51 protein-coding genes and 2 tRNA genes are annotated in these 82,663 nt (G+C 51.6%); 36 read left to right on the top strand and 17 right to left on the bottom strand.

What is annotated here, in order from left to right; genetic code table 11:
- Window positions 1-38 precede the first annotated feature (38 nt).
- The 17 genes from HMPREF0636_RS03295 (at window position 39) to HMPREF0636_RS03375 (ending at window position 27,268) form a co-directional block, all read left to right on the top strand.
- Window positions 39-1,565 carry a RagB/SusD family nutrient uptake outer membrane protein gene (locus HMPREF0636_RS03295; protein WP_044168548.1) on the top strand — a complete coding sequence of 509 codons (1,527 nt, stop codon included), beginning with the start codon at window positions 39-41 and terminating at the stop codon, window positions 1,563-1,565.
- Window positions 1,566-1,578: 13 nt separating this feature from the next.
- Entirely contained in the window at window positions 1,579-2,574 is a 996-nt protein-coding gene (locus HMPREF0636_RS03300; protein WP_044168466.1) for a putative zinc-binding metallopeptidase, read from the top strand.
- Complete coding sequence (locus HMPREF0636_RS03305; RefSeq protein ID WP_044168467.1) at window positions 2,558-3,607, top strand: DUF4302 domain-containing protein; 1,050 nt, start codon at window positions 2,558-2,560, stop codon at window positions 3,605-3,607. Before HMPREF0636_RS03300 ends, HMPREF0636_RS03305 begins: the two co-directional genes overlap by 17 nt.
- 13 nt (window positions 3,608-3,620) lie before the next feature.
- Entirely contained in the window at window positions 3,621-4,253 is a 633-nt protein-coding gene (locus HMPREF0636_RS03310; protein WP_044168468.1) for a hypothetical protein, read from the top strand.
- A 5-nt stretch (window positions 4,254-4,258) separates the two neighbouring features.
- Window positions 4,259-5,434, top strand: a complete 1,176-nt coding sequence (locus tag HMPREF0636_RS03315; protein WP_044168469.1) for a DUF4856 domain-containing protein — start codon at window positions 4,259-4,261, stop codon at window positions 5,432-5,434.
- A 46-nt stretch (window positions 5,435-5,480) separates the two neighbouring features.
- Entirely contained in the window at window positions 5,481-7,028 is a 1,548-nt protein-coding gene (locus HMPREF0636_RS03320) for a fibronectin type III domain-containing protein (RefSeq protein WP_044168470.1), read from the top strand.
- Window positions 7,029-7,037: 9 nt separating this feature from the next.
- Entirely contained in the window at window positions 7,038-7,985 is a 948-nt protein-coding gene (locus tag HMPREF0636_RS03325; RefSeq protein WP_044168471.1) for a hypothetical protein, read from the top strand.
- A 727-nt stretch (window positions 7,986-8,712) separates the two neighbouring features.
- Entirely contained in the window at window positions 8,713-10,842 is a 2,130-nt protein-coding gene (locus HMPREF0636_RS03330; RefSeq protein WP_044168473.1) for a glycoside hydrolase family 97 protein, read from the top strand.
- A gap of 93 nt (window positions 10,843-10,935) precedes the next feature.
- Entirely contained in the window at window positions 10,936-13,926 is a 2,991-nt protein-coding gene (locus tag HMPREF0636_RS03335) for a SusC/RagA family TonB-linked outer membrane protein (protein WP_044168475.1), read from the top strand.
- Between the two features lie 19 nt (window positions 13,927-13,945).
- Window positions 13,946-15,499, top strand: a complete 1,554-nt coding sequence (locus HMPREF0636_RS03340) for a RagB/SusD family nutrient uptake outer membrane protein (protein ID WP_248616865.1) — start codon at window positions 13,946-13,948, stop codon at window positions 15,497-15,499.
- A 956-nt stretch (window positions 15,500-16,455) separates the two neighbouring features.
- The gene (locus tag HMPREF0636_RS03345; RefSeq protein WP_044168477.1) at window positions 16,456-19,767 is read left to right on the top strand and encodes a SusC/RagA family TonB-linked outer membrane protein; all 3,312 of its coding nucleotides are present in this window, start codon (window positions 16,456-16,458) and stop codon (window positions 19,765-19,767) included.
- 16 nt (window positions 19,768-19,783) lie between these two features.
- Window positions 19,784-21,340 carry a RagB/SusD family nutrient uptake outer membrane protein gene (locus tag HMPREF0636_RS03350; RefSeq protein WP_169728688.1) on the top strand — a complete coding sequence of 519 codons (1,557 nt, stop codon included), beginning with the start codon at window positions 19,784-19,786 and terminating at the stop codon, window positions 21,338-21,340.
- A gap of 94 nt (window positions 21,341-21,434) precedes the next feature.
- Window positions 21,435-22,322: a zinc-binding metallopeptidase gene (locus HMPREF0636_RS03355; protein ID WP_044168480.1), complete on the top strand. Its 888-nt coding sequence runs from the start codon at window positions 21,435-21,437 to the stop codon at window positions 22,320-22,322.
- A gap of 109 nt (window positions 22,323-22,431) precedes the next feature.
- On the top strand, window positions 22,432-23,757 hold the full coding sequence (locus HMPREF0636_RS03360; RefSeq protein ID WP_044168482.1) for a DUF4302 domain-containing protein: 1,326 nt from the start codon (window positions 22,432-22,434) through the stop codon (window positions 23,755-23,757).
- Between the two features lie 31 nt (window positions 23,758-23,788).
- Window positions 23,789-24,838, top strand: a complete 1,050-nt coding sequence (locus HMPREF0636_RS03365) for a BACON domain-containing protein (protein WP_044168484.1) — start codon at window positions 23,789-23,791, stop codon at window positions 24,836-24,838.
- 429 nt (window positions 24,839-25,267) lie between these two features.
- Complete coding sequence (locus HMPREF0636_RS03370; RefSeq protein ID WP_044168486.1) at window positions 25,268-25,834, top strand: hypothetical protein; 567 nt, start codon at window positions 25,268-25,270, stop codon at window positions 25,832-25,834.
- Between the two features lie 69 nt (window positions 25,835-25,903).
- A complete protein-coding gene (locus tag HMPREF0636_RS03375; RefSeq protein ID WP_044168488.1) occupies window positions 25,904-27,268 on the top strand; it encodes a DUF389 domain-containing protein in 1,365 nt (454 codons plus the stop codon).
- 404 nt (window positions 27,269-27,672) lie between these two features.
- Here HMPREF0636_RS03375 and lpdA read toward each other — a convergent pair whose 3' ends face one another.
- The 4 genes from lpdA to HMPREF0636_RS03395 form a co-directional block, all read right to left on the bottom strand.
- Entirely contained in the window at window positions 27,673-29,394 is a 1,722-nt protein-coding gene (gene lpdA / locus HMPREF0636_RS03380; RefSeq protein ID WP_044168489.1) for a dihydrolipoyl dehydrogenase, read from the bottom strand.
- A gap of 41 nt (window positions 29,395-29,435) precedes the next feature.
- A complete protein-coding gene (locus HMPREF0636_RS03385; protein ID WP_044168491.1) occupies window positions 29,436-30,536 on the bottom strand; it encodes a dihydrolipoamide acetyltransferase in 1,101 nt (366 codons plus the stop codon).
- Window positions 30,537-30,620: 84 nt separating this feature from the next.
- On the bottom strand, window positions 30,621-31,625 hold the full coding sequence (locus tag HMPREF0636_RS03390; protein WP_044168493.1) for an alpha-ketoacid dehydrogenase subunit beta: 1,005 nt from the start codon (window positions 31,623-31,625) through the stop codon (window positions 30,621-30,623).
- 44 nt (window positions 31,626-31,669) lie between these two features.
- Window positions 31,670-32,638: a thiamine pyrophosphate-dependent dehydrogenase E1 component subunit alpha gene (locus HMPREF0636_RS03395; RefSeq protein WP_005467586.1), complete on the bottom strand. Its 969-nt coding sequence runs from the start codon at window positions 32,636-32,638 to the stop codon at window positions 31,670-31,672.
- 676 nt (window positions 32,639-33,314) lie between these two features.
- Here HMPREF0636_RS03395 and HMPREF0636_RS03400 point away from each other — a divergent pair.
- Complete coding sequence (locus HMPREF0636_RS03400; RefSeq protein ID WP_044168495.1) at window positions 33,315-36,578, top strand: S41 family peptidase; 3,264 nt, start codon at window positions 33,315-33,317, stop codon at window positions 36,576-36,578.
- 310 nt (window positions 36,579-36,888) lie between these two features.
- On the opposite strand, the gene HMPREF0636_RS03405 is transcribed toward HMPREF0636_RS03400, so the two are convergent.
- The 4 genes from HMPREF0636_RS03405 to HMPREF0636_RS03420 form a co-directional block, all read right to left on the bottom strand.
- On the bottom strand, window positions 36,889-39,780 hold the full coding sequence (locus tag HMPREF0636_RS03405) for a M60 family metallopeptidase (RefSeq protein WP_052328724.1): 2,892 nt from the start codon (window positions 39,778-39,780) through the stop codon (window positions 36,889-36,891).
- 123 nt (window positions 39,781-39,903) lie between these two features.
- The gene (locus tag HMPREF0636_RS03410) at window positions 39,904-40,812 is read right to left on the bottom strand and encodes a DUF4959 domain-containing protein (RefSeq protein ID WP_044168497.1); all 909 of its coding nucleotides are present in this window, start codon (window positions 40,810-40,812) and stop codon (window positions 39,904-39,906) included.
- 18 nt (window positions 40,813-40,830) lie between these two features.
- Entirely contained in the window at window positions 40,831-42,738 is a 1,908-nt protein-coding gene (locus HMPREF0636_RS03415) for a RagB/SusD family nutrient uptake outer membrane protein (protein ID WP_044168498.1), read from the bottom strand.
- A gap of 36 nt (window positions 42,739-42,774) precedes the next feature.
- Entirely contained in the window at window positions 42,775-45,933 is a 3,159-nt protein-coding gene (locus HMPREF0636_RS03420; protein ID WP_044168499.1) for a SusC/RagA family TonB-linked outer membrane protein, read from the bottom strand.
- Window positions 45,934-47,106: 1,173 nt separating this feature from the next.
- Here HMPREF0636_RS03420 and ahpC point away from each other — a divergent pair.
- Window positions 47,107-47,673 (top strand): alkyl hydroperoxide reductase subunit C, encoded by a 567-nt coding sequence (gene ahpC, locus HMPREF0636_RS03425; RefSeq protein ID WP_005467578.1) that lies wholly within the window; start codon window positions 47,107-47,109, stop codon window positions 47,671-47,673.
- Between the two features lie 220 nt (window positions 47,674-47,893).
- Here the strand turns inward: ahpC and HMPREF0636_RS03430 are convergent, their stop codons facing one another.
- Entirely contained in the window at window positions 47,894-53,821 is a 5,928-nt protein-coding gene (locus tag HMPREF0636_RS03430) for an alpha-2-macroglobulin family protein (protein WP_081748389.1), read from the bottom strand.
- Window positions 53,822-54,554: 733 nt separating this feature from the next.
- On the opposite strand from HMPREF0636_RS03430, the gene HMPREF0636_RS03440 reads away from it, so the two are divergent.
- From HMPREF0636_RS03440 to deoC, 7 genes are all read left to right on the top strand, one after another.
- A complete protein-coding gene (locus HMPREF0636_RS03440) occupies window positions 54,555-55,919 on the top strand; it encodes a dipeptidase (protein ID WP_044168505.1) in 1,365 nt (454 codons plus the stop codon).
- A gap of 10 nt (window positions 55,920-55,929) precedes the next feature.
- Window positions 55,930-57,195: an amidohydrolase gene (locus HMPREF0636_RS03445; protein WP_044168506.1), complete on the top strand. Its 1,266-nt coding sequence runs from the start codon at window positions 55,930-55,932 to the stop codon at window positions 57,193-57,195.
- Window positions 57,196-57,423: 228 nt separating this feature from the next.
- Window positions 57,424-59,802, top strand: coding sequence for an AAA family ATPase (locus tag HMPREF0636_RS03450; RefSeq protein ID WP_044168507.1), 2,379 nt, complete (start codon window positions 57,424-57,426; stop codon window positions 59,800-59,802).
- Between the two features lie 110 nt (window positions 59,803-59,912).
- A complete protein-coding gene (locus tag HMPREF0636_RS03455) occupies window positions 59,913-60,728 on the top strand; it encodes a purine nucleoside phosphorylase I, inosine and guanosine-specific (RefSeq protein ID WP_005467572.1) in 816 nt (271 codons plus the stop codon).
- A 559-nt stretch (window positions 60,729-61,287) separates the two neighbouring features.
- Window positions 61,288-63,864 carry an alpha-glucan family phosphorylase gene (glgP, locus tag HMPREF0636_RS03460; protein ID WP_044168508.1) on the top strand — a complete coding sequence of 859 codons (2,577 nt, stop codon included), beginning with the start codon at window positions 61,288-61,290 and terminating at the stop codon, window positions 63,862-63,864.
- Between the two features lie 22 nt (window positions 63,865-63,886).
- On the top strand, window positions 63,887-64,243 hold the full coding sequence (locus HMPREF0636_RS03465) for a nucleotide pyrophosphohydrolase (RefSeq protein WP_044168509.1): 357 nt from the start codon (window positions 63,887-63,889) through the stop codon (window positions 64,241-64,243).
- 24 nt (window positions 64,244-64,267) lie between these two features.
- A complete protein-coding gene (deoC, locus tag HMPREF0636_RS03470) occupies window positions 64,268-65,143 on the top strand; it encodes a deoxyribose-phosphate aldolase (protein WP_044168510.1) in 876 nt (291 codons plus the stop codon).
- 688 nt (window positions 65,144-65,831) lie between these two features.
- Here the strand turns inward: deoC and rho are convergent.
- Window positions 65,832-67,745, bottom strand: a complete 1,914-nt coding sequence (gene rho / locus HMPREF0636_RS03475; RefSeq protein WP_044168512.1) for a transcription termination factor Rho — start codon at window positions 67,743-67,745, stop codon at window positions 65,832-65,834.
- Window positions 67,746-68,027: 282 nt separating this feature from the next.
- Window positions 68,028-68,104 (bottom strand) — tRNA-Arg (locus tag HMPREF0636_RS03480).
- A gap of 719 nt (window positions 68,105-68,823) precedes the next feature.
- Between HMPREF0636_RS03480 and HMPREF0636_RS03485 the strand changes: the two genes are divergently transcribed.
- The 8 genes from HMPREF0636_RS03485 to HMPREF0636_RS03520 all read left to right on the top strand — a co-directional run bounded on the left by HMPREF0636_RS03485 (window position 68,824) and on the right by HMPREF0636_RS03520 (window position 76,785).
- Window positions 68,824-70,518 carry a SulP family inorganic anion transporter gene (locus HMPREF0636_RS03485; protein WP_044168513.1) on the top strand — a complete coding sequence of 565 codons (1,695 nt, stop codon included), beginning with the start codon at window positions 68,824-68,826 and terminating at the stop codon, window positions 70,516-70,518.
- Window positions 70,515-71,516 (top strand): tRNA dihydrouridine synthase DusB, encoded by a 1,002-nt coding sequence (gene dusB / locus HMPREF0636_RS03490; RefSeq protein ID WP_044168515.1) that lies wholly within the window; start codon window positions 70,515-70,517, stop codon window positions 71,514-71,516. Before HMPREF0636_RS03485 ends, dusB begins: the two co-directional genes overlap by 4 nt.
- A gap of 43 nt (window positions 71,517-71,559) precedes the next feature.
- Window positions 71,560-72,699, top strand: coding sequence for a DUF4369 domain-containing protein (locus HMPREF0636_RS03495; RefSeq protein ID WP_044168516.1), 1,140 nt, complete (start codon window positions 71,560-71,562; stop codon window positions 72,697-72,699).
- A gap of 10 nt (window positions 72,700-72,709) precedes the next feature.
- On the top strand, window positions 72,710-73,822 hold the full coding sequence (gene mltG, locus HMPREF0636_RS03500; protein ID WP_044168517.1) for an endolytic transglycosylase MltG: 1,113 nt from the start codon (window positions 72,710-72,712) through the stop codon (window positions 73,820-73,822).
- 278 nt (window positions 73,823-74,100) lie between these two features.
- Window positions 74,101-74,844, top strand: a complete 744-nt coding sequence (locus tag HMPREF0636_RS03505) for a tRNA threonylcarbamoyladenosine dehydratase (RefSeq protein WP_044168518.1) — start codon at window positions 74,101-74,103, stop codon at window positions 74,842-74,844.
- Between the two features lie 6 nt (window positions 74,845-74,850).
- A complete protein-coding gene (locus tag HMPREF0636_RS03510) occupies window positions 74,851-75,534 on the top strand; it encodes an ABC transporter ATP-binding protein (RefSeq protein ID WP_044168550.1) in 684 nt (227 codons plus the stop codon).
- A 27-nt stretch (window positions 75,535-75,561) separates the two neighbouring features.
- Window positions 75,562-76,242, top strand: coding sequence for a ComEA family DNA-binding protein (locus HMPREF0636_RS03515; protein WP_044168519.1), 681 nt, complete (start codon window positions 75,562-75,564; stop codon window positions 76,240-76,242).
- A gap of 393 nt (window positions 76,243-76,635) precedes the next feature.
- A complete protein-coding gene (locus HMPREF0636_RS03520) occupies window positions 76,636-76,785 on the top strand; it encodes a hypothetical protein (protein ID WP_248616866.1) in 150 nt (49 codons plus the stop codon).
- Between the two features lie 83 nt (window positions 76,786-76,868).
- Here the strand turns inward: HMPREF0636_RS03520 and HMPREF0636_RS03525 are convergent, their stop codons facing one another.
- Window positions 76,869-77,258: a DUF805 domain-containing protein gene (locus tag HMPREF0636_RS03525; RefSeq protein WP_044168522.1), complete on the bottom strand. Its 390-nt coding sequence runs from the start codon at window positions 77,256-77,258 to the stop codon at window positions 76,869-76,871.
- 313 nt (window positions 77,259-77,571) lie between these two features.
- On the opposite strand from HMPREF0636_RS03525, the gene HMPREF0636_RS03530 reads away from it, so the two are divergent.
- Both HMPREF0636_RS03530 and HMPREF0636_RS03535 read left to right on the top strand, forming a co-directional pair.
- A complete protein-coding gene (locus HMPREF0636_RS03530) occupies window positions 77,572-77,769 on the top strand; it encodes a hypothetical protein (RefSeq protein WP_044168523.1) in 198 nt (65 codons plus the stop codon).
- A gap of 10 nt (window positions 77,770-77,779) precedes the next feature.
- The gene (locus HMPREF0636_RS03535; RefSeq protein ID WP_155807278.1) at window positions 77,780-78,832 is read left to right on the top strand and encodes a hypothetical protein; all 1,053 of its coding nucleotides are present in this window, start codon (window positions 77,780-77,782) and stop codon (window positions 78,830-78,832) included.
- A 173-nt stretch (window positions 78,833-79,005) separates the two neighbouring features.
- Here HMPREF0636_RS03535 and HMPREF0636_RS08200 read toward each other — a convergent pair whose 3' ends face one another.
- The 5 genes from HMPREF0636_RS08200 to HMPREF0636_RS03560 all read right to left on the bottom strand — a co-directional run bounded on the left by HMPREF0636_RS08200 (window position 79,006) and on the right by HMPREF0636_RS03560 (window position 82,474).
- Window positions 79,006-80,034: a GNAT family N-acetyltransferase gene (locus HMPREF0636_RS08200; protein ID WP_052328725.1), complete on the bottom strand. Its 1,029-nt coding sequence runs from the start codon at window positions 80,032-80,034 to the stop codon at window positions 79,006-79,008.
- On the bottom strand, window positions 80,027-80,947 hold the full coding sequence (locus HMPREF0636_RS03545; RefSeq protein ID WP_155807279.1) for a DUF2156 domain-containing protein: 921 nt from the start codon (window positions 80,945-80,947) through the stop codon (window positions 80,027-80,029). Before HMPREF0636_RS03545 ends, HMPREF0636_RS08200 begins: the two co-directional genes overlap by 8 nt.
- A 7-nt stretch (window positions 80,948-80,954) precedes the next feature.
- Window positions 80,955-81,446 carry a threonine/serine exporter family protein gene (locus HMPREF0636_RS03550; protein WP_005467542.1) on the bottom strand — a complete coding sequence of 164 codons (492 nt, stop codon included), beginning with the start codon at window positions 81,444-81,446 and terminating at the stop codon, window positions 80,955-80,957.
- 36 nt (window positions 81,447-81,482) lie between these two features.
- Window positions 81,483-82,310 carry a threonine/serine exporter family protein gene (locus tag HMPREF0636_RS03555; protein WP_052328726.1) on the bottom strand — a complete coding sequence of 276 codons (828 nt, stop codon included), beginning with the start codon at window positions 82,308-82,310 and terminating at the stop codon, window positions 81,483-81,485.
- Window positions 82,311-82,402: 92 nt separating this feature from the next.
- Window positions 82,403-82,474: transfer RNA gene (locus tag HMPREF0636_RS03560), tRNA-Met, on the bottom strand.
- Window positions 82,475-82,663: the final 189 nt, after the last annotated feature.

The following is an 82,663-nucleotide window of genomic DNA, read 5'->3' on the forward strand; positions in this document are numbered from 1 at the left end:
GAGGTTTACCCACTACCTCAAAGTACGTATAGACAATGATGATAAAGCGATCACTACTACTCGTCTCTCTAGCCTTCCTGCTCGGTGGCTGTCAGGGATACCTAGATAAGAACCCCGATGCTGCTCTGGACATCAGCATAGACACCGAGGAGAAGCTCCAGGAGCTCCTCACGGGAGCCTATCCCACGGCCAGCTACATCCCCTTCCTAGAGCCCCGTACAGACAATGTGGAGGAGCGCGTCAATGGTATTCAGTCCCGCCTAGGGGAGTCCATGTACCTCTGGGAGGATTATGATCAGGAGGATCTGGATACACCGCTCGGCTACTGGCGGGAGTGCTACCGAGGGATTGCCCAGGCCAACAAGGCTCTGGAGCTCCTCTCGACCTTCCCCAAGAATGAGCGCACACATGCCCTCTATGGCGAGGCTTTCCTCCTAAGGGCTTACCTGCATTTTATGCTCGTGAATATATGGGCAGAGCCCTACGGACGCTCCACATCCAGCCCCGGCATACCCTACCTAACTAAGCCCGAGAAGCACGCCTTCGTGGACTACAAGCGTGGGACAGTCGAGGAGGTGTATGCCCAGATCGAGCAAGACCTCAAGCGGGGTATCTCCCTCGTCTCTGACCGCTACTATCAGCAGCCGAAGTACCACTTCTCCAAGCGAGCTGCCTATGCCTTCGCCTCCCGCTTCTACCTGATGAAGGGGGACTGGAAGCAGTGTATCGCCTACGCCGACTACGTGCTAGGCAATGCCCCAGGATCCACGCTACGTCCGTGGATCAGCTATCAGGAGCAGCTGGAGGGTCGCAGGGAGCGACTGCACGAGATCTACTGCGCTCCCCAGACGGCGGCTAACCTGATGCTTGCCTCCACCGAGTCCCGTCTCTCCCGATCAATCGCCACCGATCGCTACGGGGCAACTGTGGGAATCGTAGACAAGATCTTCAAGCGAAAGACCATCAAGGATGACGACCAATCGGGAGATGCTACCCTTATCTACCCCTTCGTCTTTGCCCCCGAGCCTTATCGCACGACTCGCTATCTAGCTAAGTTCGACGAGCGAGCCACCCAACAAGAGACTTCCGAGGTGCACCCCCGAGGGCTAGCAGTGACCAATGTCCTCTTCACTACGGACGAAGTCCTACTCAATCGTATGGAAGCCTACACCATGCTAGGCGAGTATGATCGTGCTATCCTAGACCTCAAGACCTATACACTTAGCAAGCTCGGCTATGAGCCAGCTGTCCCGAATGATAGCTACACGCAGGGCTCTACCTCCGACTATGCACTCTATGCACCCTTCTATGGGCTTACGGTACGTCAGCTACCGATGATACGTACCATCCTGCATCTACGTCAGATGGAATTCTTCGAGGAGGGACTACGTTGGTTTGACCTGAGGCGGTTCAACATCGAGGTCACACGTAGCTCCAAGAGCAGCTTCTACCGTCCCCTCAAGAAGGATGACCCTCGCCAGTGTCTCCAGCTCCCCACCGAAGCGATTACCTCAGGGCTAGAGCCCAATCCAAGGGAGGGCAACAACCATCGTATACGTCACTAAGCATCCCCCAACGATGATGAAACAATCCATATACCTCACCCTCTCACTTGCCCTTAGCTTGACCCTAGCCTCTTGCTCGGGAGATAAACTCAGCAAAGAGAGCGTCCTGCCCCCAGTGAGCGAGCAGAGGAGCGAGCTAGATCGCTGGTGTCAGGAGCATATTACTCGCCCCTTCCAGGCCGAGGTGATCTATAGATGGGATCGCAACCATGCGGAGCGATCTACCCACACCTATCCCCCACGCCTAGAGCAGGTACGCCCCGTACTCGAGGCTCTGGAAGCGACAGTACTCAGCCTCTACCGAGACAAGCAGTTCTTCACCAGCAGTGACTTCATCCCTGCCCACCCTCTACTGCGCATTTACCTCTACGGTGGCGCAAACAGAGACGGACAAGGTGTAGATCTGCTCTTCAACCGCAAGGCTCCCTCCATCGAGCTATATATCTATAATGTAGACTCCTTCTCCCCCACTAGTCAGGTGGAGGTGTACCGTCTCATCCGCAGTGCCCAGCACCAGATCGGCCGACACCTGATGACCATACACCCCTACGACCATGACCGCTTCCTATCGTTGGGGCCAGACCGCTACAGCTCGACCACCGAGCCCTTTGCCGATGCCTATCGTAGCTATGAAAAGTCAGGGAGACTGAGAGAAGGTCTTGGTCTGAACCGCTACGCCTACAGCAGGGGCTTTTACTCCATCCTCGGGATGCTGGGTGCACGCGAAGATCTAGCAGAGATGTACAGCGTCACACTCACCGAGACCCCCGCAGCCATTACTCAGGCAGAGCAGGATGCTGCTGTCCCTGATGATGCAAACGGTGATGAGGATGCCAAGCGTCGCTATGCTGAGGAAGCAAAGGTGGCTCATGAAACCTTCGTACAGAAGCGAGCCTTCCTCTCCAAGTATATCGAGGAGGCTTGGCGCATACCACTCCAACGCCTCCAGCTCCAGAGCCTGCAGCTCATGAACCAGTATCTCGACAAGCATCATGCGACACAGCCTTAGCCTCACCTTCGCTCTAGGGGTAAGTATCCTCCTAGGCGCATGCTCGAGGGACAATAAGATATTCCCCACCACACCTACCGAGCGAAGCCTTGCACGACAAGACTCGCTCAGGGAGGTATTGATCTCTGCTCCCCAGGGATGGGAAGCCCTTTATTTCCCGAAGACGGATTCCCTACTCTTTACCAACCCGAAGGAGGAGATCGACCAGCATAAGTTCCCCAACCAACTCGGCTACGGAGGCTTCTACTATCAGATGACCTTTCACCGGGATGGTACACTTGACCTGCAAGGGGACTACACCGATGGCTCTGCCAAGGCCGTCCAAAGGTCTACCTACGAACTTGGTCAGGCTGGCTATACTCGCCTAAGCTTCACTACTGGTAGCTACCTCACCCAGCTGATTGGGGAACGATATGAGGGGGAGCTGGACTTCCTCTTCCGAGGCACCGATGCCGACGGACAGCTGGTCTTCGAGAGTCCTCGTACGACGGAGCCCGCACGCTCCTACTTCGTCCTACGTAGAGTCGCAAAGGACGCAGACCGCTCAGCCCGCCTCAGCCGTGCCGAGGAACATCGCCGAGCCTTTGAGCAAATGCGTAACCCTCAGATATGGATCTATCAGGGAGGTCGTACGCTCTTCCTAAGCAACTATATAATGAAGTATAGTACGAGGAATGAGCTCACCTCCTACGGACGTAACCTCGTCTCCCAGCGCTACGCACTCTTTACGGCTGTTAGTCGTAAAGCCTTGATCCCCGATGGCCCTCCCCAAGGGATCGTGGGGCTAGGATCGGGCTATGTAGGTACCCCCGAGGGGCTCACCTTCCTCACAGGTATCCGTTATAACTCGAAGTACGTCTTCTCGGACTTTGAGCGCAGGGGAGACCGCTTCTTTGCCGAGCTTGTCGAGGTCTACGATGCTCCCTATCGCACGAGACGTCTAGTGAGCCGCCACCTGCACCCCGAGGGACAAGAGACTGGTATCATAGCCGAGCTATACGATGATCCCAATGCCACTCATAACTACTACTAATACGGTCACCACGATGAATAGACTTCTAAAGAGCCTCGTATGGCTCACGGCACTCTCCCTCGTAGGGTGCAAGCACTCCCCGATAGACTATCCCGTGGAGGACTATGACAAGCTCTTCCCATTCCGTGGGGTAGAGCGTCCAGACGGTCGCTATGAAGATATGACGATCCTCTCGGGCAACCCCGAGACGACTCCCAGTACCTTCGTCTATCCAGGTGTGACGCTTCCCGGCACTCCCCGCACCTACAGAGTCACCTTGACTTATTCCTTCAGCGAACCAGCGGATCTCCATCAAGGTGGCCTGCGCAAGCAGAGCGAAGTACGCTCACGCTGCGTCGTACGCTATGTCGGGACAGACAAGCTACTGCATGAGCTGGGTACGGAGAAGACCCTTCAGGGCCCTAGCTTGATCCCCAATGACGGGAAGGAGCATACCCAGACACTGACGCTTAGCTCAGGTCAGCCCCTTTTCCTCCTCGTCAATGGCACAGCTGCCCGTGGCTCCACAATCCACGTTTCCCTACAAGCTGTCTCCACCGATGGCATCTTCGCCACACCGGTACTAGAGACACGTCAGACACAGAACTACGATGAGGGTGAGGCACGTCTGCCCAACCCCTTCTGCAAGTACATTATACTTCCTTAGTGCAAATGAAGCCTTATACCTCAATTCGCTCTTGGGCACTCCTCTTGGCACTCACCGCTATCACTCCTGCCTGCTCACGCTGGGAAGGTGAGGTGGTCGAGAGCCAATACCAGGCTCCACTCGTCCCCGATCCCACCTACACGTTTCAGCGTCAGGGTACGAGCAGTGTAGACCTACTCCTACCTCAGCAAGCTGCCTCTGCCTCTGAGACCCTTTACTCGCGATTCCTTCGCACGGCCTATATACTCAATGGTGCACGTTGGCAGGAACTCAAGCAGCTCTTTGCCCAAGGGGGTAACAATGAGATTGCCCTAGAGTCTCTCATCGCTTCCTCCGCTCGGCAGAGTAAGTATCGCTCGGCGATCCAGTCGGACTTCGCTCAGATCCTAGACGATGTACGCAGGGCTGCTGGCTATGATGGAGACACGTATGCTACCGAGCGGTATAACCGCAGAGCCAGCAAAGGACAAACAGGATTTATCGGCTACAACCAAGGGGACAATGATCGCTTCTTCGTCACTACCGATGGCTTCGCTCCCTCGGAGGTTTACCGAGGGATGACCTTAGGTGCGGTATACCTTGACAAGGCTCTTGGGGAATACCTTGACGAGAAGTTCCTCACCGATAAGACGCTTATCCAGGCGCACGAAGCCCCACAGCTTGTCCCAGGGCACAGCTACACGGCACTGGAGCATACGTGGGATCTTGCCTATGGCTATTACCTACAAGCCCAGAAGCTCCTCCAGTCAAACAGCCTCACGGGACTAAGGGGATTGGAGACGAAGCTCTTCAATGCCTTTGCTCTAGGTCGCCTTGCTATCACCGAGTACCGCTACGAGGAGGCTCTATCGCACCTACGTAGTATCCGCGCCCTACTTGCACAGGCTGTCGCAGCTCGAGCCCTAGAGGAACTCGTCGGAAGGAATACCCTAGCCAACCTCAGCGAACGCCCCGAAGATGCCTTCCGCTTCGTCTCACGGGGTATCGGCTACCTCTACGCTCTGCAGTTCACACGTCGCCCCAGTGGTGAACCCTACCTTTCCCATGAGGGGGTCAAGAGTCTCATCGCTTCCCTCAAGGCGGGAGAAGGGCTATGGGACAGCTCGCTTAGGGAGCGCCTAGACAAGGTCGCCCGTAGTCTCTCCTCGACCTTTGCCCTCAGTCTCCCCACAAGGCTCTAAGCCCTACCCTCTCCTAGATACCCTAAGAAGATCCTATAACAAGACAATGATACAGACTAGATTCAGAAACGCCACCCTAGCGCTAGCACTCCTCTTAGGTAGTGTGAGCCTGTGGGGGCAAGCGAGCCGAAATAGGCCTGCGACTCGTCCCGAGACAGTAGGGGCAAGTATCCTCCCCAATGGAGGTCTCGAAGACCCCGCTGCCACTGCCCTTCCTCCCAAGCCTACCCGTCCAAGTGACTACCCCGAGGAATGCATCCCGAGGACACCCGACGACGTCTTCTACGAGGACGAAGACGCGAAGGAGGGAGGGATCTATGAGAAGATCCTAGACTATGGTGACCAGCACGGCATCGAATACTCAGAAGAGCAGATCGGGAGGTTCAAAGCCTTTGTCGATGCTTACGTTGCCTACCTAAAGGCGCTACAGGCATTTGAGAAAGCTCGTCCTACGGGCTGGTGGCTCTATCCCTCACAGAGCTCCACCTCCAGCAACCAGTTTGCCCGCACCTTCAGTGGTGCACATAGCGGGAAGGCTGCGATGAGGATCTCGGGCTACTTCAGTGTCGATCATCAGATATATACCTATCCCGATCCCCTACCTGTCCGACAGAAGGCTAAGTACCTCGTCTCCTACTGGTACCGAGGCAACTTCCCCAAGTCCAGCGAAGGAGCTAATCGCACGGCCGTCAAGCTAGCTGTCGTCAAGATCAAGTGGATCCCTAAGGCAGGTAAGGCTCTCAAGCTCGAGGGCACAGAGCTAGCTCCCGCTGGTACCCCTTGGGTAGATGCTCGGGAGGCTGGGAATAAGTATGCCAAGGATGGTTTCTTCAACCAGCTCATCGGCATGGACCTTAGAGGTAGTGAGATGAATACTTGGAGAGAGAAGTACATGATCGTCGAAGCCCCAGAGAACGCTGAGAAGATGACCTTTGAGCTGGTATTCCAAAGTAACGAGAGAGACATCGCCAACTACCTCCTAGAGTTTGACGATCTCTCCATGACACTCATCAAGGGGGCAGAAGGGGAGGATCAGCCCTCCAAGCCCAAGCCCAATGTCCCCACTACTCCCACTCGCCTTCCCCAGCCCTACCTACAGCGGGAGTGTAGCCTCTCTTGGCCCGCCAGCGAGCTAAAGAACGCAACCTATGAACTAGAGCTCGTACAGAAGAAGGGGCAGAACGTCCTCAGCACGAAGACGCTCTCTACCGACAAGACCACCTACCTCCTCGAGGGACTAGAGCCTGGATACACCTATACGGTACGCCTAAGAGCTCTAGCCGATGGTGTGTACTCCGAGTACTCACTTCCCCTCGACCTCGAGACGCAGGCTCTAGGGGAGTTCCCAGGTGGGCAGATTCCCTTCCTCTACTGGATCGGTGAGGATGGCTCGTGTCCTCTGCGCCTACCCCTTCATTATATGGAGCTAAGTAACCCTCAGGCCAAGTGCCTCTATTACATCGACGACGTCCTCACCGAACCCGAAGGACGCATCCTCGTCTTCCCCTCCACGGGCGAACATACGCTCCGTGTACAGATCGTAGAGGCTCCCGACCGCACTTGGGAGCTGGAGTACCTCGTCACCGTCAAGTAAAGTACTGAGATGAAAAAGATTATAACCCTACTTAGCCTGCTCCTCTTCTTTGCCTCTTGTCACAAGGAGAGTGACCGCCCCGTCACCCCTCTACGTCTCGGCGAGGATGATGCCAAGGAGCTACAGGTTACTCAGTCTGAGACACGGATGATCCTCCTCAAGGGTGGCGATGGGAAGTACTCCGCCACCATCGAGGATGCCCGTATCGCCTCCTCCAGCATTAGCCGGGATACCCTTCGGGTCTCTGGGATACTCTATGGAGAGACTTCGCTCACCATCCGCTCACACGATGAAGTACGTCGTGTGCGGGTGAAGGTCGTCCCCCCACCCTTCGCTTCCAACGAAGACGTCGTGACCCTACACCCTGGAGATAATGTGCAGACCCTCAGCCTCTCTGGTGGAGGTGCACGTGCCACCCTCAATATCGAAGACCCAGAGAAGGCGGCAGACATCCAGTGGGAAGCCTCCTCGGGGCTCGTCAAGATCAAGGCCAAGTATGAAGGGGATATCAAGCTCATCGCCACCAGCGAAGACCGCAAGACCACTAAGGAGATCTTCGTCAAAGTACGCTGTGTCGGTACGGCTGACCGTCTAGGGGTCTACATGACCAATTCCCGTCAGCTCAGTCAGCTCTTTCCCTGTCGAATTGTAGCACGGCGTGAGGGGCAGTATGTCCGCTTTAGCGAGAACTCTAACCCCATCCTGCGCACGAAAAGTGGCTTGACGCCTAATGCTCGCATCAACAGAGCCCTCACGCTCTCCCCCGAGATCGTGAGCCCAGTAGTAGGCGAAGCTCGTAAGGTCAAGATCGAATGGCTTGATGCCGAAGCCCTCTACCAGGAACACCCACTCAGACGTGAAGGTGAGTACACAGTCTACGTTGAGGAAGTAAGGGATCGCCAAGTCGTGCTCCGAGGGCGAGGCTTCAAGATCGTCTCGCCTTACCGCAAGGGCTAGCCTCGACCTACTTTCATTTAGTATTCTACCCACCCCTCTTTGGCTCCTGCCACAGTATTTTAGGATGCTGTGGCAGGAGCTTTCCTTTATCCCCATCACCCTACGAGTAGACCTAGCACTCCTCCTTACCTTAGGTAACCCTACTGCCCCTAGAGCCTCTGAAAAAGCAAAATCCGACATCTAACCTAATCCACTGTATAACAACAGACTACACAGGGAGCAAAACGACCCTCTAACGAGTTACCACAAGTCGTCTTAGCGAGTTATGGTAACTCTTCCAAAAGAGTTATGGTAAGTCGCTACAACGAGTTATAGTAAGTCGTCTTAAAGAGTTATGGTAACTCGTTAAGCACACCCTCAAATCCTCCTACTTAGGGCATTCCCAAGCGGTGATCTCCGACTCTTTTTCCGATGCAGCATTCATTACCCTCTACCTTATCACAGAGGATGCAAAAGCCCCCTACATGACTTCACTAAGAGGTTAAAATGAGATATATTACTGGCTCCAACTTAAAAATACAAGGCGCATTCCCGATGATTTTTCTAGGAAACATGGCACATGTCACCATTTCGTTAAATTATTTAATAAATAGACTTTATTTTCAGCACTTTAATTAGTATATTTGTACCCCCAACAAGGTTTATTTGGACAGGAAATAGATCTTTTTGTTGGGGTTACGAAAATAAGAGTGCAAATAGTCATTATACTCAGTAATATTTAAGACGAATGAAGCTAGCAAAGCATTGGATCGCCGCCTGTGCCCTACTCTTGGCCTCGGGCTGGAGTGCACTGGCACAGACGATCAGCTCGCCCAAGGGAGGGCTACAGCTCCACTTCTCGCTGACGAACGAGGGCGTACCGACGTACCGCCTATCCTTCGCTAATGGAGAGGAGATCATCCGACAGAGCCGTCTAGGCCTAGAGATGACCGATGGGAAGAAGTCTTTTGATAAGGATCTGGAGGTCACGGGCACGAAGGAGTCTACCTTCGATGAGACGTGGACACCCGTATGGGGCGAAGTGAAGCAGATCCGCAACCATTATAATGAGCTCCTCGTAGAACTAAAGAAGAAGTCCAATGGCGATCCTATTGCCATCCGCTTCCGTCTCTTCGATGACGGGCTCGGCTTCCGCTATGAGTTCCCAGGGGGCAAGGATCGTAACTTCTATGTCGTCAAGCGTGAGCTCTCGGAGTTCGCGATGACAGGCGACCACAAGGCTCACTGGATCCCTGGCGACTACGACACCGAGGAGTACGACTACCAGCATAGTCGCCTCTCGGAGATCCGAGGTCTCTTCGACAAGGCATTCACTGAGAACTGCTCTCAGAAGGCCTTCTCTAAGACGGGTGTGCAGACTCCGCTGATGCTCAAGACGGATAAGGGTGTGTACATCAACCTCCACGAGGCTGCCCTCATTGACTTCCCTGCGATTAACCTCGAGCTGGATGACAAGAACATGGTCTTCCACGTAGAGCTTACCCCTGACGCACAGGGCAATCGTGGGCACATCGAGGCACCCTTCAACACCCCTTGGCGTACGGCTATCGTCAGCCGTGATGCTCGAGACATCCTAGCCTCCAAGCTCACGTACAACCTAAATGAACCCTGCGCCTACGAGACCACCGACTGGATCAAGCCTATTAAGTATGTAGGGGTCTGGTGGGAGATGATCACCGGTAAGAGCACCTGGGCCTACACCGACGACCTGCCCTATGTGAAGATCGGTAAGACCGACTACACCAAGGTAAAGCCTAACGGCAAGCATGCAGCCAATACCCAGCACGTCAAGGAGTACATCGACTTCGCCGCCAGGCACGGCTTCGATGCCGTCCTCGTCGAGGGTTGGAATATCGGCTGGGAAGATTGGTTTGGTCACAGCAAGGATCGTGTCTTTGACTTCGTCACCCCTTACCCTGACTTCGATGTCGCTGAGCTCCGTGACTATGCTCGGAGCAAGGGCGTGAAGATCATCATGCACCACGAGACCTCTAGCTCGGTCACGAACTATGAGCGTCACATGGAGAAGGCCTACAAGTTCATGGTCGATAACGGCTACTCCGCCGTCAAGAGTGGCTACGTAGGCAACATCATCCCTCGTGGAGAGTACCACTACGGCCAGAGCATGGTGAATCACTACCTCCACGCTGTCAAGGAGGCTGCTAAGCACAAGATCTCGGTCAATGCACACGAGTCTGTCCACATGACCGGTCTTAGCCGTACCTACCCCAACCTCATCGCACAGGAGTCAGCACGTGGGCAGGAGTATCAGGCCTTCGGGGGCAGCAAGCCCAACCACCTGACTGTCCTCCCCTTCACCCGCCTCATCGGTGGCCCGATGGACTATACCCCAGGTATCTTCCAGATGGACATCAGCAAGTACAACCCCGATAACCACTCCCACGTCAATACGACCATCTGTAACCAGCTCGCCTGCTACGTCACGATGTACAGCCCGCTACAGATGGCTGCCGACCTCCCCGAGGTGTATGAGAAGCACATGGATGCCTTCCAGTTCATCAAGGACGTCGCAGTAGACTGGGACGACACGAAGATCATCGAGGCTGAACCAGGTGAGTACATCACGATCGCTCGTAAGGCGAAGAACTCCGACAACTGGTTCGTAGGTAATGTCGCTGGCTACGAAGGTCACAAGACGAACCTCAACCTCGACTTCCTCGACGCAGGTAAGACCTACATCGCTACGATCTACGCAGACGGCAAGAACGCTCACTACAAGACCAACCCTGAGGTGTACACCATCCGCAAGGTGAAGGTCAAGAAGGGTAGCAAGCTCAGCCTACAGTCTGCTCCCGGTGGTGGCTTCGCCATCTCCATCCTACCCGCTAGCAAGTAATCCATAGCCTTGGGCTACCCTATATCGGTAGAGCACAATGCCCGCCTTATGGGGTAGCCCAATCCATTATTCACTATAAACAGAGTACGTAAAATGAATAAGATTTTACGCCTTATCACTCTCTGTCTCGCCCTCATCGCCTTTGCACTCCCGTCGTTCGCTCAGGAGATCCAGGTGAAGGGACAAGTCGTAGATGATAAGGGAGAAGAGATCACCGGAGCTGCCGTAAAGGTCAAGGAAACCTCGCAGGGTGTGATCACAGATATCAACGGGAACTTCACCGTTAAGGCCCCGAAAAATGGCCACCTTATCATCTCCTTCCTCGGCTATACAACAAAGACTGTAGCCCTAGCCTCCGCACAGTTTCCTCTGAAGGTCGTTCTCTCAGAGAGCTCACTGGCACTAAAGGAAGTCGTCGTCGTCGGCTACGGCTCAATGCAGAAGAAGGACCTCACAGGTTCCATAGCGAGTATCAACGAGAAGAACTTCCAGAAGGGAGCTATTTCTACCGCTAGTGACCTCCTCGTAGGGAAGGTCGCTGGGGTACAAATCACCCCTGACGGCTCGCCAGGTGCTGGTGGTCGTATCCGTATCCGTGGGGGTGCTTCGCTCAACGCTAGTAACGACCCTCTGATCGTCATCGATGGCGTGCCCATCGAGAACTCTGCTGTCTCTGGTGCTCCTAGCATCCTGAGCTCGCTCAACCCTCAGGACATCGCCTCCATGAATGTCCTCAAGGATGCCTCTGCTACCGCTATCTACGGCTCTCGTGCCTCCAACGGCGTCATCATGATTACCACCAAGCGTGGTAAGGTCGGACAGAAGACCCAGATAGCTGTATCCGTACAGAACTCCCTCTCACAGCCTGCTCGCTACGTGAACGTCCTCTCGGCTAGCGACTACCGAGCACTCATCCAGCGTATCTCTCCCTCTACAGCCAATAAGCTTGGCTCTGCGAGCACCGACTGGCAGCGTGAGATCTATCAGCTGGCCTACGGAGGTGACTATAATATCAGCGTAAGTGGTGCCACAGGCAAGCTCCCCTATCGTGTCTCTGCGGGCTTCTACCATCAGGAGGGTGTCCTCAAGACGGATAAGATGAACCGCTTCAGCGGGGACATTAGTCTTAACCCTCGTCTCCTAGACAACCACCTCTCTATCGACGCAAGTGTCAAACTCTCGGCTACGCACAACCGCTTCGCCAACAAGGAGGCTATCGGTGCAGCAGTGCAGTTTGACCCCACTCGCCCCGTACGTGATAACGATCCTAAGTTTGCCCCCTACGGAGGCTACTGGACACAGCTAGACGGGACAAACCTCCAGAAGCTCGCTCCCAAGAACCCTGTCGCTCTACTTGAACAGAAGGAGGATGTGAGTGATGTCTTCCGTACCATCAGCAACCTCAAGCTCGACTACAAGGTCCACTTCCTCCCCGAGCTCAAGCTGAACATGAACCTCGGCTACGACTATGCTTCGGGTAAGGGGCATGTGATCATCCCCGAGAACTCCTCCCTCGAGTGGCAACGCTTCACACTCAAGACCACGGGTCAGCCCGATGTACTCAAGAGCGGTAAGAACAACACCTACGAGCAGCAGAAGCGTAGCTTGCTCTTCGACTTCTACGCCAACTATGCCAAGGAGCTACAGAGCCTTCACAGCCGAATAGACGTCATGGCTGGGTACTCCTATCAGGACTGGAAGACGAACGTGCACAACATGCCCGACTACACCTACGACAAGACGATCGTCTCTAAGCCCGTCTTCGAGTACGACTACCCGCAGAATACGCTGGTATCCTTCTACGGACGTCTCAACTATAGCCTCCTAGATCGCTACCTCTTCACCGCTACGGTGCGTGCCGATGGCTCTTCACGCTTCAGCAAGGACAATCGCTGGGGTATCTTCCCTGCTCTTGCCCTAGCTTGGCGCATCAAGGAGGAGTCCTTCCTCAAGGATGTCTCTTGGATTGATGACCTCAAGCTCCGTTTGGGCTACGGCGTCACAGGGCAGCAGGATGGTATCGGGAACTACAACTACCTCGCCTTCTACTCCCTCAGCACCAACACCAATCGCTATCAGCTAGGCAATACCTTCTACAACATGATGCGTCCCATTGCCTACGATGAGAATATCCACTGGGAGCAGACAGCGACCTACAACGCAGGACTTGACTTCAGCTTCATCAAGGGTCGTCTCTCCGGTACTCTAGACTTCTACGAGAAGCGTACGACCGACCTACTCAACGAGATCCCAACACCTGCAGGTGCTAACTTCTCGAACCGTATCCTCACCAACGTCGGTAACATCACCAGTAAGGGCTTTGAGCTCGCTATCAGTGCTACCCCTGTACAGACAGACCGTCTGACATGGGATGTAAGCTATAATATTAGCTCCAACAGCACTCGTATCACTAAGCTCAATGCTGTCGATGTCCCTGGCTACCAGGGTGTACCTACGGGCGGTGTCGTAGGCGGTACGGGTACTACAGTACAGATTCACTCCGTGGGCTATGCACCCAGCACCTTCTTCGTCTACAAGCAGAAGTATGACGCTGCGGGTAAGCCTCTGGAAGGTCAGTACGAAGACCTCAACAAGGATGGTGTCATCAACGAGCAGGACAAGTATCGTGCACATAACCCCGAGCCTAAGGTACTCATGGGGCTATCTACCACGCTGACCTTCGACCGCTGGAGCCTATCTACCTCCCTACGTGGTAGCATCGGCAACTACATCTACGACAATGTATCTTCCCTCATGGCGACCCATCAGGCGGTGCTGAACTCTGGGAACTACTTCCGTAACACGACCCCCGAGATCAACAAGTCGGACTTCCAGAACAACAACGACAAGCAGTTCATCTCCGACTACTACCTCCACAAGGCATCTTTCGTGAAGATGGACAACCTCACCCTCGGCTATGACTTCGGTCGTATTCTCGGCAAGGCATCGCTAAGGGCTTCGGCTACGGTGCAGAATGTCTTCACCCTCTCTCCCTACAAGGGGCTAGATCCAGAGCGGTCGATTGACTTCAGCCTCTATCCTATCCCTCGTACCTATTCACTCAATCTCTCCCTCACTCTCTAATCCCTAGCTAATCATGAGTATGAATAAGAAGATGCTCCGAGGTACACTCACCCTCGGGCTCCTAGGAGTACTAGGACTTAGCTCCTGCACGAAGGACTTAGATCGCTTCCCCACCAACGGGGACACTGCCCCACGTGTCTACGACTCTCCGGAGAAGACCCTGCAGGCCTTCGCCAAGGTTTATGGAGCTTTTGCCCTCACAGGGAATGGGGATGGTGGTGACATCGCTGGTATAGACGAGGGGACGAGTGACTTCCTCCGTGGTCTCTTCAACCTCCAGGAGCTCCCCTCCGAGAGTGCTATCTGTGCTTGGGGGGATGGCGGTGTACCTGATTTGCATGCAATTTCTTGGTCGGCCTCGAATCCCATCATTAGAGGCTTCTATTATCGCTCGATCTATCAGATCAAGCTCGCCTCAGAGTTCCTCAAGAATACTGGGGACAAGTCCAGTGATGCTACGATCAAGACCTATCGTGCTGAGGCTCGCTTCCTACGTGCCTACCAGTACTGGGTGCTGATGGACCTCTTTGGGAATCCTCCCTTCATCGACGAATCGACACCTACGGGGAAGGTTTACCCTCGCCAGATTTCACGCTCCGAGCTATTCAGCTATGTAGAGAGCGAGCTAAAGGCAATCGAGAGTGACCTCATGGAGCCCAAGGCTAACGAGTATGGTCGTGCAGACAAGGCTGCAGCCTGGGCACTGCTCTCCCGCCTCTACCTCAATGCTGAGGTCTATACGGGTACCGAGCGATATGCCGATGCAGCTACCTATGCTGAGCGAGTCATCTCCTCGAACAAGTACACCCTGCACACCAAGTACGAGAACCTCTTCCTCGCAGACAACAACCTGAACAATCCCGAGGTACTCCTCTCCATCAACTACGATGGTACCAGCTCACAGAACTGGGGTGGGATGACCTTCCTCGTCAATAGCTCTACTTCGGCAGATGCTAAGACGGCTACGGGTAAGAACATGGGTGTCGGTGGTGGCTGGGCTGGTAACCGTGCCACCAAGGCGCTCCTTGACCTCTTTGGCTCAAATACCGCCACTGATACTCGCTGTCTGATGAAGGCTACTACACCAGTGATCTCAGACGTCACGAAGTTCGATCAGGGTGTCTACGTCTATAAGTTCCGCAACGTCACCAGCGCAGGTGCCAACGGCAGCAACGGTGACCACTGCGACACGGACTTCCCCCTCTTCCGTCTCTCAGAGCTGTATCTCAACTATGCTGAGGCTGCCATCCGTGGCAAGGCTGACGGCTCAAAGGGTCTCCAGTATCTCAATCTCATCCGTGCTCGTGCCTATGGCAACGCTACGGGCAACTACACCGCTCTGCCTAGCCTAGATGAGCTACTCAATGAGCGTGGTCGTGAGTTCTACTGGGAGGCACAGCGCCGTACCGATCTGATCCGCTTCGGCAAGTTCACCTCTGCGACCTACCTCTGGCCGTGGAAGGGTGGTGTAGCTGCTGGTAAGGGCTTAGATGCCTATCGCACCCTCTATCCGATCCCATCGGATGACCTGCAGGCTAACCCAGAGAAGCTCCGTCAGAACCCCGGCTACTAGCCCTTCTCTTTAGGGGAACAAGATGCTCCCCTATACCATCAGCTCCTGCCGTGTAGTGTAGTGCTACACGGCAGGAGCTTTTTTATTATCGTCCCTCATAACTCGGTAGCTCAAGTCTGCCTACTAGCGCGGGCTATTCCAATTCCCCTTCGAGCTCCTAAATCCACCTAACCAACCCCACCTAAACAGCAACAAACCAGCACATTCAGGAACAAGGAGAATAGCTCTATAACGAGTTACTATAAGTCGTCGGAACGAGTTATGGTAACTCGCCCAAAAGAGTTATGGTAAGTCTCTTGAGCGAGTTATGGTAAGTCGTCTAGACGACTTACCATAACTCGTCATCTCCCTTCTAAACTCCCAGTGCCTAAGGGATTTCTATAAGCACCGATTAAGTTATATGTAGAGGGGGAAGAGCAGACACAGAGAAATGATGAACTAGCCTGCAATATATTGGCCTCACAAAACAGGAGGATACAAAAAGACATATTTCATCAGCTCAGATCGGGACCTCAAAAAGATATACATAGCAAAATAATGGCTTTTTAGCCATATTTTAGAACTATTGATTAGATGTACTTTTAATTCATTTTAATAACTAACTTTGCCTATCTCCCTATTCAAACATAGAGAGTCAGGTTGGATCTATTTAGAGAAAAGCTAATTGGGAAATGCAATACTCCCACATGGCCCCCATGGAGGAAGGGGGGCAAAGATTACGCCTAGGCATACAGAGATCTGGGACAGGATTACACACCCCGTCACCCAATCTAGAGCCTCACAACACAAGCAATCCCAAGTAAGTACATATAACACAACCTAATACTTATCCTCAGCACCATGTATCCGATATGACCACCGTAGGCTAATTCCTCAATTATGTGAAACAAAAAGCAGATGTTTCACCTCAACCTACTTACACTAATACAATCTCTTTAGTACACTTTAATGACTCTATGAAGCAAAGACTACTCTTGTTTGTGCTCACGCTCCTTACGTGTGTGAGTTCCCTTTTGGCACAAACAAAAATATCGGGTACGGTCTTATCCGCAGCCGATAATGAGCCTCTCGTCTCAGCACGTATCCAAATCGTAGGGACGAAGGAGTTTACAGCTACCGACATCCACGGACGGTTCTCCATGACCACAAAGGTTGCGAACCCTAAGATATCCGTTAGCTTCGTCGGGATGGACACACAGGTACTACCCGCAGGGGAGAACATGAAGATCCTGCTCAAAGATACTCAGGTACTCACCGAGGTCGTTGTCACCGGTCTAGCGAAGACCGACCGCCGACTCTTCACTGGAGCTACCAACAAGGTCGATGCCGGCAAGGCTCGCCTCAGTGGGGTAGCCGACGTCAGTCGCTCCCTAGAGGGACAGGCCGCTGGGGTCTCGGTACAGAACGTTAGTGGTACCTTCGGCTCCGCTCCGAAGATCCGTGTCCGTGGTGCTACCTCTATCTACGGGAGCTCTAAGCCCCTCTGGGTGGTAGATGGTGTGATCATGGAGGACGTCTCCAACGTAGGAGCTGATGACCTCGCCTCTGGTAACCCCGAGACCCTCATCAGCTCTGCGATCGCAGGGCTTAACTCCGATGACATCGAGAGCTTCCAGATCCTCAAGGATGGATCCGCTACCTCTATCTACGGAGCACGTGCTATGGCAGGTGTGATCGTCGTGACGACGAAGAAGGGGAAGCAGGGGCAGGCTCATATCAACTACTCCGGTGAGTTCACCTCCCGCCTCATCCCCTCATACTCCAACTTCGATATCCTCAACTCTCAGGAGCAGATGGGTATCTATCGTGAGCTTCGCACGAAGGGTTGGCTGAACCTCTCCGAGGTGCTCAATGGCAGCGACTACGGTATCTATGGTAAGATGTACGAGCTCATCAATACCTACGATCCCAAGCAGGGTCGCTTCCTACTCGACAACACCACCGAGGCGCAGAACCGCTACCTACAGCAGGCAGAGTTCCGCAACACGAACTGGTTCAAGGAGCTCTTCTCTCCCGCTGTCATGCAGAACCACTCCGTCAGTATGAGCGGTGGTACCTCGAAGTCCAACTACTATGCCTCCGTCAGTGCCATGATCGACCCAGGATGGTACAAGCAGAGCAATGTGAACCGCTACACGGCGAACCTCAACGTCTCACATAATATCCTCTCCAACCTCTCCATCAACGTCATCGCTGGTGCTGCCTATCGTAAGCAGCGTGCCCCAGGTACGCTCGGGCAGGATGTAGACGTCGTAGGGGGTGAGGTGAAGCGAGACTTCGACATCAACCCCTATTCGTACGCTACGAATACCTCCCGTGTACTCGATCCCCGTACCTATTATAGAGCGAACTACGCACCCTTCAACATCTTCAATGAGCTAGAGAATAACTACATTGACCTAGGGGTGCAGGACGCTAAGTTCCAGGTAGAGCTGAAGTACAAGCCTATCCAGGGTCTAGAGCTAGCGGTGCTCGGTGCCTTCAAGCACACTACGACCTCGCAGCAGCACAACATCAAGGATAACTCCAACCAAGCGCTGGCCTATCGTGCGATGCAGAACTCCATCATCCGCGACGCCAACAAGTACCTCTACCGAGACCCAGATAACCCCAACAGCCTACCGATGAGCATCCTGCCCAACGGGGGTATCCTCCACAAGACGGAGAATACGCTGAGCGACTATGACTTCCGTGTGACGGCGAACTACAACCGTACGTTCGACCACAAGCACGTCATCAACCTCTTCGGGGGGATGGAGACCGTGGATATTCAGCGTAACCGCTCCTCCTATGAGGGCTGGGGTATGCAGTACTACGCTGGGGAGACCCCCTTCTATCCATACCAGTACTTCAAGAAGCAGGTCGAGGAGGGGAACGACTACTATGGCCTGACGAATACGAACTGGCGTACAGCTGCCTTCTATACCAATGCTACCTATGCCTACAAGGGGCGCTATGTCTTCAACGGTACTTACCGCTATGAGGGCTCTAACCAGCTCGGCCGTAGCAGCAATGCCCGCTGGATGTCCACGTGGAATGTCTCAGGTGCCTGGAACGTACATGAGGAGAGCTTCTTTGAGCGTCTCCGTCCGCTCTCTCACCTGACGACTCGTCTCTCTTATAGCCTCACGGGGACACCTCCTGATGCTTCGTATAGCAATTCTACCCCGATCTTCAAGTCTACGACTCCCTTCAAGCTCTTCGCCGAGGACAAGGAACCCGGGATCGCCATCGAGCAGCTGGGCAATGTCAATCTGACCTATGAGAAGAAGAACGAGCTGAACTTCGGTATCGATGCTGGTCTCTGGGATGATCGTCTGAACTTCACCTTCGATATCTACACTCGTAACAACTTCGACGAGATGGGCCCCATGATCACTCAGGGGATCGGTGGTACGGTCATTCGTCCTGCTAACGTGGCAGAGATGAAGTCCAACGGTATGGAGCTCAGCATCTCCTCGACCAACATCCGCACCAAGGACTTCTCTTGGTCTACGAGCTTCGTCTACTCCTATACCAACTCCGAGATCACGAAGCTCTACAACCAAGGTCGTGTGATCGAGCTCGTCAGTGGTAATGGCTTCGCCAAGAAGGGTTATCCTGCCCGTGCCCTCTTCTCTATCCCCTTCGCAGGAATCAACAGTGAGGGTATCCCCATGCTCGTCAATGAGAAGGGACAGATCACGACGGATAACATCAACTTCCAGGAGCGTAACCACACCGACTTCCTCAAGTACGAAGGCCCTACAGATCCTAAGTACACGGGGTCGCTGGGGAACGTATTCTCCTATAAGGGCTTCCACCTGAATGTCTTCCTCACCTACTCGTTTGGCAATGTCGTACGACTAGACCCGAAGTTCAGAGCCAAGTACAACGATATGTCCTCCATGACCCAAGCCTTCAACAACCGCTGGGTACAGTCAGGCGAGGAGAAGAAGACAGACGTACCAGGCATCCTCAGCCGCAGAGAGTATGAGAAGAATACCAACCTGCGCTATGCCTACAACGGCTACAACTACTCTACGGCACGCATCGCTAAGGGGGACTTCATCCGTCTGAAGGAGATCTCCCTAGCCTATGACCTGCCGAAGACACTGCTCAAGCACACCCCGATCAATAGCATCTCGGTGAAGCTACAGGCTACGAACCTCTTCCTACTCTATGCAGACAAGAAGCTCAACGGGCAAGACCCCGAGTTCTTCAACGCTGGTGGTGTAGCCTCCCCCATGCCTAGGCAGTTTACATTCTCTCTGAAGGTCGGACTCTAATATGCACTTGACAACGATGAGACTATATATCGTATCCACACTGCTCCTGACGGCCTTTGCCTTCACAGCATGTAACCAGTACCTGGACAAGTACCCCGATAATAGAATGGAGCTCTCGAGCCCCGAGGATGCCAGCAAGCTCCTCGTCACAGCATACCCCGAGGGACACCCTGCCTACCTGCTAGAGATGTATTCGGACAATACCGATGAGCATAACTATGCTACGTGGACTGCGGCTAACCGCTTCCAGGAGCAGGCCTATCGCTGGGAGGATATCTCCGAGGTACGTGACCAGGAGACCCCACAGCAGCTCTGGGATGCCCACTACACCGCTATCACGACGGCTAACGAGGTCATCAAGCATATCAACTCGGTCTCCGATAAGTCCGCCTACTCGACACAGCTCGCCGAGGCGAAGCTCTGTCGTGCGTATGCGATGTTCCAGCTCGCTAATGTCTTCTGTCAGGCTTACGCACCAGAGACAGCTAGCAAGGACCTAGGGCTACCTTACCCCGAGATCCCCGAGGATCGTCCCGGTATCACCTATCAGCGTGGTACACTGGCGGAGCTCTACGCTCATATAGAGAAGGACATCACGGAGGGGATCCCCGAGCTAGGGAGCAGGTATGTGTCGCCTAAGTTCCACTTCAATGTGAATGCTGCACATGCCTTCGCCGCTCGCTTCTATCTCTACTACCGCAAGTTCGATAAGGCTGTCGAGCACGCTACACGTGTCCTAGGGAGTAGCCCCGCCAGCGTCCTACGTGACTGGTCTGCATGGAGCAAGCTGGGTCTGAGTGGCAACATCCAGCCCAACGACTTCGTCAAGTCCTCCAATAAGGCGAACCTCTTCCTACAGGTCATCGCTACGGAATGGGGTGGGATCAGCATCCCTATCTCTGCCGGTAGCAAGTTCGCTCATGGTAACCTGATCTCAGACAAGGAGACCCTACAGGCTCCTAGCCCTTGGGCTACTAGTGGTCAGGAGATGAACTACGTCGTGGTGAATAACTCGGGTATCTCTAAGTACGCCCTGCGCAAGCTCCCCTATACACCGAAGTACATCGACCGTCAGGCTGGTATCGGGATCCCCTATTCGCAGTACCCCGTCTTCACCACAGATGAGACTCTGCTCGTGCGTGCCGAGGCTCTTGCTCTGCTTGGTCGCTATGACGAGGCACTTGCAGACCTCAATGCCGAGCTCTCGGTCTTCACCAAACGTGGTGTCCAGATCACCCTAGATCAGATCAAGACCTTCTACAACGGCACGGCCTACTACAAGCCAGATGCCCCTACGCCTAAGAAGGAGCTTCACACCTCCATCACCCTCGACAAGGTGACTCAGGAGCCTCTCCTACAGTGTATCCTCCAGCTCCGTCGTGTGCTGACGATCCACGAGGGGCTACGTATGCAGGATGTCAAGCGCTATGGTATCACTATCTACCGCAGACGCATCAGCTCTACGGGGGTACTGGAGCAGGTCACAGACCAGATGCAGGCTAGAGACCCACGTCTAGCCATCCAGATCCCTCAGGATGTGATCTCTGCTGGACTAACGGCTAACCCTCGCTAACGGCTATTCTTCGTCACCGTAAATGGTCTGAGCCCTCCGCCTCTCCGACAGAGGCATTAGGGCTCACCTAGACTACTTAATACGAACAAGGTATATGAAACAGATCCTGAAAGCAATGAGCCTAGCCCTCCTCCTCTCGGTAGGAGCTATCAGCTCGTGCAGCAAAGACACCCCCAGTGGCGCAACGATATTCCCCACGACACCCGTGGCTCGTAATACCTTCGAGCGTTGGCTACTGAAGAACTATACGAACCCCTATAACATCGACTTCCAGTACAAGCTCAAGGATGGCGAGACCGACCTAACGTACAACCTCGTACCCGCCGACTCCGCCAAGACAGCCAAGCTGGCGATGATCACTAAGTTCCTTTGGTTCGATGCCTATAATGAGGTCGTCGGCCCTGACTTCCTCAAGGAGAGCGCACCACGTATCATCGTCGCCGTGGGCTCATCTGCCTATACCCGCCAGCGCACCGAGGTCGTCGGGAGTGCAGAGGGGGGCTACAAGGTCACACTCAACAAGATCAATGCCCTCACCGATGAGCTCCTACATGACTATAGTGCGATGACGGAGTATTACTTCCACACGATGCACCACGAGTTCACCCACATTCTCAACCAGCGCAAGCCCTACAACCCTGCCTTTGACCTCGTCACACAGTCGGGCTACGTCAGTGGGAACTGGCTCAATGTCTCCACTCGCGATGCCCGCCGTGCAGGCTTCGTCTCGCCCTATGCTATGATGAATGGTGCGGAGGACTTCGCCGAGATGCTCTCCTTCTACGTCACCTACACGCCACAGGCTTGGCAGGCGATCCTCGATGAGGCAGGTACCCGAGGGGCTAATCTCATCAATCAGAAGCTCACGCTCATCAAGGAGTACACACAGAGCTCCTGGGGACTAGACCTTGACCAGCTACGTGATGTCGTGATCCGCCGTGGTGGACAGGTCGCTACGCTTGATCTCTCTAAGCTCAAATAATAGCTGGGCTCTAGCCCCTCTCTCAGGGTGCTGAGGTCGCTCCTCTGTGAGCAGAGTCCTCCACTCCCCGGGGCTATCCCGATTTATCAACTAACAGCACTTAGACAACATGTACAAGATATGCATATATATCCTTCTGGCGCTGGTGACCCTCAGTGCTCCCTCGTGTCTGAAGGATAGCAAGACGATCTTCGACAAGTCCCCTGCTGAGCGACTAGACGAAGCCGTACGGATGAACAAGGAGCTACTCGAGTCCTCCGCCGAGGGCTGGATCATGCACTACTACGCTGGTAAGGACTATTCTGGCCCCAGCTACACCCTGCTGATGAAGTTCAAGGATGGGAAGATCACCGTCCTCTCTGAGCGTGTGCCCGACCAAGCCTACACCTCCGACTACGATGTCGTCCAGGACCAAGGTCCCGTGCTCACGGTCAATACCTACAACGAGGCGCTGCACTTCCTCGCCTCCGCTGCTCTCGGCTATCCCGATGGTATCCAGGGGGACTATGAGTTCGCCTTCATCTCTACCTCTACGGATGTGATCCACCTCAGAGGGAAGAAGTGGAAGAACAACATGACCCTCACCCGTATGCCCAAGGGCTCTTCGTGGGAGGAGTATATGCTCGCTATCGTGACGATCAAGGATGCGCTTACCTCGAGCTCTTTCTCCTTCAAGCTCGGGGATAAGGAGCTGGCTGAGGGTACGATCAATACGGCTCAGAACCGCCTCAACGTCACCCTCGGTGGTAAGGAGTTCGATACTCCCTTCAACTTCACCGACAAGGGTATCGTCCTACATTCGCCCCTCGTCGTAGAGGGTAAGGAGTACAGCACCTTCACCTGGGACTCTGCGGCTAAGAAGTTTGTCTCTGGTGATCTCTCTGCAGTGCTCTTCCGCCCCAGTGGCTACAAGACGCAGGACTTCTGGTACGGCACCTGGAGCATCAAGCACGAGGCCTCCACTGCCCCCGGGGTACGACGCACCCCTACGCTCCTACAGATCGAGGCGCCTACCTCGGATAACGACAAGGCGAAGGGGCTCCTCAAGGGTACACTCACCTTCCAGAAGAAGACCTACCCAATCCTCGTCCCCTACGACAAGGCCAAGGGGGCTATCCGCATCATCATGCAGCCGATTGTCAAGAATACGCCCGAGGCACCTGCTGGCATGGTACTCTATCCTGCCAATATCTCGGAGGATGGCAAGACCAATATCCACCAGGAGCAGTCCGAGTATGGTATTACCTTCGCTTGGGACGAAGATATGGGCATGGCGATAGCCACGGGGGACAAGACTCCAGACATCGGTGTCATCAACTCCTTCTTCGGTGTGGCCTACGAGTTCCAAGGCAACCAGCGTGTACCTATGGTACGTGAAGGTAAGCTTGTCACTCCGATCGTCATGCCTAAGATCGAACACATGACTAGGAAGTAGTAATGGCTCTAATCACAACTAAGATCGATATATGAATAAGTTCATCATAGCCCTATCGGCAGTCGTGCTCCTCTTCGCCTCCTGCCGTAAGGATACCCCCGAGCAGCCCAAGACCACCTTCTCCGTGCTCTCTGCGCCTAAGCTCTTCAAGGTCATCGGTGGCACTCAGGATGTCACCCTCGACAAGGCGCCCAGCAGTGCCTATGCTGAGGACAGCTGGCTCAGTGTCACTGTAAGTGGTACGAGCCTTCACCTCACCGCTAAGACCAACGAGCAGCTGGAGTCTCGCAACACGCTCCTCGTCATCAAGAACGCCACAGGTGACTCCATCGCCCTAAACGTCATGCAGGAAGGTGTGAACTTCGGTCTCTCCAAGACGAATAACATCATCGGCGGTGACGAAGCCGTAGAGCGTGCTGTCAAGGTGACCTCCAATGTCCCCGTGACCTATGCTACCACGGATAGCTGGGTCACAGCTACCCTCTCTGGGAATATCCTCACCATCAAGACCGCAGCTAACACCACTGGCCGTCCACGTACTGCCTGGGTCACGGCTACTGCTCTGGGCAAGATCGACTCCCTGCAGGTCACGCAGGCCTCGCTCAAGGATGTCGCTGGTGAGTATATCCAGACAGCTCATACGATCGATGGGAACAAGCTCGCTGAGACTACGGCTAATATCAAGATCGTCCGTGTCACCGACACCAAGGCGCAGTTCATCATCGAGGATATGTTCGTTTGGGATATTGACTTTACCCCAGGTCGTGGCTTTGTCCTAACCAATGGTCGTACGCTCTATGAGGATACCGAGAATGGTAAGCCCATCTACTACATCTCGCTCCTCGCTGCCGATGATACCAATGCAGAGAATCCAACGGTCATCATCGGGAACCGTGATCCCCTGCGTATCAACATCACGACCAAGGGTGAACTCGTCTTCGAGCAGTATCAGGCACTCTCTCCCGTGCAGACCTGGGGCTCATACGCCATCGGTAAGTCTACCTCGAAGACTGCTATCGACAGCGAGCACTTCCGTGGTGTGGTCGAGGTCTTTGCCCAGCCCAAGCTCCAGCGCAAGTAGCCTCTCTCGCTACACGCTCCCAGCCTATGCGGCTCACGTGTAGATTCCTTTAGCAACAGAAAGCCAAGCGGCTGCGATACCCTGTGTATCGCAGTCGCTTGGCTTTTAGGTTGGAAGATATACTTCGTACCTCAAGAGATTATCTCTTTGGTTGCTTCCCAATGGGAAGATTATGTTTAGCTCTCTCTGATAGCCTTATCACTGGAATTCCCCTTATAAACACCATTCCCACACTTGTCGTGAATCATCTCAACCTTGCCAGCTAATCGTAACTTGCTTTATCAGTTCGAACAGAAGATTTTACCTGCAATGAACATTGTTCTCTCCTTTTGATTCCTTTTAAAAGAGGAGAACTCCGTTGGGAAGTAACTTCTTATCCCAGAGGAGGAAGCTTTTAATCTTTCCTTCCACTCAAGCATTACTCTCTGAATGAACGAAACAGAAAATATAAGGCAATACACCACATCACTAGAGAGCCATCTCCTGCGCCTCGCCGAGGAAGAAGGGCTATTGGATAAACAGCTCCTAGAGACTGATGACCTCACTGTGCTCTTCTCCTCAGTTACTAAGGCTTATCTAGTCGATGCCATCCCCGACTTCGAGAAGTATCCTCTAGTCTCCCTCGGATGGATTGCCTTTGTAGGGATGGCAATGGCTGCTCTCTGGGACAGTGACTGGGAACACTATGGAGCAATCAAACCAGAGACGCTCTATCAGCAGATACGTGACGCCCGAGGTTGGGATAAGCTGGATGAGTATGTCCTTGAGGATGTACTTGGATTCGGCAAAGAGAGTGACAAAGCTAAGCTCTATACAGCCTTCCTTCGCCGAGCCTCTGAACAGTCTCATAGCCTACTGATGCGCGAAGGAGCAGAACCCTCAAGCCCCTTAGCCTTCCAGCTCTATACCCATACACTCTACGCACTCTATCGCCTTGGCATAGCTCTTGCCCTTAGCCTGTTTGGCTACAAGCTCCAGCAATCACAGGCTAATTAACACTCCCCTTGAACTAAAATCTAAGGAAGATTGATATCTCTCCTCTCTTCGCCCTAAGCCCCATATATTATGAATATCTTCAAATCAATACGAGTCTACTTCAATATTCGTCCAGATCTCGAGGAGAACCAAGAGATCATTGAGGAGATTACTCGAGGCATCTCCTTCAGAGGAGCTAACCTCTGGATACTTATCACCGCTATCTTCATAGCTTCACTGGGGCTGAATGTCAATTCTACTGCAGTAATCATCGGAGCAATGCTCATCTCTCCTCTGATGGGACCAATCATCGGCATGGGGCTTGCTGTGGGGATCAACGACCTAGAGCTCCTCAAGCGAGCAGCGAAGAACTTCAGTGTTGCTACACTCATCAGCGTCCTAACCGCTACAATCTACTTCCTCATCAGCCCACTAGGTGAAGCTCAGTCAGAGCTCCTGGCTCGTACCTCACCAACTCTCTACGACGTGCTGATTGCCTTCTTTGGTGGAGCGGCTGGAATCATTGCCCTCTCAACTCGTGGAGGCAAAAGTGGCAATGTCCTCCCTGGTGTTGCCATCGCTACAGCACTTATGCCCCCTCTCTGTACGGCTGGCTATGGAATAGCCTCAGGTAACCTGTTTTTCTTCCTAGGTGCCTTTTACCTCTTCTTTATCAACACAGTCTTCATCAGTCTAGCAACGGCAATAGGGGTACGAATGATGAAGTTCCCTCCACACAGCTTCCTCTCTACAGATAAAGCAAAGAAGGCAAGGCACATCCTCACAGGCGTCATCATAGCGACTACGGCACCAGCACTCGTAATGACAGTCAATATCATCCGCACAAGTATCTTTGAGAACAATGTCCACAACTTTGTCAAAGGTGAGTTATCTCAGTCTGGGACGCAAATCCTCTCCTCATCTGCAGATCGTCAGGAGGCGACACTACGCATCGTGGCTGTCGGGCGAGAGATTTCAGACTCACTTCGCAAAGTAGCTGAGGGACGACTTGCTAGCTATGGCCTTCATGGTTTCCACCTTACCGTCATCCAAGGAGTGCAATCTGACAGCCTGCTAGCAAATAGCATTCAAAAAGAGCAACACCTCTATACCCCAGCAAGTGATCATCAAAAGCTACTGGAGCTATCTACAGAAAATACTGCACTCTCACAAAGGCTTTCTGAATATACCCTCTATGAGGAATATGCACGAGAGCTTCGTTCCGAACTCGTGATCCTCTTCCCTAGCGTTCGTAGCCTTAGCCTTGCACCTATTGTTGAGGTTCAGACCGATACAACCAGCTCCACTCGCTACATTGCTGTCCTATTAGGACTGGAAGCAGGCAAGACGCTCCGACCCGCAGAGTTCGTCAAGCTACAGCATTGGTTCCGAGCTCGTGTGCCGGGTGACAGCTTAGCCTTCATCACCAAGACCACTCACTCAAATAAACAATAGGAGATGGGCTAGGGCTTCTTTCTCATCTCTAGATTACAAATCAGCAAATTAGATCGGGAATAAAATCACCTCATCACGAGTTACCATAACTCGCTGGAACGAATTATGGTAACTCGCTCAGGAGAGTTGTGGTAAGTCGTCGTAGAGAGTTATGGTAAGTCATCGCGACGACTTACCATAACTCGTTCTCCCTCTCCTCAAAGCCCCGTGTTTAGGGCATTTTGGGGAGAGCTGTTTCAATGCTAACAGGGATGACTGGAGTTTCCTTTTCACCGTGTAGCTACGAGGTCCCTATCTGAGGAAAACAAAGCCCCCACAGCCCTCTGCATAGAGAGGCTGTGGGGGCTAATTACTATCGAGCCAACAAGACTCGATAAGAGCGGTATACCCTAGGGTAGAAGTGATTACTTCTTCTTGGCAGGGAGGTGGATAGCCACACCTAGAGCATCAGCAAGAGCTTCATACAAGGCTTCGGAGTAGGTGGGATGCCCATAGATCGTATCGATTACTTCCTCTGCTGTACCCTCCATCTCCATGATTAGAGAGGCTTGGCTAATCATCTCTGCTGCCATAGCACCGATGATGTGGATACCAAGGATTTCTCCATACTTATTGTCAAGGATAACCTTCACGAAGCCGGCCGTTTCACCAGAGGCTAGAGCACGACCATTAGCAGCGAAGGGGAACTTCCCGACGCGGATGTCACCGTACTTCTCACGTGCCTGATCTTCAGTTAGACCAACCGTAGCTACCTCGGGACGTGTGTAGACCACAGAAGGGGCGGAGAGCATATTCAGCTCACGCTCGTTGCCACGTAGGGCATTCTCTGCAGCTACCTCACCCATGCGGAAGGCTGTATGGGCAAGCATCTTCAGACCATTGATGTCACCAGGAGCATAGATGCCCTTGACGCTCGTCTCCATGAACTTATCGACCTTGATACGTCCACGCTCAATCTCGAACTCGATCTCACCCACACCCTCGAGGTCAGGCACACGGCCGATGGAGAGCAGAGCCTTATCACCCTCGATAGCTGTACCATCCTTCAGGATAGCAGCTAGCTTACCCGAGCGGTCTTCAATCTTCTCAATACCAGCACCTGTGAGGATCTTCACACCACGCTTCTCGAGCTCTGCACGTAGGGTCTGAGAGACTTCCTTATCAAGCGCAGGGATGATGTGGTCTGCCATCTCGATGATGGTCACCTTCGTACCTAGAGAGACAAGTGCTTCAGCCATCTCAACACCGATGACACCACCACCAATAACTACTAGGCTCTCTGGACGCTCCTGTAGGCTAAGGATGTCGTCACTCGTCAGGACAGCAGGATGGTCAATGCCAGGGATAGGTAGACGACCTACCTTAGATCCACCAGCGAGGATGATCTTATCCGCCTTGATGATGTCCTTACCATCGACAACCACGTCCTTATCACGATTGATCTTACCGACACCGCGGAAGACCTCTACCCCGTTGCTCTTCAGCAGAGAATAAACTCCACCCGTGAGCTTCTTGACGACACCATCCTTATAGGTCACGAGCTTCTTCATATCGACAGTGAAGCTCGTATCAGCGAAGTTAATCCCACGTGCAGCAGCCTGCTCTACACCATCAAGGATCTCCGCATTACGAAGGAAGGTCTTCGTGGGAATACAGCCCTTGTTAAGACACGTACCACCGAACTCTGCCTTCTCAACGATCGCAACCTTAGCTCCGAGCTGAGCAGCACGGATAGCAGCGACATAACCAGCAGGACCTCCACCGATCACACAGAGGTGATAGGAGCCCTCGAGGTGTACTAGGGGAAGGGGAGCACCTTCGTGCTTAGGACCTTCCTGCTTCTCTGGGACGACTTCGTCCTTTGTACGAACAGTCTCGAGGCTTTCACCAGCTTCGCCAATGTAACCGATGACCTCAGCGATGGGTACAGTCTCCCCAGCTTGGTGTGTGATCTTCAGTAGGACTCCCGAAGCCTCAGCCTCGAGCTCCATACTGGTTTTATCGGTCATAATCTCCAGAAGGACTTCACCAGCTTGTACGGGATCTCCCTCGTTCTTGCGCCAGCTGACGATCTCACCTTCGGTCATGTCTAAGCCCGTTTTGGGCATGATGATCTCTGTTGCCATATCTATTTAGGATCTATCTTTTATGTTTCGTACTTATGGAATTAAACGAGCAGAGGCAGTGGAGACTCCAGTGTAGCCTTTAGCTCTTGCATGAACTTCGCTGCGCCGAGACCATTGATGACACGGTGGTCGCTCGTTAGGCTCATCTTCATGATAGGACGGATGACTACCTCGCCATTGCGTACAACGGGCATTTCCTTTGTCCCTGCGATGGAGAGGATAGCGGAGTTAGGCTGATTGATGATGGAGGTGAAGGACTCGACACCATACATCCCGAGGTTGGAGATTGTGAAGGTGCTTCCCTCTTGATCTTGTGGGGTGAGCTTCTTACCCACGGCACGCTCGGTGATATCCTTGAGGCGAAGCATTAGCTCTACGAGCCCCATCTTCTCAGCACCATGTACCACAGGTACAAGTAGTCCTTCATCCATACCTACGGCCATGGCTAGGTTCACATAGTTGTGTAGCTCTATTTGAGAGCCATCAGGCGAGAGCGAAGCATTGATGTACGGATGGTTCATCAGGGTGCGGACAACAGCTATAGAGATGATGTCCGTTACTGTGAGCTTCTTGCCAGTCTTCTCCTTAATAGGCTCGAGGAGCTGCTTACGGAGCTTCGTTGCCTCGTACATATCGACCTCGTAGTTGAGGACAAACGTAGGTGCGGAGAAATAGCTATCGCTCATGCGCTTGGCGATGACACGACGCATCATGTTCATTGGTACGATCTCTACACCACCCTGTGCAGTAGGAGCAGAAGGAGTTGGTGCAGCAGTCGTTGCAACGGGTTGTGGAGCAGGAGCAGAAGCGGGTGCAGCAACCTTCTCCGAAGGAGTGAACGGATCGATGATCTTCTCTAGGTTAGGATAGTAACGATCCCCTAGGGCAGCTGCCACATCAGCTCGTGTGATCTTGCCACGGAAGCCTGTCCCTTTGAGCGTGGATGTATCTAGGCCAAACGAGTCAGCGATCTTCTTCGCCAGAGGAGTGATACCTCCTGCCTTCTCATAGCTGAACTCTGCTACATCCTCAGCGTGAATACGCCCTTTGTAACCTGAGCCAACTATAGCACTCAGTTCAACCCCCATACGGTGAGCAAGGGAGCGGGCTGCTGGTGTGGCTCTCAGTTTATCATTTCCCATATTGATTGTATCTTATTGCATATAGCCCTCACCTGTTTAGGAAGTGGAGGGCTATACACGAATCATATCGTTGCTTAGTAGTGACTAACGTTTGTCGTAGAGACGCTCGATGTACTTCAGGATTCGATTTACATCAGGGAGCATCGCTACCTCTAATGAATGGTTGTAGGGGGTAGGTATATCCTCTGCGGCAAGGCGTAGGATACGGCTATCCAAGTAATCGAAGGCATCGCTCTCAGTAATTGTGGCAGCGATCTCACCAAGGAAACCACCCGTCTTATGAGCGTCGTTAACGAGGAGTACACGTCCTGTCTTCTTCACCGAGTTAATGATGGCCTCCTTATCAAGGGGCATGAGTGTCATCAGGTCTACGACCTCGACCTCAATACCCTTCTCAAGAGCCTTGTCTGCAGCTTTGAGTACACGCTCCAGCATGCGTCCGTAGGTCACGACAGTGACATCCTTACCTACGCGCTTGATGTCGGCCTTACCGATGGGGAGGACGAAATCTGGCGAGGTGGGGACTTCCCCCTTCATATTATACTGAGCCTTGTACTCAAGGAAGATAACAGGGTTATTATCTCGGATAGCAGCCTTGAGGATCCCCTTCACATCAGCAGGTGTGCCTGGGGCTACGACCTTCAGACCAGGGATGTTACAGAACCATGCCTCGAGGCTCTGCGAATGCTGTGCTGCAGAGCCTAGGCCAGAGCCAGCTGCGCAACGGAAGACCACGGGAACGGAGCCTTTACCACCATACATATAGCGGGTCTTAGCAGCCTGATTCACGATGTTGTCCATCATATAGACGATGAAGTCCATGAACGTCACATCCACAATCGGGCGCATGCCTGTCAGAGCTGCACCGACAGCACAGCCAGAGATAGCATTCTCCGAAATCGGGGTGTCACGTACACGCTCGCTACCAAACTCCTCAAGCATCCCGACTGACGTACCGAAGTCTCCGCCGTAGACACCCACATCTTCACCGATGAGGAACACGTTCTCATCTCGACGCATCTCTTCGCTCATGGCTTCGATGATGGCGTCACGTACGGACATCACCTTTGTTTCTTGTCCTTCTATCATAATAATAATAGTCTATTCTTTTAGGGTTAGTGAAGACCGAACAATTATTCGGTGAAGATGTCCTCGAAGGCAGACTCAGGTGAAGGCTCGGGACCCTTGCGCCCGTACTCTACTGCGGCATCGATAGCTGCATGGCTCTCTGCCTCAATCTTATCTAGCTCCTCTGCCTTAGCGAGCTTCTTCTCGATGAGGTAGTTACGGAACCTGAGGATGGGATCCTTCTTTTTCCATTCATCTACCTCCTCCTTCGTACGATACTTACCTGGGTCAGACGTAGAGTGTCCGAACCAGCGGTAGGAGATTGACTCCACGAGCACTGGTCCCTTACCGGCTCGTACATCCTTGACTACCTTGTCCATGGCCTCACGTACAGCGAGTAGGTCATTCCCGTCCTCGATGAACACTCCAGGCACACCATAGGCCGATGCGCGCTCATAGACATGCTTCGTACGCATGACGGAGCTAATAGGAGTAGAGATACCGTAGCCGTTGTTGATGCAGTAGAAGATCACGGGTAGATTCCAGATCGCTGCCATATTGAGCGTTTCATGGAAAGCCCCTTCGTTGGTAGCACCATCACCGAAGCAGCACATGACGATCTTACCCGTCTTCTTCATCTGCTGTGTCAGTGCAGCCCCGATAGCGATTCCCATACCTCCACCTACGATACCATTAGCACCTAGGTTACCTGCCTCTACATCAGCGATGTGCATAGAGCCACCCTTACCTTTACAGACGCCATTGGCCTTACCCATGATCTCAGCCATCATACCATTCAGGTCGATGTCCATCGCGATGCTCTGGCCGTGACCACGGTGATTCGAGGTGATGAAGTCACCCTTCTCCAGAGCGGAGATTGCACCCACGTTCGCGGCTTCTTCGCCGACGGAGAAGTGCGTCATACCGGGGATCTCACCACGACGTACCAACTGATTGACCTTGTTGTCGAAGTTGCGGATGTCCTCCATCTTGCGGTACATCTTCAGCAGGTCTTCTTTTTTATATTTAGCCATAACAATATATATGTTGTTTACTTTGATTTATGCTATGCTGTGTGGATACTATGCCACCAATAACCGTTCCTCCTCAAGCTGCATAATAAAGGAAATAAATCTATATTACCCCCTCGTTTTGCAACATTGACTGTGCAAAGATAACAATTATGCTCTACACGAGCCTACAACATCATGAATCTTAGATATGTTCAAAGCACAAGCAATTGACAACAGTCCCTCAGATATCGCCTTGAGGCAAGAAATCCATAAACGCCTACAAATCCGTCATTTACAAACATTCCAAAACCTATAAAATCCAAGCTAAATATCCCCTCAAAACGAGTTACCATAAGTCGTCATTACGAGTTATGGTAACTCGCCGAGGAAAGTTATGGTAAGTCTTCGAGACGAGTTATGGTAACTCATTACAGCGAGTTACCATAACTCGTTAAGTCGATTTGACACGGCATTCTATCCTACTCTACATCAACAACTTGCAAATGACCATCAACCTCTGAAAATCTCAACCTATATCAAACAAGTTGATCCAATCTGCAAGAAAGCCTACCCCGAAGATAATAATAGGTAGTAGTAGCAAGTAGCACAGCCCATTAGCCATGCGCTGAAGGCTAGGAAAACTCGTATATATAAGCTAACTTTGCTAGGCATCTATTAAGTTAAATACATATCAACTATGAAGCATGTACTAGCACTTTCACTGGCGTCACTACTACTGGGTAGTACGCTCGGGGCAGAGGCGTCTGCACCACTCTGGCTAAGACATCAGCAGATTAGCCCAGATGGTCGGAGCATTGCCTTCTGCTACCAAGGCGACATCTACACTGTCCCCACCGCAGGGGGGAGTGCACAGCGCATCACCTCAAACGCAGCCTACGACGGCACCCCTATTTGGAGTCCAGATAGTAAGCGACTAGCCTTCTCCTCGGATAGAGAGGGCGGGAAGGACGTCTACATCATCTCGACTGACGGCTCAGGCCTGAGACGCTTGACCTACAACAGCACGAAGGAGATCCCCGTAGCCTTCCTTGATGACAACACCCTCCTATTCCAAGCTGACATCATGCCCGATGCCAACTTCGGCATGTACCCCTGGAGCTGGTTTGTCCAGACCTACTCACTCGACCTCAAGAAGGACATCGCTCGCCCACGGCTCTACAACTCTACGCCGATGGCAAGCCCCTCTCTACGCAATGGCGAGATACTCTACACCGACATCAAGGGCTATGAAGACATCTGGCGTAAGCACGCTATCTCCCCAGTAACAAAAGACATCTGGCATCTAAGCAAGGAAGGCAAGTACACGAAGCTCACCACCTTCGGAGGTGAAGATCGCAATGCCGTCTGGGACGATAAGGGTGGCTTCTACTACCTCAGCGAGCGAGATGGCTCCTACAACATCTATCATCGCACGAGCGCCTCTCCCTCAGCCAGCGATGAGCGCATCACGACTTTCTCCAAGAATCCCGTTCGCTTCCTCTCTCGTGCAGAGGACGGGACACTCTGCTTCGGCTATGATGGCGAGATCTACACTCTTACCCCTGGGGGCAAACCTCAGAAGGTAGCCATCACCCTCATCCGTGACGAAGAGGAGCAACAAGTCAATAAGCAGTGGTTGACGAGCGAAGTCTCGTCCTTCGCTGTTGCCCCAAGCGACAAGGAGATTGCCTTCGTTGCACATGGGGATGTCTACGTCACCCATACGGAGTACAAGACAACTAAGCGCATCACCGACACCCCCCAGCAGGAGCGTGACGTAGATATTAGCTCCGACGGCAAGAAGATTGTCTATGCTGCCGAACGCGATGGCACGTGGCAGATCTATATGACAGAGCTCGTTCGCAAGGATGACCCTCACTTCGTATATGCCCGAGAACTAAAGGAAAAGCAACTAACCAAAGGAAAGGAAGCTAGTTTCCAGCCACTCTTCTCTCCCGATGGCAAGCGTGTAGCCTTCCTCAGAGACCGCACCGCCATATATGTCTATGATCTCGCTTCGGGCAAGGAGACGAAGGTGTTGGATAAGAAGTTTAACTACTCCTATTCCGATGGCGACCAGCACTTCCGTTGGAGCCCCGATGGGAAGTGGATCCTAACGAACTACATCGGTATCGGTGGCTGGATGCACACCGACTGCGCTCTAGTCAAGGCCGATGGCTCTGGAGAGGTCATCAACCTCACTGAGAGTGGTTACAGCGACACTCAGGGGAAGTTCGTCCTCGATGGCAAGGCTATCCTCTTCCACTCTGACCGATCTGGCTATCGTAGCCACGGGAGCTGGGGAGCGCAGAGTGACCTATACCTGATGTTCCTTGACAGGGAGGCATTCGAGGACTTCAAGCTTAGCAAGGAGGAACGTGAGCTCCACAAGGAGCTGAAGGACCTAAACAAGAAGGACACCGCCTCTGCCGATAAAAAGGATAGCAAGAAGAGTAAGAAGACAGCCAAGAAGGCCGATGATGAGAAGAAGGACACCAAGCCCTTCACTCCCGACTTCACCGACCGTGAGAATCGTGTCATTCGCCTCACATCTGCCTCCGGTAGCCTATCCGATGCGCTTATCAACTCTGATGGCACGAAGCTCTACTACATCATGCGCTACGGCGAAGATGCTGATCTCTGGGAGAAAGACCTCGTCTCCAAGACGACCAAGGTACTCTCCCCCAAGATTGGCTACGGAGAGCTTCGTCTAGGCAAGGACGGCAAGACAATCTATGTAGGCACATCCTATGGTGGACTCTCTAAGGTAGAGAGCTCAGGCACGGTGAAGCCTATCAGCTTCTCTGCTGAGTTCGATCACCGTCCTGCTGAGGAGCGTGCCTATATCTTCGACCACGCTTGGCAACAGGTCAAGGATAAGTTCTATGACGAGAAGCTCCACGGCGTAGACTGGGACTACTACCGTACGACCTACCGACGCTTCCTACCCCACATCAACAACGATGACGACTTCGCAGAGCTACTCAGCGAACTTCTAGGTGAGCTGAATGCCTCCCACACGGGTGGTCGTAGCTTCCCCAAGAAGAGCCCTATTGCTACCGCAGCTCTTGGGGCTTTCTACGACAACAGCTACAAGGGCGATGGGCTACGTATCGTTGAGCTCCTACAGGGTGGCCCGCTCAGCTTCGGTGGCTCCAAGGTAGAGAAGGGCATGATCATCGAGCGCATTGATGGCGAACTCATCAAGGCCGATCAGCCCATTGAGCTCTACCTCAACGGGAAGGTCTCCAAGCGTGTGAACCTCACCGTCCTTGACCCCAAGACGGGCAAGCGCTTTGACCAAATCGTCAAGCCCTGCTCTCAGGGCTGGCAAGAGGAACTCCTCTATCGTCGCTGGCTCCGTCACTGTGAGGATCTCGTACGCGAGCGCAGTGGTGGACGTGTCGGCTACGTGTACGTTCGTTCGATGAGCAGCCCTAGCTTCCGCACCGCCTTCCAGGATCTATTGGGTAAATACCGCAATACCGATGCTGTGATCGTTGATACTCGCTACAACGGAGGTGGCTGGCTCCACGAAGACCTCGCCCACCTACTCAGCGGGAAGAAGTACCTCACCTTCACTCCTCGTGGCCAGTACATCGGCGATGACCCCTTCATGCAGTGGAACAAGCCCAGCTGTGTCCTCGTAAGCGAAGGAAACTACAGCAACGGGCACGGCTTCCCCTGGGTCTACAAGGTGCTTGGTCTCGGGAAGGTCATCGGCTCACCTGTGGCAGGTACAATGACGGCAGTCTGGTGGGAGTCACAGATCAACCCCTACATCGTCTTCGGCATCCCCCAAGTGACCTGCTCAGACCTAGACGGCAAGCCCCTAGAGAACGCCACACTACATCCTGATATCGAGGTCTACTCTACCCCAGAGGAATACCTTCGTGGTCACGATGCACAGCTCATCAGAGCAATCGACGAGATGCTCAAGACCATCCCTAAAAAGAAGTAACCCAGCTATCGGCAAGCTCTCCCCAGTCCAAGCGAACATGGACAAACATATCGAGTAGTAGCTTGCTCTAGCAATTTACTCTACCAAGCCAAGCAGGCACGTAGCACTCGGCTACGTGCCTGCTTTTCTATTCCCGTCCCTAACATAAGCGTTCTTCACACCCTCCACAATAATAAGGGTTGATGCTTCTCAATGCTATGAGGTTTTAACTTCCCCAAAACGGCCTCGCCCCACACTTCGCGCTGAAGCCAAAGTGTGGGGCGAGGAGAATGGATACCAACTAAGAGTACCCATTTATAGTATACAGTCCCTAGTTCGCAGGTACAATAACACGTATATTGCCAGCAGAGACAGCCTTAATCGTATTGCCCTTGACCCAAGGAGAGCTGAGGTAGAAATGTGTTTCCCCATCCTTGGGATAAGTAGCATCAGCCACGAAGATGAGCTTGCCTTGAGCGTTATATACCTCGAAGGCAACCACGTTCTTCCAACCAGTAATCTTTACGGACTGGCTGCTGATAGAAGGCTTGTTCCCCTCAATAATACTTGGCTTATCCTTATAGAGGTAGGCATTATCATCGGTGATATACTCTAGAGCGAGGTCTTCGATATTCTGTAGCTTGAGGCTTGCAATACGATTCTTCACAGCATGAGCCTCAACATCGGTCAGCACAAAGGGTCTCTTCCCGTAGTCATCAATAGTAGTATTGACGGCACGGAAGAAGCCCCATCTCTCGAAGTAGCGGGTGAGGTCTCGCCCAGCAACCTTAGAGGCTGCATAGGCAAACTCTGCCTGCTGTGTACCTGGCGTCTCTGGAGAGTTGTGCCTGCGGAAGTATTCATAGAGGTCGGGGTAGAAGCCCGAAACGGCATCCTTATTCAGACGGGGACTATTGCCAAGCACCCTACCGAAATAGAGCTCAAGCTGCCAGAAAGGTACTAGCTGCTTGAATACATCAACTCCCTGAGGAATACCATCCTTAATATTCGTACTACCTGCGGTGCAGAATGGGGTCTCACCTGCAATGATATGTGAGAATGCAAGCGAATAGCGATTGTTACCATCGCCCATCCGCTCATCCTGTAGACGTGAGGGTTGCTTAAAGACATAGGTCGTGATATACTCCGAAGGAATGTTCACAGTACACTCTGTCATCCCATGCCAAAGGAGACCTGGACGAATCTGATTCATATGTCCAATCTCATGTGAAGGCCCCCAAGCAGCACCCTGAGACAGGGGATTACGCATCTTAGCGGGGTCAAGTATATCCTTAGCAGTACCGACCTCGTAGGCAGTATGGTACCAAGTAGCATACATGAAAGCATGGTACATGACGTGCAGATACATACGATTCTTAGGCGTACAGTTGTACTTATAGTACCCATGTAGTACCCATTCGTTGCGTACAATGCTGTCGTAGGTATTGGTAATGTCTCGACCCTCGGGGGTATAGTTTCGGAAGTTAGCTGTCTCAAATGTCAGGTGAGCATACTTACCGAGGACATCAAAGTATTTGTCCGTAGCCTTACCTAGAAGTTCCTTCCAACGTCCCGATAGCTTAGGATCTTGTGAGTTATAGTAGCCATTGACAGTACCCGTGGCGAAGTGCATGCGCAGAGGATGCAGGGAAGCGAGCTGCGCCTCATCCATAGTATGGTACATAACATAGGCTAGACCTGGAGAGCGCATCTTGAGCTTATTCATACCCTTGTAGAGAGGGTAGTACTCACCCCCGAAGCCATCCCCCCCAGGCTTGTCGAGGTTCTGTACACGTAGGCTTAGACCTTCGAAGCCATGCGTATCCTCAACGAAGACAATAAGGTCTTCACCCTTCTTGACCGATATACCAGTAGGGTTATCTAGGAGAGAGTAGGGATTGGTCTTATTGCGTGTCGCCATCACATTGGGGTGAAGGTAGGGCTTGAAGCTGGCAACACGGAACTCCTGGTTATACTTACCTTGCTTGATGAAGAAGGCTAGGTTGCGGAAGAAAGGATCCGTACACTGAGCAATCTTGGCATCGGTGATGTCGGAGCGTAGGGTCGTGCACAGGTCATCAGCAAAGAGTGTCTTATAATCAAAACTCTTGCTACTACGCTTGAAAAACATCATCTCAGCACAAGAGGCGAAGCCCTGCCCATCCCCTGCTCCACTACGTACAATAAAGCGGAAGCTCTTCGCCTGCAAACGGCGATCAAAGATGACACGTGTGGGCTGTGAGCTCCCCCCGAAGTCCTTGGAGACGAGCTTCTCAAAGTTCACACCATCCTGCGACACCTCGATATCAACCTCTTTGAAATTTCCATTCTGGCCACTCGTACGTGGGTAGTAGACGAGATAGTCTACATCCGATAGCTCAGCGAAGTTGTAGGTTAGAGTTATGGGGAAGTAATTCTTGCCAGTGTTGGTCCAATTGGAATGATAGAGCGTATTCATATCTCCATCGAACGACTTCTCAATCTCTCCGCCATTAGGCTGGAAGGAGGAAGCTTGGCCACTTACAACCTTGATTTGTTCATCATCAGACAGACTCTCCGTGCTACCTGCAACATAATCCTTCGCTCCAAGCTGTGTGAGGGAGATGAAGGCACGTACAGCCTTGGAGGCATCAGCAACGCCCTTCTGTACAATCTCAATCTTGGCTACACGATTACTCTCGCCTGTATGAGAGAGGGCAACATAGGAATGACTCTCCTTCCTCATGGCCTTTAGCTCGGACGGCGACTTGACCCACTCAGGGAGCTTCACCTCAATCTGAGTATTGGTCGTAATGACAAAGTCAATGGGACCACCAGAGGCTGGTATAGTAAAGATCTGTTTGTCAACCAAGATAGCAGGAGCTGTACCTAGCTGGCGTACGTTGATATACTTTTCCCCAGCAGAAGAGCTGATGGTGAGCTTGGCCTGACGGATCTCAGTATCATCATTAGTCTGTACCTCTACGATGAGGATCTTACCCTGAGGCTTTGCACTACACCACGACTGGTCACTCTGCGCACGCCATCCCTGTGGCAAGTCTCCCACTTGAATGGTCTTAGATGAGGACTCACTCTTGAAGTCTATATTATCGGGGAGCTTTGTCTGACTAGTGTTTGTCCCTCCTCCCTTACCTCTATTTGGCTCTTCGGCAGCCTTACATGAGACGAAAATCATCCCTAGGATAGCCGCACAAAGCAGGCTAAAAAGTCTAAAGGTCTTCATTCGTTCAACATTTACTTGTTATAGCTAATCTGTCTAGCCTAAATGTATAGAGAGGTCGAGCAAGAGGAGGAATAAATCCACCTCTCTACTCGACCTCTCTAGAACTAATCTATTGGATCTCCGTTACTCGTTGGTCGTCTCACCAGTCTCGGGGTCATAGACCTCAGTCTTGTGGGCAAAGACATGAAGCTCAGCTAGGGCTGCGTAAGCTTGGTTATTGTAGACCTTCTTAATCTGGAACCAAACATAGGTGTAAGCCTTGTCTGCAAGCATTACAGGAGAGGTGTAATCTGCAGCCTGAGCATCGGGTAGACCTGTTAGGGACTTCACAAGGACTGCCTTATTAGCCTCTAGATCGAAGTTTCCATCGAAGGAGTCACTCGTGTAGATACCCATCTCTACAGGATTTGATCGGTTGCCATTATTACGAGCCTTCATGAAAAAGTGGAAGGCCTTGACAGTTCTTGGGAGCTTCATCACGATGTAGTGAGGCATAGGACGTTTCGTCCCGCTCCAGCTCTCGTGGTAGAAGGTACCATTATTGTTGTCGATCAAGTGTGCCTTGGGACCTTCTGAAGACTCGGGGTCACTAACAAAAAGGTCATCAGCACCAGCTGCGAGGACTAGCTTCTCAGCTGCTGCATCTGTAATCTTCGTGATCTTAGGAAGAGGCTTAGCTTGAGCTGAGATTGTGTGAGTAGTCCCCTCTGCACCCTTTTCTCCTATGGGGCAGATTTTGAACTCAATCGTACCATAACGAGCTAGCAAGCCATCGACACGTAGCGTATCGGAGTGGATGCTAGCAAGCCTCATGGCAGGCTTGTTCGTAGCGGGATTTGTATAGGACACTCGCACATAGCGATAGTCAGCACCCTGAGGGATCGACCATTTTAGCAGAATAGACCCAGGCCCGGGCTCAGCAGTGATAGAAGCTTGGTCTAGGTCGGTAGGCTTGGGGCCTAGGTCTTCCTTTTTACAGGAAGACACTAGGGCAAGCGATCCAAGCATGAGGGCTATGAATATCTTGTTCATCTTATCATCTATGATTGGTTAGTAGCCAGGATTGTTGATGAGGTTACCATTCCTATTTATATCGTCAATAGGAATAGGAAGGAGATAGTTAGCGTCAGAGAAAGCACGCTCGAAGACAATCTCCTTTAGCTTAGCAAACTCCTCAATGCTTGTAGCCTCGATGTCAAGCCCCTTAGCCTTGTGACCGAAGGCATCCTTAGCGAGGAGCCAGCGACGCATATCCCAGAAGTTCTGATTTTCTAGGTAGAGCTCAATCTGACGCTCCTGGCGCACAATCTTGCGGAGCTTATCTTGGTCTGGAGTTACACCAATAGCACTCCATGCAGCATCTACAGTGGGGATACCTGCACGCGTGCGTATCTTATCAATGTAGGTCTTAGCCTCAGCCAGATCATTTGTCTCAACACAAGCCTCTGCGTAGGAGAGGTATAGATCTCCTAGGCGCAAGAGAGGCCAGGGGTGAGAGATGACGGTCACACCATTCTTAGCCATAAGCTGGTTGGGGAACGTTCCCTTCTTATTCAGATACCCACTCGGCGTGTAGTTGTTATTGCGCCCCTTTCTCCCTTGGTTCCCATTCTTTGTAAAGTCTAGGAGTACACGGCCAGCCTCAGGCATGAAGTTAGGTGTGGGGTAGAGGGGGTTACTTGGCTCTTTATTGAGGATCTCAAAGTATCCACCTTGGAAACCAATCCAAGCATAGAAGCGTGGTTCACGATCGAGGTTGAACTTGATGGTCTTCACCCCTTCCTTGGCATAAGCTACATGGGCTGCATCTACGGCTACGACCTCTAGGGGATCAAGATTCTTTGTCTCGGGGTCTTCATCCCAAGGGAGACCGTTCTTTGTGTAGAAGCGGTTGAGCATAGCCCAAGTTGGACCAACCCCATTGTAGCCATACTCACTACCATCTACACCCTTAGGCGTAGACTTACCCTGGAAGTCATACAGACCTACACCACGAGAGTCTGCGAAGATTACCTCAGGGTTGGGGCTACCTACCCAGTCTAGGATGGTTAGGCGAAGGCGACGCTCGATGCCATTCTCTGGGTACTTGTTCTGAGACTTGTACTGGTCATCCTTCATATAGAGAGCATAGCCAGCAGCTTCAGCAGCATCAATCGCCTGCTTGATAGCCTCCTTGGCACGTACCCACTTCTGAGGATCGTAGGTCATAGGCATCAGGTGATTGCCGTTCTTGTCCTTGAGTGACTCGAAGAGACTTGGCTGTCCACCATTGAAGAGGGGGGAGGCGGCATAGAGATAGAGCTTAGCCTTGAAGCCCTTAGCAGCTGTGCTCGTAGCGAGCCCGACACGGCTCTTCACATCGTTGCGTGTAGCAGGCAGACCAGCTGCTGCCTCATCAAACTTAGCTGCTATCCAGCTCACACACTCATCGAAGTTCGTGCGTGCCGCATAGTCCTCAACCCTTGTATTCACATCTGGGAGTTCCTTGACGAGGATAATGGGGCCATAGCAACGCAACAGGAGATAGTGATAGTAGGCCAGCAAGAAGTTTATCTGAGCCTTATAGTCCGCCTTCTCCGCATCTGAGGTATCAGGGAGCTTGTCGATTACCTTGCTAAACATATAGCATTGGCGAATCCCTTGGAAGAAGTTATTCCAGTAAGAAATCCCAGGAGAAGAGGCTGTGTACTTCCCCTTAGGGAAGCTGGAGAAAGACTCATGCTCGAAGCTGGTAATTACCTCGTCACCCGTTAATAGGTCTAGACTCCCTGTTGTCCCAGCAGGATTGGGAAGGTAGGCATAGCAGGAGTAGAGGTAATCAATTCCCTTATTTCGGTCAGAGTAAGCATCCTTCTCTGTTGGACGCTCGTCAGGGACGATGTCGAGGAAGTTCGAGCAAGAGCTACCGAGCAAGAGAGTAGCCCCGCAAAGGAGGGCTAGCTTATATAATCTGTTCATCGGATTCTTTTATATATAGTACAGAATGATACACGACTACTTGAAGGTGAGCTGTACCCCAAGGTTGAAAGTACGCTGTAGGGGGTAAGACATACCACGACCACCACCCATTTCTGGATCCCAGAGCTTGAAGGGGGCAAACGTTAGGAGATTCGTCGCATTAGCATAAACACGAGCGAACTTGAATCGATATCCCACCTCTAGGTTACGTAGCTTTAGGAAAGAGGCATCTCGTAGCCAGTGTGAGGATTCCTGTTGGTTATGCCTATTATCATGCAGTGTCAGGCGAGGATAGCGAGCGTTAGGATTCTGATTATCCCTACTCCAGTAGTCATCTGCTACCCACTGTAGGACGTTGCGTCGTGACTGTGTACCGAAGGGGTGGAAATCCTTCATCATCAGTGACACGTTAGCTTGTCCTTGGAGAGTAAAGTTGAAGTCGAACTGCTTGTACTGTACCGTTGCCCCGAAGCCATAGTTGATTTCAGGAACGGTTGGGAAGCCCATGGGGATACGGTCGTCGGCGTCGATCTTGCCATCGTAGTTACCATCCTTGTCTGGCTGATCCTTATACTTGAGGTCACCTGGAGCTATCGCGATGTTCCCAAGTGTACTCTTAGGATTATGATCGATATCCGCTTGGTCGATATAGTAGCCATCAGCGGCGTAACCCAATAGTCCATTGAGACGGGAACCTACTTTGCGTAGGGCTGGGCGAAGGTTAGCAGCCTCATCGTACTCGAGGACGCGGTTACGTGCAAAGGTGAAGGTACCACGAGCTTGGATAGTCCAATCCTTATTGAATTGTTTATTGTACTCCATCGCAACGTCTACCCCCCAGTTCTTTACCTTGGCGAGGTTACCATAGATCTTGGCATCTTCGGTACCGAAGTAGTTCGGGATGGTTTCCTTCTTCTGGAAGATATTGCTACGGATTTCCTGGAAGACATCCACCGTTAGGTTAAGGGACTTGAAGAGCTGTAGGTCAAGTCCGACGTTAAGCTTCTTACCGATTTCCCAAGTGATCTGGGGGTTAGCATAGCGGGTGAAGCCTGGTCCACGACGGCTCTCATAGCTACCATCAAACCCAGTAGAGAAGTTGGGGCGATGCTTATCCCCCGAGAGAACAACTTCCTCAAGATAGATGAAGCGCTGGTCTACGGTTTTGTCATTCCCCACGAGTCCATAGGAGGCTCGGAGCTTTAGGTTAGAAACGGTATTCTGTAGAGGCTTCCAAAAGGCTTCCTTGCTGACGTTCCAGCCCACAGCGATGGATGGGAAGAATCCCCAACGGTGTCCTCTGGCAAAGTTCTCGGAGCCATTATACCCCGCGTTGACCTCCAGAAGGTAGCGCTGTGCATAGTCGTAGGATGCACGGAAGGCATAACCCTGACGACGGCGAGGTAGTGTAGCGATGAGGTCGCTCCCTGGGTTGTTGATGGTAGCCTCATCTTGGTTATAAAGAGCCATTGCGGATACACTATGATCACCAAAGCTACGATCATAGTTGATGTAGGCCTGTATATAGAAGCGTCTATCACCCATAGAGCTCCCGCCCGAATTGAGTATAGGCTTGCTAGGGTCTCCACCGAGAGAGGTCAGGTTATAGTTCCCATTAGCGTCCTTAGCAGGAGAGGCAAGCATGTAGGAATTATAGGTTTGGAAACGATAGGCGTTGCTGAAGCTCCAGTTCTTGAAGGAGACAAGCCCCTTGAAGCTAAGCCCCTTGGTGATGAAGTCCAGCTTCTGGGTGTAGTCGATATTAGCAATCACTGTGCTCTCGAAAGTATCCTTATAGCCTGAGGCTGCCATAGCTACTGGGTTACCAGGCGTGAAGGAGCCAATCTTTGTTCCCCCCCAGCGATACCAAGATAGATCCCCCTGTGGGAACATGATAGGATTTGCAACAGAATTGGTTTCCATAATCGACTTGAAGACCTCATTCACACCACCAGAGCCATTATTGGCCGTAATAGGGCCATGATAGTCGTTGATCTGGGTATTCAGATGCAGAGCAATCGATGCACTTGGGGAGAGGTGAAAGTCTACGTTGTTCTGAAACGCATACTTAATATAGTCGATGCTGTTGCTGAAGGAGAAAAAGTCCTTACTTCTCCCCCTAAGCATCCCCGTCTCATGGCTAACATTGAAGTTCATGAAGTAGGTAACCTTCGCCGTACCCCCACGGACATTCATATTGGCCCTCTGGTTATAGGTCATATTTTTGAAGACCTCCTTATACCAATCCACATTGGGGTATTGGTATGGATCTGTCCCTGCGAGGGTATTGCGGATGTACTCCTCAGAATAGAGCGCATCGCCCGTACCTTGGTTCCTCACAGCCTCGTTGTACATACGCATGTAGGTCTCAGCACCAGCAGCCTTCGGTACATTAATTGGAGTATTGATGTAGTTCTCAATACGTACCCCGATGATAGGACGCTCTAGGTCTGCTCCGCTCTTGGTCTTGATGATCAAGACCCCATTTGCACCACGAGTACCATACATAGCAGAGGCAGTAGCATCCTTCAGGATAGAGAAGCTATCTATAATCTCTGGATCTATGGCATTCAGGTCAGCCTTGGAGATCTGTACACCATCTAGGATAATCAGTGGCTCAGAGCCATTCATTGTGGAGATACCACGGATGAAGAAGTCTGCGCCATTGCTCCCTGGCTCACCACTACGCTGATAAGAGATAACCCCAGCCAAGCGACCCGCGAAGGCTGTGGAGAGGTTAGCAGCTGGCACCTTCAGCTCCATAGGACGAACAGTCTGAATTGAACCCGTTACGGTCTCCTTCTTCTGTCCTGTACCGAAGGCAGTGACGACGACTTGGCCTAGGGTTTTGGTGTCCTCTGAAAGTGTGATTGAGAGGATGGTTGTTTTTCCGACTCTTACCTCCTTGGCAGAGTATCCAACGGAGCTGATGATGAGCACATCACCTGCCGAAGCCTTCAGCTCGAAGTTCCCCTCGATGTCGGTCAGTGCACCCGCAGAAGCGCCCTTGAGGCGAACGGCAGCTCCGACGATGGGTTCACCAGTCTTGGAATCGGTGACGACCCCTACGATCTTCGTCTTGTTCGCATTCTGAGCATTTGTAGAGAGAGTCGTAGCATCGGCTACTCTCGTAGCTTTGACCTGCTCCGAGGTAGACCCTGCTAGGAGCATAGTCGGGAGGGAAAGGCCAACCATAAGACACAGCACTCGACGAAGTCGCCGCTGCGCTATGTGGCTCTCGCTGTAGTGTATTTCCATAAAATACTTATGTATGAATGATAGAACGTATTACTTAGGATATGTATGTTCTTGCTTTTATTCGTGGGTAGATGAAGCAATTCATGCTCCTCTATCAGACAGTGGCACACCAATCAAGGCGAACCAATGTGGGTTAGGTAAGTATTCTTCTATGCCAAATCTCTTTCGTTATTCTATGACCTGCTATTTCTATACTCCGCGTAGTAGTCTTTTCATTCCACCTCGGAGGAGGCAAAGGTAGATAAAAAAACTATCCCAAAAACACCTCGAAACTACCTCATACTTAATAAATTTCTTAATTAAGCAAAGAGTGTTTAACGCCTTGCTTATATTGCCTAAAACAGGCGATTTTCAGGATACCTATCCCCTAAATTTGTAAACTTTACTCTACAACTCATTCCTATATTTATACCTAATTTACTTTAAGCAAACTCCAACTCTCACCGTTTTTCTTCCCTCGTCCATCCCTCATGCACATAAGAATCTTTACGAAGCTGTAAGAATTGAGGTTACAAATCCATGAAGTAGCTTGAGGGAGGCTATCCTTTAACATCGGTTCGGCACAGGTCCTCCATCCTCTCAAGCTGAGCCTCTACACAACTCACAATCAACAGGATACAACTGACACAAAAATGAGTAGTAACGAGTTACCATAACTCGTTGTGACGACTTATGGTAACTCGTGATGAAGAGTTATGGCAACTCGTTGAAGAGAGTTATGGTAACTCGTCTGAGCGACTTATAGTAAGTCCTTACTACCCCTTCCAGTTCCCCGTATCTAGGGCATTTGCGAGGGCTGATAATCCATCGGGTAGAGAGTGTCATTTCGACTTGTATTGCTGTGGCTCGTAGCATAATGGATAGACATAGAGGACATCCGACAAATCAGGCCTTCCATAGACACTTTATTTCTCTGTCAAACAGGATCAAATTAGCCTATCTTATTCACAGTATAAATGGAGTAATAAATAAAAGTGATTGGACAGAGCGACAGACTAGTGTACTTTTGCAACAGAAACGAATGTATGAGGAGAGAAGGCTCGTGGGGAAGACCTAACAGAGTGTAGAATATCCTATAATAAATTAAATAAAGAGAAACAACAGACAGCTATGTGCATTATCAACAGTCAAATGCCTGAGTTCAAGGTAAATGCTTACCGTAAGGGCAAAGGCTTTTTCGAAGTATCCAACGAAGATCTCAAGGGCAAGTGGAGCATCTTCTTCTTTTACCCAGGTGACTTTACCTTCGTTTGCCCAACGGAGCTTGCTGACCTAGCCGACCACTATGAGGAGTTTCAGGCGCTCGGTGTAGACATCTACTCCGTTAGCACCGACTCCCACTTCGTACACAAGGCTTGGGCTGATGCTACGAAGACCATCGAGCGCGTCCCCTATACCATGCTCGCAGATATGACCTTCGAGCTCTCCTATGCTATGGGGGTACTCTGCGAAGAGTCTGGTCAGGCTTATCGTGGTACCTTCCTCTTCAACCCTGAAGGACAGGTCAAGATCGCTGAGATCCATGACAACGGCATTGGTCGTGATGCAAGCGAACTCCTTCGCAAGGTGACCGCCGCCAAGTTCGTCTACGAAAACCCAGGCGAAGTCTGCCCTGCCAAGTGGAAGAAGGGTGAAGCAACCCTAAAGCCCAGCATCGATCTCGTAGGTAAGATCTAGTAAATACATCAAATACGGACGGGTAAGGGCTGGGCGTGAGTAATACGTACCGGTGTTGTTTCCCAGCCTATCCCGTCCACAGACAAAATGCCCCTCCAGCACATGCTGGAGGGGCATTTCAGTTTATAGCCTCTAGAGCGTCTGATACGCTGAGAGAGAGCCCAACTCTCTAGAGGAAGAGAGGGAGGGGAAAGAAGGCCTTCCTCTCCCCCATCTATCCTTATTTCATAGGCAGGACAAGCTGTAGAGCAGAGGGTGCAGTATGGGCAGTGTACTCCGGAGCATAGGCGGACTGCACCTTCGTCACCAGCCCCGAGTAACGACCTGATCGCGTCACATACTGCTCATACTCGAGTGTATATTCACCTCGCTTAAGCCGATCAAAGAAGAAGTTCGTCTCTTTGTCCCTCGGCTCAACATAGTATCCAGTACCTGCCCCCCAGCGATAGCCTGCCGTCTGGATGATCGGCTCAGCAAAGCCCGCTCTGGGGTCGTGGAGAGCAACGAAATCTAAGTCCTGATCAAGGATCAGCGTAATTCGAGTCCACAGCCGATCACCGACCCTTAGTTCATGACCTTCATCTAGAGGTAATAGCACCTGCTTGCCAGCCTCCTTGCTTACAACAAATAGCTCTCGCTTGACCTTGAGCTCTCTACCTCTTGCCTCAATCTGGCTCGTAGGTAGAGTATAATGTGCCAAGGCTGCACCCCAGACCTCACCATCAGACTGAGTCGTCACGGTCATAGCCCCAGATGGACGTACCGAGGATGTGAATGGCAGGGAGGCAGTGATATATGCCCCCTCCGTGCGGAAAGTCGTACCATCAGAGAGGGGCACTATGACAGAGGAACTATTCGTACGACGAGGGGCGTTCTTACCTCCTAGATCAAGTGACAGCGCATAGATAGCCTCGGAGGAAGCAAGTGACGAGCGCCACGAGGTGGCTCGCTTCTCGTTGATGATCCAGCGTTGCATCTGGCTCATTGTTGTGATATCCTCTGGGGAGACGATACGTAGAGCCTCGAGTGTAGCCGTCATCGTCGGGATCGTACGACTGCACCAGAAGTACCCAAGGAAGTCCTCATTAGCGTAGTACATACCACGCTTATCCTCCTTGAGGTATTCTCTTAGCGAGGCAATGCACGCCTTAGCAAGTGCGGTATCCCTTCCATAAGCAAAGACAACAGCAGCCATTGCCTTCTCAGAGAGAGGCAGCTGGAGGGCAGTCTTCTTGAGTTCGTTATAGAAGAAGTCTCGAGCTTTCTTCGCCTCACCCTCTGCCTGATATATGCCACGCTCACTAGCCAGAGCCGTCAGGTACAGGTAATCAAGGTCGGTATAGGCGTACTTATATAGCCCCTTCTTCTTTTTCTTCAATATCGAGTGGTACTGGCTAATGATGCTAGGCTCAAGAGCGCGGAATCCCTTACGTACCAACTCCTCGATACGTAGCTGATCAGCACGCTCCAGACGAGGGAAGGCTGGTGTACGCAGGAGCAATCTAAGCACAGCCTCCGTCGTATATATGCTCCCCTTCATGCCTGGATACCAACTCCACAACCCATCACTAAGCTGAAGGTCTGATAGCTGCTTTAGGATACGTGAGAGTGGGACGAGCTTCATCGGATTCTGGAGGTATTCTAGAAGGATTCGCTCACGGTTGCCTTCCCGCTCTGCCTCTCGTACCCAAGGGGTCTCAACGAGGCTCTGCGTCTTCAGACTATCATCTTGCCCCAGCCTACTACGCTCCGAGGCAGGCAATGCCTTCCAGCGTGCCTCAAACCAATCTTTGAAGCCTTCGGCATGAGACACTTCAAGCGCTACAGACTGCGCATAGAGTGCTGTTGCTGCATCTAGTGCAGAAGCCCCCTTCGTCAACCCAAGTTCAGGTAGGGCAGAGAGAGCGAGGTATAATGGATTAGACTCGACCCTTAGGTCAAAGCGTCCCTGCTCGGGCAAGTATCCATTACTTGGATAGAGGCTGTCAAGTATGATCTCATGACGCCCCTGCTTACTCAACGTAAAGGCTAAGCTCTCAGTAACCTTCTCACGGCTCGGCAAGACGGGTATGAGGTGTTGCTCTCCATCCGAAGAGGTTTTGCCTCGAGCTACGACACGTAGCCCAACAGAGTCTAAGCCTTCAAAACCTCCAACTGGGAGTGCAATATCCGTAGAGGCTCCTGCTTGTAGCGTGAAGGGCTCCTTACGTGATGAGACCACTCGCTTCGTTTTCACATCAAAAAGCTCTAGGGTAAATTCTCCCTTTTGGTTCACCTTCGAGCCATTGCTGACACTTGTTGAGATGATGACACTATCTCCCTCACGCAGGAAGCGAGGCACGTTTGGACGAACACTGAAGTCTTTATATGCTTCGATCGTCTCTGTATGCTCAAGGAGCTTCATATCGGAGGTGTGTGCTAGCACAATGAGCTTCCATCGAGTGAGTGTCTCAGGTGTATGGAAGCTCCAGCTTACCTTCCCTGTCTTATCTGTTTGAAGATAGGGATAGAAGTAAGCACTTTCACTGAAGTTCGTACGCATGGTGACAGGGGCTAGCTTTTCATCCTTGAGCTTAGGTTTCGTGAGCTTTGCTTGTGTGGTGTTTAAAGTTCGATCCGTCACACTTGGTGACGCCTCCTTTGCCACCATTGCAGAAGCGTAGCCACGTATAGCGATACGAGGAGCACTATAACCTGACACAACGACTGCGTCAAGACTTGCTTCCTCTGCGAGCATCTTTGCATCACTTTTATCCAGCATGTATTCTTCTTCCTCACCATCATCTACGTCAGGTGTATTTGGAGTCTTCGTGGAGTCTGGTGTCACAAACTTGCTCGATGGCTGATCGCGCTCCGTAAGTTTAGCCCATGGTACTATGGGGAACATCCCCTCAGGAGAGAAATGCAGGTAAGGGCGATACCGATCTGAGGAGAGGCTATCGACACTCAACTCATCTAGTGTGAGAGGATCAAAGCCGAGAGGCAGGCGACCAAACTGGTCAAGTGCCGCATCATACATCCACACAGCGATGGAGGCATCATTTACTCTCTTGCCTTTGTGTGTGAGCGTGAAGCTCCACTGCTCGTCACTACCAGCTAGGATACGATCTCGGAAAGTGTCCCACTTGAGGGTCAGCTCACGCTCAGGCTCCGCTCGATCAATCGACACCCTTTGCTCTATAAGCGCACCATGGTTCATCGTATAGAGACGCACATGGATGGTACTCGGAGTGAAGCCATCCTTAGGAAGAGGTAGCGTAAGGCTGTTAATCACTTCCGACTTAGAGCGTAGGATGCCCTCTGCTATACTCCCTCCGTCGTAATATACCTCATAGAAGATATAGCCGTCTTGCAGCGCACTCATCCAATAGATGCGAGGAGGCTGTGATGGGCTATATTTATCTGTGGCAGCCTGAGCAATGAGGGGATACATGAAGCCTGGTATGGTCTTATCCTTCGCTCCATCGTAGAGGTAGAAGGTGCGCTTCCCTTCAAACTTCACGCCCTTACCATAGTCAGAGCTAAAATGAAGTTCGTACCGTCCAGCAGGCAGTGGTGCTAAGGTTGGGCGAAGCTCTATGATACTATCGGGCTGTGCATTACCTCTATATAGGACACGACCCTCTTGCTGAATCGTATAGGAGATCTGGCGAATTTCATTCTCATCCTCTTGTCCATAGACACCAAATGCGATGGATACATCACCACGCTCCTTATTGATTAGTCCAGGCACATCTACGTAGATTGACCCTACGCCCGACCCTACAGGCAGGAAGACCGTCTCTGAGTGGGACTCACCCGTAGCATCTGTAGTTGTTATACGGAGTGTATACTGATACCAAGAGAAATAGCAGGGATACTTCTCCTCTTCCTTCATTGGCTCTATCTCTTGGAGCATAGCAGGAATAACGAACTGCCCCTTCTCATCTGTCGTCAGAGTGCTATCTGCTAATGTTTTGTTGATATTATCCCTACCTCTATAACTATACCAAGGGTGCCATACATAGCGGTTAGCCGAAAGGGTATACTTGACCTTTACCCCAGCTATACCAGTACCACTGAGCGTACGCACCAGCCCTGGCACACGCACCGTCTCACCCACCTTGTAGGGTGGCTTAGGTGGTGTCATGACCAGCTCGGTAGAGCGGCGTTTGTACTCAGAGACCTCGAAGCTCTTCATCTCCGTACCGGCAGTGTATAACCCATTCTTTGCTGGTGCAGCAAAGTAAGCCCTGACTGAATATCGCCCTGTGATACGATCCGTAGGAAGGGTGAACTCTACGGCAAAACTGCCCCTACGATTTGGGATCACCTCCGTACGTGTCACCTCCTTACCATTAGCATCATAGAGCTCGACACGTACGGCACGCCCTGTACTCACCCGTGCCGTCTCAACAAGGCGACCTACCTCGGCCGTCCATCCATAGACATGTACTTTTTGCCCGGGGCGGTATGCAGGTCGGTCAGGCATGATCCAGATCATCTCCGCCCGAGCCTTGGGCTCAAAGGTGAAGGACTCATCGCTATCCCTTCCATAATAATCCCCCTCATCAATCCATAGCGGGTCTGAGCCATCGGCTAGAGCGTAGACCTCTACATCCTCATCTGGTGTCATGCGACCAAATGCATCGGTCTTGACTCGGTTTCTGAACTTATAGTCAGGTACCTCCTCTCCATCTCCATCCTCATCATTATCCTCATATCCATTGATCATGACACCCGAGAGTGGCCGTCCCGTCATGGCCTCCAGCCATTGCAACTGTGAGCCCTTGATCTGGTCAATCTGCTCAACCACGACATGCTTCGTGAAGATGAAGCTATCCTCAGAGCTCTCCCGACAACCAGATGAACGGGGGTCACGCATGGGTACTACCTGCACGTGGTATTCACCTACACGGGGGAGCTTGAAGGATAGCTCCTCGTGCTGAGCATAGCCTAAGCTATCGAGTGAGAAATCAATAATCCTTGTCTCCAGAGGCTGTGCATCCTTAGTGGGTTCCCATTCTAGTTGGTTCGGCATTTGGATCTTGGGAGCAACGAAAAGTCTGACCTCGGCACGTCGCACGAGGTACACCCCTCCGAGCCCTATCGTGACGCTGTCTCTGCCCGTCACCCTTCTCGGCACCCCTAGAGAATAGTCACTTTGCAAAGCATTATGATGAGATTTAGCCAGCTCCTTCAGCATTTTCTTAGGGAGCTGTACTCCCTTCTTTAGGAAATACTCAATAAAGGAAGCATAGGCTGTCCCCTTACGAGGATAGAGGGACCGTAGGATCTCTACATAATTACCAATCTCAGGCGCTGCAATATACTTATTTGCAAAGGCATAGAGGAGTTCCTCAGTACGTTGCTTTGATAGTTTATTCCGTTTAAGCCTAAGGTCCTGCAGGAGGAGCTGATAATCTACTTGGCTACGGAAATACACACTGCTTGCCTTCTCTGCCACAGGTCGTATCCAGCTCATCAAGTCTGTATAGAGTGTATTGTACGCAACCTCACTATAACGATCTGGTTCAAAGCGAGCCGTAGCTCCAATGAGGGCTGTACCAAATGTACGCACCCCAATGACCGGATTTACGCTTGGGAAAACTAGCTCATAGTCGCCCAGAGGCTCAGCTAGTAGCGAGGCTGAGCCCCTTAGCTCCGTCATCAGACCTTGGTAATACTTGAAGTATTGCCTGGTTGACCAATACGTTGGATCAAATGCTGTACTATCCTTTAGCCGTCTGATGTCCTCGTTATAGAAATAGCGAGGACGTACCGACTCATGTCGTGTTAGGCTGTAGAGATTTAGAGCCACCTTATCGAGTGGTGTGAGCCAAGGAAGTGAACGAAGCTGATGTAGATCTTTGAAGAAGGTTGTCTTCTGTTTCCTATCTATTCGATGGGTATTCGTATCCACCACCTCAAGACCCTTGAGTATGAAGTGTAGTTGACGCTTCTCTCGCCCAAAGGCTACAAGCTCTTCACCGGCTTTAATCGCACTTTTAGGGAGGCCCTTATCCGTGGCACGCTCTATTTCTTTTAGGAGAGCCTCTCCACTTTGGGCTTTTCTCTGAGCGTACACGTTGGGCGCAAGGCTAAGGGCAAGGCATCCGAGTAGCACGATGCCCAAGACTCTTTGGATAAGGTCTTTTAATTGACACATTGGATTATCTCTTTAGTACAGGTAGCTGTTATCTACGGAGCAGGTCTCAGAGGATTGTCTTTTTACATTCTTTACCTGCTTCCTCCCAAAGGTATAAATTTTCTTGCTTAGCCCTCTGCACACTCGTATGCATTCCCACGAAGGCAAATAATCTGAGCAAAACCATTGCGTGAGCATGAAAATCTATAAGGGGCAAAAAGGGCAACCCCGAGCCAATCACAACACATTTACTACCAACGTGATACGGGAGCACAAAAAATCGACCTAAGCGAGTTACCATAACTCGTTGCAACGAGTTATGGTAACTCATCAGAAAAAGTTATGGTAACTCGCCGAGACGAGTTACCATAAGTCGTTATCACGAGTTATTATAACTCATTAGCTGGACTTTCCCACAAGAACATAACACCCTAAATATAAACACGTTACAAAACACACCGAAAGAGGGTGACTCCATATTAAGATATAGGCTTATGGTATGTGCAGGTTGACGCCACCCCTCAACACAGAGGAGCTACATAGATATATGACGGGGAAGCAAAGGGAACGTGCCCCTCGCTGAAGAGAACTTGCAGAAATGGGCATTAACCCCTTCCACTCATATAGCAGGACGTATGGCGCAAAAGTATTAGTCACTAATTTGTTGTACATTTACCCTAAATATTAAGAGGTACTTTCCCCTCCCCTCGCACGCAATTGGTGGGGGACACAACTAACTAAACAATACTTCAGTATGAGCCAGATAAAAGAATTCATCAAGCAGAACGAAGGCCGTTTCCTAGAGGATCTATTTGCCCTCATCCGTATCCCATCCGTGAGTGCCCAGAGTGAGCACAAGCCCGACATGCAGCGCTGTGCAGAGCACTGGCGTGAGCATCTGCTGAGTCTAGGGGTGCAGACCGTCGAGATCTATCAGACGGCGGGTAATCCCATCGTCTTCGGGCACTACGAGAAGGATCCCTCCCTACCCACCATCCTCGTCTATGCTCACTACGATGTGATGCCCCCCGAGCCTCTTGAGCTGTGGAAGAGCGAACCCTTCGAGCCCGAGGTACGTGATGGCCATATCTGGGCACGTGGCGCCGATGACGACAAGGGACAGTCTATGATCCAGGTCAAGGGCTTCGAGACGGCGATGGCACTAGGGCTGGTACACTGCAACGTGAAGTTCCTCTTCGAGGGCGAGGAGGAGATCGGCTCAACACATCTGGAGCAGTTCTGCCGTGAGCACCTAGAGATGCTACGTGCAGACAATATCATCGTCTCTGACACGAGCATGGTCAGCGCCGAGACCCCTTCGCTCACGACGGGGCTACGTGGCTTGGCCTACTGGGAGATCGAGGTCACGGGTGCTAACCACGACCTACACTCAGGGCACTTCGGTGGTGCGGTGGCGAACCCCATCAACGAGCTCTGCAAGCTCATCGCACAGGTACAGGACAAGGACGGGCGCATCACCATCCCACACTTCTACGACGACGTCGTGCCCCTCTCAGATGAAGAGCGTGCGATGATCGCCAAGATTCCATTCAGCGAAGAGGAGTACAAGAAGTTCCTCGACGTAGATGACCTCTTCGGCGAAGTGGGTTACCACACCCTCGAGCGTAATAGCTGCCGTCCAAGCTTCGATGTCTGCGGGATCTGGGGTGGTTACCAAGGCGAGGGAGCAAAGACCGTCCTGCCCTCCAAGGCCTACGCTAAGGTCTCCTGCCGTCTTGTCGCCAATCAAGACCACCACACCGTCAGCGAAGCCTTCATCAAGTATATCGAGCAGATCGCACCCAAGTACGTGCGTGTGAAGGTCACCCCCATGCACGGAGGTGAGGCCTACCTCTGCCCCATCGATCTACCTGCCTACCAAGCAGCCGAGGAGGCTATTGCTGTAGCCTTCGGCAAGCGTCCTCTAGCGGTACGCCGTGGGGGGAGTATTCCCATCATCGCAGCCTTCGAGCGGGTGTTTGGCATCAAGACGATCCTCATGGGCTTCGGTCTGGAGAGCAACGCTATCCATTCGCCCAATGAGAATATGCCCCTAGATATCTTCTACAAGGGCATCGAGTCCGTCGCCGAGTTCTACAAGATCTACCCCAAGAGATAAATCCTCCTGCATGTCCATACTGATCAAGAATGTCCTCCACGAGGACACCATCACTGACGTCCTCATCGAGGGCAACCGCATAGCTCGCATTGCCCCTAACCTCCCCTCCCCAGAGGGTGCGGAGGTGATCGATGGGACGGACAAGGCTGTCATCCCAGGCTTCATCAATACCCATACGCATGCTGCGATGACCCTCTTCAGGGGCTACGGCGATGACCTGCCCCTAATGGAGTGGCTCGAGGACTATATCTGGCCCGTGGAGGCCAAGATGACCGCCCACGATGTCTATGTAGGTGCTCGGCTGGCTTGTCTGGAGATGCTGCGCTCGGGGACTACATGCTTCCTCGATATGTACATGCATCCACTGGAGACGGCTCGGGCTGTGGAGGAGCTGGGGCTACGTGCCCACCTCTCCTACACGCTCTTCGACCAAGGGGGGGCGGAGCGTGCAGCCCTTGATCGTAAGCGTAGCTACGAGTACTACGAGGCCTTCAAGGCCTTTAGTGACCGCATCACCTTCACCCTCGGGCCACATGCTATCTATACGGTCAGTGGGGAGCAACTGCAGTTCTGCCACAAGTTCGCCGTAGAGCATAATGTCAAGATCAACCTCCATCTAGCAGAGACCAAGGGCGAGGTGGACGAGTGTGTCCGCCAGCATGGCTTGACGCCCGTGCGCTACCTCGAGAAGCTCGGTATCCTGAGCGAGCACCTAATCGTCGCCCATGTCGTGTGGGTGGATGATGAGGAGATGGACCTCCTAGCGAAGCATCGAGTAAGTGTCGTGCATAACCCAGCCTCGAATATGAAGCTGTGCAGTGGCTATACCTTCAAGTACGAGGAGATGAAGAAGCGGGGCATACGACTCGGTATCGGTACGGATGGTTGCTCCTCGTCCAACAACCTCGATATGGTCATAGCGATGAAGCTCGCTTCGCTCCTGGGTAAGGCTTGGCGGTTTAGCCCCACAGCGACCAAGGCTGCGGACATCTATCACTCCGCTACGATCGGCGGGGCAGAGATACTAGAGATCCCCGCAGGACGTATCGCCGAGGGTATGCTCGCTGACTTATCTCTTGTAGACCTCAACGTGCCCGAGCTGGTGCCTCTGAATAGTCTGACCTCCAACCTCGTCTACGCTACCTCCGGAAGTAGCTGTATCGACACCGTCATCATCGACGGCGTCATACGCATGCGAGACCGCTACGTCCCAGGCCAGGAAGAGATCATCGCCGAGGCAAGGGAAGTCGCCCGACGGCTATTCGGACACGGATAGATATACGCTATCAGAACCCTCTTATAGACTAGCCCACATAGCCTAGAAGCTATATGGGCTAGTTTGTATCCTTGCTTTTGCTATTCGTCTTTCCATAGACAAATGTCCATTTCATAGACCGTCACATAATCCAATCTAATCAACTAATAGATTCGCTATATTTGTGATGAATTAATCATCTTGTAGCATTTCAGGAACAGTATAAGGCTCGACAATTAAAGACTAGCTATGATAAAGAAAATAGATATTCCATCCTTTGGACAATTTAAGGGCTACAAGTGGGATAAAAGGCTAAAAGATATCAGTTTTCAAGAACTGAATGTTATCTATGGAAGGAATTACTCGGGTAAGACTACTCTATCTAGGATATTTGCAAGTATTGAGCAGGGGCATATTGCAGAGGAATATATCAAGGGAGCTTCCTTTAAACTAACAACAGAAGAGGGTGAGATTTCGGAGTCTACTTTCTCCACCACTTTTCCCTACCAGTTCAGAGTGTATAACTCGGACTTTGTCAAGCGTAACCTAGCCTTTTTCTATGATGAGACGAAACCCATTGAGTCTTTTGGGATTATCGGAGAAGAGAATAATGAAATTCAAAGGCAGATAGATTTAATAAGTAAGGACCTAGATAGCACGCAAGAAGAGCTCAATGAGTATTCCTCTGAACTCAAAAAGCTCAAGGAAGAATCTAAAAAAGCCGGAGAAAAAGGAACCAATAAAGCTAAGGAGATCAAAGAGAACCCTCAGCTTTGGATGGCACAATATGGATCATATGATATAACGAAATTAGATGAAGAGATCGAGAAAATAACAAAGGAAAACATCCCCGAATTGGATGATGCTGCCATCATTAAATATAAAAGGATGGTTAATGAGGAGGAGAAGTCTCCATTACAGCATGCTTCTCTTCCTGCAGGAAAGGAGCAACTTCGGCGATACACAGAGTTGGCTAAAACTCTTGTAACAAAGTCGGTTAATATCTCTAAGGTCATTGAGGTGCTTCAAAAAGATGCAGATTTGAATAAGTGGGTTGAGACAGGGTACCATTTACATCAAGAGGGACATAAGATCTGCAAGTTTTGTATGAACTCTATTGCAGAATCTCGGTGGAAGGAACTCTATGAGCATTTTAGTAAAGAATCTTCTGATCTTAAGTCGGAGATTGAAGCGTTAGTTGATAAGCTCAGAACAGCTAAGGATTTCCCAGCTGAATTCATACAAAAATGTAACATTACCTCCATTTCTTTCTACTCTTCATATGCAGAAAAATACGCAGAATGGGAGAAAGGATGGAATAACATCAAGGAAGAGTATATTCAGATTATCGAATGTTTGCTGTCGCAACTTGAAGCTAGGAAACGAGATATATTCACACCTCTTCAGTGGAAAGAGGTAGATGACCCTTCTAAGAAAATCGATGGTTGTATACTCTTCCTCAATAACCTAATCGATGAGCATAACATATACACCCAGAACCTTGATCAAGAGAAGAAAGAGGCCCGTGAGCATCTACGATACAATAGTATCCTTCAATTCTTTAATGAGAGCGGCTATAAAACGACCAAACAGAGAAAGGAGAAAATTGAAGAACAGGAGCGAAAGTGTAATGACTTGAATGAAAAAATCCGCAATCAAGAGGAGGAGAGGAGTAAGATTCAGCTGGAACTTAAAGATGAAAAGAGAGCAATAAAAGCTATTAATGACTTATTAGAGTACTTTGGGTCAAAACAACTACGTTTGACATCAGAGGGTAAGGGTATGAGTTCTTCTAGGTTTGCTATTCAGCGGAGTGGAAAAACAGCTTATAACCTAAGTGATGGGGAGAAAAGTCTCATTGCTTTTTGCTACTTCATGGTTAAAATAAAAGATGAACTCGATTCTAGAGATTCTAAAAATGGTAAGCTGATCATCTTTATTGATGATCCTATATCAAGTCTTGATAGCAACCATATATTCTATATGTTTAGTCTGATAGAAACTATTATCTGCCATCCCCAGAAGTATCATCAACTCTTTATATCAACCCATAACTTAGAGTTTTTAAAATATGTACAGAGGTTGACTGAGAAAAATAAGGGTCGATGTAATCTTAGTATCTGGAGAGAGGAATGCGACAATAGCGAATCTCGTAGTGTCATTGGAGAGATGCCTCCTTTATTACGAGATAATATCACAGAATATGGCTTTTTATTTAGGGAAATATATAGATATGTCAAGCCTTGTGGTGGAGACCGTTCTAAGTGTCTAGAGAAGGAATATACTCAGTTCTATAATCTTCCCAATAATATGAGGAAGTTCCTTGAATGCTACTTCTCATATCGGCATCCACACTCACAAAGTCCTCTCGATAGGGAGAATCTTGAATGGTTGTTCGGGGATACACCATTTCCCGCTATGATAAATAGAATCATCAATGAAGGCTCACATTTAGCTTGGGGGGGGAGAGGTGCAAGCCTTATAACCGATACTAAGGAGGCAGAAGATGCAAGTCTACGAATCCTGAAAGCTATCAAGAAGAAGGATCCAGAACATTTTGATTCTCTCTGTCGGGCTTGTGGAATCAATCCACAGAAAGACGGTGTAAACCTCGGACAGACGGTGTAAACCTCGGACAGACCCCCTCCTCCCTCTTCCCCCTCTTCCCCTAATTATTGTTATATTCGCTATGCTCTTCAAGCAGCAGACATTAGCAACTATCAATAAGATTACTCAGTATGCTCGAACAACATTATCACGAGGCGGCTAACTACCTTGCCTCACGCCTTCCTAAGGATATTCGTACCGCTATCATCCTCGGTAGCGGCCTCGGTAAGCTCGGGGACATGCTCCAGAATCCTACCGTCATCCCCTACACCCAGATTCCACACTTCCCACACTCCACTGCTATCGGTCATAAGGGGAACCTTATCGCTGGTACGCTCTCGGGTGTACCTGTACTCTGCATGCAGGGACGCTTCCACTACTACGAGGGCTACCCTATGGAGCAGGTGACCTTCCCCGTGCGGGTGATGAAGCTCCTCGGGATCGAGAACCTCCTCGTGTCCAATGCCGCTGGAGGAATCAACCAGACCTTCCGAGTAGGAGATCTGATGATCATCCGTGACCATATCAACAACCTCCCCAACCCACTCATCGGGCCTAATATGGAGATGTTCGGACCTCGCTTCCCTGACATGACCCGTCCTTACGATAGGGACTTCATCACGAAGGCTAAGGCCATCGCTCAGGAGCTAGGTATCCATGTACATGAAGGGGTGTATGTCGGCCTTACGGGTCCTTCGTACGAGACTCCAGCGGAGTACAACTACTGGGCACGCTCAGGCGGTGATGCCATCGGTATGAGTACCGTCCCCGAGGTAATCGTAGCTCGTCACGCTGGTATTCGTGTCTTCGGTATGTCGGTAATCACGAATGAAGGTTGGCACTTCGACGACGACTTCGTCAATGATGGTGACGATGTGATTCGTGCTGCCAATGCAGCCTCCGATCGTATGGGACGTATCTTCAGCGAACTCCTGCGCCAGATTTAGCACATCCACCTTCACACAATCCACCATTATACTAGACAGCCTCGGTAATCATCGGATTACTGAGGCTGTTTTGCTTTTCTCGCAAACCCAAGCTCTGTCCTCTCTTTGAGTAGAGGAAAGCCTCCTTAGTTTCCCTAACCAAAGAAAGCTTAGAGCACAAACGCAAACAACATATAATCAACACCTTAAACAGCCACAAAACAGAGCTCTAAACGAGTTGCCATAACTCGTCGTAGCGACTTACCATAACTCGCTGTGACGACTTACCACAACTCTCTGCAGCGAGTTACTATAACTCTTCATAACGAGTTATGGCAACTCGTCAGCACCCTCTACAAACGACCTAGATAGGAGGGTTTGACCCATACCATTACCATCTCCCCCACTCTGCATAGTTCTCCAGCATACGCTCACGAAGTAGCTTTACCCCAAAGAGTCAGCACTTGTCTTGCCGAGGAAGCATATAATTTCACCAAGAAGCGGGTGCATAATTATCACTATCTTTGTAGCTTAGATAATTCTAGTCACTCATCAACGAAACGGTAGAAAAAAAGATAAAATGATCATAACTAAGCGTGCCAACGACCCTATTTGGACAAACATCTACGCTTATGCACAGCTCCCCGAGGAGCTTAGGCGACTCGAAGAGCTCACCCACAACCTCTGGTGGGTATGGAACCCTAGGGCTCAGAGTCTCTTTCGGCGGCTATCCCCCGAGCTCTGGGAGGCGACCGAAGGAAATCCAGTAATGGTTGCTCGTCAGCTCTCCGCCGAAGACATCAGCAAGATCTGTCAGGACAAGGAGCTGATGAGGGAGTTGGATGAGGTCTATGCGACCTTCAAGGCCTATATGGCTGAGCCTCAGGACAGCGTCCGCCCTTCGGTAGCCTACTTCAGCATGGAATATGGTCTAACCAATGTGCTGAAGATCTACTCTGGGGGGCTTGGGGTCCTGGCAGGAGATTACCTCAAGGAAGCCAGTGACAGCAACGTACGGATGACCACTGTGGGCTTCCTCTACCGCTACGGATATTTCACACAGACCCTATCGCCAGAGGGGCAGCAGCAGGCCAGCTACGAGGCACAGGACTTCGCCCAGCTCCCCTTAGAGCAAATCTTTGAGGCTGACGGACAGACACCACTTGTCCTCGAAGTCCCTTACTCTACACACACGGTCTACTGCCATGTGTGGCGAGTGAACGTTGGGCGCATCAGCCTCTACCTGCTCGATACAGACATCGCACAAAACAGTGAATGGGATCGCCCCATCACACACCAGCTCTATGGTGGTGACTGGGAGAACCGACTGAAGCAAGAGTATCTACTCGGTATCGGTGGTGTGCTTCTGCTAAAGAAGCTAGGTATCACCAAGGATGTCTATCACATGAACGAAGGGCATGCAGCTTTCATGAATGCCCAGCGTCTCGTGGACTATGTCGAGGGCGAGGGTCTTCCCTTTGACGAAGCCCTTGAGCTCGTACGTGCCTCTTCGCTTTATACCGTTCATACACCCGTCCCTGCTGGACATGACTACTTCGCCGAAGACCTCCTGGGTAAGTATCTAGGGCATCTACCCGCTCGCCTAGGGATCTCGTGGCATGAGTTTGTAGATTTAGGTAGGGAGCATCCTGGGAGCGATGAGAAGTTCTCAATGAGCGTCTTTGCCCTCAATACGTGTCAGGAGGCTAATGGGGTGAGCTTGCTACATGGCCGTGTATCTCAGGAGATGTTTGCCCCGGTATGGAAGGGCTTCTTCCCCGAGGAGCTTCATGTCGGCTATGTGACCAACGGCGTACACCTCCCCACATGGGCTTCAGCCGAGTGGCAGGAGCTATATACGAAGGTTTTTGGGGAGGATTACCTCCATCATCAGACAAGCGAAGAGACATGGGCTAAGGTACAGCAGATCCCGAGCGACGTACTCTGGGAGACGCATCAGACGATCAAGCTCCGCCTCATCGAGCATATACGTTCCTTCTATGGTGAGCGGTGGATCCGCAACAGCGGTGACCCTGAGACAACAGTCTCTGTACTCGAGGGAATTAATCCCAATGCACTGCTCATCGGCTTCGGTCGTCGCTTCGCCACCTACAAGCGCGCACACCTACTCTTCACTGACCTAGAGCGACTAGAGCGCATTGTCAATAACCCAAAGTATCCGGTGCAATTCCTCTTCACAGGGAAGGCACACCCTGCCGATGGTGGTGGACAAGGCTTGATTAAGTACATCCTAGAGATCAGCCGTCGCCCAGAGTTTCTCGGTAAAATCATCTTCCTTGAGAACTACGACATGCGCTTAGCAAGCAAGCTCATAGCAGGCGTAGACATCTGGATGAATACGCCGACACGTCCTCTAGAGGCCTCTGGCACCTCCGGTGAGAAGGCAGAGATGAATGGTGTACTGAACCTCTCCGTACTAGACGGCTGGTGGTATGAAGGCTACCGCAAGGGTGCTGGTTGGGCACTTACCGACAAACGTACCTTCGCAGACCAAGGTCTTCAGGACAAGCTTGACGCAACGACCATCTATGACCTACTAGAGAAGGAAATCCTCCCCTTATACTTCAATCGCGATGGACGTCCCTACTCCGAGGCTTGGGTACAGACTATGAAGAACTCGATGAACTTCATTGCTCCGCACTACACCATGCGTCGTATGATGGATGATTACTTCGATCGCTTCTACACGAAGCTTGCCCAACGCTCTGCACGCCTACATGCAGAGGGGAATGCTATCGCTAAGCAGCTTGTCGCATGGAAGCAAAGCGTCATCTCACACTGGGATGCGCTACAAGTCATCTCCGTAGAGGACATGGGGAGCTCCATACAGAGTAACAGCGAGCGGCACACAGGCGCTAACGAAACTATCCGCCTCGTCCTTGACAAGCATGCACTCACCTGTGACCTTGATGTAGAGCTCGTGGATGCTCGTGAAGATGAGCACGGCAAGCTATGCCTCGTGGCAAAGACACCGCTCAAGCTCGTGAGCCAAGATGGCACAAGAGCTGTCTACGAGATTAGTTTCGTGCAGTCTCGCCCTGGCCACTACAAGCGTGCGCTTCGTATCCTACCTTCACACCCCGAGCTACCCCATCGTATGGACTTCGCTCTTGTGCGCTGGGTAGCACTCCAATAGGGAGCATTCTGTGCCCTCCAATATGGATAGTAAACTCACACTTACCCACGCTCAGACCCTCGTCGATGAGTGGATACAAACCTATGGTGTACGCTACTTCTCACCTCTAACGAATATGGCCATCCTAACGGAAGAGGTAGGAGAAGTGGCGCGCCTCATGGCACGTCAATACGGGGATCAGAGCTTCAAGCGCAGCGACGAAGCACACAACCTCGCTGACGAACTAGCAGACGTACTCTGGGTATTGCTCTGTATTGCCAACCAGACAGGTGTGTCGCTCGAGGAAGCGTTCCTCCGTAACCTCGAGAAGAAAACCCTACGTGACAAAGATCGGCACCATGCAAACCCCAAGCTCCACGCCTCCAACGAAGAAGTTTAATCACGTTTACTCAATACACGAACCATGGTAGAAAACAATCCCAACAAGTACAACGAGGCATTCTCCGCCTTTGCCCCTGCACTCAGCATTGAGGAGCTGGATAAGCGAATTGAGGACATCCTCGCAAAGAGCTTTACAAAGAACAATACCAGAGAGGTCAAGAAATTCCTACACTCCACAATCGACCTAACTACACTCTCTGGCGCAGACACCGAGGAGAAAGTGGCAAAGCTCGTAGCTAGCGTCAATGACTTCGAGGGCACAGAGGACGTTCCTTCTGTCGCTGCGATCTGTGTGTACCCCAACTTCGTTAAGACTGTACGCAGTGTGCTCACAGCCGAGGGTGTACAGGTCGCATGTGTGAGTGGTTGCTTCCCTGCCTCGCAGAGCTTCATTGAGGTCAAGATTGCAGAGACTGCTCTCGCTATCGCCGATGGAGCAGACGAAATCGATATCGTGCTTAACCTAGGAGCATTCCTCTCTGGTGACTACGAAGAAGCAGCCACGGAGATTCAAGAGCAACGATCCACCGCTCGTACAGCGCACCTAAAGGTTATCCTTGAGACTGGTGCACTGAAAGACCCCGAACTCATCCGCAAGGCCTCCATCCTCTCCCTCTTCTCAGGCGCAGACTTCCTAAAGACCTCCACAGGCAAGGAATATCCAGGAGCTGACCTACGTGCAGCCTATATCCTTTGCTCGGTACTCAAAGAATACTTCGATAAGTATGGTGAGAAGCGAGGGGTAAAGTTCAGCGGCGGTATCCGCTCAGCCGAAGAAGCAGTGAAGTACTACTGCATCGTCGAGGCACTGCTCGGCAAAGAATGGCTGGATAATAAGCTCTTCCGCATCGGAGCCTCAAGCCTCGTTGGTAGCCTACAGAAGGAGATCCTCAGCTAGCTATCACTTCCGTCTTTTTATCCTTGCCCCATGCTCCTCTAGAGCATGGGGTATTTTTTTCTCCTATTACAACGTAAGTTCGGCATATCGGGCATAGTCTCTCGGCAGCACGGAGGGCGTGACCTGCTGGCTAAGCCCATCGGCATGGTCCGTAAACTAAGTATATTCCTCCGACGACTTCTTCACCCAAGCCTTTCTCATACTTCTCTCTTTGATGGATCATCACCCTTCACAAACGCCCTAGATACGGAGCCTTTGACAAGGGGATAACGACTTACCATAAGTCGCTCAGACGAGTTACCATAACTCTCTTCGACGACTTACCACAACTTTTCATCACGAGTTACCATAACTCTTTGCAATGACTTATAGTAACTCGTCACTAGCTATTTTCGCCCCTTCCTAATCCACTCAATATGAATTCGGTATCCATTCTCTCTGTAAGGGAAGACGAGCACCTCCAAACACCCATTGGATAGGAGTGAGTAAAGAGCCTGCGATAAACAAATCCCCCGACCAAGACGAGCTTGATCGGGGGATTTGTTTGACTTATTTGCGTAACTCAAGTAGGGCAGGCAGGCAAGTGGGACTGCAAGGCAGTGGTTCACATAGAGCCTATCCTGTCTACTTACTTGATAGCCTTACTGTGAGTGCTTAGGTGGGAATTAATAGAGATTGGTCTCGCTCTCTACCCGTTTACCTCAGCGAAAAACTCATCGTTCGTGGCTGTACGCTGCATGAGGTTGCGGACATTCTCCATCGCCTCAATAGGGTTCATTTCTGAGAGCACCTTGCGCACAGACCACATGCGCTGTTGCGTGGAGAGATCCTGCAACAGGTCATCACGACGTGTGCTGCTGGCCACAAGATCCACTGCTGGGAAAATACGCTTATTCGCTAGGCGACGATCGAGCTGTAGCTCCATATTACCCGTTCCCTTAAATTCCTCGAAGATGACGTCGTCCATCTTAGAGCCGGTCTCCTGCAGTGCGGTGGCCAAGATCGTGAGGCTACCACCACCACGGATGTTACGTGCCGCACCGAAGAAACGCTTAGGCTTCTGCAGAGCATTAGCATCCACACCACCAGAGAGTACCTTCCCTGAGGCTGGCTGAACTGTATTGTACGCACGTGCTAGACGAGTGATTGAGTCAAGCAGGATGACTACGTCTTGGCCACTCTCGACCATACGCTTGGCCTTGTTGAGCACAATCTCAGCGATACGGACGTGACGATCTGCTGGCTCATCGAAGGTCGAAGCAATAACTTCGGCATTTACGCTGGATGCCATGTCTGTCACTTCCTCTGGACGCTCATCAATGAGCAGGATGATCATATACACCTCGGGGTGATTCGCTGCGATTGCATTAGCAATATTCTTCAGCAGGACAGTTTTACCTGTCTTAGGCTGTGCGACGATGAGACCACGTTGTCCCTTACCGATAGGCGCAAAGAGATCAACAATACGCATAGCAATCTTGTCTTGCACCGCAGGGTTACGTGGAGACTCGAGCTGGAACTTCTCATCGGGGAAGATCGGCGTGAGGTGGTCAAAGGGGACACGATCACGCATCTCCGATGGCGTACGACCATTGACTCGGATGATCTTCTCAAATGGGAAATACTTATCCCCATCCTGTGGTGGACGGATGAAGCCCTCAATTAGGTCTCCTGGGCGTAGACTCCATTGTTTGATTTGGGCTACCGATAGATAGACATCATCGGGTGAAGGAAGATAGTTATAATCTGCAGAGCGAAGGAAACCATAGCCATCAGGCAGGATCTCTAGCACACCCGTACACTCGAGGATACCACCGAAGTCAAACTCATCCTGAGTGCTCTTTGCCACAGGACGAGTAGCACCTTGCTGCGCCTTACCCTCTGTACGAGGCTTTGTTGTAGGCGGGTTAAAGGCAGGAAGCACCTGATCCAACACGGACTTACTGTCCTTATGACGGAAGACCATACGTCCCATACCTTCTGCTCCCTCACCACGAGTATCCGAAGCTCCATCAGGCTCGGCATGAGACCCAGCCTCTTTGCTAGACTCTGTAGGAGCACCGACAGGTACCACACGAGGTAGTCGCGTAGTAGATTGCTGGGCTGGGTCTATAGCCTGTGCCGTCCCTTGTGTTTGGGGCTTTGGCTGGGCTACACCCTGCTTGGGCTGAACGCTACCGCCCTCCTTGGACGTAGCATCCTCTTGTCCTTCGCTTGCCTTGGCAACAGCTTGGAGAGCCTGCTGACGAGCCAATACCTCAGCCTTGCTGGGACGGCCACGCTTGCGCTTAGGCTGATCAGGTCTAGGCTCATCCGATGTAGCCTCCTGAGATACTGTTGTAGGGGAAGTGGAACCGTCTGGTGTGGGTTGTGGTGTTTCTTGGTTGGTGGTAGACGTGGTTGGTGAACCCTTTCGTGGTCGCCCAGGGCGACGCTTATCAGACTGTGTACCAGCCAGGGCAAGTGCCTGCTGATCGAGGATAGCATAGACGAGGTCTTGCTTGGCTTGATAGCTCTCGGAGGCGAGGTCAATCTCGCTAGCGACCTTGCGCAGCTCCTCGAGGCTCATGTTTGATAACTCTGTGATGTTGTACCGTTGCATAATTATTTGAAACTCGATCCTCCTCATGTGGGCTAAATGGCCTCACCATACCAGGCTAGGCTAGAGAAGCAAGCTAGAGTCCTTGAGCGGAATAAGGGAAAGGCTTGCGGGTAGCTCCCGCATGTCTATCGCTCGAAGATCCTAGCTGGGATGCTAGCTCCGAGGAGGGGAAATAAATACTCCTGTTTTCTAAGCAATTCGTCGAATATCGTGTAGGGGGAAAAGAAGAGAAGCAATTGCTCCATGGGTGGACTCTCTGTGGAGCCTAGAGGTGCTCAGCTGTGGTGATTGGGCTGGGATTCGAACCCAGGACCGATAGCTTAGAAGGCTATTGCTCTATCCAACTGAGCTACCCAACCATTCACTCTAGACTTGTCTGTCTGCTGTACAATCCTCCATGATGTCACGAACGTCATCGCCCAGAATTGCACGGCAAAGATAGCGTAAATATTTATACTCTCCATTTATTCGCACGTCGCTGGAGCTCTACACACTCCCTCTACAAGTGCAATCTAAGGATAAGGACAAGCTATCTGGGCATCGCTCTACCCTTGGTTGCGCAATCCCAAAGCTACCTAGTCACAGCAACAAAAGGAAGGACAAGAATTTGAACTAGAAGCAAAAACATATAACTACCCAGCTGAATTAAATTCCACTGTAACACTCTCTTTTGTCGGCATTTACAAGGGCGATTAACGAGTTACCATAACTCGTCTCGAAGACTTACCATAACTCTCTACAACGACTTACCATAACTCGTTCGAACGAGTTACCATAACTTGCTGAAGCGAGTTACCACAACTCGTAGCAGGCTCTTCAAACACACGACATAACGATTTATTTATAAGCACATTACATCAACATCAATAAAATAATGAAAGACGGTGTTGCAGGGGAAAATACACATAGCACAAGTCTTCATCCCTTGACGAAGTAAGAGGATTTCGATACAGTCCCCTAGAGCTACACTTTTATTTGCCTACCATTACAGGCCACTTACCACATGCCACGTCCTTCCTTTGCCGTATCTTTGTCTACATCATAAACATAAGCGGAAATTTATCGGAGAAATAACTACATGAAGCTGAGTATCGACTTTCGCCCCATGCTCCTAGACCGTATCAAGGGCTACACCTCTCAGACATTGTCACGAGACCTGATGGCTGGGCTTATCGTGGGTATTGTGGCACTGCCCATGGCAATCGCATTCGCCATAGCTAGTGGCGTTTCCCCCGAGGTTGGGCTCATCACAGCTGTAATCGGGGGCTTCCTTGTTGCTGCCCTAGGGGGTAGCTCGGTACAGATAGGGGGTCCAACGGGAGCGTTCATCATCATCGTCCTAGGTATCATCGGAGAGTATGGGATGAGTGGACTCCTTTTGGCTACACTCATGGCTGGAATACTCCTTGTACTCATGGGGGTACTGGGGCTAGGTTCACTGATTAAGTTCATCCCCTACCCCATTATCCTAGGCTTTACCGCTGGGATCGCTGTCACGATCTTCACGACACAGGTCAATGACCTCTTCGGGCTGGGGCTAACAGCCTTACCCAAGGAATTTATCCCGAAGTGGGGCGTACTCCTCTCTTCACTTGGTAAGACACATTGGCTAACGCTCGCCATCGGAGTGGGAAGCGTCATCATTATACAACTAACCCCAAAAGTCACGAAGGTAATCCCAGGCTCACTAGTGGCCATCATCCTCATGACACTCCTCGGCTATGGGCTGAAGACTTGGGGAGGCATCACCGAACTAACGACGATCGGTGACCGCTACCAAATATCTACCTCCCTCCCCTCTTTCGTCACACCAGAGCTCAGCTGGGAGGCAATCCAACGTTTGATTTCACCAGCCTTCACCATCGCCCTACTAGGGGCTATTGAGTCCCTGCTCTCCGCTAGTGTAGCTGACGGTGTCATCGGGGAGCGACATCGCTCAAACACGGAGCTTATCGCACAGGGTGTGGCAAACATCGTTGTTCCGTTCGTCGGTGGTATCCCCGTGACAGGTGCAATCGCTCGTACGATGACTAACATCAACAACGGCGGACGCACCCCCGTCGCTGGGATGGTACATGCCGTAGTGCTTCTCTTGATCTTCCTCTTCCTTATGCCCCTGACAGCCTACATCCCCATGGCGTGTCTAGCCGGCGTGCTTGTGGTCATCTCCTACAACATGAGTGGATGGAGGTCTGTACGTGCAGCACTGAAGGGGCCTCGTAGTGATGCAGCAGTCTTAGCTACGACCTTCCTCCTAACGGTACTCTTTGATCTAACCATAGCTATTGAGCTGGGTCTACTTCTCTCCATGCTTCTCTTCATGAGGCGGATGGTGGAGTCCACCAAGATACTTGTCTCTCGTAAGGAGCTAGCCCTACACGCACATGGTGATGATGGGCATCACGGAGCACAGGAGGTCCTTACCCTACCTGATGGGGTCGAGGTCTATGAGATTGACGGACCCTTCTTCTTTGGTATCGCCAACCGCTTTGAGGAAATAGTCTCCGCAACAGGAGACCGCCCGAAGGTACGCATCTTACGTATGCGCTTTGTCCCCTTCATGGACTCTACCGCTGTGCGAAATCTACATATACTGATTGAGACCTCACGCGCACAAGGGGTACAGCTTGTCCTATCAGGCGTCAATCCACGAGTGAGGGAAACCCTCATAGCTACAGATATAGTCGATCTCATTGGGGAACACTATATTTGCTCTGATATTCACCTCGCCCTCGAGGCTGCAGTATCCTACATAACGAGCAAGGAAGGATGAAGATAGGTAAGATCGAGACTGGAGCAGAGCCACTACTACTCGCCCCCATGGAGGATGTGACGGATGTGGCTTTTCGTCTCCTATGCAAGCGGTTTGGCGCAGATCTTGTCTATACCGAATTTCTAAGTGCAGATGCCCTCATACGTCAGGTAGCAGGTACGACACGTAAGCTGACCATTGATCCTGAAGAGCGTCCCGTAGCCATACAGATCTATGGCCGTGAAGTTGAGCCAATGGTGGAGGCAGCACGTATCGCAGAGGCTGCAGGGCCTGAGCTACTAGACCTGAACTTTGGTTGCCCCGTGAAGCGTGTCGCAGGCAAGGGTGCAGGTAGCGGGATGCTACGTTGCCCAGATCTGATGCTTCGTATTGTTTCTGAGGTCGTCAAAGCTGTAAAAATCCCAGTGACCGTAAAGACCCGCCTCGGCTGGGACAACGAGAGTAAGATCATCGTTGAGCTAGCAGAGGCCCTGCAGGACTGTGGTATCCAAGCCCTCACCATCCATGGGCGTACCCGAGCGCAGATGTACACAGGCTCAGCAGACTGGAGCCTCATAGGAGCGGTGAAGAATAACCCCAGGATGCATATCCCAATCATTGGGAATGGGGATATCACCTCAGGGGAAGAAGTCCGCAGAGCTTTCAATGATTATGGCGTGGACGCTGTGATGATAGGTCGTGCCACAATTGGGCAACCCTGGGTCTTCGAGCAGATGAAGCATTACCTAAAGACTGGGGAGCAATTACCCCCACGTGAGAAGACCTTCTATGTAGATATCCTACGCGAACTCGTAGACAACAATATCCGTAAACTTGACGAACGTCGTGGTATCCTCCACAGCCGACGACACATAGCAGCTAGCCCAATCTTCAAGGGCATCGACCACTTCCGTCCCGTGCGTATCGCCATGCTCCAGGCCTCAACTCGTGAGGCACTCTTCGCCGAGATCGCCCGAGCAGAAGCTATGCTCCTCGCCTCTGAAGCACAGGGGGCATAGCCCTCAATTCATACCCATTCCCTCTACTATCCACCAACGCAATATGAAGACAAATCTCTCTCCTATCCTTGCGCTCCTCGCCGTGCTAACGCTTGTAGGTTGCAATCGGGGAGCACAAAATAGTTTCACCGCAGACGGTACGATCTCTGGCGCAGAGGGTCAAGTCCTTTACCTAGAGGCAACCAGTGCTGATGAGCCAGCTCTCTTAGACTCTGTCACGCTCGGTAAGGATGGACGCTTCTCCTTCGAAGGTGAGGCACGCTCCTACCCTCTCTTCTTCCGCCTTAGGCTCGGAGAGGAGTTTATACCCTTTGCCGCAGACTCTTTGACCCATCTGAGTGTGACGGCCGATGGGAAGCACCTCTTTGCCTCCTATCGCTTCACCAAGGCTGAGCCTTACAACGAAGCGATACGTGAGATTAGCCATCTTCGTTGGGCCACGGATCAAAAGATCGAAGCCTTCGCAGACACTTACCCTGAGCGTAGGATGACGATTCAGGAGGCACAACAACATATTGATTCGCTCAGTGCTGAGCTGAAAGAGGTGCTAACCTCTCGGTTCATCTATAAGGATCCCAAGAGCCCTGCTGCCTATTTCGCCCTCCTACAGACCTACAAGGGTGCAGATGCCTATTTCTCACTCACTGACCCTAGGGATGCTCGCACCTTCGCTGCCGTTGCTACCGCTTACGATACTTATTATCCCCAAGCTCCCTATACCGCACTGCTAAAGCAATACGCTCTGACCGCACTAGCCAACCAGCGGGCAAGCCAGCGTGCAGCCCACCCCGACTCTACCCTAGCATCGAAGCAGGTTATCGTAGACTACCCCGAGCTAAGCCTCAAGGATAAGTCTGGGAAGGTCGTATCGCTCACAGAGACAGCCTCCCGAGGCCCAGTCCTCTTGAGCTTCACCAGTTACTCCTCCGAGTGGTCACCAGCTCTCGTGGCACAGCTCCGAGCATTCCACGAAGCACATCCCGAGATCACAATCTACGAGGTCTCGCTCGATCGAGATAGCTATTTCTGGAAGAATGCTACCCGCACCCTCCCCTGGATCAGCGTCAATGATCCCGAGGGTACGAGTATCACAACATACAATGTACAACAACTACCTTCCTTCTTCTCTATCCGAGGGAGCGAACTCAAAAGGCTTACCTCGCCTCAGGATATGACAAAGTAAGTTTACCCCTATGAGCAAGCACTCCGTCGCCCACTACCAGCGAATCAATGGTGGTCGCATCCTCCCTTCACGAAAGAAGCGTTCCTCTAAGCTCCGTCGGGGCATCCTCCATTGTCTCTCCATTCTTTTCGTCCTCTGCCTACTTGCTCTCGTGGCAGGAGGAGCCTTCCTCTACCTCACTCCAGCGGGACGGGTAGACCGAGGGACGACCTACATACTCGTCTCTCCTGGGGCTAAGTACAAAGATGTCGAGCAACAACTGCAAAACAAGCTCTGGCTTCGCTTCCCCTCCGCCTTCCGTTACCTAGCTCAATGGAAGGGGCTTACCTCTGCACCCCTACGCTCTGGTCGCTATGCTATCCCCCGAGGAGCTACGATGCCCGAGGTCATCGAGATCCTCCAGACAGCGGAGCAAGTTCCCCTCACCATTACCCCCACAGCCCTAAGGACAGAGGACGAACTCATTACCTTCCTCACCTCTAATCTTTGGCTTCGTGCTGATTCACTCCGTACTCTACTTCGTGACTCGAGCTTCATGGCACGCTATGGGGCGACCTCTGAGACCTTCCGAGCCGAGGTGTTACGCCAGCCCTTCACCATCGCTTGGGATGCAACGGGGAAGACGCTCCTAGACAGCCTACATAGTGGATACCTACGCTTCTGGAAGGGGGCTCGCACCGACCAGGCACAGCGACTAGGCCTGACTCCTCTTCAGGTGACCACTCTGGCCTCCATCGTAGAGAGCGAGTCTGCCAAACCCGACGAATACCGCCGCATCGCAGGGCTGTATCTGAACAGACTACGTAAGGACATGCGTCTGCAGTCTGACCCCACAGTGAAGTTTGCTCTCGGAGACTTCTCCCTGCGCCGGATCAAGGGGGAGCACCTCTCGGTCTCCTCGCCTTACAATACCTACCTTGTCACGGGGCTTCCCCCTGCCCCGATTGTCCTGCCCCGCACATCGACCATCGATAGTGTGCTTCGTGCCGAGGAGCATGACTATCTATATATGTGCGCGCGTGAGGACTTCTCTGGCTACCATAGCTTTGCAGCTGACTACGCCACACACCTCTCCAATGCTCGTCGCTACCAGCAGGAGCTTGACAAAAGAGGCGTAAACTAAACCAACAAGGAAAAATAAGAAATCGAAAGTGAGCTGTGCCAAGGGTACAGCTCACTCGGTTCTTCTCCCCACCTTCCGCTTCCCCCTCCTAGATGGACTAGTCGCTCTAGCATCCCTAGTTGCCTTCGTCCTAATTCCCTCCAACAGGCACTGAGGGAACCTCTCTAGAGGCATCCTCGTAACCTCCCCCGAGGTATCGGGGATACCTCCTCCGAGGTTTCCTCGGCACCTCGTAAGCCCTTTTTATGCGCTATATTTGTAGATGGTAAAGATTACTCATGACTGATAACAAGACTTGGACCGAGCGCTCTCGCCTGCTATGGGGAGATGAGCGCATAGATGAACTCTCTAAAGCTCACGTCCTACTCGTAGGGCTAGGGGGCGTAGGGGGTATGACAGCTGAGCTCCTCGTACGAGGCGGCATTGGTAGGCTCACGATTGTAGACGCAGACACCATACAGCCGTCAAACATCAATCGCCAGCTCGTCGCCACCCACAGCCACATCGGCGAGCCAAAGGCACAGGTACTTGCTACGCGCCTCCTAGACATCAATCCTCAGCTCCAGCTCGAGGTCATCCAGGACTTCCTGAAAGATGAAAACATGGTGGAACTTCTAGACCGCCACGCCTATGACTTCGTGGTTGATGCCATTGATTCCCTGAGTCCGAAGGTATATCTCATAGCCCTCTGCAAGCAACGAGGTCTCGCCATCGTCAGTTCTATGGGCGCAGGGGCGAAGAGCGATCCCACTCAGATTCATCAGAGCGATCTCTCCAAGAGCTACAACTGCGCTCTGGCTCGATCCCTTCGCAAACGCCTCCGTAAGCTAGGCATTACCCGTGGTGTACCCGTTGTTTTCTCCTCCGAGCTTCCCGATGAAGAGGCCGTGATAGAGATACAGGGCGAGCAGTGTAAGCGATCCACTGCTGGCACCATCTCCTATATGCCCGCACTCTTTGGCTGTCAGCTAGCGGCTTACGTCCTACGCCACCTCACTCTCACCCCCAAGCAAGGGGCTTAACCTATGATTATACAAGCGACCAATATCCATAAGAGCTTCGGAAGTCTCGAGGTGCTCAAAGGTATCGACCTCACCGTAGAGGCTGGGGAGATTATCTCCATCGTCGGGGCAAGCGGTGCAGGGAAAACTACCCTCCTACAGATCCTCGGCACACTAGAGCAAGCAGATAAGGGAGCCACCCTCACCATCGCAGGTGAGGAGGTGACACGCCTCGGCACACGTGCCACGGCTGAGCTTCGTAACCGCAAGATTGGGTTCATCTTCCAGGCACATCAGTTACTACCAGAGTTCACAGCCCTAGAGAACGTTATGCTCCCCGCCCTCATCCTCGGTACGAGCAGAGCAAAGGCTCGGGAGCGTGCCTCGGCTCTACTGGCACGCCTCGGGCTGAGCGAACGAGCAGAGCATAAGCCCTCAGAGCTATCAGGGGGCGAAAGCCAGCGGGTAGCTGTTGCTCGAGCTCTGGTGAATGAGCCTGCGGTGATCTTCGCAGACGAGCCCTCAGGGAGCCTCGACACCGCAAACAAAGAGAGCCTACATCAGCTCTTCTTTGACCTAAGGCAGGAGCTCGGGCAGACCTTCGTCATCGTCACACACGATCCCGTCTTCGCCTCACGAGCCGACCGAATGATTGTGCTGAAAGATGGACAGATTGAGCGCACGGAGGTTCACCCCCCAACTCAGGGTTAACCCATCCTCAACCATCATCCCCTTATCATGCGACAGACTGACCCATCTCTAGGACGAGCCGAACGGAAGGTGCTTATCCTGTTAGCACTGGTACTCACCTCCGCCCTTGCCCTCTATGCCTTGACCACTCGAGATCAACCCAAGGGAAAAGAGGAGGTAGCTACCTCCTCTACCATCGCACAAGCTCCACAGAGTGGCAAGACAGGGCATCGAGACACTCTCATCACCGACGAGCATTACATAGGCCCCGTGGACAAAGGGAGACAGGTGGAGAAGTTCCGTCGCTATGTCTCCCTAGACCTCAATACTGTGGACTCACTGACGCTCCTTCGTGTGCCGGGTATTGGCCCCTCGTTTGCTCACCGCATCCTCTCCCTCAGACAGCGACTCGGAGGCTACTATACGGTACTACAGCTTCAGGAGGTTTATGGGATGAATGAGGAGAAATTCCTCGAGCTCAGACCATGGTTCACAATCAAGACAATGCCCATAGTACATAGGCTCTCAGAGCTTCGGGCAGACTCCCTACCTTGGCACCCTTACCTACGTCGAGAGACCATGCGTACTCTTAGGCAAATGGTGCTAAGGCATGGGCGTAAGCTCTCCTGGAGACTCCTTCGTAGCGAGGGAACCTTCACCCGAGATGATAGCATACGTCTTTCCCCCTACTTCACCGATGCCCTCAGCCCCAGAGATACGCTTCCCTAAAACGAGGCTAATGGAACTAAGGCATCTAGAGGGACAAGGAAATGTGAGGCAACTAAGAAGCAAGGCAGTGTAGCCCCAAACAACCAAGGAGCGGGAGACGCTCTCCTCTACCTAGGCTCAGCTTCACAGGCAACCACGCCTCAATCTTCTCCCCTTGTAGTCTCCCTTTTTAGTCTAACCCTCATCACCATTTCCCGAGCCGCTACTTCTCCCCTTGCGGTACAGCCCAGAGCTCTCTTCCCTCTATCCTACCACCATCCCCTCTACACAGCTCGACACACCCTTCTCCTCCCACTCCGCCATTCTCTCCCCACAGTCTTCATAGACCCTTTACTATCCACGTTTCTTATTCCTCCACTTATGTCTTATCGTCGTCCTCTCACCTACACACAGATGGTTATAATCGCAGTACTATGGTTGGCTCTGGTGATCTGGATACTGATTGGTTCAACAAGGCTTGATGGCCTGACCCTCCTTACCCTCCTAGCCTCCGGCGTACTCGTCTTCTACCCCATCATCAAGAGCTACCGCCAACGTAAGTAGCAAGGGGATAAAACGTAGCGAAGCCATGACCCTGATGGGTCATGGCTTCGCTCTTTTAGTCTTATGGTGACTCTTACTTCTGCTTAGAGTCCCTTAGGGTTAGGACCATAAGCGTTTTCTCCTGGCTGGCTATCCTGCACGAAGAAATAGAGCAGTACAAGTGCTCCAACAACAGGGACGAGGCATAGCAAGATGTAGTACCACTCCTTGCCAATATCGTGGAGACGACGTACGCCAGCTGCGAGGCTTGGTACAATAGTTACGACACCCACGAGGATAGTACCTAGCGTGGAGATGAAGGGAGCATCCAGCAGCCCGGCGATAAAGCCGAAGACGAAACCGATAATCCCTCCAAAGATGACATTGAAGAGAAATAGACCCCAATACTCCTTACGTCGAGCACGGCCTTCGAAGTCCTTAAACTTGAGTGTGTAGCACTCCTTCCAATACTCGAACAGTCCTTTTTCTTGCATAGTTGTTTCTAATGTTAGGTTGATGATCTGTTATTTACTTACGTCCAAAGATATACATAATATTTTATACATATCTAAAAAGTATGTATCTAGGAGATAGAGCCCCCTCACAAAAGAACCCTAGATAACAGGGCGAATATATACCCAAAAGCACCTTCAGGGAAATGTTAAAAACATACATATATTGCTGATTGTCTTATATTTAGTATCTTTGCAGTGCTTTTGGTTAGTTATCCGAAACAAAGCTCATCACTTCTCTAAAGCAAGAGAAGAGCTTAGTGAGTATAAATCCCACATATTTACATAGAACCGAATGATAAAAAAAAGACCCTATACTGAGGAGGATCGCCCTTGGTGCCAAGTATGGCGTCTACCCGTAGCGGAGGACGTATTAGTAAAGTTTAGTTCTAATATTCCTGATTGGTTAGATAGTGATGATGATAGTATCTTCGAGCCCTACGATCCGGACAACCATGGATCATTTAAGGAAAAGGGAGGAGGACTTGGTTAGTATGACAACAATGAAAAAAATCCTACTCAGCTACGCTCAACTATTCATTGGGGCGTGTGCCATTATACTTTTACTGAATGCTTGTAATAAAGAGCAGGAGCCTGTTACCCCTCTGCCCAACAAGCCCGTTACGCTATCTATCACCCTAAGCGAGGAGCCTACATCGGCACGTGTGGCTCTACGCAATAAAGAGAATCCAAACTACAACGAAGGGACAGATCCCGATAGCAAGAAATACCTTGGTATTTCCTTCCTCTGGGATGCTGGCGATACAGAATTGGTTCGCCTACTCTTCTCCCAAGAAGGCAAGACTTCTGCCGTTGTAGAGGCCACTATGAGAATCTATGCACATGATGCGACGAAGAAGGTTTACCGAGCTCAGCTAGCCAACATTACTCTTCCTAGTGGACTTGATCCCACGGACGCTGCTCACCCCATATATATATCAGGGGTCATAGGGGCAAAGAGCCTCACAGCTGACGGTGAAGCAGAGATCGGGGGAGTAGAGGTATATCCTCAGGACACCAAAGGCTTCTGTCCCCCCATGTTTTTCGATGCCACAGAGCTTGTCCTAAAGAATGGAGAGCTACAGGCCACTGTGAGCTTCAAGCTGCTAGGCTCTATCATCGCTATGGATTTGCCTGGCACAGATAAAGACCGAGTCTATAAACAGATGAGCATCAATAGCCGTAGCTTCCAGTGCAGTGGTACGCTCACCTTGCCTAAGAAGGAAGGGGATGTACATACCTGGCAAGGCACTTACACTCAAGAGCAGCTGGAATATGTAAATTATGAGTTTGCTGCCCCTGTCCATAACATATTTGTCCCAAAGACAGAGACACCGACCTCACCTATCAATCATAAGCTCGCCTATCTATGGGTACATCCTGAGGACATAAATACTCCCTCTCCTCTCTTTTTGTACTTTGAAGGTGACTATGGTACTGGCACGATGCAGTACTCCTTGAATATAGGCCTTGCTAAGGGTATCAAGTCTGGCAGAGCCTACTACTTAGACATCAGCAAGGGTTCGATTGTTTGGGATGGATCCTATGCTCCCTAGGGCATAGCCACATAAAACGTATTCATTAAATAACCGAGGTGGGGTCTTAGATTCGCTCTAAGACCTCACCTCGGTTATTTCTAGTGGAGCTACCTATGTACAAGATGCATCGTACACAAGCCTAGGGGGATGCTATCAGCCTAAGCCAATGTATCACAAGGGAGGTATGCCAGTCAGCGGTCGAAGAGGAGGGAAAGACGGCAGGAAAAGGGCAGTGAGCATGCATGTGAAAGGGTAGAGAAAAGCTGACGCATCGAATGAATGACATTCGAGGTATCCTTGGTTAAGGGCTTGATCGTCACTGTTCCATCTATAAACTCATAGACACCGCTATTCTCAGGGAACAGGTCGTCATGAAAGGCTACACTCATACAGAGCTTCGGATACTGCAAGGCAAGGCTTCTGAAGAAGGCTGGCAGGTCAAGGATGCGAATCATCCCATGGGTGTACTGCTCTTGCGAGCTCTGAGGATTAAGATCGTAGGTAATGGGCTTATCTTTTGCCCTTTCCTTGAGTCTCTCCAGCAGAGCCTTCCGCGCCTCTCTTGCACCGAATAGGGTATCGACATATAGCCCGTCCTCTCGCTCTATGACAAAGACTGCCCCAGAGACTAAACCATCACCATTCCTATGCTCCCAGACAAAGCGATCATGACCTGTCTCAAAATCCACAACGACAGCCTCCAGGAAGGGCTTGGTATGCACCAGCCTAGTTCCCCCACTCGTCCGCTCCACTTCACACAGATAGTCAATAAGCGTTGGAGCGGTACACTCGAGGTTTTCCTCATCCAAGGCAACCCGTTCGTCCTGCGTCCTCGAGCCACCGATGATCTCGGCATAGCCTGCCACACGGGTGTAGTAATCATAGAGCCACTCCTCAGCAGGGATGATGAACGAACATATATCTCCTCGCTCCCGCCCCTTACGAAGGGCTTCATGCAGGAGCTCCTTCATCACACCACGCCCTCTGTAGTCGGGATGTGTACAGGCAGCAAAGACATAGTTCGCTGGATATAGATGCGCTCTGCTAGCGAACGCTACATCTAAGAGCTGAAGATGCCCGACAGCCTTCCCGCCCGCATTGTAGAGGAAGGTCGTATCATCCCCACCAAGCTTAGAGAAAAACAAGTCTAGGTAGGCATCGCTATCACCAAAGCATTGCTTCCAGAGCGCTCTTGCCTCCGCCTCATGACTCCTATTCATTACACTCATGCCTGAGGATGGCTGCGATCTTAGGCAGGATGATCTCAGGCTTATAGGAGAGTTTTGCCTGACGAAGTCCCTCGATCCCTAGGTCTTCTTCACGATTTACATACGTGTACTGCTCGGGGATCGTCGCCGCAAAGAGCTTATTAATCATGGTGAAGGCTCCATCATAATCTCTACGAGCCTTCTCGATATGCACGCCGAAGGTCGTCTCATTGATAGGCGAACCAATAGTGAATGCCACTATCTTACCCTCGACACGAAGGATACCACCAGAGAGCTGGAGCTCCTCGAAGTGAGTGAGCAGGCGGTGTATGACCTCTTCCTCCTTGTCCTCACCATCCGCCTCACTGCCATGCTCCCGTAGCCAAGTCCGCTCTAGAGCCATGCACTCCATCGCATTCTCTCCTGTAATCGGCTCGAAGGTGTAGTCATAGCTCTTCTCGAACTTATTTACGTGGTTACGCTTCGATTGCAACGCCTTCCCCGACAGGGTCACGAGTTTCTCTCGAAGGTAGATATAGTCTGCATTCCCTTCACTCTCTAGGAATGTGAAGGCATGGGGACAAAAGGTCTCCAACCGCTCCCTACAAAGAGGTGTCACGCCCATCAGCACCAGCGGATAGTTACCAGCCTCAGCAGTCTCCTTGAGCCGTAGTATGGCTTGGCTCACACAGCCTTCCTCACGTAGGATGGGTACGAGGTAGGCAGGATGCGCTCTCTGGGGCGAGGTGAAACGGATGAAGAGCGTTTCATCTGAGATACAATAGCTTGTTTCATACTTCACCGCCCAGCCATAGAGGTTTGCGAAGGCTAGGTCACAAATCTGCCCGTAGCTATGTAGTGTGAAAGAGGTAATCTCCTCCCGAGCCTCGGGCGTGATGGGTCTAAATAGTAAATCGTTCATCATCTCATCGTTACTTGGCCTCTCCTCGTGTCATTCGGAAGGAGGCCTTATAGCAGAGGAAAAGGGGGATTGCTACACCTACCCCAAGTGCAAACATCGTCAGTAGGGCAATGATGGCATTACTGATGATCTCCGGCAAGTACTGCTCCTGCGCCACATCTTGTGTCGTCTCCATGAAGCGGATCATCCCAAGGAGTGAGCGATAGGCAAACCGACCAGGGATCATAGGCAGTAGGGCAGGGAAGGCAAAGACCTCAATCGGATAGCGAGCATGGTAGGCGAAGGCTACAGCCAAGAAGCCCACAAAAGTTGCAGCAAAGAAGGTCGAGACTGCAATATTAACCCCTGCATACTCCATGAGGGAGAAGCGTATAATATTCCCGAAGAAGGCCAGTATCGGCACGTAGCGGAAGGCCGCCCGAGAGGGATTTCCCACGGCTGCGAAGCCAAGGGCAGCGATAGCGGCGAAGAAGCCTTTCTCCAATATCAGTAGCAGATCCATACCTACAAAGCGAAGTTAAGTCAAATGGTTCAAGAGTTAGAGCAGAGAGAGGTTAAGCATCATCAGAGTACAGCTCAGCCCAACCGTGATACTGATGACGATCATCACAGCCGTCATCAGTCGAGAGACGCCGTTGAGCATGAAGCCATCTAAGAGATCCATCATCCCATTGATGAACGGGACACCAGGTATCAGGTAGAGCACACTCGTCCCTAGAGCAATCTCAGGATAGGTCTCTAGTCCAAACTTCGCCCCCAGCCCGACAACAAACGAAGCTACGAACGCAGAGACACAGACCACGAGGTACGGGTACGCATGCCGAGCGTTTAGCTCTTGGCGCACAAAGAAGCCACACAGCGTGCCGAGGAAGACAAAGCCCGCCGAGCCCAAGTCCCCACCGAAGAGTAGGCAGAAAGCCATATTCGCCAGACTGATGAGGAAGAGGATGAGCCAGCGATTGACGGGCTTGGTGTCGATGATTGTCTGGAAGCGTTCCTCCAGCTCATCCAGGCTCGGATGGTTATCATAGGTGTACCACGACAGACGGCTAAGCTCAGCATTGAGGAAGAAGTTCAGAGGTCGGTGTCTGTGACGCATCATCCCCGTAGTGGGGTGTACACAGCTCGTATTAGGACATGTGGGGGAGGTGTTCCCAGAGGCAGGCATGAGCGTCATTGTGATATTTCGCTGAAACATCATGATCGTCAGCTCATAGCCATAGGCATGGGCTATGCGTGTGGTATTGACCACGATACGGGAGGTTTGCACCCCGACACTGGTCTGCATCGTGGCAAAGCGAAGCAAGAAGTCCAATAACTGCTCGGGATCTACATCTCGGAGCGAACCTGGCTGGGTCTGTAGCATAATGCAAAACGACTAGGTAGTAAATACGAAGAGCCTCCGCCTGTGGTACAGGGAAGGCTCTTTGATGCGAACTATGCTTTTATTCTAGCTAGTTGCGGAGGCAGGATTCGAACCTACGACCTTTGGGTTATGAGCCCAACGAGCTACCACTGCTCCACTCCGCGCTATCTCTTTTTGCTCTGCAAAGGTACTATAACCTTTTTGAATAACCAAATAGGAGGCTGCTTACCCCCTAATGACAACCTTTTGTAAATCATTTGCAACCAGCATGCACTCGCCCGCCCCCATGTGTGCCACCCACCCTGTGTATCCCAGCCTCACCCCTCGTCGCCGAGGAAAGTTATGGTAAGTCT

It is taken from the genome of Porphyromonas catoniae ATCC 51270 (assembly GCF_000565015.1).
Lineage (GTDB): Bacteria > Bacteroidota > Bacteroidia > Bacteroidales > Porphyromonadaceae > Porphyromonas > Porphyromonas catoniae.

What these genes read in the sequence shown, in the direction of transcription:
- HMPREF0636_RS03295 (WP_044168548.1), top strand. Translation starts at nt 39, where the DNA reads ATGATAAAGCGATCACTACTACTCGTCTCTCTAGCCTTCCTGCTCGGT.
- HMPREF0636_RS03300 (WP_044168466.1), top strand. Translation starts at nt 1,579, where the DNA reads ATGATGAAACAATCCATATACCTCACCCTCTCACTTGCCCTTAGCTTG.
- HMPREF0636_RS03305 (WP_044168467.1), top strand. Translation starts at nt 2,558, where the DNA reads ATGCGACACAGCCTTAGCCTCACCTTCGCTCTAGGGGTAAGTATCCTC.
- HMPREF0636_RS03310 (WP_044168468.1), top strand. Translation starts at nt 3,621, where the DNA reads ATGAATAGACTTCTAAAGAGCCTCGTATGGCTCACGGCACTCTCCCTC.
- HMPREF0636_RS03315 (WP_044168469.1), top strand. Translation starts at nt 4,259, where the DNA reads ATGAAGCCTTATACCTCAATTCGCTCTTGGGCACTCCTCTTGGCACTC.
- HMPREF0636_RS03320 (WP_044168470.1), top strand. Translation starts at nt 5,481, where the DNA reads ATGATACAGACTAGATTCAGAAACGCCACCCTAGCGCTAGCACTCCTC.
- HMPREF0636_RS03325 (WP_044168471.1), top strand. Translation starts at nt 7,038, where the DNA reads ATGAAAAAGATTATAACCCTACTTAGCCTGCTCCTCTTCTTTGCCTCT.
- HMPREF0636_RS03330 (WP_044168473.1), top strand. Translation starts at nt 8,713, where the DNA reads ATGAAGCTAGCAAAGCATTGGATCGCCGCCTGTGCCCTACTCTTGGCC.
- HMPREF0636_RS03335 (WP_044168475.1), top strand. Translation starts at nt 10,936, where the DNA reads ATGAATAAGATTTTACGCCTTATCACTCTCTGTCTCGCCCTCATCGCC.
- HMPREF0636_RS03340 (WP_248616865.1), top strand. Translation starts at nt 13,946, where the DNA reads ATGAATAAGAAGATGCTCCGAGGTACACTCACCCTCGGGCTCCTAGGA.
- HMPREF0636_RS03345 (WP_044168477.1), top strand. Translation starts at nt 16,456, where the DNA reads ATGAAGCAAAGACTACTCTTGTTTGTGCTCACGCTCCTTACGTGTGTG.
- HMPREF0636_RS03350 (WP_169728688.1), top strand. Translation starts at nt 19,784, where the DNA reads ATGAGACTATATATCGTATCCACACTGCTCCTGACGGCCTTTGCCTTC.
- HMPREF0636_RS03355 (WP_044168480.1), top strand. Translation starts at nt 21,435, where the DNA reads ATGAAACAGATCCTGAAAGCAATGAGCCTAGCCCTCCTCCTCTCGGTA.
- HMPREF0636_RS03360 (WP_044168482.1), top strand. Translation starts at nt 22,432, where the DNA reads ATGTACAAGATATGCATATATATCCTTCTGGCGCTGGTGACCCTCAGT.
- HMPREF0636_RS03365 (WP_044168484.1), top strand. Translation starts at nt 23,789, where the DNA reads ATGAATAAGTTCATCATAGCCCTATCGGCAGTCGTGCTCCTCTTCGCC.
- HMPREF0636_RS03370 (WP_044168486.1), top strand. Translation starts at nt 25,268, where the DNA reads ATGAACGAAACAGAAAATATAAGGCAATACACCACATCACTAGAGAGC.
- HMPREF0636_RS03375 (WP_044168488.1), top strand. Translation starts at nt 25,904, where the DNA reads ATGAATATCTTCAAATCAATACGAGTCTACTTCAATATTCGTCCAGAT.
- lpdA (WP_044168489.1), bottom strand. Translation starts at nt 29,394, where the DNA reads ATGGCAACAGAGATCATCATGCCCAAAACGGGCTTAGACATGACCGAA.
- HMPREF0636_RS03385 (WP_044168491.1), bottom strand. Translation starts at nt 30,536, where the DNA reads ATGGGAAATGATAAACTGAGAGCCACACCAGCAGCCCGCTCCCTTGCT.
- HMPREF0636_RS03390 (WP_044168493.1), bottom strand. Translation starts at nt 31,625, where the DNA reads ATGATAGAAGGACAAGAAACAAAGGTGATGTCCGTACGTGACGCCATC.
- HMPREF0636_RS03395 (WP_005467586.1), bottom strand. Translation starts at nt 32,638, where the DNA reads ATGGCTAAATATAAAAAAGAAGACCTGCTGAAGATGTACCGCAAGATG.
- HMPREF0636_RS03400 (WP_044168495.1), top strand. Translation starts at nt 33,315, where the DNA reads ATGAAGCATGTACTAGCACTTTCACTGGCGTCACTACTACTGGGTAGT.
- HMPREF0636_RS03405 (WP_052328724.1), bottom strand. Translation starts at nt 39,780, where the DNA reads ATGAAGACCTTTAGACTTTTTAGCCTGCTTTGTGCGGCTATCCTAGGG.
- HMPREF0636_RS03410 (WP_044168497.1), bottom strand. Translation starts at nt 40,812, where the DNA reads ATGAACAAGATATTCATAGCCCTCATGCTTGGATCGCTTGCCCTAGTG.
- HMPREF0636_RS03415 (WP_044168498.1), bottom strand. Translation starts at nt 42,738, where the DNA reads ATGAACAGATTATATAAGCTAGCCCTCCTTTGCGGGGCTACTCTCTTG.
- HMPREF0636_RS03420 (WP_044168499.1), bottom strand. Translation starts at nt 45,933, where the DNA reads ATGGTTGGCCTTTCCCTCCCGACTATGCTCCTAGCAGGGTCTACCTCG.
- ahpC (WP_005467578.1), top strand. Translation starts at nt 47,107, where the DNA reads ATGTGCATTATCAACAGTCAAATGCCTGAGTTCAAGGTAAATGCTTAC.
- HMPREF0636_RS03430 (WP_081748389.1), bottom strand. Translation starts at nt 53,821, where the DNA reads ATGTGTCAATTAAAAGACCTTATCCAAAGAGTCTTGGGCATCGTGCTA.
- HMPREF0636_RS03440 (WP_044168505.1), top strand. Translation starts at nt 54,555, where the DNA reads ATGAGCCAGATAAAAGAATTCATCAAGCAGAACGAAGGCCGTTTCCTA.
- HMPREF0636_RS03445 (WP_044168506.1), top strand. Translation starts at nt 55,930, where the DNA reads ATGTCCATACTGATCAAGAATGTCCTCCACGAGGACACCATCACTGAC.
- HMPREF0636_RS03450 (WP_044168507.1), top strand. Translation starts at nt 57,424, where the DNA reads ATGATAAAGAAAATAGATATTCCATCCTTTGGACAATTTAAGGGCTAC.
- HMPREF0636_RS03455 (WP_005467572.1), top strand. Translation starts at nt 59,913, where the DNA reads ATGCTCGAACAACATTATCACGAGGCGGCTAACTACCTTGCCTCACGC.
- glgP (WP_044168508.1), top strand. Translation starts at nt 61,288, where the DNA reads ATGATCATAACTAAGCGTGCCAACGACCCTATTTGGACAAACATCTAC.
- HMPREF0636_RS03465 (WP_044168509.1), top strand. Translation starts at nt 63,887, where the DNA reads ATGGATAGTAAACTCACACTTACCCACGCTCAGACCCTCGTCGATGAG.
- deoC (WP_044168510.1), top strand. Translation starts at nt 64,268, where the DNA reads ATGGTAGAAAACAATCCCAACAAGTACAACGAGGCATTCTCCGCCTTT.
- rho (WP_044168512.1), bottom strand. Translation starts at nt 67,745, where the DNA reads ATGCAACGGTACAACATCACAGAGTTATCAAACATGAGCCTCGAGGAG.
- HMPREF0636_RS03485 (WP_044168513.1), top strand. Translation starts at nt 68,824, where the DNA reads ATGAAGCTGAGTATCGACTTTCGCCCCATGCTCCTAGACCGTATCAAG.
- dusB (WP_044168515.1), top strand. Translation starts at nt 70,515, where the DNA reads ATGAAGATAGGTAAGATCGAGACTGGAGCAGAGCCACTACTACTCGCC.
- HMPREF0636_RS03495 (WP_044168516.1), top strand. Translation starts at nt 71,560, where the DNA reads ATGAAGACAAATCTCTCTCCTATCCTTGCGCTCCTCGCCGTGCTAACG.
- mltG (WP_044168517.1), top strand. Translation starts at nt 72,710, where the DNA reads ATGAGCAAGCACTCCGTCGCCCACTACCAGCGAATCAATGGTGGTCGC.
- HMPREF0636_RS03505 (WP_044168518.1), top strand. Translation starts at nt 74,101, where the DNA reads ATGACTGATAACAAGACTTGGACCGAGCGCTCTCGCCTGCTATGGGGA.
- HMPREF0636_RS03515 (WP_044168519.1), top strand. Translation starts at nt 75,562, where the DNA reads ATGCGACAGACTGACCCATCTCTAGGACGAGCCGAACGGAAGGTGCTT.
- HMPREF0636_RS03520 (WP_248616866.1), top strand. Translation starts at nt 76,636, where the DNA reads ATGGTTATAATCGCAGTACTATGGTTGGCTCTGGTGATCTGGATACTG.
- HMPREF0636_RS03525 (WP_044168522.1), bottom strand. Translation starts at nt 77,258, where the DNA reads ATGCAAGAAAAAGGACTGTTCGAGTATTGGAAGGAGTGCTACACACTC.
- HMPREF0636_RS03530 (WP_044168523.1), top strand. Translation starts at nt 77,572, where the DNA reads ATGATAAAAAAAAGACCCTATACTGAGGAGGATCGCCCTTGGTGCCAA.
- HMPREF0636_RS03535 (WP_155807278.1), top strand. Translation starts at nt 77,780, where the DNA reads ATGAAAAAAATCCTACTCAGCTACGCTCAACTATTCATTGGGGCGTGT.
- HMPREF0636_RS08200 (WP_052328725.1), bottom strand. Translation starts at nt 80,034, where the DNA reads ATGAATAGGAGTCATGAGGCGGAGGCAAGAGCGCTCTGGAAGCAATGC.
- HMPREF0636_RS03545 (WP_155807279.1), bottom strand. Translation starts at nt 80,947, where the DNA reads ATGATGAACGATTTACTATTTAGACCCATCACGCCCGAGGCTCGGGAG.
- HMPREF0636_RS03550 (WP_005467542.1), bottom strand. Translation starts at nt 81,446, where the DNA reads ATGGATCTGCTACTGATATTGGAGAAAGGCTTCTTCGCCGCTATCGCT.
- HMPREF0636_RS03555 (WP_052328726.1), bottom strand. Translation starts at nt 82,310, where the DNA reads ATGCTACAGACCCAGCCAGGTTCGCTCCGAGATGTAGATCCCGAGCAG.